99 protein-coding genes, 2 tRNA genes and 4 other annotated features (1 of these 105 only partly in view) are annotated in these 106,520 nt (G+C 41.4%); of the genes, 11 read left to right on the top strand and 90 right to left on the bottom strand.

Going from position 1 to position 106,520, the window contains the following annotated elements; genetic code table 11:
* The 10 genes from mreD to ACGTNI_RS06875 all read right to left on the bottom strand — a co-directional run.
* Positions 1-328 carry the 5' portion of a rod shape-determining protein MreD gene (mreD, locus tag ACGTNI_RS06830; RefSeq protein WP_394461034.1) on the bottom strand. Its footprint begins 203 nt before the window's first position, so 328 of the gene's 531 nt are visible here — the first part of the coding sequence; its start codon is at positions 326-328; its stop codon lies beyond the left edge, outside the window.
* Positions 325-1,203, bottom strand: coding sequence for a rod shape-determining protein MreC (gene mreC / locus ACGTNI_RS06835; RefSeq protein WP_394461037.1), 879 nt, complete (start codon positions 1,201-1,203; stop codon positions 325-327). The genes mreD and mreC overlap by 4 nt, the downstream gene beginning before the upstream one ends.
* An 11-nt stretch (positions 1,204-1,214) precedes the next feature.
* Positions 1,215-2,255: a rod shape-determining protein gene (locus ACGTNI_RS06840; protein WP_062447045.1), complete on the bottom strand. Its 1,041-nt coding sequence runs from the start codon at positions 2,253-2,255 to the stop codon at positions 1,215-1,217.
* Between the two features lie 188 nt (positions 2,256-2,443).
* Positions 2,444-3,115, bottom strand: a complete 672-nt coding sequence (gene radC / locus ACGTNI_RS06845; RefSeq protein WP_394461167.1) for a RadC family protein — start codon at positions 3,113-3,115, stop codon at positions 2,444-2,446.
* 58 nt (positions 3,116-3,173) lie between these two features.
* Positions 3,174-3,743, bottom strand: coding sequence for a Maf family protein (locus ACGTNI_RS06850; RefSeq protein WP_394461039.1), 570 nt, complete (start codon positions 3,741-3,743; stop codon positions 3,174-3,176).
* Between the two features lie 184 nt (positions 3,744-3,927).
* Positions 3,928-4,839 (bottom strand): hypothetical protein, encoded by a 912-nt coding sequence (locus tag ACGTNI_RS06855; RefSeq protein WP_394461041.1) that lies wholly within the window; start codon positions 4,837-4,839, stop codon positions 3,928-3,930.
* A gap of 159 nt (positions 4,840-4,998) precedes the next feature.
* Positions 4,999-5,754 carry a prepilin peptidase gene (locus ACGTNI_RS06860; RefSeq protein ID WP_394461043.1) on the bottom strand — a complete coding sequence of 252 codons (756 nt, stop codon included), beginning with the start codon at positions 5,752-5,754 and terminating at the stop codon, positions 4,999-5,001.
* 156 nt (positions 5,755-5,910) lie between these two features.
* Positions 5,911-7,635 carry a diguanylate cyclase gene (locus tag ACGTNI_RS06865; protein WP_394461046.1) on the bottom strand — a complete coding sequence of 575 codons (1,725 nt, stop codon included), beginning with the start codon at positions 7,633-7,635 and terminating at the stop codon, positions 5,911-5,913.
* 110 nt (positions 7,636-7,745) lie between these two features.
* The gene (locus tag ACGTNI_RS06870; protein WP_394461048.1) at positions 7,746-9,041 is read right to left on the bottom strand and encodes a bifunctional folylpolyglutamate synthase/dihydrofolate synthase; all 1,296 of its coding nucleotides are present in this window, start codon (positions 9,039-9,041) and stop codon (positions 7,746-7,748) included.
* 161 nt (positions 9,042-9,202) lie between these two features.
* Positions 9,203-11,845 (bottom strand): valine--tRNA ligase, encoded by a 2,643-nt coding sequence (locus ACGTNI_RS06875; protein ID WP_394461050.1) that lies wholly within the window; start codon positions 11,843-11,845, stop codon positions 9,203-9,205.
* Positions 11,846-11,941: 96 nt separating this feature from the next.
* Positions 11,942-12,169, bottom strand: a binding site (T-box leader).
* Between the two features lie 124 nt (positions 12,170-12,293).
* Between ACGTNI_RS06875 and ACGTNI_RS19915 the strand changes: the two genes are divergently transcribed.
* Positions 12,294-12,482 carry a YszA family small membrane protein gene (locus ACGTNI_RS19915; RefSeq protein WP_085509019.1) on the top strand — a complete coding sequence of 63 codons (189 nt, stop codon included), beginning with the start codon at positions 12,294-12,296 and terminating at the stop codon, positions 12,480-12,482.
* On the opposite strand, the gene ACGTNI_RS06880 is transcribed toward ACGTNI_RS19915, so the two are convergent.
* The 8 genes from ACGTNI_RS06880 to hemA form a co-directional block, all read right to left on the bottom strand.
* Positions 12,439-13,488 carry a phosphotransferase gene (locus ACGTNI_RS06880; RefSeq protein WP_394461052.1) on the bottom strand — a complete coding sequence of 350 codons (1,050 nt, stop codon included), beginning with the start codon at positions 13,486-13,488 and terminating at the stop codon, positions 12,439-12,441. The two genes, ACGTNI_RS19915 and ACGTNI_RS06880, sit on opposite strands and share 44 nt — an antisense overlap.
* Before the next feature lie 78 nt (positions 13,489-13,566).
* Positions 13,567-14,604: a stage VI sporulation protein D gene (spoVID, locus tag ACGTNI_RS06885; protein WP_394461054.1), complete on the bottom strand. Its 1,038-nt coding sequence runs from the start codon at positions 14,602-14,604 to the stop codon at positions 13,567-13,569.
* 192 nt (positions 14,605-14,796) lie between these two features.
* Entirely contained in the window at positions 14,797-16,095 is a 1,299-nt protein-coding gene (gene hemL, locus ACGTNI_RS06890; RefSeq protein WP_394461056.1) for a glutamate-1-semialdehyde 2,1-aminomutase, read from the bottom strand.
* Between the two features lie 24 nt (positions 16,096-16,119).
* Positions 16,120-17,097: a porphobilinogen synthase gene (gene hemB / locus ACGTNI_RS06895; RefSeq protein ID WP_394461058.1), complete on the bottom strand. Its 978-nt coding sequence runs from the start codon at positions 17,095-17,097 to the stop codon at positions 16,120-16,122.
* A gap of 7 nt (positions 17,098-17,104) precedes the next feature.
* Positions 17,105-17,872, bottom strand: a complete 768-nt coding sequence (locus ACGTNI_RS06900) for a uroporphyrinogen-III synthase (RefSeq protein ID WP_394461060.1) — start codon at positions 17,870-17,872, stop codon at positions 17,105-17,107.
* Positions 17,872-18,801 (bottom strand): hydroxymethylbilane synthase, encoded by a 930-nt coding sequence (gene hemC, locus ACGTNI_RS06905; RefSeq protein WP_394461062.1) that lies wholly within the window; start codon positions 18,799-18,801, stop codon positions 17,872-17,874. The genes ACGTNI_RS06900 and hemC overlap by 1 nt, the downstream gene beginning before the upstream one ends.
* 18 nt (positions 18,802-18,819) lie before the next feature.
* The gene (locus ACGTNI_RS06910; RefSeq protein ID WP_085509026.1) at positions 18,820-19,638 is read right to left on the bottom strand and encodes a cytochrome c biogenesis protein; all 819 of its coding nucleotides are present in this window, start codon (positions 19,636-19,638) and stop codon (positions 18,820-18,822) included.
* Positions 19,639-19,655: 17 nt separating this feature from the next.
* Positions 19,656-21,029 (bottom strand): glutamyl-tRNA reductase, encoded by a 1,374-nt coding sequence (gene hemA / locus ACGTNI_RS06915; RefSeq protein WP_394461064.1) that lies wholly within the window; start codon positions 21,027-21,029, stop codon positions 19,656-19,658.
* A 231-nt stretch (positions 21,030-21,260) separates the two neighbouring features.
* On the opposite strand from hemA, the gene ACGTNI_RS06920 reads away from it, so the two are divergent.
* Positions 21,261-21,761: a LiaI-LiaF-like domain-containing protein gene (locus ACGTNI_RS06920; protein ID WP_394461066.1), complete on the top strand. Its 501-nt coding sequence runs from the start codon at positions 21,261-21,263 to the stop codon at positions 21,759-21,761.
* 31 nt (positions 21,762-21,792) lie between these two features.
* Here ACGTNI_RS06920 and ACGTNI_RS06925 read toward each other — a convergent pair whose 3' ends face one another.
* The 23 genes from ACGTNI_RS06925 to ACGTNI_RS07035 form a co-directional block, all read right to left on the bottom strand.
* Positions 21,793-22,515 (bottom strand): amino acid ABC transporter ATP-binding protein, encoded by a 723-nt coding sequence (locus ACGTNI_RS06925; protein WP_394461169.1) that lies wholly within the window; start codon positions 22,513-22,515, stop codon positions 21,793-21,795.
* Positions 22,516-22,551: 36 nt separating this feature from the next.
* Positions 22,552-23,202 carry an amino acid ABC transporter permease gene (locus ACGTNI_RS06930; protein WP_394461171.1) on the bottom strand — a complete coding sequence of 217 codons (651 nt, stop codon included), beginning with the start codon at positions 23,200-23,202 and terminating at the stop codon, positions 22,552-22,554.
* Between the two features lie 152 nt (positions 23,203-23,354).
* The gene (locus tag ACGTNI_RS06935; protein WP_394461068.1) at positions 23,355-24,158 is read right to left on the bottom strand and encodes a transporter substrate-binding domain-containing protein; all 804 of its coding nucleotides are present in this window, start codon (positions 24,156-24,158) and stop codon (positions 23,355-23,357) included.
* 312 nt (positions 24,159-24,470) lie between these two features.
* Positions 24,471-25,055: a ribosome biogenesis GTP-binding protein YihA/YsxC gene (gene yihA / locus ACGTNI_RS06940; RefSeq protein WP_394461070.1), complete on the bottom strand. Its 585-nt coding sequence runs from the start codon at positions 25,053-25,055 to the stop codon at positions 24,471-24,473.
* On the bottom strand, positions 25,042-27,375 hold the full coding sequence (gene lon / locus ACGTNI_RS06945) for an endopeptidase La (RefSeq protein ID WP_394461072.1): 2,334 nt from the start codon (positions 27,373-27,375) through the stop codon (positions 25,042-25,044). Before lon ends, yihA begins: the two co-directional genes overlap by 14 nt.
* Before the next feature lie 259 nt (positions 27,376-27,634).
* Positions 27,635-28,912, bottom strand: coding sequence for an ATP-dependent protease ATP-binding subunit ClpX (gene clpX, locus ACGTNI_RS06950; protein ID WP_085509033.1), 1,278 nt, complete (start codon positions 28,910-28,912; stop codon positions 27,635-27,637).
* Positions 28,913-29,287: 375 nt separating this feature from the next.
* Entirely contained in the window at positions 29,288-30,574 is a 1,287-nt protein-coding gene (gene tig / locus ACGTNI_RS06955; protein WP_394461076.1) for a trigger factor, read from the bottom strand.
* Between the two features lie 162 nt (positions 30,575-30,736).
* Complete coding sequence (locus ACGTNI_RS06960) at positions 30,737-31,717, bottom strand: hypothetical protein (RefSeq protein ID WP_394461078.1); 981 nt, start codon at positions 31,715-31,717, stop codon at positions 30,737-30,739.
* Positions 31,718-31,904: 187 nt separating this feature from the next.
* Positions 31,905-31,981 (bottom strand) — tRNA-Arg (locus tag ACGTNI_RS06965).
* Positions 31,982-32,021: 40 nt separating this feature from the next.
* Positions 32,022-32,092, bottom strand: a tRNA-Gly gene (locus tag ACGTNI_RS06970).
* A 106-nt stretch (positions 32,093-32,198) separates the two neighbouring features.
* A complete protein-coding gene (locus ACGTNI_RS06975) occupies positions 32,199-32,723 on the bottom strand; it encodes a metallophosphoesterase (protein WP_394461080.1) in 525 nt (174 codons plus the stop codon).
* A gap of 14 nt (positions 32,724-32,737) precedes the next feature.
* Positions 32,738-33,334, bottom strand: a complete 597-nt coding sequence (locus ACGTNI_RS06980) for an XTP/dITP diphosphatase (RefSeq protein WP_394461082.1) — start codon at positions 33,332-33,334, stop codon at positions 32,738-32,740.
* Complete coding sequence (gene rph, locus ACGTNI_RS06985) at positions 33,331-34,092, bottom strand: ribonuclease PH (protein ID WP_394461084.1); 762 nt, start codon at positions 34,090-34,092, stop codon at positions 33,331-33,333. The genes ACGTNI_RS06980 and rph overlap by 4 nt, the downstream gene beginning before the upstream one ends.
* Positions 34,093-34,290: 198 nt before the next feature.
* Positions 34,291-35,379, bottom strand: a complete 1,089-nt coding sequence (locus ACGTNI_RS06990; RefSeq protein WP_369668777.1) for a GerMN domain-containing protein — start codon at positions 35,377-35,379, stop codon at positions 34,291-34,293.
* A 385-nt stretch (positions 35,380-35,764) separates the two neighbouring features.
* On the bottom strand, positions 35,765-36,568 hold the full coding sequence (racE, locus tag ACGTNI_RS06995) for a glutamate racemase (RefSeq protein WP_085509039.1): 804 nt from the start codon (positions 36,566-36,568) through the stop codon (positions 35,765-35,767).
* A gap of 30 nt (positions 36,569-36,598) precedes the next feature.
* Entirely contained in the window at positions 36,599-37,060 is a 462-nt protein-coding gene (locus ACGTNI_RS07000) for a MarR family winged helix-turn-helix transcriptional regulator (protein ID WP_394461087.1), read from the bottom strand.
* A gap of 322 nt (positions 37,061-37,382) precedes the next feature.
* Positions 37,383-37,607 (bottom strand): helix-turn-helix domain-containing protein, encoded by a 225-nt coding sequence (locus ACGTNI_RS07005; protein WP_028783382.1) that lies wholly within the window; start codon positions 37,605-37,607, stop codon positions 37,383-37,385.
* Positions 37,608-37,698: 91 nt separating this feature from the next.
* Positions 37,699-38,352 (bottom strand): response regulator transcription factor, encoded by a 654-nt coding sequence (locus ACGTNI_RS07010; RefSeq protein WP_394461090.1) that lies wholly within the window; start codon positions 38,350-38,352, stop codon positions 37,699-37,701.
* Entirely contained in the window at positions 38,349-40,679 is a 2,331-nt protein-coding gene (locus tag ACGTNI_RS07015; protein ID WP_394461092.1) for an ATP-binding protein, read from the bottom strand. The genes ACGTNI_RS07010 and ACGTNI_RS07015 overlap by 4 nt, the downstream gene beginning before the upstream one ends.
* Positions 40,680-40,814: 135 nt before the next feature.
* Positions 40,815-41,276: an acyl-CoA thioesterase gene (locus ACGTNI_RS07020; RefSeq protein WP_085509042.1), complete on the bottom strand. Its 462-nt coding sequence runs from the start codon at positions 41,274-41,276 to the stop codon at positions 40,815-40,817.
* 90 nt (positions 41,277-41,366) lie between these two features.
* Positions 41,367-42,131 (bottom strand): succinate dehydrogenase iron-sulfur subunit, encoded by a 765-nt coding sequence (sdhB, locus tag ACGTNI_RS07025; RefSeq protein WP_062447118.1) that lies wholly within the window; start codon positions 42,129-42,131, stop codon positions 41,367-41,369.
* A gap of 2 nt (positions 42,132-42,133) precedes the next feature.
* Positions 42,134-43,894 (bottom strand): succinate dehydrogenase flavoprotein subunit, encoded by a 1,761-nt coding sequence (sdhA, locus tag ACGTNI_RS07030; RefSeq protein ID WP_394461094.1) that lies wholly within the window; start codon positions 43,892-43,894, stop codon positions 42,134-42,136.
* Between the two features lie 56 nt (positions 43,895-43,950).
* The gene (locus ACGTNI_RS07035; protein WP_394461096.1) at positions 43,951-44,571 is read right to left on the bottom strand and encodes a succinate dehydrogenase cytochrome b558 subunit; all 621 of its coding nucleotides are present in this window, start codon (positions 44,569-44,571) and stop codon (positions 43,951-43,953) included.
* 527 nt (positions 44,572-45,098) lie between these two features.
* Between ACGTNI_RS07035 and ACGTNI_RS07040 the strand changes: the two genes are divergently transcribed.
* Positions 45,099-45,536 (top strand): YslB family protein, encoded by a 438-nt coding sequence (locus ACGTNI_RS07040; RefSeq protein WP_394461098.1) that lies wholly within the window; start codon positions 45,099-45,101, stop codon positions 45,534-45,536.
* A gap of 14 nt (positions 45,537-45,550) precedes the next feature.
* Here the strand turns inward: ACGTNI_RS07040 and uvrC are convergent, their stop codons facing one another.
* The 12 genes from uvrC to zapA all read right to left on the bottom strand — a co-directional run bounded on the left by uvrC (position 45,551) and on the right by zapA (position 59,337).
* A complete protein-coding gene (gene uvrC / locus ACGTNI_RS07045) occupies positions 45,551-47,350 on the bottom strand; it encodes an excinuclease ABC subunit UvrC (protein ID WP_394461100.1) in 1,800 nt (599 codons plus the stop codon).
* A gap of 759 nt (positions 47,351-48,109) precedes the next feature.
* A complete protein-coding gene (trxA, locus tag ACGTNI_RS07050) occupies positions 48,110-48,424 on the bottom strand; it encodes a thioredoxin (protein WP_062447130.1) in 315 nt (104 codons plus the stop codon).
* 264 nt (positions 48,425-48,688) lie between these two features.
* The gene (locus tag ACGTNI_RS07055) at positions 48,689-49,669 is read right to left on the bottom strand and encodes an electron transfer flavoprotein subunit alpha/FixB family protein (protein ID WP_394461103.1); all 981 of its coding nucleotides are present in this window, start codon (positions 49,667-49,669) and stop codon (positions 48,689-48,691) included.
* Between the two features lie 31 nt (positions 49,670-49,700).
* The gene (locus tag ACGTNI_RS07060) at positions 49,701-50,474 is read right to left on the bottom strand and encodes an electron transfer flavoprotein subunit beta/FixA family protein (protein WP_085509049.1); all 774 of its coding nucleotides are present in this window, start codon (positions 50,472-50,474) and stop codon (positions 49,701-49,703) included.
* A gap of 16 nt (positions 50,475-50,490) precedes the next feature.
* Complete coding sequence (locus tag ACGTNI_RS07065) at positions 50,491-51,264, bottom strand: enoyl-CoA hydratase (RefSeq protein WP_085509050.1); 774 nt, start codon at positions 51,262-51,264, stop codon at positions 50,491-50,493.
* Between the two features lie 17 nt (positions 51,265-51,281).
* A complete protein-coding gene (fadR, locus tag ACGTNI_RS07070) occupies positions 51,282-51,869 on the bottom strand; it encodes a fatty acid metabolism transcriptional regulator FadR (protein ID WP_085509051.1) in 588 nt (195 codons plus the stop codon).
* Positions 51,870-51,970: 101 nt separating this feature from the next.
* Positions 51,971-53,686, bottom strand: a complete 1,716-nt coding sequence (locus ACGTNI_RS07075; protein ID WP_394461105.1) for an AMP-binding protein — start codon at positions 53,684-53,686, stop codon at positions 51,971-51,973.
* A 239-nt stretch (positions 53,687-53,925) separates the two neighbouring features.
* Complete coding sequence (locus ACGTNI_RS07080; RefSeq protein WP_062447145.1) at positions 53,926-54,333, bottom strand: DUF350 domain-containing protein; 408 nt, start codon at positions 54,331-54,333, stop codon at positions 53,926-53,928.
* Positions 54,334-54,354: 21 nt separating this feature from the next.
* A complete protein-coding gene (locus ACGTNI_RS07085; protein ID WP_085509053.1) occupies positions 54,355-56,700 on the bottom strand; it encodes an endonuclease MutS2 in 2,346 nt (781 codons plus the stop codon).
* 15 nt (positions 56,701-56,715) lie between these two features.
* Entirely contained in the window at positions 56,716-58,440 is a 1,725-nt protein-coding gene (polX, locus tag ACGTNI_RS07090; RefSeq protein ID WP_394461107.1) for a DNA polymerase/3'-5' exonuclease PolX, read from the bottom strand.
* Positions 58,441-58,508: 68 nt separating this feature from the next.
* Complete coding sequence (locus tag ACGTNI_RS07095; RefSeq protein WP_085509055.1) at positions 58,509-59,057, bottom strand: CvpA family protein; 549 nt, start codon at positions 59,055-59,057, stop codon at positions 58,509-58,511.
* Positions 59,050-59,337, bottom strand: a complete 288-nt coding sequence (gene zapA, locus ACGTNI_RS07100) for a cell division protein ZapA (protein ID WP_085509056.1) — start codon at positions 59,335-59,337, stop codon at positions 59,050-59,052. The genes ACGTNI_RS07095 and zapA overlap by 8 nt, the downstream gene beginning before the upstream one ends.
* Positions 59,338-59,502: 165 nt before the next feature.
* On the opposite strand from zapA, the gene rnhC reads away from it, so the two are divergent.
* A complete protein-coding gene (gene rnhC / locus ACGTNI_RS07105) occupies positions 59,503-60,423 on the top strand; it encodes a ribonuclease HIII (RefSeq protein WP_394461110.1) in 921 nt (306 codons plus the stop codon).
* 37 nt (positions 60,424-60,460) lie between these two features.
* Here the strand turns inward: rnhC and pheT are convergent, their stop codons facing one another.
* From pheT to ACGTNI_RS07120, 3 genes are all read right to left on the bottom strand, one after another.
* On the bottom strand, positions 60,461-62,887 hold the full coding sequence (gene pheT / locus ACGTNI_RS07110) for a phenylalanine--tRNA ligase subunit beta (protein ID WP_394461112.1): 2,427 nt from the start codon (positions 62,885-62,887) through the stop codon (positions 60,461-60,463).
* Between the two features lie 15 nt (positions 62,888-62,902).
* Positions 62,903-63,937 (bottom strand): phenylalanine--tRNA ligase subunit alpha, encoded by a 1,035-nt coding sequence (gene pheS / locus ACGTNI_RS07115; protein ID WP_394461114.1) that lies wholly within the window; start codon positions 63,935-63,937, stop codon positions 62,903-62,905.
* A gap of 208 nt (positions 63,938-64,145) precedes the next feature.
* Positions 64,146-64,373, bottom strand: a binding site (T-box leader).
* A gap of 49 nt (positions 64,374-64,422) precedes the next feature.
* Positions 64,423-65,160, bottom strand: coding sequence for a TrmH family RNA methyltransferase (locus tag ACGTNI_RS07120; protein ID WP_085509060.1), 738 nt, complete (start codon positions 65,158-65,160; stop codon positions 64,423-64,425).
* 98 nt (positions 65,161-65,258) lie between these two features.
* Between ACGTNI_RS07120 and sspI the strand changes: the two genes are divergently transcribed.
* Entirely contained in the window at positions 65,259-65,471 is a 213-nt protein-coding gene (gene sspI / locus ACGTNI_RS07125; protein WP_085509061.1) for a small acid-soluble spore protein SspI, read from the top strand.
* Positions 65,472-65,564: 93 nt separating this feature from the next.
* On the opposite strand, the gene ACGTNI_RS07130 is transcribed toward sspI, so the two are convergent.
* A complete protein-coding gene (locus ACGTNI_RS07130) occupies positions 65,565-66,650 on the bottom strand; it encodes a M42 family metallopeptidase (protein ID WP_394461117.1) in 1,086 nt (361 codons plus the stop codon).
* An 82-nt stretch (positions 66,651-66,732) separates the two neighbouring features.
* On the bottom strand, positions 66,733-67,215 hold the full coding sequence (locus ACGTNI_RS07135; protein ID WP_394461119.1) for a dUTP diphosphatase: 483 nt from the start codon (positions 67,213-67,215) through the stop codon (positions 66,733-66,735).
* A gap of 114 nt (positions 67,216-67,329) precedes the next feature.
* On the opposite strand from ACGTNI_RS07135, the gene ACGTNI_RS07140 reads away from it, so the two are divergent.
* Positions 67,330-67,743 carry a sigma-w pathway protein ysdB gene (locus ACGTNI_RS07140; protein WP_394461121.1) on the top strand — a complete coding sequence of 138 codons (414 nt, stop codon included), beginning with the start codon at positions 67,330-67,332 and terminating at the stop codon, positions 67,741-67,743.
* A 19-nt stretch (positions 67,744-67,762) separates the two neighbouring features.
* Here the strand turns inward: ACGTNI_RS07140 and ACGTNI_RS07145 are convergent, their stop codons facing one another.
* From ACGTNI_RS07145 to citZ, 23 genes are all read right to left on the bottom strand, one after another.
* Entirely contained in the window at positions 67,763-68,335 is a 573-nt protein-coding gene (locus ACGTNI_RS07145; protein WP_085509065.1) for a TVP38/TMEM64 family protein, read from the bottom strand.
* Between the two features lie 32 nt (positions 68,336-68,367).
* Positions 68,368-68,652, bottom strand: a complete 285-nt coding sequence (locus ACGTNI_RS07150) for a DUF1294 domain-containing protein (RefSeq protein ID WP_394461123.1) — start codon at positions 68,650-68,652, stop codon at positions 68,368-68,370.
* A gap of 74 nt (positions 68,653-68,726) precedes the next feature.
* A complete protein-coding gene (gene rplT / locus ACGTNI_RS07155; RefSeq protein WP_062447185.1) occupies positions 68,727-69,083 on the bottom strand; it encodes a 50S ribosomal protein L20 in 357 nt (118 codons plus the stop codon).
* 40 nt (positions 69,084-69,123) lie between these two features.
* On the bottom strand, positions 69,124-69,321 hold the full coding sequence (gene rpmI, locus ACGTNI_RS07160) for a 50S ribosomal protein L35 (RefSeq protein WP_028783413.1): 198 nt from the start codon (positions 69,319-69,321) through the stop codon (positions 69,124-69,126).
* A 35-nt stretch (positions 69,322-69,356) separates the two neighbouring features.
* Complete coding sequence (infC, locus tag ACGTNI_RS07165; protein WP_062447192.1) at positions 69,357-69,860, bottom strand: translation initiation factor IF-3; 504 nt, start codon at positions 69,858-69,860, stop codon at positions 69,357-69,359.
* Between the two features lie 79 nt (positions 69,861-69,939).
* Positions 69,940-70,067: a sequence feature (ribosomal protein L20 leader region), on the bottom strand.
* A gap of 196 nt (positions 70,068-70,263) precedes the next feature.
* A complete protein-coding gene (gene thrS, locus ACGTNI_RS07170) occupies positions 70,264-72,213 on the bottom strand; it encodes a threonine--tRNA ligase (RefSeq protein ID WP_394461128.1) in 1,950 nt (649 codons plus the stop codon).
* A gap of 60 nt (positions 72,214-72,273) precedes the next feature.
* Positions 72,274-72,495, bottom strand: a binding site (T-box leader).
* Between the two features lie 55 nt (positions 72,496-72,550).
* Complete coding sequence (ytxC, locus tag ACGTNI_RS07175; RefSeq protein ID WP_085509068.1) at positions 72,551-73,396, bottom strand: sporulation protein YtxC; 846 nt, start codon at positions 73,394-73,396, stop codon at positions 72,551-72,553.
* Positions 73,397-73,506: 110 nt separating this feature from the next.
* The gene (gene dnaI, locus ACGTNI_RS07180) at positions 73,507-74,439 is read right to left on the bottom strand and encodes a primosomal protein DnaI (protein WP_085509069.1); all 933 of its coding nucleotides are present in this window, start codon (positions 74,437-74,439) and stop codon (positions 73,507-73,509) included.
* A 20-nt stretch (positions 74,440-74,459) separates the two neighbouring features.
* The gene (locus ACGTNI_RS07185) at positions 74,460-75,833 is read right to left on the bottom strand and encodes a replication initiation and membrane attachment family protein (protein WP_085509070.1); all 1,374 of its coding nucleotides are present in this window, start codon (positions 75,831-75,833) and stop codon (positions 74,460-74,462) included.
* A 61-nt stretch (positions 75,834-75,894) separates the two neighbouring features.
* Positions 75,895-76,353, bottom strand: coding sequence for a transcriptional regulator NrdR (gene nrdR, locus ACGTNI_RS07190; RefSeq protein ID WP_085509071.1), 459 nt, complete (start codon positions 76,351-76,353; stop codon positions 75,895-75,897).
* A 38-nt stretch (positions 76,354-76,391) separates the two neighbouring features.
* A complete protein-coding gene (locus tag ACGTNI_RS07195; protein WP_085509072.1) occupies positions 76,392-76,790 on the bottom strand; it encodes a cytosolic protein in 399 nt (132 codons plus the stop codon).
* 212 nt (positions 76,791-77,002) lie between these two features.
* On the bottom strand, positions 77,003-77,380 hold the full coding sequence (speD, locus tag ACGTNI_RS07200; protein WP_062447217.1) for an adenosylmethionine decarboxylase: 378 nt from the start codon (positions 77,378-77,380) through the stop codon (positions 77,003-77,005).
* Positions 77,381-77,621: 241 nt separating this feature from the next.
* The gene (locus tag ACGTNI_RS07205) at positions 77,622-78,656 is read right to left on the bottom strand and encodes a glyceraldehyde-3-phosphate dehydrogenase (protein ID WP_394461132.1); all 1,035 of its coding nucleotides are present in this window, start codon (positions 78,654-78,656) and stop codon (positions 77,622-77,624) included.
* 149 nt (positions 78,657-78,805) lie between these two features.
* A complete protein-coding gene (gene coaE / locus ACGTNI_RS07210) occupies positions 78,806-79,408 on the bottom strand; it encodes a dephospho-CoA kinase (RefSeq protein WP_394461134.1) in 603 nt (200 codons plus the stop codon).
* Positions 79,409-79,419: 11 nt separating this feature from the next.
* Positions 79,420-80,034, bottom strand: a complete 615-nt coding sequence (ytaF, locus tag ACGTNI_RS07215) for a sporulation membrane protein YtaF (RefSeq protein ID WP_394461136.1) — start codon at positions 80,032-80,034, stop codon at positions 79,420-79,422.
* 61 nt (positions 80,035-80,095) lie between these two features.
* Entirely contained in the window at positions 80,096-80,920 is an 825-nt protein-coding gene (gene mutM / locus ACGTNI_RS07220) for a DNA-formamidopyrimidine glycosylase (protein WP_394461138.1), read from the bottom strand.
* 17 nt (positions 80,921-80,937) lie between these two features.
* Complete coding sequence (gene polA, locus ACGTNI_RS07225; RefSeq protein WP_394461140.1) at positions 80,938-83,574, bottom strand: DNA polymerase I; 2,637 nt, start codon at positions 83,572-83,574, stop codon at positions 80,938-80,940.
* A 288-nt stretch (positions 83,575-83,862) separates the two neighbouring features.
* Positions 83,863-85,608 carry a two-component system histidine kinase PnpS gene (gene pnpS / locus ACGTNI_RS07230; protein ID WP_394461141.1) on the bottom strand — a complete coding sequence of 582 codons (1,746 nt, stop codon included), beginning with the start codon at positions 85,606-85,608 and terminating at the stop codon, positions 83,863-83,865.
* Positions 85,609-86,304, bottom strand: a complete 696-nt coding sequence (locus ACGTNI_RS07235) for a response regulator transcription factor (protein ID WP_394461143.1) — start codon at positions 86,302-86,304, stop codon at positions 85,609-85,611.
* A gap of 202 nt (positions 86,305-86,506) precedes the next feature.
* A complete protein-coding gene (locus ACGTNI_RS07240) occupies positions 86,507-86,983 on the bottom strand; it encodes a MaoC/PaaZ C-terminal domain-containing protein (RefSeq protein WP_394461145.1) in 477 nt (158 codons plus the stop codon).
* A 92-nt stretch (positions 86,984-87,075) separates the two neighbouring features.
* Entirely contained in the window at positions 87,076-88,014 is a 939-nt protein-coding gene (gene mdh, locus ACGTNI_RS07245) for a malate dehydrogenase (protein ID WP_394461147.1), read from the bottom strand.
* A 26-nt stretch (positions 88,015-88,040) separates the two neighbouring features.
* Positions 88,041-89,312, bottom strand: coding sequence for an NADP-dependent isocitrate dehydrogenase (gene icd, locus ACGTNI_RS07250; protein ID WP_062447245.1), 1,272 nt, complete (start codon positions 89,310-89,312; stop codon positions 88,041-88,043).
* Positions 89,313-89,464: 152 nt separating this feature from the next.
* Complete coding sequence (gene citZ, locus ACGTNI_RS07255) at positions 89,465-90,580, bottom strand: citrate synthase (protein WP_394461149.1); 1,116 nt, start codon at positions 90,578-90,580, stop codon at positions 89,465-89,467.
* 501 nt (positions 90,581-91,081) lie between these two features.
* Here citZ and ytvI point away from each other — a divergent pair.
* Positions 91,082-92,203, top strand: a complete 1,122-nt coding sequence (gene ytvI / locus ACGTNI_RS07260) for a sporulation integral membrane protein YtvI (RefSeq protein ID WP_394461151.1) — start codon at positions 91,082-91,084, stop codon at positions 92,201-92,203.
* A gap of 151 nt (positions 92,204-92,354) precedes the next feature.
* Here ytvI and ACGTNI_RS07265 read toward each other — a convergent pair whose 3' ends face one another.
* From ACGTNI_RS07265 to dnaE, 8 genes are all read right to left on the bottom strand, one after another.
* Entirely contained in the window at positions 92,355-92,747 is a 393-nt protein-coding gene (locus tag ACGTNI_RS07265; RefSeq protein ID WP_062448082.1) for an FxsA family protein, read from the bottom strand.
* A gap of 108 nt (positions 92,748-92,855) precedes the next feature.
* Positions 92,856-94,619: a pyruvate kinase gene (gene pyk / locus ACGTNI_RS07270; protein ID WP_085509084.1), complete on the bottom strand. Its 1,764-nt coding sequence runs from the start codon at positions 94,617-94,619 to the stop codon at positions 92,856-92,858.
* A 64-nt stretch (positions 94,620-94,683) separates the two neighbouring features.
* Positions 94,684-95,643 (bottom strand): 6-phosphofructokinase, encoded by a 960-nt coding sequence (gene pfkA / locus ACGTNI_RS07275; protein ID WP_085509085.1) that lies wholly within the window; start codon positions 95,641-95,643, stop codon positions 94,684-94,686.
* 287 nt (positions 95,644-95,930) lie between these two features.
* Positions 95,931-96,893 (bottom strand): acetyl-CoA carboxylase carboxyl transferase subunit alpha, encoded by a 963-nt coding sequence (gene accA / locus ACGTNI_RS07280; RefSeq protein WP_085509086.1) that lies wholly within the window; start codon positions 96,891-96,893, stop codon positions 95,931-95,933.
* On the bottom strand, positions 96,890-97,750 hold the full coding sequence (gene accD, locus ACGTNI_RS07285; RefSeq protein ID WP_085509087.1) for an acetyl-CoA carboxylase, carboxyltransferase subunit beta: 861 nt from the start codon (positions 97,748-97,750) through the stop codon (positions 96,890-96,892). The genes accA and accD overlap by 4 nt, the downstream gene beginning before the upstream one ends.
* A gap of 81 nt (positions 97,751-97,831) precedes the next feature.
* The gene (locus ACGTNI_RS07290; RefSeq protein ID WP_394461155.1) at positions 97,832-98,461 is read right to left on the bottom strand and encodes a FadR/GntR family transcriptional regulator; all 630 of its coding nucleotides are present in this window, start codon (positions 98,459-98,461) and stop codon (positions 97,832-97,834) included.
* Between the two features lie 112 nt (positions 98,462-98,573).
* Positions 98,574-99,812 carry an NADP-dependent malic enzyme gene (gene ystJ, locus ACGTNI_RS07295; RefSeq protein ID WP_394461157.1) on the bottom strand — a complete coding sequence of 413 codons (1,239 nt, stop codon included), beginning with the start codon at positions 99,810-99,812 and terminating at the stop codon, positions 98,574-98,576.
* 359 nt (positions 99,813-100,171) lie between these two features.
* Complete coding sequence (gene dnaE, locus ACGTNI_RS07300; RefSeq protein ID WP_394461159.1) at positions 100,172-103,537, bottom strand: DNA polymerase III subunit alpha; 3,366 nt, start codon at positions 103,535-103,537, stop codon at positions 100,172-100,174.
* Positions 103,538-103,688: 151 nt separating this feature from the next.
* On the opposite strand from dnaE, the gene ACGTNI_RS07305 reads away from it, so the two are divergent.
* From ACGTNI_RS07305 to ACGTNI_RS07315, 3 genes are all read left to right on the top strand, one after another.
* On the top strand, positions 103,689-104,021 hold the full coding sequence (locus tag ACGTNI_RS07305) for a YtrH family sporulation protein (protein ID WP_394461161.1): 333 nt from the start codon (positions 103,689-103,691) through the stop codon (positions 104,019-104,021).
* Positions 104,021-104,512, top strand: a complete 492-nt coding sequence (gene ytrI, locus ACGTNI_RS07310; RefSeq protein WP_394461163.1) for a sporulation membrane protein YtrI — start codon at positions 104,021-104,023, stop codon at positions 104,510-104,512. The genes ACGTNI_RS07305 and ytrI overlap by 1 nt, the downstream gene beginning before the upstream one ends.
* A 118-nt stretch (positions 104,513-104,630) precedes the next feature.
* Positions 104,631-104,831 (top strand): YtzJ family protein, encoded by a 201-nt coding sequence (locus ACGTNI_RS07315; RefSeq protein WP_394461165.1) that lies wholly within the window; start codon positions 104,631-104,633, stop codon positions 104,829-104,831.
* Between the two features lie 65 nt (positions 104,832-104,896).
* Here the strand turns inward: ACGTNI_RS07315 and ACGTNI_RS07320 are convergent, their stop codons facing one another.
* Positions 104,897-105,853: a DHH family phosphoesterase gene (locus ACGTNI_RS07320; protein WP_085509093.1), complete on the bottom strand. Its 957-nt coding sequence runs from the start codon at positions 105,851-105,853 to the stop codon at positions 104,897-104,899.
* Between the two features lie 125 nt (positions 105,854-105,978).
* Here ACGTNI_RS07320 and ACGTNI_RS07325 point away from each other — a divergent pair, with 125 nt between their 5' ends.
* The gene (locus ACGTNI_RS07325) at positions 105,979-106,281 is read left to right on the top strand and encodes a YtpI family protein (RefSeq protein WP_085509094.1); all 303 of its coding nucleotides are present in this window, start codon (positions 105,979-105,981) and stop codon (positions 106,279-106,281) included.
* The last annotated feature ends 239 nt before the right edge of the window (positions 106,282-106,520 follow it).

Consider the following 106,520-nt stretch of genomic DNA (forward strand, 5'->3'; position numbering starts at 1 on the left):
ACAGGACCGCTACGATAAAGTTGCCATGCAGCATTTTTTTCAGGCCATGTACCAGGTAAATGACAATGCCATAAGAGAACATATAAACCCCTAATATACTGGTGTATACCATATCGATTAAAATGCCGAAAGTGAGGGCGTAAAGCAAAGAGTAATAGGTATCGTCATGATCAAAAAAAATAGTGATAAGTATAAGGATGACCAGAACCCAATGAGGGGTAATCAGGTAATCCGAATAGGCAAGATTCCCAGGCAGAAGACTCATAGCCATTCCTTGAAAGACAAGCAGAAAAAGTAAAATCAAAGGAAGATAGAAACGTTGAATCATTCCTCTTCCTCCTCATCTGTTTCGTCTATATTATGCGTCGGCATGCTGCGGTCGACAATCATCACTTGATTGATATCATAGAGGTCGGCTGCCGGTTTAACATAGGCAGTCTGTGTTAACCCATACTGGTCCATCTCAACTTTCGTGACTTCTCCAATCAACAAGCCGGCTGGAAAAACTCCACCTTTTCCTGAAGAGACTACTTGTTCCCCTTCATTAATTTCAGCATCAGAATCAATTTCTTTTAGAAGTAACGATTTAGTTTCTTCGTCATATCCTTGAATCAGACCATGAATTGGATCATCACCCTGCCATACCCAGGCAGAAATCCGATTGGAAAGACCAAACCCGCTCAAAAGCTGAACCGTGGAATGGAATTTATCGGTGGATTGGACTTTTCCTATCATCCCCTCGCCTGTGATGACCGCCATATTACGCTCAACTCCGTGAGCTTCTCCACGGTTTACGATCATTTGACTGAACCAGCGTTCAGAACTTCGCGCAATGACAGACGCTTCGATCGGATCATATTCACTTAAACTCTCCTGGTAATCAAGGCTTGACCGTAGTTCTTCATTTTCTTTTTTTAATAACTGGTTTTCCTGCATGATACTTTTGTACTGAGAGAGACGAGATTTCAAAATTTCATTTTGTTCATACGTGCTGCTGATATCCTGAATGTTTGCATAAGTGCCTTGGACGAGTTGTACGGGTTGATTAAATATGGTCTGAATCCACCCAACCGAGTCATGGACAAATTTCTCCGGCCAGGTAAGTTCACTTCGCTCTCTTAAAGAAAAACCAATCAAGGCGACGAGCAAAATAAAACTGACGAGTACAAGAATAAGCCTTTTTTTCCTGAATAGAGAAGGCATAAATAAGTCAACTACTCCATTCTAGCCCGGGAAGCCACATTCGGCTGTGACTTAAAATGGTGAATGTATTCCAAAGATTTCCCCGTACCAATCGCAACACAATCCAGTGGATCATCGGCTATGAAAACAGGCATTTTTGTTTCATCACTGATAACCTGATCGATATTTTTTAACAAGGCACCGCCACCCGTCAATACGATTCCCCTATCCATAATATCTGCAGCCAGCTCTGGTGGTGTCTTTTCTAACGTATTCTTAACAGCATCAATAATGGCATCCACCGTATCCTTCAGGGCTCCGGCAATTTCTGCTGCATTGATCGTGATCGTTTTCGGAAGACCTGTCAATAAGTCTCTTCCTCTTATGTCCATTTCATTATCTTCATCGGCAGACCCGGCAGCACCTACTTCCATCTTGATATTTTCCGCCGTCCGCTCCCCGATCATCAGGTTATATTGTTTACGAATATATTGGATGATAGCATCATCCATTTCATCTCCAGCTAATCTGATAGATTGGGAGGTAACAATGCCCCCTAAAGAGATTATTGCTACTTCAGTCGTCCCTCCACCAATATCGACGACCATACTTCCCGTCGGTTCCCACACGGGCAGACCAGCTCCGATAGCTGCAGCAAACGGTTCTGCAATCGGATAGGCTTCTTTTGCTCCTGCTTGCTTTGTGGCATCAATTACTGCTCGTTCTTCGACCATCGTGATACCTGATGGCACACAAATCATGACGTTCGGCTTTCTGGCAAAGCTGGATCTATTCTTCATCGCTTTATTGATATAATATTTCATCATCTCTGCTGTTGTGTCGTAATCAGCTATGACCCCATCCTTCATGGGACGCACTACTGAGATATTACTAGGAGTACGGCCGATCATATTTCTTGCAGGATTCCCGACAGCTTCGATGTTCCCTGTCGAAATGTCTCTGGCTACTACCGATGGCTCGCGGACCACTACTCCCTTATTTTTTATAAAAACCAATGTATTCGCTGTTCCTAGATCAATTCCTAAATCTTGTGAAAAACCAAATAAACCCAATACGGATCTCCCTTTCTATTCTATCTTGAGGGTATTCTAGTTGTGTGTGATAATCCGATAATGAAGCTGCCTCCTTACCGTAGCGGCAGCATGAGAAAGAAGCGCCTATTATAAGATCGAGCTTATAAAAAGGCGCTAGAGTTCACTATCTATTCAATTATACGAAAAAAAATAGAAAATGGATAGTCTTACAAATATCCTTTTTCTTTGAGAGAGACAAATTTACGGTCACCGATCACTAAATGATCCAGTAATTCTATGCCGATCATTTTACCGGACTCTGCTAACCGTCTTGTTACATTAATATCTTCCTGCGATGGGGTCGGGTCGCCTGAGGGATGATTATGAATGCAGATAAGGGAAGCAGCCGATCTTTTGACGGCTTCTTTATATACTTCTCTGGGATGGACGATTGAAGCATTCAAACTGCCGATGAAAATCGTCTGGCGATGGAGAACCTGGTTTTTAGTATTAAGAAATAAACAGATAAAATGTTCCTGTTTCAGTCCTCGAAGCTCTTCCATAACAAAATCGGCCCCATCCTCAGGGCTTCGAATGACGTACCGTTCCGGAGGCTTCATCTGATGAATTCTTTTTCCGATTTCTAAAGCTGCCTGAATGAGGACTGCTTTTGCTGTTCCGATTCCTTTTATAGCTGTCAATTCTTCGATGGTAGCGTCCTTTAAAAGGTCTAAACCTTCGAAATGGATCAGCAGACGTTGTGATAGATTCATCACCGACTCGTTTTTTGATCCACTTCCAAGTAATATCGCAATTAGTTCTTGATTGGATAAATGGCCGGAGCCATGTTCAAGCATGCGTTCCCTTGGTCGATCGGCCAAAGGAACATCTTTTAACATCACCTGGACTTCTGACAATTATTCCGCATCCTTTCCTTTTAATCCTCACATTTCTTTATCAGGATGGGAAAATATTGAATGAGCCAAGTTTTCGAGCAAGGCAAGCGATAGGCAGACCTACGACGTTATAGTAGTCACCTTTGATACCTTTGACCAGCAAAGCTCCTTTCGTTTGAATGCCATAACTCCCCGCCTTATCGAAAGAATCCCCGGTATCTACGTAACGGATGATATCGGTTTCAGTGAGTTCCAGGAAGTCCACTTCTGTTCGGACTGCAAATACTTCATGACTCTCGCTGCTGCGAATCATTACACCGGTGTGAACGGCATGCGACCTTCCACTTAACAGACGGAGCGTCTCGATGGCTTCCTCTTTTGATTCAGGCTTCCCTAACACCTTTCCGTCGATACTCACTACTGTGTCCGCTGTTATCAAAATTTCATTGTTATCAGCCACAATATGATCCGCCTTTACTTCTGCCAACTTCTTTACTAAGATTTCCGGATCTTTCTCCGTAACAACGGATTCATCCGCATCGCTCGTCCTTACCTCAAACCGGTAACCTGCCAGTTCAAGCAATTCTTTTCTCCGTGGTGATCCTGAGCCTAACACTAATGTGTTCTTCATACTTACATCCTTCCTGATAAAACTGTGAGGTTCTAATAAGTGTAGTAAACTTTAAACCAATTATAAAAACTGGATATATCCCTTTTCTTCTCCTTTTTTAAACAACTATCTATGTTCCATTATAAGTTTTCCCTGTTTTGTTGTTTAGTTATAAGCTTAAAAATAAAAAATAGGTGGCAGGCACCTATTTTTTGAGTATTTCTTCATAGCTTTTCCAAACTTCTAATAACAGGACATCTTGTTGGACAGAATCACTTGCTGACACGAGGGCAGCAATATTATCTTTCAGCGCCATGAAGTTTTCCTCTTTTGGCAAACGTTCGCCAAACTGCTTCCAACCCTCTCCCTTATTTTCCCCATTCAAAGTGGCGGAGAATAAATCAGCGAAACCACTCAAGGGTTCCGCTTTTTCCTTGTTCACTTTTTCTGTTTTTGGAACCGACCAGGTCTTTACATAGGTTTCCAGTCCATCTTGTTGTAATGGAGATGCTTTTGACTGAGCTGCCTCATAGTCCGGAGCCAGTCCTGTAAATAAGAAGACATTCCCATCACGCTCCCACACAACTGTGGGATGTCCATACTCTGTATAATTTTGGCTCCACTCTTCAGCTTTCTCCGTACTAGTAAAATATCCTGCTTGTACGACATATGCATCTGTGCCTGGAAGTGCCATCATTGTCTGACTTTCCTCTGCACCGGTATTAGTCGTTCCAACGCTGTTTACTTCGGTCAGTGATACACCACTGTTTGCCGATGCGCCATCATTCTCAGTCATTCCAACAAACATTCTTAATAACAAAAACCCCAATAAAAGACCGAAGATTAATGCAGTCATGACAACAATAAGAATTTTCTTTACCGGAGAGGAAACCTTCTTCCTACGCTTTTTCTTTTTATAATAGGGATGCTTTTTCCAAGCTTCCGGCTTGATCACATTGGCTGGTTCTTCTGTCCGTTCATATTCATACACTTCTGCTGTAGCAGCCTGTTCTTCTTTAGAAGAAACCACCTCTTCCATTGCTTTCTCATCTTCCCGGGGAATCAAAGTCTCTTTCCCGTTCATCCTGATAGATATCTTATTATGATGCTTGTCCAATAATCCCACCACCTTTACCGGCTTTGAATCCAATCTACCACACCCCAGACAAAAAACCAGACGACCGGTGTCGTCTGGTTAGCAATAAAATCATCTATTTATGTCTAATATTGCTTCGTTTTATTTTATACTATTGCTCTTATAAAGCCAAAAGAGCCTTTACCATACCAATAGCACATACCAGCCCATAATATCGCTGCCTGCAAAATAAGTAATCAACGCCGCAATTATAATATAGGGCCCGAAAGGAACCGGAGTCTTTCGATCAATGATTCTTAGACTCAATAATAATACGCTAATCACTGCACCAATTAAGATGGAGAGGAAAAAAACTAGTAATACCTGTTGCCAGCCTAAGAGAAAACCAAGCAGTCCAAACAACTTCATATCTCCTGAACCCATCCCACCTTGAGTAATAAAAATAATTATAAAAATTAAAAGGAAGGCAATGAAGGCACCTATGATAGATGAATACCATGGCTCTAAAGGATAGACAGTTCGAAAGAGGATAACCAGTGGGAGGTAGAATAATAATAAACGATCGGGGATGATCATATATACCAAATCACTAACCAGGATAATCATTCCTAAGGAAATTAATATGATGGCGCCGATTAACTCGTAACCCCACCCATAAACTAAAAAGCTCGAAACAAATAATAATCCTGTCAATAATTCGGTTAGCGGATATAAAAAGGAGAATTTTGCTTTACAGTAACGGCACCTGCCGCGAAGTGCCAAATAGGAAAGAACCGGTATCATGTCCCAGCCATTAAGGGTTTGACTGCAACTGTTGCAATAAGATCGAGAGGTTGAGAAATTCTCCCCCTGCGGCATGCGCCGGCCAACAACATTAAAAAAGGACCCAAATATAATTCCAAACATAAACATTATTACTGCTAAAACCACTACCATATGTTCATCCCCTCTTAAAATGTGATTTTAATAAAAATCAGCTATCACCTGCTGTGGGCTAGATGAAAGTTGGCATTTCTACTTTATATATCGGATACCAGGTCCAACTTTTGTATAAACCGTACAAAAATACTATAAAAATAGCCGAGTGACGAATCACTCGGCTAAAGCTTTATTGCTTTGATAAACGGCAACTTTGTTTCTGCCTTTTTGCTTAGCTCCCATGTACATGGCACGGTCAGCATGGCGAACTAATTCCAGGGGCTGTTCACAATGTTCGGGATAAGAAGCAACCCCAATGCTGGCAGTCAGCACCAGTGATTCCTCTTTGTCCCCTAGCATGTGTTCCTGCAGTATAATTTTCTTAGAAGCAATTTTTCTACGCACTTCATCTGCCAGCTGAAAACTTTCTTCTACAGAGTAATTCGGAAGCATAATTACAAACTCCTCACCTCCGTATCTTGCTACTACACCTTTCTCTCCAATCATTTCAACAAGCCAGTCCGCCAATGTACAAATAACTTCGTTCCCACTTTGATGGCCATATGTATCGTTGACTGATTTAAAGTGATCGATGTCTAATAAGATCAGCGACAAAGGTCTGTTGATATTTTGCTGAATTTGAAAAGTTTGTTCCAGCTGTTCTTCAAAGTAGCGGTAATTATATAAATTTGTAAGCGGACAACGTTCACTTTGATTCTTCGTTTCTTCATAGTTTTTGGCATTTTCCATAGCAATGACAAGATAATTGGATAGTATATCAACAATCATATACTGAAATTTTTCAAAAGTTCTCTTTTCTTTTGATACTACCGTGATTACCGAAACAATTTCATCATTTCGGAAAACAGGTAAAGAAATCAGGCTTTCCCCTTCTTCCGGAATCCCTTCCCGATTCTGTTTTTTCCATTGGTCCCGACGATGATATTGTAACGCTTTCCTTTGTTGAAGCACAGCACCACTGACACTTTCCCCTTTTTCTAAAAAGAACTGCGGGATGTTCTGTTGTTGCTGAGCCTTATAAAAGCGAGTCATTTTTAATTTTTCCTGATCTATAACATCGTAAATATAGGTAAAATCAATGGGCAATAGCTTTACTAATCGGCTGATAAACAAATCCATAACTTCCGATTCCTTCAGACGGCCTGTCAATTCATGGCCGATTTCACTTGTTTTTTGCAAATAACTATTGAGCTGTCTGCTTTTATAATAAAGCATCATCATTGCTGATATAAACGCGAAAGGTATCCCTACATAATACACAGCAGCCAGGCCCATATCAGCATATAATCTATATAAAACAAAACCTACCGGTAATATTAGCAGAGTAGTATAAATTTCCCACAAAGTTGCGCGGTCAATCCATTGAAAGGGACGCTTCATAAGAAACAGGCCCAATAATTTGATCAATATCTGATTACTAACGAAAGTGGTCAGGGCGTAGGCAAGAATCGGAATTATATCATACACAGTTTGATATGCTTCACTGCCATGCTGCCCTCCCATTAGGTAGTAAATGGCAGCACCCGAGATACTTGTTACTAAAAAAACCAGCATATTCAACGGGAGCCGGTATAGATCCTGGCGGGATATACGCATTTTTATCATGAGGAAAACAACACCGAATTGGGTCAAGAGCACTTCGATAAATAAACCAAAATAAAGGAAGACAGCCAAACTGACTCCTTGTATTAAAAATATTGGCCCTTCCTTGAAAACCAAGGGAAATAAAGCAACAATACCTATTAGTATGGCAAAAGAGAATAAATCCGCCATCATGTTTTGAAAACTCGGTTCCCAATACTGGTATAATCCATAGAAGCTAATTGGCCAAATAAACAACCAAGTCAGCCATATAGCTATCTTCTTCTCTTTCGTCATCCCCATGCATCTCCCTGCATCAAATCTATTATATTTTTCCCGTTTTTCATGATGAAGAAATCAAAAGAAGCAATTCCAACGACTGGAATTTTCAGATAACTATAATACTATCATACCTTAGACCTATGTTCAAAGTGTTTTCTAACATCCGAAATAAAATATAATGAGCCTGCCACTATTAATAGATCCTTATCGTCCATTTTATCTATCGTATCATCGAGCGCCTGTTCCCAACTGTCCTGCACGAACGAATTTTCCCCTCCATAAATATCTAGCAATGCTTTCCCATTCATGGCGCGAGGAAAATCAAAACTAGTGAATATGATGGAGGTAAAATTTCCTTTTAATTGTTGCAGCATGCCTGTCACTGGTTTGTCTTGAAGTGCTGCATAGAGCAAGTATTTTTTTTGGTGTGGATAATGTTCAGCAATCGTTCGCATGAGTGTACTTGTGCCTTCCTCATTATGTGCTCCATCTAAAATGACCAACGGGTTATTCCATACTCGCTCAAAACGTCCCGGCCACTTTGTTGACATAATACTATTACTGTAATGTTCACGTTTGAAAGGTGCTCCTTTTTCCTTAAGTACCTCCATTACTTGCAAAGCAACTGCTGCATTTTTCTCCTGATGCCTACCTTTCATTCGGCTTATTAGGTCATTCGAATCAAATTGATTGGCATGGAAAGTGAAATGTTCCCCTTCTTCGTTACTATAGTGGTGTTTTACAAAGAACTCTTTGTTCAATCGATACAGTTCTGTCTCCATCATTCTGGCTCTTTCCTCGATTACATGGATAGCAGCATCGTTTTCAACTGCTGTGACCGCTGGGACATGTTTCTTAATGATCCCAGCCTTTTCCGTAGCAATCTTCTCATAACTATTTCCCAGAATATTCATATGGTCCAAGCCGACATTCGTTATCGCAGCCACAACGGGTTGAATAATATTCGTTGAATCAAACCGACCTCCTAAACCTGTTTCCATAATTACGAAATCAAGCTGTGCTTTCTGAAAATAAACAATCGCCATTGCAGTGATTACTTCAAATTCTGTTGGTTCTCCTAGAGGCGTTACTCCCAATTCTTCTGCCAATGGTTTAATCGTTTCCACAAGATGTACCCAATCTTCATCTTTAATCGCTTTCCCATTTACACTGATTCGTTCATTAAAATGAATGATGTAAGGAGAGGTAAATGTACCTACGTTCATGCCCTGATCTTCGAGTAAATGCCGTAAAAAAGAAAGTGTCGACCCCTTACCATTTGTTCCAGCAATATGAATAGCATTGATATCCTTTTCCGGGTGACCTAACCTATCCATCATCCATTCCATCCGCTTAAGTCCTGGTTTAATCTTGAATTTTTCACGGCTATGTATCCATGTAATGGCTTCTTCATATGTCATTATTGCTCCTCCTTTCATTAGAAAAACTTGGCTTATCGCCAAGTACTTATGGCAAAGTCTTAGTTTTTGTTATACTTTAATACTTTTACAAGGTTACGATTTCTTAAAGTATAACAAAGAGAGGGCATCCCCATTAGGAACACCCTCAGCTTTTTAACTATTTATGCTTTAAGCTCTTCGATTCGGGCTTCTACTTTTTCCCGTTTATCCAGATAATCCTTTTCTTTCTTACGCTCTTCATCGACTACATGCTCGGGAGCTTTCTTGACAAAACCTTCATTAGAAAGTTTCTTTTGTACTCGTTCCACTTCTTTCGCCCATTTTTCACGTTCTTTTTCTAAACGCTTGATTTCATCCTCGATGTTAATTAAACCGGCCAAAGGCAAGTAAAGTTCTGCTCCGGTTACAACCGCTGACATCGCTTTTTCTGGTGCCTTGATGCTGGTTGCGATTGTCAGATCGCTTGGATTACAGAACCGCTCCAAATAATGACGATTCGTTTCCAATTCTTGTGCAACTTCTTCATCTTTGGTCTGGATCATCAACTGGATTTCCTTTGACATCGGCGTATCCACTTCGGCACGGATGTTACGAACAGCACGAATGATATTGACAAGCCGTTCCATTTCTCCTACCGCTCGATCGTTATTAAAGGTCGGATTTACTCTCGGCCAGGACGCTTGTGTGATGGATTCACCTTCGTGAGGCAAATGCTGCCAGATTTCTTCTGTAACGAAAGGCATGAATGGATGAAGCATTCTCATAATGTTGTCTAACGTATAAGCAAGCACAGAACGTGTCGTTTTGATTTTTGCTTCGTCCTCCCCATACAGAGGCAGTTTCGCCATTTCTATATACCAGTCACAAAATTCGTCCCAAATGAAATTGTAGAGATGGCGGCCTGCTTCACCGAACTCATAACGGTCGATGTTCTTAGTTACTTGTTCGATTGTCTGATTCAACCTGGTCAAAATCCATTCGTCTGCTACAGATTTTTCCCCTGATAAATCAATCTCTTCGTATTTCATGCCACCCATGTTCATTAACGCAAAACGGGAAGCATTCCAGATTTTATTAACGAAATTCCAGGTCGATTCTACTTTTTCCCATTGAAAACGCAGATCCTGCCCTGGAGCGGAACCAGTGGACAAGAAATAACGAAGCGAATCTGCCCCATATTTCTCTATGACATCCATTGGGTCCACACCATTGCCAAGCGACTTACTCATCTTCCTGCCTTCCGCATCCCTGACTAAACCATGAATCAACACGTCTTTGAAAGGACGACGTCCTGTAAATTCGATGGACTGGAAAATCATTCGGCTAACCCAGAAGAAGATAATATCATAACCTGTAACTAATGCATTCGTTGGAAAATGACGCTGGAAGTCTTCGTTATTTTCATCCGGCCAGCCCATGGTGGAAAATGGCCATAACGCGGAGGAGAACCAAGTATCTAATACGTCCGTATCCTGCTCCCAGTTTTCTTCATCTTCTGGGGCTTCTTTGCCAACATAAATTTCTCCTGTTTCTTTATGATACCAGGCCGGGATACGGTGACCCCACCATAGTTGACGGGAAATGCACCAGTCACGAATATTTTCCATCCAATGGAGATAAGTCTTTTCAAAACGGTCAGGTACAAAGTGAACTTTGTCTTCGCCTTGCTGTAATTTAATTGCTTCTTCTGCAAGCGGCTCCATATTCACAAACCATTGCGTAGAAAGATAAGGCTCCACAACTGCACCACTTCGTTCTGAATGACCTACGGAATGATCATGGTCTTCTATGTCAAACAAAATACCTTGTTCTTGCAGATCCTTTACCAGCTGTTTCCGGCATTCGAATCGGTCCATGCCCTGGTATTTGCCAGCATTTACATTCATTGAACCGTCTTCATTCATAACTAAAATACGTTCCAGATTATGACGGTTGCCAATTTCAAAGTCATTCGGATCATGAGCAGGAGTGATTTTCACCGCACCAGAACCAAAATCCATGTCTACATAATCATCAGCCACTATTTCTATTTCACGTCCAATTACAGGCAACGTAACCTTCTTGCCAATCAAATGCTTATAACGGTCATCTTCAGGGTGGACAGCAACTGCAGTATCACCCAGCATCGTCTCCGGGCGAGTCGTTGCTATTTCTATATGACCAGACCCGTCGCTTAATGGATATTTCATATGATAGAAATGACCTTTGACATCTTTATAAATGACCTCAATATCAGAGAGAGCCGTCTTCGTAGCAGGGTCCCAGTTGATGATATATTCACCACGATAGATCAGGTCTTTTTCATACAGCTTTACAAATACTTCTTTAACAGCATTCGACAATCCCTCATCCAAAGTAAAACGTTCTCTGGAATAATCAAGACCAAGTCCCAGTTTCTCCCACTGTGTACGGATGAAATCTGCATATTCCTCTTTCCATCCCCATGCTTGTTCAAGGAATTTTTCCCTGCCTAAATCATAGCGGGTTTGCCCTTGTTCCTTTAATTTTGCTTCTACTTTTGCCTGAGTTGCAATCCCTGCATGGTCCATGCCAGGAAGCCATAGCACATCGTACCCTTGCATTCGTTTTACTCGTGTAACGATATCCTGTAACGTCGTATCCCATGCATGACCGAGATGTAATTTACCTGTTACGTTCGGCGGTGGTATGACAACCGTATAAGGTTCTTTCGATTTATCTCCGGTTGCTTCGAAAAACTTTCCATCTACCCAATATTGATACCTGTCTTGTTCAACTGCGGTCGGGTCGTATTTAGGCGGTAAAGATACTTCTTGATTACTCATCGTACATTTCCTCCTTATATTTACGTGACTAGAGATACACGGGGCGCCACCTTAAGTTACTTTTTTTAAATAAAAATAAAAAAATCCCTATCATCCAAAAAGGACGAAAGAGATTGATCTCCGTGGTACCACCTTTATTCACAAGAAAAAAATGATTTCTTGTGCACTCGATTTGTTAACGGCTTCTAACCGGCTCCTTCTACTTTATTCAAAGGGGCTGCATCCGGGGCGACCTTCCAGTATGCATGATCCTGGAAAACTTTCAGCAATTGTTTTCCTCTCTGTCGGGATGCATTCTGTACTCTTCCCCATCAAGGCATTTCACGTGTTCAATTATATTTCATATTGTATAGAGAAATGTATTTAAAATCAACTGTTACTTAAAAAATCCGCATTTTCATCATTTTAGCCGATTCTTCATATTTTATACTAAAGAGGTGATTTATAAATGAGCAGACTGTACCGCTACCGCCTGCCACCCTGGTGTCGAAGATGGCTCTACATCATTGAAAAAGCGATGCTGCCACTGGCCATTTTCCAACTGCTGCGCACCCTTCTCTTCCCAACTACCTTTGATGTATTGTTGCTTGGGATTATTCTTGGGATTTTCCTTGCTTTTCATCTGGAGTGGATTTAGATTCATTATCCTTTAGTTGCTGGGCTTGAAAAGTATTGAAGAGAGATTCAGCGATCAAACGACCATAGACAATGCGTCTGAAGCTCTTTTCTAATTTTTGTACCTTTTCAAGCTCACTTGACCTTTCCTCCCTTAATAGACGATCCAAGCGCGTGAAATAATGATGTGGATCAATAAGGTGGATGGCTAAAAGCAAACGTTCCTGATTGGTTATTCCGTACAAACGTTCATAAACAGAAAACTTTTTCTTATATTCTTCAACAGGGCTGTCATGAAATCGGAAATCATTCAAAAAAAACCTGCTCAAGTCTAACATGGGAGGACCAAAAAACATTTGCTCCCAATTCAAAAAATAACTATGACCATGATATTGAATAATGTGATCATTCTTTAAATTACCATGATTGATCACGTGGGGTAAGTTATCAGGTAAACGATCTCGTTCAGGAAGCTCCTGATATAGTTCTTTCATGAATTCCAATGTGTAATGGATTTGTTTATACTGTGAACATACGGCGAGTCCAAGTGGAGGCATGTAGTGACGCTTTTCAAAAGCTTCTATGTGCTCCAGAAGAAGTTGGTGTGCCTGGATGCCTGCTTCTTTTTTTTGCCACAAATATTCGATATACCCTTGATTATCAGATTGGGTTTGTTTCGATTGTTTGTGTAAGGTGCCAAGACTACGGAAAAAACTTTCAATATCATGACTTGGGTATTCATCCTTCGTATGCTCTACCCATGGGGTCAAATAATAGATGTGACTCCGTCCTAACACATAGGGCATGCCACCTTTGGTATGTGCAAATGGGGGAGCAAAGTTCTTCCCGTTCACTTCCAACCAGTTTATAATCGGCCTCCACTTATCTTCTTCATTCGAATGATAGCGGGATTGCTTAAACGCGAACACGCCATTATCAGTCTCCACCCGGTGCAATTTGTCAGTCACCTGCCGGATATGATAACCAGATATTCCATAGCTGTGGATGAAATTATGAATCTCTTCCAAAAAAGTTCCCTCCCTGAAAACAGATGGGGCTGCCTTGGAAGAAATAAATTCTTCCTCGACAGCCTTTAGCATCCTTTATTATGATTGCGAAGGAATATATATAATCTTGCCAGGTGTAAGATCGTCTTCAAACACATTATTCACTTTCGTTAAATGAGTAATAGAAATTTGGTAGCGATCTGCAATCGTTTCCAGTGTATCTTCTTCCTGCACAATACACATTTTCATTTTCGTGTACGTTTCTTCCCGGTCTTCGAACATACTGAACAGCAATTGATTCCCTATATTACGTTCGGGAGAATCAGGCGAAGGATATTCCGTATCGTCGTCATCATTCCAATCCTGATCTACTTCCACATAAGATGGTGAAGCCTCGTAGGAAGGCGACGGATTTGGATCATCCTCTTCATCTTGGTCTTCTGTTGTATTTCCATGATTGAAAAACTCCGAAAGAGTTTGCACTTGTTTATATTTCCAACGATTACTGCTAGAAGATTCTGCTGGTAAATCCTCTTGTTCGTCTTCCTGTGAAGCAATCTCATTACTCGTGACTGTTTCGGATAAGGATGAAGAGGATTGGTCATTATCAGGATAATCCACCTCGAATTGATAGGACTGATCCCAATTCTCACTGTTTTCTCCTCTTTCTTCTGCCTCTGTATCCTCCTCCTTGTCCCTTTCAGCTTCCTCAATACCGTGTATCGCAACTGTTGCATGAAGCTTTAACTGATTTGCAGACGGCAATTCATAATCAAACACATCAATACTTACCGATACATCGTCGACGTTCGCCACACGGTCCCTTGGGATTGAAACCTCTACCGGAAAACGATGATGGAATTGACTCGCACCTTCCTCTTCATGTTCCACTCTTTCCATTAATTTTCTGGAAGGAAAAGGCGCTACCGTTTCCGCTTCTGCTTCTTCCTCAGGCTTTGTAAAATATTCACCTGTCAGGTCGATGGTCCCTTGAATCAACACCGTTTCCTCTAAAGGATGAATGACTATTTCCGGGTCAAGTGAAATCCCCATCAGTTCTTTGACTTCCTGTCCCCTTTCAAACCATAGCGATTCGTCTAAATAAAAAGAAAACACATTCTTATTATCATTAGTCACGTACTTTCCTCCTCCCTTGTCACGCAACTTCATCTCTGTTCCACTTTATGCGCCAAAGAGAAAAAATATACGAAACAAAAAGAAAACCCTTATCAAAGATTGGTAGAAAAATAAATATAAAAAGACTTAGAGTATGTTTCCTCTAAGTCTTTTCAATCTATGCCGTATAGTGCCTTATTAAGCCAAAGGTAATCAATTATTTTTTCTACTGTTGTCAGCAAACACTTTTTCAGCTGCTTCGATTGTCTTTTCAATATCTTCATCGCTATGGGCAGTGGATAGGAATAAGCCTTCAAACTGGGAAGGAGGTAAGAAGATGCCTTCTTCAATCATCCCGCGATAATACTTTGCAAAGAAGTCCAAATCAGAAGAGCTGGCTGTTTCAAAGTTGTAAACCTCTTCGTTATTGAAGAAAAAACCTACCATAGATCCCGCACGATTGACAGTGAACGGTATATCATGTTCGGATGCTGCATCGGTAAAGCCTTGAATTAACCGGTCCACTTTTTCATTGATCGCTTCATAAGCAGCCTGATCCATCGCTTTTAATGTTTCGTATCCTGCTGTCATCGCTAATGGATTCCCAGACAGTGTACCCGCCTGATAAATATCACCTGTAGGTGCAACTCGCTCCATAATTTCTTTTTTGCCGCCGTATGCTCCAACAGGAAGTCCACCACCGATGACCTTGCCGAGGCATGTCATATCAGGCGTTACACCAAAGTGGCCCTGAGCACAATTGTATCCAACCCGGAACCCGGTCATTACTTCATCAAAAATCAATACAGTTCCATTATCTTCTGTAATTTGGCGAAGCTCCTGAAGGAAACTACTCTGTGGAGGGACGACCCCCATATTTCCAGCTACAGGTTCGACAATTACTGCTGCCAAATCATCACCAAATTGTTCAAATGCATAACGGACACTTTCCAGGTCGTTATACGGCACGGTAATCGTATTTTTGGCGATACCCTCAGGAACCCCTGGAGAATCAGGCAATCCAAGTGTAGCTACTCCTGAACCTGCTTTAATCAGGAGAGAATCCCCATGTCCGTGATAGTTTCCTTCAAATTTTAATATTTTGTTCCTGCCCGTGTAACCTCTTGCAACACGGAGCGCACTCATAGTAGCCTCAGTTCCTGAATTTACCATTCTCACCATTTCAATAGAAGGGACACGATCGATCACTAATTGAGCAAGCTTATTTTCAATTTGTGTCGGGGCACCAAAGCTGGTCCCTAACTCTGTAATCGATTTAAGCTGTTCTACGACACGGTCATCTGCATGACCAAGAATCAAAGGTCCCCAGCTTAATACATAATCAATATATTCATTTCCATCGATATCGTAAATTTTTGACCCTTTTCCACGTTCCATAAATACAGGGTTCATATCTACAGATTTAAAAGCACGTACCGGTGAATTTACTCCACCCGGCATCAACTGCTCGGCTTCTTTATAGGCTTCAATTGAACGATCAAATTTTTTCATTGCTACGCACCACCTTGGAAATATTTATTCATTCAGCCAGTCTGCTACATCCTTAGCAAAGTAAGTGATGATCAAATCGGCACCAGCACGTTTCATTGAGGTCAATTTCTCCATGACAATTTCCTGCTCATTGACCCATCCATTCATCGCTGCTGCTTTGATCATGGAATATTCTCCACTGACATTATAAGCAACAAGAGGAGCATTGAAACGGTCTTTCACTTCCCGCATGATATCCATATACGATAAGGCCGGCTTGACAATAAGGAAGTCGGCGCCTTCTTCCATATCAGACTCCGCTTCTCGCATGGCTTCCAATCGGTTGGCAGGATCCATCTGGTATGCCCGACGGTCACCGAATTGAGGGGAACTATGAGCAGCATCCCGGAACGGGCCATAGAAAGCCGACGCGTATTTCACAGCATAGGACATGATCGGTATCTGACTGTAGCCAGCTTCATCCAATCCTTCTCTTATCGCAGCGACAAAACCATCCATCATGTTTGAAGGAGCGATGATGTCAGCACCGGATTCAGCCTGGCTGATAGCAGTTTTGACTAATAGCTCTAAGGAAGGGTCATTTAAAACTTCCCCGTTCTCCACAAGACCGCAATGGCCATGATCCGTGTACTGACAGAGACACGTATCAGCAATTACCGTAAGTGAAGGAACGTCCTTCTTAATTTTCCTGATCGCTTCCTGTACAATACCATGTTCACAATAAGCCTGAGAGCCTTGAGAATCCTTATCATGAGGTACACCAAACACAATAACCGAACGGATTCCTTTTGCCTCCAGCTCTTTCATTTCTTCAGTCAGATAATCCAGGGAAATATGGAATACTCCGGGCATGGAGGCAACCTCTTTTTTGATTCCTTCCCCTTCTACAACAAAAATAGGATAAATGAGATCATCTTTGGTTATTTTAGTTTCTCTGACTAACGCACGGAGGGAGTCCGTACGCCTCAGGCGGCGATGTCTTTTAAAGCCATTACTGTTCATCTAAATCTTATCCTTTCTCACTGAAATAACTTTCCATAAGTTCTGTCATGCCTTCCGTCGTATAATGTCCTTCAGGCATCAGGACGTTAAGAAACCCTTCCTGTTTAGCTTTTTTTTCGGTCGTAGGGCCTATACAAACACAAGGAACTGAGAGAAATGTTTTAAAATCCTTGTGGGTATGGGACAAGCGGATAAATGCTTCCACTGTTGAAGGGCTTGTAAACGTATAAGCGTCAAATGGAATGTGTTCCAACGTTTCCGTTAATGGTCTATGATCCTTCGTTAATAGCGTATCATACACAGTCATTGATTGGAAAAAGACATGCCCTTTCAGTGCTTCGGGCAATACATCACGTGATAAATTTCCCCGAACTAATAAAGTGGGACCAGGGTCATGGAAGGTGCCTAAAAATTCATCGGCCATCACTTCTGCGGTATATGTACTGGGAACGAAGTCTGCGCGGACGCCATAGTTGTTCAGCATCTTTTCCGTTTTCTCCCCTACTGCCCCCACCTTTAGATTAGTTGGCCATGGAGCTTTCTCACCCCATAATTCGAAAAAAAACTTCACGCCGTTAGAGCTTGTAAAAAATATCCAAGCGTATTCGTGAAGTTGTTCTACATACCGCTTATTTTCTTGGTTATCACGTAAAGCAAAATGAAGCAGCGGGACCTCTATCGGGGTCCCACCTGCTTGCCTGACTTTATATGAAAATGAGCCGGCCTGATTTTTAGCCCGGGTGACAAGTATTTTTCTACCCGTCAGTGCCCCCATTATTGATCCAGCTCCTCTTTCGCATCATCTACGATTTTCTGAGCTCCGTACTGTTTCAAATGATCAGCCGCTTCTTTTCCTACCTCGATTGGGTCGGTACCTTTGAAAGTCTCCTTCAGAATGGTTTCGCCATCCGGAGTAGCTACAAGCGCAGTCAAAACAATTTCATCTTTATCGAGGTAGGCATACCCGCCGATTGGTACTTGGCACCCACCATTTAAGTCGTGAAGAAACTTACGTTCTGCTGCTACTGTTTTTTCCGTATAACTGTCATTGATTTTAGATAGTAATTCACGTAACTCTTTGTCAGATTCTCTTGTTTGAATGGCAAGAGCACCTTGACCGACTGCGGGTACACAAACATCTTTATCCAAATATTCAGTTACCAGGTCATCACTCCAGCCCATGCGCTTCAAACCAGCCGCAGCGAGAACAATCGCATCAAATTCACCGTCTCTCAGCTTTTTAAGACGGGTATCAATATTACCGCGAATCCATTTAACTTCCAGATCAGGTCGGGCTGCACGGATTTGCGATTCTCTTCTTAAACTGCTTGTCCCAACAACTGCCCCTGCGGGCAAGTCCTTCAATTTAATATGATTATTAGAAACAAACGCATCCCGGTGATCCTCTCTCTCTGGCACAGAGGCGATCATCAAACCTTCAGAAATGACCGAGGGCATGTCTTTCATACTGTGAACAGCCATATCGATTTCTTCTTCATACATTGCTTTTTCTATCTCTTTGACAAACAACCCCTTGCCACCAACTTTTGATAGAGTGACATCCAGGATTTGATCTCCTTTTGTTGAGATCCGCTTGATTTCAAATTCAGCGGCAGGTTCCACCTTTTTCAATTGTTCGATAACCCATTCCGTTTGAGTGATTGCTAAATTGCTTTTTCTTGAACCTATAATAATTTTACGCACCAAATTGCCTCCTCAATCTTAAAAGTGGAAGTTCGACAGTGAACCGAATAAAAAGAAGTTAACGAGCAAAAACAAAAATGCTGCAGCATTGTACACAGCTATCGACCTGCCTTGATACCCTTTCACTATCCTTAAAAATAAAAAGATAATATAGACGAATAATACGATGAATGATCCCATTGTCTTCGAGTCATACCAGTAAAAAACATCACCTGAGTTGTACCCCCATACGACACCAAGAATAACAGCCAATAACAATAATGGGACACCGCCAGTCACTGCCAGGTAAGAGTAGTGATCGAGTTTGGATAAATCCCCCAAACGCCACAACCGCTTATCCCACTTTTTCTTTTTCAGCAAGCGGTATTGCAGCAGGTACATTAAGGAAAAAATAAAGGAAAAAGTGAAAAAACCGTAAGATATAAGTGCTAAGGTAATATGAGCAATAAGCATTTCATCAACAAAACGGATCCCTTGTTCTACTAGGTCAGCTCGAGCTTTCGTAGTGATGTGAAGCAGCATGACTGAGAAACCAACCACATTTGTGAAAAATACGAGAAAGTCTACCCGGTACAAGCGGTTAATGACCAATGAAAAAGTGACTAGAATCCAAGAATAAAAATATAACCCATCGTAGACATTCATAACTGGAAAATTATCTTTCACAAAAACTTGTGTTAATAAAAAAATGGTTTGTAAAGACCAAACCATACTAAGTAACCAGAAGGCTGCAAGGTTCGCCTTCCGGTTTTGTTGAATGAAATCGATAAAATAGCCTATTACACTTAGAGCATAAATGAAAATAATAAACTCATAAAGCCATTTCACATCAAGCATATAGTTATCCTTCCTTACTAGTGTGTGGAAGCATTTTTTATGGCAGGAAAGGATAGTTCCCCATTACGGTCCAGGGACACCACTTTATTTTCTCTCTTTTGCTGTTCCTGGATTTCATTCTGCACTTGCTCTTCAATACCGAATATTTGCATGAACAGTTGCAATGACTCATCTGCATTCGGTTGAGCTGCCAGTTCTTTAGCCTGCAAAATAGGCTCTTTCAACATCTGATTGATAATGCTCTTCGTGTGCTTATTCAACACTTTCTTTTCACGCTCAGTCAAATCAGGCATTTTACGTTCAATGCTTTTCATTGTTTCGGATTGGATCGATAACGCTTTATTTCTTAAAGCGGATATGACTGGTACTACCCCAATCGTCTGCAACCATTCCTTAAACGCAATGATCTCTTCTTCAATCATGATTTCGATAACTTCTGCAGCCTTTTGTCTTGCAGCCAGGTTAGCATCAACAATTCCTTGAAGATCATCAATGTCATATAAGAATACACTTTCTAAAGATTCCATAGACGGATCAAGATCACGAGGTACCGCAATGTCTACCAGGAATAACGGTTTCCCTTTCCGGGCTTTCTGGATAGGAGCCATTACTTCCTGGGTGATCACATACTCTTTAGAACCAGTAGAACTGATTAGAATATCCGCATCCTTCAATGTCTCTGACAAGTCGTCAATCGTTTTAGCTTCTCCATTAAACTGGTCGGCAACTACTTGTGCTTTTGCAAGCGTTCGATTAATTACAGTAACCTGTTTCACACCGGATCCTTGCAGGTTCTTAGCAGCAAGCTCACCCATTTTACCTGCACCTAAAATGACAACATGTTTATTAACAAGGTCACCAAAGATTTTCCGGGCAAGTTCGACCGCGGCGTAACTGACAGACACCGCATTTTCTCCAATTTCTGTTTCTTTATGCGAGCGTTTCGCAAGTGTTACCGCCTGCTTGAATAATTGGTTGAAAATGGTGCCGGTAGTTTTGGCATCTTGTCCTTGTAGGAAGGCCTGCTTCATTTGACCAAGAATCTGCGTTTCGCCAAGAACCATAGAATCCAAGCCGCAGGTTACACGCAAGAGGTGCTCCATGGCACCATCGCCTTCATAAATGGACAAATAAGGAGAGAAGCTTTCTTTCTCCACCTCAAACCAATCAGACAAGAATTGCTTGATATAATAGCGACCGGTATGAAGTTGATCAACGACGGCATAAATTTCCGTTCGATTACATGTGGAAATAATCACGTTTTCTAACACACTCTTCCGCTGGTTCAATTCAACCATGGCTTCGGAAATGCGATTTTCAGAAAACGTGAGTTTTTCCCTGACTTCTACTGGGGCTGTTTTATAATTTACGCCGACAACTAAAATGTGCATATCATCTACCCCCAAAAAACTTTCCTGACGAGCAGTATTTTATAAAGTACATTATAACATGAGAAATAGGGCTAACTATTGGAAATTGTGAACAGAATTTGAAACTCTATGATAGGATTAAATAAAAGATAATTAATTGTAATTCCTTCGTAAACAAATCAAACCCGACTGTAATGTACCACAACCGTGGTATATACGCAAGAATTCGACATATGTAAAGGGAGGCTTTGCATGAAAAAACAAAACACACTTACAGGTTTCCTATTAATCGGTCTAGGTGCCTATTTTTTGCTGCAACAGTTACATATTCCCCTGTTAACTGATTTTTATTCCTGGCCGACAATTTTGATGATTATCGGCATTTCTTTTTTACTACATAGCTATATTACGAATGACTACCATAATATTTTTGTGGGTGCTGTATTGTTAGGATTCGGAATACATTTCCACGGGCTTACTACTTACCATTTTTGGCTGGATCATTGGGGAGTATATCCCCTGATTATTGGTTCTGCGTTCGTAATGCGTTCTAATAAAACAAAGCAGGGGTTGATACCAGGACTGTTGTTAGTACTCCTCGGTCTTTTCGCCTTATTTTCCCCGGTCAATCCAGGGTGGTTTCATTGGATCTATCAGCTATTTGCCTTAATCGAGCAATTTTGGTCTATCGCTTTAATTATTATTGGTTTATTCCTCTTAAGAAAGAATGATAAAAATAAAAGAAAAAAATAAAATCCCGGGCGCTAGTTGCCCGGGATTTTATTTATAAGATAGAACTCAAAAATTCTTGTGTCCGCTGTTCTTGTGGATGATCAAACAATTGATTCGGTTCTCCTTCTTCAACGATTCGTCCGTCATGCATATATACTACCTTATCCGCTACTTCACGGGCAAACCCCATTTCATGGGTTACAACGACCATCGTCATCCCTTCCTTTGCAAGCTCCTTCATGGTAGCAAGTACTTCACCAACAAGTTCAGGATCTAAGGCGGAAGTCGGTTCATCAAATAGCATGATATCTGGTTTCATCGCTAACGCACGGGCAATCGCCACTCGTTGTTTTTGACCTCCGGAAAGTCGGGAAGGGTAATCATCCGCTTTGTCCGCTAAGCCTACTTTATTCAATAAGATTTCTGCTTCTTCGATGGCCTGGGATTTTTTGATTTTCTTCACTTGTGTAGGTGCTTCGATTACATTTTCTAAAACTGTTTTGTGAGGGAACAGGTTAAAATGTTGAAAGACCATCCCTACTTTCTGCCTTACCTTATTCAAATCATCTCTTTTCGGGTCTGTTTCTTTTCCCTCGAGGATTATTTTACCGTCATTTTTCAATTCCAAGTAATTCAAACACCGAAGTAACGTACTTTTTCCTGAACCACTCGCTCCAATCAGAACTACTACTTCACTTTCTTTTACAGTAAAATCGATATCTTTCAAAACATGAAGATCACCAAATGATTTATTCAATTTTTCTACACGAATCATTTCTCTAGCTTCAGACACGCTCTTGTTCCTCCTCTGTTAATCACTTGCCGCCATTTTCTTTTCAACGAATGATACTAGTAAAGTCAGCAGGAATACTAGAATCAAGTAGTAGACCGCACTTACCAACAGCCATGTCATGTAATCAAATGTATTGGAGCCCATTGTTGTGGCAGCTCCGAAGATTTCATTTAAACCGATGAATGCTGCAAGAGAAGAGTCCTTCAAACCGATAATAAACTGGTTTCCTAAAGGGGGTAAGGCTCGGCGGAAGGCCTGGGGCAATATAATTCTTTTCATCGTTTGTGAACGATTCATGCCTAGCGACCTGCCAGCTTCATTCTGTCCTTTACCGATCGATTGTATCGAACCCCGGAAAATTTCTGCAATATAAGCCCCATTATGGAAGGCCAAGCCTAATGTCGCAGACCAAAATCCTGAAATCATAGCTATTTCAGTGAGTCCGTAATAGAATACGAATATTTGTACAATTAAAGGGGTTCCACGTACAATAAATATATAAAAGTTCGCAATCCATTCCAATACTTTAATATTAGAGATTTTTAATAAAGCAAAAAATAAGCCAATAAATATAGCAATAAATATCGAGACAGCCGTAAGCTTCAGCGTCAGCCATGCGGCTTCAGCAAAAAGACTGCGGCTTTCAATTAATGCTTCACCGAAGTTGATGATGTTCAAATACAAAACGTTCAGCTCCTCCTAATAGTTAGAAAAACTTAATAAATCGCCAGGAAAGTAGTTGTCGCTCGGAGACTTTAACTTTCAAAACAGAGTAAAAGTGTAAAAAAGAGCACGCCCGGCGTGCTCTTTTATTAATTTTTTCATTCTGGTTTTGTCGTAATATCTTCTCCAAAAAATTCTTCACTGATTTCCTTAAGCGTTCCATCTTCCCTTAGTTTATCGATCGCATCATTAACAGCTTGTAAAAGCTCTTCGTTATCTTTGGCAACAGCTACAGCCTGTTCACTGCGCTCAATCATCTCTTTGCCTTCCACATTCAAACCTTTACCAATAGCCTCTTTTCCAGTTAAAAAATCAGTGATGACAGCATCATGTCGTCCTTTGTCCAACGATTGCAAGGCAACAACATCACTATCATAGCTCTGTACTTTATCTGTCACCTGGTTGGCGAACTCAACATAAGTAGATCCTTTTGATACGGCAATCTCTTTACCTTCTAAGTCATCCAGCGATTCTACATCACTATCGGGACGCACAAAGACTTGGGCACCTGAATAATAGTAAGGGGTGGAGAAATCTACTTCCTCTTCACGTTCAGGGGTAATGGTGTGGCTGGCTACAGCGGCATCGAAACGACCGGTTTTGACACCTTCTACAATCGAAGCGAACTTGAATTTCTGCTGGTTAGGTTCTAAACCTAACTCCTCTGCAATTGCATCGCCAACTTCTATATCAAAACCTTCCATTTCACCGGAAGCAGATGTGGTGCTGAAGGGGTTGAATTCTCCTGATGCAGCATAAGTGAACTTGCCATCTTCTACTAAATTGTATTCGCTTCCACCTTGTGAATCTGAACTCTGATTTTCTTCCGATTCACTCGAGCCGCAGGCGGCTAGCAGAAGGATCATTAATACACTTGCTAAAGATATGGATAATTTTTTCATATTCCCAAAATCCTCTCTTCTATATTAGCTTTTTTCGTAAACTTCATCATAACAAGCGGTCAGACTTTTCTCAAAATTTAAATTATGCCATTATATAGAACCAAGTATGCTTAGGCTTGGAAGATCAGCATATTAGGCAATTTTTCATAGTATTTCCACTAAATGCTTGCTTTATGTAGGTAAAAGGCCAAGTGGACCTCAATCGCATGCATGAAAAATTGAATTTTTTTCTCTTTAGCTATTAACAAAGTTAAGGTTTATCCAAAAAATACCCGAATGCCTAATAGGCAGATCGGGTACCTTTTATCTTTATTAGTTCAAATGGGCCAGCATCGCTTTCCAGGCTTTGTCTTTTCCTTCCCCAGTCTCAGATGAGAATGGAATGACCACATCTTCGTCTTCTATTTCTAAGGTCTCTCTTACAATTTTGACATGCTTGTCCCGTTTCCCTTTAGGTATCTTATCAAGCTTGGTTGCAATAATCAGGACAGGCAATTCAAAATACTTCAGATAATCATACATCATGATATCGTCTTCCGTCGGCTTATGACGTATATCGATGATCAGTGCAGTAGCCCGTAAGTTGTCCCTTTCTGCGAAGTACTCCTCCATCATGTCTCCCCATTTTTTACGTTCTTTTTTGGAAACTTTCGCATATCCGTAGCCTGGTACATCTACAAAATAGAACTTTTCATTGATTTTATAAAAATTCAATGTCTGGGTCTTTCCTGGCTTAGAGGAGGTACGAGCAAGGCTTTTCCGCTGTATCATCTTATTGATGAATGAAGACTTCCCGACATTCGACCGGCCAGCTAACGCAATTTCCGGCAAATAATCAGCAGGATATTGCTTTTTACTTACGGCACTGATGACTAATTCGGCATCATTTACTTTCATTATTATCCCCCAACAATGCATGCTCCAGCACTTCATCCAAGTGTTTAACAGGCACATATTCTAAGTCATTACGTACACTTTCCGGAATGTCTTCCAGATCTTTCTCATTATCTGCTGGTATGATGATTTTTCGGAGGCCAGCACGATGAGCACTCAGAGATTTTTCCTTTAGTCCTCCGATCGGTAAGACACGGCCACGAAGCGTTATTTCCCCGGTCATTCCTACTTCTTTTCTTACTGGTCTTCCCGTCAATGCAGAAACGAGAGCCGTAGCCATGGTTATCCCTGCAGATGGTCCATCCTTCGGTGTCGCACCTTCAGGAACATGAATATGAATATCATTTTTCTCTACAAAATCTACATCGATTTTTAACTCTTCTGCTCGGGACCGGATGTAACTGAATGCGGCCTGTGCAGACTCTTTCATGACATCTCCAAGCTTACCCGTCAAGGTCAATTTCCCTTTCCCTGGATAGATAGATACTTCGATAGACAACGTATCTCCCCCGGCAGATGTGTAGGCAAGTCCTGTAGCAGTTCCTACCTGGTCTTCCTCCTCTGCCTGTCCATATCGGTATTTTGGCCGTCCAAGCAGCTCTTCCAGAAGTTTTTCCGTAACCACTACCCGCTTCTTTTCACCTGCCACAATAATTTTGGCAGATTTACGACAAATAGATGCAAGCTCTCGTTCCAGGTTACGGACTCCCGCTTCACGAGTATAAGTCCTGATCAATTTCAATAATGCTTCTTCACGGAATTGTACCTGTCCTTTTGTCAAACCGTTTTCTTTAATCTGCTTCGGTAATAGGTGTTCCTTTGCGATATGAAGCTTTTCTACTTCCGTGTAGCCGGCAATTGTTATTACTTCCATCCTGTCCAGTAATGGACCAGGTATAGCACTCATATTGTTGGCAGTGGCAACGAACATGACCTTGGATAAGTCATAGCTTTCTTCAATAAAATGATCACTGAAGGTGTTATTCTGTTCGGGATCCAACACTTCCAGCATCGCTGCAGATGGGTCCCCGCGAAAATCACTTGCCATTTTATCGATTTCATCCAGCAGAAAGACCGGATTGATTGATTCTGCACGTTTCATTCCCTGGATGATCCTGCCGGGCATTGCTCCAATATACGTACGCCTATGGCCGCGTATTTCAGCATCATCACGGATTCCACCTAAGGAAACACGGACAAAATTTCGGTTTACTGCTCGTGCAATTGATTTAGCCAGGGAAGTTTTACCTACCCCTGGTGGTCCTACTAAGCAAAGAATCGGCCCCTTAATCGATTGAGTCAATTGCTGTACAGCTAAGTATTCTAATACACGCTCTTTAACTTTTTCGAGTCCATAATGATCTTCATCCAGAATACATTGAGCATTGTGGATTTCCAAATTATCTTCTGTCTCCGTATTCCACGGAAGAGAAACAAGCCACTCAATATAATTGCGGATTACTGAACTTTCCGCAGAACTCTGAGGCACTTTTTCATATCGTCCCAATTCCTTGAAGGCTATATCTTCTACTCGTTCCGGCATATTTGCATCTTGAATCTTTTCACGGAGCTCTGCCACATCTCCGCTTTTTCCATCTTTATCACCAAGTTCACTTTGGATGGCTTTCATTTGTTCACGCAAATAATATTCTTTTTGTGTTTTTTCCATGGAACGTTTAACCCGCTGGCCAATCTTCTTCTCTATCTGGAGGACTTCTTTTTCATTACTGATCTGTTCTATTAGATGCTGAAGTCGCTTCTTAACATCGACTGTTTCAAGGACCGCTTGTTTTTCCTTTAATTTCAAAGGTAAGTGAGAAGCTACCATGTCAGCCAGATGGCCAGGTTCATCGATGTCTGCCACCGTATCCAGGGTTTCTTTACTGATCTTTTTAGAAATTTTGATATATTGTTCGAAATGTTGCAGAAGTGTGCGCATGAGCGCTTCTTCCTCATTTCTGTTATCGTGCTCATCTTCATACTTCTCTACTTCAACCATGAAATATTCTTCATCATCCGAGAAATCACTTATTTCAGCGCGTACTAACCCCTCTACAAGAACCCGATTGGTTCCATTAGGAAGTTTGACCATCTGTTTCACTTTGGCGATGGTTCCAAATTGATAAATATCTTCCTGGGATGGGTCATCAATATTCATTTCTTTTTGCGAAGCTAAAAATATTTCATTATCTTTCATCATCGCTTGTTCTAAAGCTTTAACTGATTTATCTCGTCCAACATCCAGATGCAGGACCATTGAAGGATAGACGAGCAGCCCTCTTAAGGGCAGGAGGGGAATCTGTTTTCTTTGATTTACTGTCATTATGTGCGCACCTCCAAATGGATTAGCTGTTCCGTACTTTCATCCTATTAAATAGTACGTTTCATGTAAAATGATCGATGTCTTTCGGGTGATGCCATACTGAGTTTAGTGTTACCTATGTAGTACATTTAATCCTTGCCTTCCTTAAGTCCATAGTGACCCCTAAAAAAGGAAGGAATGAAAGGAAGGCCGCGCTACAGTCTGTTTGCAGCGCGGCCTGGATCCTCAGCTCATTCGCTTTGTGGAAATTCACTCAGTCTTAAGCACTTTCTTTTGGTGATTCTTTATTCTCATCTTGAACAGTACCGTCAGTCAGAACTAACTTCGGCTTCCCATCTTCATTCAAGACTGTTTCTTTCGTAATGATACATTTTTCAATATCATCACGGGAAGGCAATTCGTACATAACATCTAACATGATATTTTCAATAATGGAGCGAAGACCCCTGGCACCAGTTTTTCTTTCAATTGCTTTTCTGGCAATTTCCCTGAGCGCTTCATCCTCAAATTCCAACTCGACGTCATCAATTTGCAGAAGCTTTTGGTACTGTTTAACCAGAGCATTCTTTGGCTGTGTCAGTATTTCAACTAATGCGTCTTCATCCAGTGGAAGCAGACTTCCGATTACCGGCAGACGACCGATAAATTCTGGAATTAATCCATAACGAAGAAGGTCTTCCGGCAGAATTTTTGATAGCAGCTGACCTTTATCCAGCTCTTCATTCGTATCTTCAGAACCGAAGCCGATTACTTTCTTGCCTAGACGGCGTTTGATGATTTGATCAATACCGTCAAAAGCTCCTCCTACAATGAACAACACGTTGGTTGTATCAATTTGTATGAATTCCTGATGCGGATGCTTTCTGCCGCCCTGAGGAGGCACACTCGCTGTTGTACCTTCCAGAATCTTAAGCAATGCCTGCTGTACACCTTCACCAGAAACATCACGTGTGATGGAAGGATTTTCTGACTTACGGGCTACCTTATCAATTTCATCAATATAAATGATCCCTTTTTCAGCTTTTTCTACATCATAATCAGCAGCCTGTATCAATTTTAGAAGGATGTTCTCTACATCCTCCCCGACGTACCCCGCCTCTGTTAAGGAAGTTGCATCAGCAATGGCAAACGGAACATTCAGGATACGTGCTAATGTTTGTGCCAGTAATGTCTTACCGCTGCCTGTCGGTCCAATCATACAAATATTACTTTTCGCTAATTCCACATCATCATTTTTAGGCGATGCATTTACACGCTTATAATGGTTATAAACGGCGACTGACAAATTCTTCTTTGCCTGATCCTGACCGATTACATAATCATTTAATATTTCACGGATCTCCTGAGGCTTAGGGACCTCTTTAAATTCTACTTCTTCTTCATTTCCTAATTCTTCTTCCACTATTTCCGTGCATAATTCGATACATTCATCACATATATAAACTCCTGGGCCAGCGACAAGTTTACGAACCTGTTCTTGGCTTTTCCCACAGAATGAACACTTCAATTGTCCTTTTTCATCATTAAATTTAAACATCCAATTCACCCCTTATTTATTTCAGCCAAAAAATCTATACTCAAATTCGGTCTCACCAATTGCAAAGTTTCTTTAGCCTATCATAACAAATATAAGTTGGCAGACAAAGCAAAACACTAATTGACGACCTATTTTATAGTTACATTCGTCAACCTCATTATGTAGATTTGTAAGTGATAAGTCAAACAATAGAATAAACGGATTATCGACAAAAAACAGCACTGATTACAGCGTTAACATGGTTATTTAAATCATATGTATACACAACGTTTATTTATCTTTCCCCTTCATCACTAGTCTATCTTTGAGTAAAGCAATATATACATTTATATGAGAAAACAAGGCACGTTTTCCGCGCCTTGTTTTAATTCAAAATTATTTCGTTTTACTATTCTCATCCAGAACATCAATTGCCTTGCGGACTTTCAAATCTTCTTTGATCATATCAGTGTTTCCGCCAAGCATTTGTGTAAGGTTAGCGACATCTGTTTGATACATAGAAGCCATTTTTTCCAACTCAGAATTGACATCCTCATCAGTAACTTCAATATTTTCTGCATTAGCGATGGCTTCTAGTGTCAAGTTTGTTTTGACACGCTTTTCAGCGTCCTCTTTCATTTGTTCACGAAGACCATCTTCATCAGAACCTGTAAATTGGAAGTACATGTCTTTCGTCATGCCTTGCATTTGTAGTCGTTGCTCGAACTCCTGGATCATACGATCAAGCTCAGTATCTACCATTGCAGATGGAATTTCCACGCTGGCATTTTCAGACGCCTGTTGCACTAGGGAATCTTTTTTGTTATTTTCTGCGTCTGTCTTCTTCTGTTCTTCCAGGCGTTCACGAGTTTTCTTTTTCAACTCATCCAGGGATTCAACTTCTTCATCCACATCTTTTGCGAATTCATCATCAAGTTCTGGAAGTTCTTTCCCTTTAACTTCATGAATTGTAACCTTGAAAGTCGCTTCTTTACCAGCAAGCTCTTCAGCATGGTATTCCTCAGGGAAAGTCACTACCACATCGACTTCTTCTCCTGCTTTTTTACCTTGCAATTGTTCTTCAAATCCGGGAATGAAGCTGCCAGAACCAATTTCAAGGGAGTAGTTATCTGCCTGGCCGCCTTCGAAAGCTTCACCATCAACAAAGCCTTCGAAATCCATAACTACAGTGTCGCCTTCTTCAACTTCTGCATCTTCTTTGACAACTAGTTCAGCTTGTTTTTCTTGTAATGTTTTTAACTCATTATCAACATCTTCATCTGTTACTTCCGTATTCATTTCTTCCACTTCAAGTCCTTTGTATTCGCCAAGTTCTACTTCTGGCTTTACAGTAACTTCAGCAGTAAATGTAACACCTTTACCTTTTTCGATTTCCTGAACATCTACTTCCGGGCGATCAACAGGCTCGATTTCAGTTTCTTGTACTGCGTTCATGTAAGCTTCCGGAAGAACAATATCCAAAGCATCTTGATACAGTGATTCTACACCAAAGCGTTGTTCAAATAGTTTACGTGGCATTTTCCCTTTTCGGAATCCTGGCACTTGAACTTGTTTGACTACTTTCTTGAACGCTTGATCTAACGCACGATCAAATTCTTCGGCTGGGACTTCTACTGTAAGGACCCCTTGGTTACCTTCTTTTTTTTCCCATTTTGCTGACATAAAAAATTCCCTCCAACATCTATGATTTCCTTTCGCCTTGGGCGATTTCCTTCATGTTCTCTGATTCTATTTACATACGAATCTAAATTTGCAACCACTACATTATAACATAAAAGAAACACCTTTCAACATATGTATCCTATCCGGGGAGGATTTTCGTCATTACTCTTCCATAATAAGGGTGTAATGCTGCTCGCACAAGAGAATCTCTTGTTTATAGTTTTCAACTTCTTCTTCATTTTCCATCTCTGGGACAGGCAGCTGTAAATACTCATGCCCCAACTGCCTCAAAGCTGCTACTATCTGAGGCGCTTCCTCCTCGGTTGGAAATAAAGGGTAGCGTACGAACAAATACCGATAAAGAAGGTTCTGTACAATATCATACATGGTAGGATTCTTTTGTTCCATATCGCCCAACCTCATTTTTAATTGTTGCATGACATAATCTGAGTGCAGTTCCTTCAATTGGGCTGGATTTACTCTCTCCGTCAGTCCAAACTTGGAAATCTCTAAATTAATATCAACCTGATGCTCCTGAAACCATTGAATGATTCCTGTTTTGATTATAGGATGTACTTCTTTGGATTTAAGAAGTTCAGTAAACGGTTGGATATAAGGAGCTGCACTTAACTTACGCAGCTTAATTATTGATCGCCATTGCATATGTATGTCTTCATTACTCAAACCTTCAAAGAATTCATCTATTAGCTTATTGTTCTGCTGCTCATCATCTTCTTTTACCAGCTTTCTGCTAACTTCATATAGCTGCCAAAACTGGGTCCGCATTTTTTGTGGCATATCTTCTTCTTGAAATATTTCATCCAACAGCCCTACTAACTCTTCATATCGGCTCGTTTGAAATAGAATAGTCAAATAAATATGTAAGTACTGATAATAATTTTCCTGGTCATGTTTCATAAGATATTCGCATAGTTCTTCAGCAGCTTCATATTTCCCAAGCTCCATTAAACTTACTAACTTGCCTGTAACTACATCATGTGATGCGACATCGTGTTCGAACAGAGGCTCAAATGTTTTCAAGGCTTCTTCATACCGTTTTTCCTGTATGGCCTTTAACCCCTCATTCTCCAGCCTGGTCTTCCATTTGGGGAACATGACAATATTCCCTTTTTTCTTCTTCATAGGACACCCTTCCTAATCGCTCTATGTATTATTCTCTATTATCTTTCTATCTTTTCCCGACTTCAAGTAAAACAAACATTTATTTTAAAAAATTCAAGAAGACAGTTATTTAACGCACAGTAGTGGATCCTTAATTATTAACCAAATAAAAAAAGCCTTGGGTTTACCCAACGCTGTTCACAAAAAATGGCGTCCCAGGAGAGATTCGAACTCCCGACCCACAGCTTAGAAGGCTGTTGCTCTATCCTGCTGAGCTACTGGGACATATTAATTAAAAATTAATGATAATTATGCTTTAGAAAAGAGCGGGTGATGGGAATCGAACCCACATCATCAGCTTGGAAGGCTGAGGTTTTACCACTAAACTACACCCGCGTGTTATGAGATTAATTTGTTCTCTTTGTTATGTACTCTCTTTAAGAGACAAGACTTATTATATTAACTCTCTATTACTTTGTCAACACCTAAATGGGTCAGAGTACTAGGCCTCTGACCGCAGTGTTGTTTCGAACTTTAAGTCGATAGGCTTGTGTTTCATATTATAATATTGCAGCTGAAACACTCGTTTATCATTCCAGTTCAAAATCGCATAAGTTGGCTCCCGATGATCCCTTGGCTGTCTGCAGCTCCCAGGGTTAATAAACAACCGGTTTTCCACTTTTTCTGCTCCAGCCATATGAGAGTGGCCAAAACATACTACATCTGCTCCCAATTCTTCGGCACGATAATTCAGTGGCATCAAAGTAGATTTAATATTAAACAGATGGCCATGGGTTACGAAAAAGGTAACTCCCTCAATCGTAAACGCTTGCTCCTCTTCCATTTCAGAGTCAAAGTCGACATTGCCTTTTGCGTAATAAAACCCCTCCAGCTCTTTATCATGAAGGTTAAGTTCTGAATCCCCGCAATGTATCATACCATCTACCTGAGGTTCATATATTTCTTTAATTTCTTTTACTTCATCAGTCAATCCGTGGCTGTCACTTATAATTAATACACTTGGCATAGGATCCTCTCCTTTCAGACAAGTTCTTTCAGCCATTCCTCCACTTTATCAATTGCATTCCTGCGATGACTAATAGCATTTTTTTCATCAGCTGTAAGTTGAGCCATCGTTTGATCATAACCATCCGGCACAAATATAGGATCATAACCAAAACCATGACTTCCTTCAGGTGTTTTTGAGATTTTTCCTTCGCAAGTTCCTCTTTTGATGATTGCTTGTTTACCGGGTTGAATGATTGCGATGCAGCATACAAAACGGGCAGTTCGCTCTGAGTCGCCTGTCTCTTCTAATTCCCTCAACACTTTTTCAAGATTCTTCTGGTCATTTTTCTCTTCACCAGCATAGCGAGCAGAATATACACCAGGTCTTCCCTGCAAAGCGTCCACTTCCAAACCGGAATCATCTGCCAGTACAGGTACATCGTAAGCTTTTGAAATTTCCTCAGCTTTAATGAGAGCATTCTCTTCGAAGGTAGTTCCGCTTTCTACGATATCTCCTGACCAATCAGTTAAATCGTGCAATGATTTAAGCTCAATTCCATATTTCTTGAACATTTCTCTGAACTCTTTCACTTTTCCATTGTTTTTAGTAGCAACAATTAGTTCTTTCATTTTTTATCACTTGCTACTGCTTTGTCTACCTGATCTGCATAGGAGCCAATCGCATCTTTTTGAATACTGAAAATTCGCTCCATTCCTGTTTGAGCCAGTTCCAGCATTTTTTGAAGTTCAGACACAGAAAATGTCGCTTCTTCTCCAGTCCCCTGCAGTTCAACAAACTCTCCATTACCAGTCATGACCACATTCATGTCCACATGCGCCTTACTGTCTTCTTCATAACACAGATCCAGAATTTCTGTGCCGTCTGGAAGCACCCCGACAGATATTGCTGCTAAGTAGTCTTTGATCGGCATCTCTTTCAGAACCTTTTTATCCAGTAATTTGCCAAAAGCAAGGACCACTGCTACAAAGGCACCGGTAATCGATGCAGTCCTGGTACCTCCATCTGCCTGGATGACATCACAATCAACCCACACCGTACGTTCCCCAATTTTATCGAGGTCGACCACTGCTCTTAATGCTCTACCGATCAAACGCTGGATTTCCATTGTTCTTCCTGAAACCTTCCCTTTAGAGGATTCACGGATATTCCTTTGATCCGTAGCTCGCGGGAGCATCGCATATTCTGCCGTAATCCACCCTTTACCTTGCCCACGCATAAAAGGGGGGACACGATCTTCCACACTTGCATTACATATTACCTTTGTGTTTCCTACACTTATTAATACAGACCCTTCCGGGTGCATGACAAATTCGGTTTCTATTTCAATTGGTCGAAGCTGGTCTGTGTTTCTTTCATCCGCTCTCACTATAACGTCCTCCTTTTTCCATATCCTTGCCCATCTTAACACAATTTATCAGAAAAGCGTAGCTTGGGAAAAAGCTCTGGAAACATTCATAAAGCCAGCCCTGTTCGGCATTATTTTCAGGTGAATTGCTTATTGGATTTGGTCCATTATTCCTTTTTCTGCATACAAAAAGCCCCGAATTCGGGGCTTTTTGGAGAGTTATAAACTGTCTGCACCAGTTATATCGTTTATAGTCACCGGCTCTGCATAAGGGACACCATCTTCACTATATACCTGTTCTACCCCATCTACGTGTACCTCGACAGCTTCCACTCCTTGTTGGTCTGTAAGTGTCATAACCAGGCTCTTCATCACATGTTCCGACACCGATTGCTTTTCTTGATTGGATAGGAGTGCTTCGTTGAATGACAGGGACAGCACCCCATCTTCAAAGCTTGTCTCCAGCAGTTCAGCTTCCTCGTTAAACGCTGTCAGTAATGGAAGATCAAAGGAAGGACCTTCTACCAGGGCTTGTACGATAGATTCATAAGAGTCGTTGTCACTTGTATTCAAGTGGGTAGTTACAGGTACATAATAAAAGTCCTGATTCTCATTTTGAGCAGGATAGTAAAGCGTCACAGCTTTACTATCCATCACATCTGCCTCGTCACTTGCGTAGATGTTAATACCATCCGCTCGTGAGACTCCCGAGGAGATAGGAGTGCCTTTCACAGGCATAACTTCCTGCTCATGCCCATTGATCCAAAGCTTTATTCGTTCTACGTTCTCAAATTGCGTTAGTGTATAAGTCATCGCCTGAAGAATCTTTTGCTCATCTTCCGGGGCATATTCTGCAAACTCTTTGGATACATCTACGATCATAGTTCCATCTTCTTTAAGGTTCAACCCTAAAATTTCTGTCCCTGCAGGCAAGACTGCTTCAAATCCGTTCGGAAGTAGTTCAGTGACTGGACCGCCTTTTACGAGGTATTCTAAAGATTGAGTAGCTACCTCTTTAGAAGAAATGTTGGGCAACTCCAAGGTTTGAGAAACAACCATACCATTGGCGTCCAATAAGTAAAGTTGACGAGTTGAGGTTCCGGTTGCCTCCTCGTTAGCCTCGCTATTTGTATCGTCAACCGAATCTTCGGTAGTCTTATCAGCTGCTTCATCGGTTTGATCAACGTAGTCTACATCCTGGGGTGCATCCATTTTTTCTATGGACTGCTCGCCTTCAAAAAAACATCCTGTCAATAATAGCGTGGTCGACAGGCCGATTACCAGTGATCCAATAACTCGCATTTTCATGCTTTCCCCTCCTATGATGGTTTGTACTATTATGTATACGAGCTTGTGGGAAAATTAGACCAAAGAAGATTCACTAAAAAAGCTTCGATTGCCCGAAAGTTGTAACAACAAAATTCCTCATTAGCGACAGCTAAATTACCATTCCAGAACAAAAGTGCAAGCGCCTTGCTAATCACAGAGAGGATTGACTTAAGACCTCGAGGGGCAGGCGCTGGCCGATGAAGGCGCCACGTCCTGTGGCGACATCGGCACTAGCACGTCCTGTGCGTCGGAGCTGGATGGATCCCACCACGAAAAGTTATCCACAAAAAGAAAGCTTTATAATTTCCTAGACAATAAAAAATACCGCTCAGGCAGAATGCTGAACGGTATCTAACATTTAATATCAATCAATGATGACAGGTTTTAAATACTCAATTGGTTCCTCAAACCAGATATTCGCAACTTTTTCGAATTTCTCCAGGTCGCCGGTGGTATAAAATTCATGTTGCGGCTTATCATCTCCGTTAAATGTAAGCTTCTGATAAGCTAATATCAAACTGACTTCACGTGCAGTTTCTTCCCCGGAGCATATGACTTGGATTTTTTTACCCATTTCTTGTTGAATCAAATGTCTGATCAATGGATAGTGGGTGCATCCTAAAATAAGTGTATCGATTCCATTATTGGCCTTTAGGGGGTGAAGTGAGTTTTTCACAGTTTCTTCTGCTAATTCACCTTCTAAAATGCCATCTTCCACCATAGGAACAAACGCCGGGCAGGCAAGCCCTTTGACTACAATCGACTTATCGATTCCATGCAGGGCTTTCGTATACGCCTGACTGCTTATGGTACCTTCTGTTCCTATCACTCCTATCCGCTTATTTTGACTCACTTTGATGGCCGCTCTTGCACCAGGTTGAATGACTCCGATAACGGGAATTTCCAGCTTTTCTTGAAGTTCTTCCAAAGTAAAGGCAGTAGCTGTATTACAGGCTACCACTAATAATTTAATATCTTTATTGAGAAGATGATTGACCATTTGCCACGTGAATTCTATTACTTCCTCTCGAGTCCGGGGACCATACGGGCAGCGCTTTGTGTCTCCCAAATAAATCAGCTGCTCATTAGGCAGCTGCCTCATTAATTCTCTTGCAACCGTTAATCCCCCTACACCGGAATCAATCACACCAATAGCTTGTCGTTGCACATTCCTTCCTCCTCATTCTATGCTGACTGGTCACTTTGTCTCTTGGCCTTCGGAATGGAGCATTTGCTCATGAAGCATGTGCAACAACTGGTTCAATGTTTCAACTTGTTCTGATGGAACATCCTTTAAAACACCTTCCAGATAAGCCTGTCGTTTTTCAATGACTTCATGAATAATTGCTGTCCCTTTCGATAATACATGAATTCTGACCACTCGCCGATCTTTCGGATCCCTCACCCGCTCCACCAGCTTATTTTTTTCCATTCGATCAACAAGGTCGGTAGTGGTGCTGCACGCCAGGTTTAGGCAAGAGGAGAGCTCGCCAATGGTCATATCCCCTTTCTCCAGCAGCCACTGCAAAGCCAGAAACTGTGGAGCAGTTATCGGGTAATGGTTTAATATCTCCCGGCCTTTTTGCTTTATGATACCCGATATGTATCTCATTTCTTTTTCAATTTCAGAAATTACTGTTGTGGTTTCAGTGTTTGCCAAATACACGCACTCCTCAAAGAATAAGCTTTTCCTTCATTCTCGTCGTTTCCTTACAAAATTTCAAGAAAGAAATCTGTAACAGCTAATGACCTTATAATAATAAATGAAAAATAGGTTTGTCGCCAGCGAGTGATTTCCCGTACCTCCAAACCGTTACTACCGTAACGGAAACAACATATCTCGAAACTGAGTCTTCAAGAAAAAGGAGCTTTAATGGAACAACAACACAGGGGTTGAGCAGAGCCGAGAGATAAAAAAAGAATCACAAAAAACTTGTGATTCTTGAAGGAACGGCAGTAATTAAACCGTCAATTAAAGTGAACTAAAGTTTTAATTCCCCCATCCTCAACAGCTCAATGACCGCTTGCGATCGCCCCTTGACACCCAATTTTTGCATGGCATTTGAAATATGGTTGCGGACAGTCTTTTCAGATATAAACAGTTCCTTTGCTATTTCTTTTGTGGTTTTATCTTGGACAAGGAGCTCAAAGACTTCTTTTTCACGTTTCGTCAAAATTTGTTTTGGTCTGTAGTCGTTCTCCTTCAAATGTGTACCCCTCCTTGCTCTTTGAGCTGCACTGAGAGGGAATTATTTAGTCATAATATCGTATGAAGAGAGATTGACTGCTGTTCCGTTTCTATGAAGATTTAGAAATTAAACCTAATTCTTGGGCTTGTAACAGAGCCTCTGTACGTGATCTGACATTCAATTTATTGAATATTCCCGTTAAAGTATACTCCACACTTCGTTGAGACATGTGAAGCTTTTGCGCTATTTCACGGTTAGTCAACCCTGCTGCAATTTCCTGCAAAATCGACTGTTCTTTTTCATTTAAAGAAATATCCGTACCTACCGGTGAGTCAATTTGATTACTCGGGCAAGCTTCTGTGCGTCGCAATTGCTTAAACAAATGAAGCGGGATAACAACTTCATCGCGTAAAGCACACCGAATAACAGTGACTAGTTCTTCTTTGCTGGCAGTCTTGCTTACGAAACCGGAAATGTCAGCTTCTACGAGCATATTAAAGTGAGTACTTAAATCAAAACCCGTATAAATCAAAATAACCAAATCCGGATAATTTTGTCTGACTTTTTTCGCTAACTCAACTCCATTCAAACCCGGCATATATAAATCAAATAAGAGCACATCATAATTATATTTCTCTATATATTTTTTTGTATCTTTACTGTTAGAGATCACATCCACTTGTATATCTTGTTCTTGTTCGAGCATGGCTTTTGTTCCTTCTCCAACAGCGGGATGATCGTCGACAATCAAAACTCTGTTCATATCATAACCCCCTTCTGTACGGTGACTTGCGGAATAGTTACCTCCATACGGAATCCTGCTCCTGGTGCGGTTTCTACATTCATTTTCCCATATAGACCATTAACTCTCTGTTCAATTCCAGAGAGACCGAAGTGAGAAAACAAATCTTTTTGAATAGAATAATCCATCCCGATACCATTATCTGAATAGTAAAGGTGTACCCGATTGCCATCATTGAACAGACGCAATTTAACGACTTTAGCTTCTGAATGTTTCATAGCATTGGATAGTAACTCCTGGACAATTCGGTATATCGCAAGAATTCTTTCCTGGTCTAACTCCACGTTAAAGTATTGGTCATCGAAATAAACAGTAAAGTTAGAACGTAATTGATATTGCTGGATGAGATTACGCAAAGATTGAACCAAGCCTAACTCCTCTATGAAGGCCGGGCGTAATTCATTACAAGTTTCCCTAGTTAAATGAATGCTATCAAGCAGAGATTCTTTAAACATCATAAGCTCAGCTTTCAATGAATCATTGGCAAACGGACGATTTTGTAACAAATCATCTACTTTTCTATATAAATATAATTGCTCCTGTAACACAGTATCGTGGATATCAATAGATAATTGTTTTCTTTGATTCTCTGCAATGGTGAAGAGCAGACGAGATAGCCATGTGGGATATTGCTGGTTGTGATCATCATTTTTTAATTCTTTTAATTCTTTTACCAGATCTTCGATCAATGCCAAATTTTCCAGAGCGATATTTGTGTTGTGAGCAACTGTCTGTAGGTACGTTTTTTCATCACGGTTCAATGTCGTAAAGTCTTTTTTCCCCGTACACCAGACCATTGTTACTTTGTGAAGGGAGTGGCCTACTACAATACCAAAGCCTTCTTCTGTTTCAATTAACTTTCCAATCTCTGAATGTGACTCTTGTAAAACCACTGTAACATGCTTGAGCAGATGTTCTGGTACTTCCCTATATACGCAATACGTTGGGGATTTTAGATGTTTTGAATAGACATAGACTTCTTTCACATTCAGGACATTTTTAAGCTCGTAACGTAATCGTTTCAATAAATCGACTACATTTGTTTCTTTTTTCATGTCCTGAGACATCCGATGCATACTATCCTGATAACTATATTTAGCCGCAATCAGCCTCCGTTGCAGTCTAAAATCTAATGTTTCTTTAATCATCAAAAATAAAATCAGTACAATGTGAATGAATAGATAAAGCTGAGCAAGTTTGATCGCCGGAAATATCTGCTCAACCATAAAGGAGCCAACTACTAAAAGGAGTACGCTCGGTAAAAAACTGATGACAGTATAATACCTAAGTCTTCCCATCACAAAGGTGATATCCATCAACCGTTGTCTTGTTACCATATAAACAAAAGTAATCGGCAAAGCAAAAGCAAAAATTGCAGCAACATCCAATGGGATAATTTGCTGGCCAAGAACTAAGCTTGGAATCAGATAAAAAAAGATATATGGCAGAAATGCTACACTCATACCAAAATTGATGTACTTAAACATCGGACCATATGGAGTGGTCTTATATTTGTAATACCCAGTTAAAATTAATCCAAGTGAAAAAATAATCAGAAAAAATAATAAAACGTTCGGCAGCCGATCCATAAACAATGGATAATGAAGGTTTAGGAGAAAGTACGCTTCAGCTGCAGATACAACACTGACAATCACATACAGGACAAAATAAATATACTTAGAAAACCATTTAACCGAGAATTCATGAAAATAGGCATATAAAAAATGAATTAATATTACAGGGGCAAAGAGAAATAGCGTGACATTAAGAAAAGTAGCGTATAAGTCATTTCGGATAGCCCCACTATTCGTCATTAACCCCAAGGCAATGGTCATAAAGAATAAAATCAGTAAATTTGAGGAATAACGAGACTTCTTGCGATTATATAGCGTATAAGCAATAGCCACTATAATTATAAAAAAGAGGACAGGCATCATGATATATAAAAGCCAATGCTGAAGACTCAATCCTTCTATATTATCAAATTGGACTTTTTCTCCTTCATATTCGATTGTAAGCGTTTGGATCTTTTCAATTTCACCGTTCAGATTTACCGTATAATGCTGAAGTGGAGGTTTATCGTTTATTGCCGTAACTTTACTTCCTAACGGCAGTTCATTTCTAATAGCCCAGCCTTGATTTTCCAAAGCTGCTATTTTAACTTCTCCTGACTGTTCTTCTGTCTCTATTCCTATATAAGGATAAGCCAAGGAAACATATAGCAAATAAAAGGCAGACAACAAGAAAAACAACCCTATAGCAACATTTTTTTTATTGATTATCCCCAAGATGCTCCCCCCTTGAAATTCTTTCCCCAGCCCCAGTCTACTTTAAAAATAAGAATTCATAAAATTTCACAAAAAGAAGCCAGCAACTGATCGCTGACTCTTTTATTATACAGAATAATTGAAGTTTATCGACTGTCAAAAACAAGCAGTAGATTCGGATTCAAGTTTATGTTTAAACTCGTCACCCAATGGCACTGGTTTACCGGTGGATGAATCGACTTGCACTATCCTCCCCCTACCAGTCAAAGCTGTTCCCCCTTCTTCCGTGAGCGCCAAATAATGAAGATCGTAAGAAGTATTCCCTATTTGTTCAGCCTTCACGAATATTTTCAGAATATCATCAAAATAAAGTTGGCGATGGAAGTCACATTGTAGATCAGCAACCACAGGGACAACTTTGGGTTCTTTGACTTTATTGAGAGAGAGACCCAATTGTTTCATGAATTCAATACGTGCTTCCTCAAAATATATAAAGGGCACAGTATTATTCATATGGCCAAATTGATCTGTTTCAGAAAACCTGATACGAACTTCTATGTTAAACTTAAACCCCTTCGTCCACTTGTCAATATCATCGATATACTCTGGCGTTTTCATGCTTCCTGCCCCCTTAATTTCCATTTGCCTATGTAACAAAAGAGCCTCTCCGTGATAGGCGAGGCTCTTTTGCATTGGATAAGCTTAATATTATAGCTTATTATCGCTCCCGAAGAAGCTTTTGAAAGATTCAATAGCTGTGTCACGATAGATAGCAGCTAAGGATGTAGTCAATGGGATACCTTTCGGGCAAGACTGCACACAGTTTTGCGCATTCCCGCAACCCATGATTCCACCATCTCCCATGACAGTTTCCAGCCGTTCGCTTTTATTCATTTCCCCTGTCGGATGTGAATTGAACAAGCGGACTTGAGAAATAGCTGCCGGCCCAATAAAATCTGATTTACTATTCACGTTTGGACATGCTTCCAGGCAAACACCACATGTCATACACTTAGATAATTCGTATGCCCATTGGCGCTTGCTCTCTGCCATACGAGGACCAGGTCCTAAATCATAAGTTCCATCAATTGGCACCCATGCTTTGACACGCTTCAAAGAATCAAACATCCTGCTGCGGTCCACAGCCAAGTCTCTGGTAATAGGGAATGTGCTCATTGGAGCCAGACGAATCGGCTGTTCCAGCTGATCGACTAATGCTGTACAGGATTGGCGTGCCTTCCCATTGATGATCATGGAGCAAGCACCACACACTTCCTCAAGGCAGTTCATATCCCAAAATACTGGTGTTGTTGCCTCCCCTTTGGCATTAACAGGATTTCGCCGAATTTCCATTAATGCAGAAATGACATTCATATTTTCGCGATATGGAACTTCGAACGTTTCTTCATACGGGGCAGATTCAGGACTGTCTTGTCGTTCGATAATGAGTGTGATTTTTTTCTCTTCACTCATGATCATTTACCCCCTTTACTTTTTGAGTAATCGCGCTTACGAGGCTTGATCAGGGAAGTGTCGACTTCCTCGTAGGTGAAAACTGGTTTGTTTTCAGCCTTATCGTAAGTTGCGATCGTTGTCTTCAACCATTCTTCATCATTACGATCCGGGAATTCAGGCTTATAGTGTGCGCCACGACTTTCATTACGGTTATAAGCCCCCAAAGTCATTACACGCGCTAATTGCAGCATGTTCTGCAGTTGACGGATAAACATTGCTCCCTGGTTGCTCCAGCGGGATGTATCATTTACGTTGATGCGTTCATAACGTTCCATAAGTTCTTGAATCTTATTATCTGTTTCAAGTAATTTAGCATTTTCACGAACAACAGTGACATTGTCCGTCATCCATTCACCAAGTTCTTTATGGAGCTGGTAAGCGTTCTCGTCGCCATCCATCTTCATAATCTTTTCAAAATTTTCCTTTTCTACTTCTAATTGCTTCTCAAATACGCTCTCCTCGATGTCTTCATATGTCTTCTCTAAGCCATCGATGTATTTTGCAGCATTTGGACCAGCTACCATCCCACCATAAATTGCAGAAAGTAGAGAGTTCGCTCCAAGACGGTTTGCTCCGTGCTGAGAATAATCACATTCACCAGCAGCAAAGATACCCGGGATATTAGTCATTTGGTCGAAATCAACCCACATACCACCCATGGAATAATGGACAGCAGGGAAAATTTTCATCGGAACTTTACGAGGGTCTTCCCCAACGAATTTTTCATAGATCTCAATGATACCGCCAAGCTTAACATCAAGGAATTCAGCATCCTTGTGCGATAGGTCCAAATAGACCATATTTTCCCCATTAATACCAAGCTTCTGGTTTACACAGACATCAAAAATTTCACGGGTAGCGATGTCACGAGGAACAAGGTTTCCATAGGCAGGGTATTTTTCTTCAAGGAAGTACCATGGTTCACCGTCTTTATATGTCCATACACGGCCACCCTCACCACGGGCCGACTCACTCATTAGCCGTAGTTTGTCATCGCCTGGAATAGCTGTAGGGTGAATCTGAATGAATTCTCCGTTTGCATACTTGACGCCCTGACGATAAAGTGCACCGGCTGCAGAACCAGTATTAATAACGGAGTTGGTTGATTTACCAAAGATAATACCAGGTCCTCCAGTAGCCATGATTACTGCATCCGATTTGAAAGCTTTCATTTCGTGGGTATGGAGATTCTGCGCGACAACCCCGCGCCCAGTACCTTCTTCATCAATGATGGCAGAGACGAACTCCCAGCCTTCATATTTCGTAACCAGGCCATTAACCTCATGACGGCGAACCTGCTCATCCAAAGCATATAGTAATTGCTGCCCTGTTGTTGCGCCAGCGAATGCCGTTCGATGATGTTGAGTTCCACCGAAACGACGGAAGTCTAATAGCCCTTCAGGAGTACGGTTGAACATAACCCCCATACGATCTAATAGATGAATGATGCCAGGAGCAGCGTCAGTCATCGCTTTTACTGGGGGCTGGTTAGCAAGGAAATCCCCGCCATAAACTGTATCGTCAAAGTGTTCCCAAGGTGAATCCCCTTCACCTTTAGTATTTACGGCTCCATTAATACCGCCTTGCGCGCAAACAGAGTGAGAACGTTTTACAGGTACAATGGAAAGCAAATCGACGTGAACGCCTGCCTCTGCCGCTTTGATGGTTGCCATCAAACCAGCCAGGCCTCCGCCGACAATAACTATATTTCGATCGCTCATTTAAAACTCACTCCCTCTAAGTACTATCAATTCTATCTGATTAGGTTATGTCAAAATTAAATTCCGTAGGCAAAAGTGAATAGTGTACGTACACCTACATAAGAAACGGCTAAGAATACGATGATACTGACATAAGTCATGATGCGCTGTGACCTTGGAGTCATCGTTATACCCCAGCTGACAAAGAACGACCATAGTCCATTTGCAAAGTGGAAAGTTGTTGATACTACCCCCACTACGTAGAACCAGAAGAAGAATGGATTAGTCAAAATGTTCTCCATCAATTGGTAGTTGAGATCAACCCAGCCAAGACCGATTGCAATTCGAGTTTCCCATACATGCCAGGCAATGAAAATCAGTGTAATTACCCCAGTGTACCTTTGGAGCATAAACATCCAGTTACGGAAATACCCATAATTGGACACGTTATGCTTGGCTGTGAAGGCAATGTACACCCCATAAATCCCATGGAAAAGAATCGGTAAGAAAATGATAAAAAGTTCAAGTACATACCGATATGGTAAACTTTCCATAAAATGTGCCGCAGCATTGAATGCTTCCGGGCCTCGTGTAGCAAAAAAGTTTACGGTCAAGTGTTGGATCAAAAAGAGCCCGATGGGAAGAACCCCAAGTAATGAATGAATTCTTCTGTTAATATAGTCGCGATTTCCCGCCATGTTTTACCCCCCTCAAGTTAAATAAAGTAGTTCATAATAGTATGTACATTATCAGCAACTCATGGGTCCAAAAAATTCAAGAAAACCAACCATTGGCCAAGGTGAAGAATATATAGCCATTTCCCATTAACTTTATCTTTAATAGCGCTTCCTGCCCTCATCCGGTTAATTTTCCTGGGAATCTTTTTGAACACCCCTCCATATAAAAGCGCTTTAAAAAGCGCATGAAACAAAACAACGGGTACATTTCTTCAATTCCAGCCTACATTTTCACACTTTGCCTTGGTAAAGCATCAATGGCAATGTATAAAAATAATAGGGGCATCATCCCCGTTTCGTGCGTTTTGTTGATAAATGTACAAAAAGTGACATATTTATTGTACTTCTATCATGTGGGAGCGTCAAGAAGACTGAACAATAAATTCGCCATTCGAAAGATTAATGAAATATTACTAAATCCTTTAATTTTGGTTGCACTTAAAAACTAATCAAGCGATAATAAATTATGTAGAAAGGAATGACCGAATATGAGGGGAAATACATCCAAGATCAACCTGGAACAATTGCAGTCACTGGTGCATACTGGGGCTGGTTATGACGTGCTCAGGTACTATATACTTCCAGATTTATTAGGTAAAGAAGCTCCGTTTCTTCTTTATTATATGGGCAAGAATTTGGCACGGAACAGCAACATGGAAAAGCTGGAGGAGATTACCGAATATTTCCAGCAGTTCGGTTGGGGAACCCTGTCTGTTGTACAAGAGAAGAAAAAAGAAACTCTTTTTGAACTTAGCGGCCATGTATTGGAGAAAAGAATCCAAAACCCTCTTCTGGAAGTGGATTTTAAAATGGAAGCAGGCTTCCTGGCAGAAGCAATGAAGATGTTAAAAGATGTAAACGGAGAAGGCTTTGAAGAGGTAGATAAGAAAAAGAACTTAGTTACATTTAAAGTCATTCATACATAAGAGAAAGAGCCAGCTTATTCTTCTGCTGGCTCTTCTTGTTGTTCCTCGTTCAAATGTTCAATTACTTTTTGGGCTACCGGAAGCGGAATCCCCAATTTAGTAATGTCTTCTGGTAAAGCACGGCGAATTTCTTCGACAGATTTAAAATGTCGTAACAATAAACGCCTACGCTTCTGTCCAACGCCTTCAATCCCATCTAACTCCGATTGAATCGCACCTTTCCCCCTAAGTTGCCGGTGGAAAGTGATCGCAAAACGGTGTACTTCCTCCTGTACTCTTTGAATAAGATAAAAAACTTGTGATTTTCTGTCTAACTCTACTACTTGCGGAGGCTCTCCATAAAGTAATTCACTAGTTTTATGCTTATCATCCTTAGCTAAACCACAAAGAGGAATATCCAACCCGAGTTCATTTTCAAGCACATCAATTGCAGCGCTCATTTGTCCTTTAGATCCGTCCACCATAATCAAATCGGGCAGTGGAGCTTCTTCTTTCAAAACTCTCTTATATCTGCGCCGAATCACTTCTCTCATCGTTTCGTAGTCGTCTGGACCTTTGACATCACGAATTTTATATTTACGGTATTCTTTCTTTTGTGGCTTTCCATCTATAAATACCACCATGGCTGAAACTGGATCTGTTCCTTGAATATTGGAATTATCAAATGCTTCAATCCTTCTTGGGGTTTCTATATGAAGTTTCTCACCAAGCTTTTCTACAGCTTTGATTGTACGTTCTTCATCCTGTTCGATTAATGCAAATTTTTCCTTAAGCGCTATGTCTGCATTTTTCATTGCCAGTTCAACCAGCTCTTTTTTCCTTCCTCTCATCGGGATATGGACTTTGGTATCCAAAACTCCTTCCAGTAAGGAGATGTTTGTAGCAACTGGAACCAATATCTGTTTCGGGTAAGGATGGTTCTGATGAAGATAAAACCGGCCGATATAGGATAAGAAGGTCTCTTCTGCATCATCAAAAAATGGGAACAGGGCAATATCTCTCTCAATTAATTTACCTTGACGTACAAAGAAGACCTGGACACACATCCAGCCTTTATCATAAGCATAACCAAACACGTCACGATCGACCTGATCATTCAAAGTCATTTTTTGTTGCTCCATGACCGACTCGATATGTTCAATCTGATCACGCAATTCCTTTGCACGCTCAAAGTCCAAGTCCTCTGAAGCCTGATACATTTTTTTCTTTATATCTTTCTTAATTTCTTTATGCCCGCCACTCAAAAATGAAGTAATGTTCTGGACAATATTTTGATTCGTTTCCTGAGATACCGGATATTCACAGGGCCCTAAACATTGGTGCATATGATAATAAAGACAAACTCTATCAGGCATCGTATTACATTTCCTCAAAGGGTAAAGCCGGTCCAGGAGTTTCTTGGTCTCACGTGCTGCCAGTACGTTGGGATAAGGTCCGAAATACTTTCCTTTATCTTTTTTTATTTTTCTCGTCACAATTAAACGAGGCTGTTTTTCCGCAGTAACTTTCAAATACGGATATGTCTTGTCATCTTTTAGAAGAACATTATATTTAGGATCATATTTTTTAATAAGATTCATTTCCAAGATCAGTGCTTCCATTTCCGATGTGGTGACAATATATTCAAAATCCACGATTTCCTGCACCAGTCGCTGTGTTTTTCCGTCATGCGCGCCTCTGAAATAAGAACGCACGCGATTTTTCAAGACTTTTGATTTACCTACATATATAACGGTATCGTTTTTATCTTTCATTAAATAACAGCCTGGCTGGTCAGGAAGGACAGCTAACTTTTCCTGTATGGTCTGATTCATACTCTATCCCTCCATCTATCGGGTATATGATAAATTTACCATATCCTCCTCAATAGAATACAGTGTCACGATTTTTAATTGGCACTGCTAAACATTGTTAGTGACTTTTCATATAAGGCTTATTCAACAATAGGGCCGAAAAGTCGAAGACTTGATTTCGAGATATCTAGGGTTCTTTACCATAAAAGTATCTGGAGCGGCTGGGAAACTACTCGCTTTCCTGTGGGGGAACTGGCGAGCTTCCTCGGGCTGTCGCCCTGTGGGATCTCGCCTAGATCCTTCTCCCACGGGAGTCTCGCAGTTTCCCATCCACCCAATCTGAAAGGTGAGAGAAAAGAACCCTTGTTATAGAGGAGACTGTTTCTACAATCACTGTTACAAGCATGTTTTACAAGTAGTTCTCTCTTATCTTAGGTAGAAGGACTGCATAACGATGTTTCCGTTTTTCCCATAAACGAAAGGAGGGCCGAGAAATTGCGAGACTCCAATGGGAAGATAGTACATGGTGAGATCCCGCAGGGCTTTGAGACCGAGGAAGCTCACCGTACCCCCATGGAAAGCGAGTGATTTCCCGGACCTCCCTACCGTTACTACCGTAGCGGAAACAAACAATCTCGAAACTGAGTCTTCAGCAAAAGGGAGCTTTAATGGAATATTAGCTCTGAATTTTTTATAAAAATGCCATATTGTAACTACAAAATGTTGAAAACCATAGTAAAAGCCACGTTACAAGGGTAACGTGGCTTAAGTCTCGTATGGTTATGCGTGCTTTTGAATTAGATCAGTCAATGCTTCTTTTGGCTGGAAGCCGATTACTTGATCGACTACTTTACCATCTTTGAAAAGCAGAAGCGTTGGAATGCTCATAACGCCATATTTACTGGCAGTTTCCTGATTTTCATCAACATCCAACTTAACAATCTTGACTTGATCGCTCATTTCATCGTCGATTTCTTCAAGTACTGGTGCAATCATTTTACAAGGTCCGCACCAAGGAGCCCAAAAATCGACTAGTGCTAAACCATCATTTGTGTGTTCTGTAAAGTTTTGATCAGTTGCAGTTACAATTGCCATTTCAATATTCCTCCTCGAACAATCATTTTAAGCATAAATTGAGTATATCATGTTCCCAATTGAGTAGCTAATACTTTGTTTATACCACATAAACCCTGATCTTATTCATCGTATTAGGATAAGTCCAGCCCTTAAATTCAGTTATAAACTCGAAAAGCCTAATACTTGATTTCGAATATTTGTTAGGGGTTACGGACTCCGGATAAAAGAGTATGCATTATAAAAAGCCGAGGCAGCGTTGTCCCCTGCCCCGGCAATTTTGTGTTACGCATTTACTTTGATTTGTTTGATCTCTTCTATTAATTTCGGTACGACCTCGAATAGATCTCCCACAATACCATAGTCTGCCACATTGAAAATATTAGCTTCTGGATCTTTATTGATAGCCACGATGACTTTCGAGTTGGACATACCAGCCAAGTGCTGAATTGCACCCGAGATACCCGCCGCAATATATAGATCCGGTGTTACCACTTTACCAGTCTGGCCAATTTGAAGGGAGTAATCGCAATATCCTGCGTCACAAGCTCCGCGTGATGCACCAACTGCTCCTCCTAATACTTCTGCCAATTCTTCCAGCGGTTCGAATCCTTCTGCGCTCTTAACACCGCGTCCGCCTGCTACGATTACTTTCGATTCTGATAAGTCGACACCCTCCGAACCTTTTCGGATGATATCTTTAATGATCGTCCGAAGATCTGCGATATCCACGTCTTTCGTAGTTACTTCTCCTGTACGTGAATCATCACGATCAAGTGATGCGATATTATTCGGACGAATCGTTGCGAAAACGATTCCGTCTGTAATCATTTTCTTTTCGAAAGCTTTACCAGAGTATATCGGACGTGTGAAGATGATATTCCCACCTTCACTGCTGACTTCTGTTACATCTGAAATTAATCCTGTTTCCAGCTTACTGGCAAGCTTAGGCGTCAAGTCTTTCCCTACTGCTGTGTGGCCCATCACGATACCTTCCGGGCTTTCGTCATCTATTACTGCTTTAATTGCTTGTCCATACCCTTCCGATGTATACGTTTTCAATTTTTCGTCTGAAACAGTAATTACACGGTCTGCTCCATAATAAATCATTTCGTTACCTTGTTCAGCCAAATCGCCCTCACCACATAAAACGCCTACCACTTCACCATCCGGACTAATTTGTTTGGCAGTAGCAATCGCTTCAAATGTTACATTACGTAAAGCGCCCTCACGAGATTCCCCGATCACTAACATTCTTTTACCCATACCGATTCCCCTTTCCCAATAAATACTGAGTTTATAGTACCTTCGCTTCGTTTCTTAATAAGGATACAAGTTCTTTCACTTGATCGTCTATTTCACCTTCAAGGACTTTTCCAGCTTCCTTTTCTGGTGGCAGGAAAATATCCACTGTTTTTGTTTTAGCTTCCACATCATCTTCGTCTAAATCCAGGTCATCCAACTCTAATTCTTCTAACGGTTTTTTCTTAGCCTTCATAATGCCTGGCAATGATGGATAGCGTGGTTCATTCAGCCCCTGCTGACATGTAACAAGTAATGGAAGAGAAGTTTCTACTTTCTCCACATCCCCTTCGACATCCCGTTCAATTTGAACTGTCTCTCCATCGACACTAATAGAAGTGATGGTTGTAACATACGGAATATCCAGACGCTCAGCCAGACGAGGTCCAACCTGTCCACTTGCTTCATCAATGGCTACATTTCCGGCAAGAATGATATCTGCTTCTTTATCTTCAAAGAAGGCTTCCAATATCTTGACGGTAGTATATTGATCCCCATCCTCCAAATCATCTTCTGTGTTGATTAATACTGCTTTATCTGCACCCATTGCAAGTGCTGTACGTAATTGCTTTTCAGATTCCTCTTCTCCAATCGTGACTACAGTGACCTCTCCGCCATGTTCATCACGAAGATTGATTGCTTCCTCCACTGCATATTCATCATACGGGTTGATGATGAATTCTGCACCTTCTTCTTCGATGCGGCCATCGTTGATCGCAATTTTTTCTTCGGTATCAAAAGTACGTTTTAATAGAACATAAATATTCATATAAAAACCTCCTAGTCTATTGATCTTTAAAATTAGGTTTTCTTTTTTCCATGAATGCCTGGATACCTTCTTTGGCGTCCTCTGTACCAAAAGCCACACCAAAGGCTTTCGCTTCAGCCAGTGCACCTTCCTTGAACTGCGGGTTACGTGTATAGGAGACTAATTCCATCACCTGATTGATTGTCGGACCACTCTTTTGAGCAATTGTTCCTGCTAACTTTTCAGCAGCCTGGAACATTTCGTCCTCTTCAAAACTTTTATTTACCAAGCCTGCATGTTCGGCTTCTTCTCCTGATATCGGCTTACTGGACAACATCATTTCATATGCTTTGGATGCTCCTACATAAGCAGGCAGGCGTTGAGTTCCGGCAAACCCTGGGATGATGCCCAGGTTCAATTCAGGCAATCCGAATTTAGCGTCCTTGGCTGCATAGCGAATATGGCAGGCCATGGCAAGCTCAAGCCCACCCCCTAAAGCGGCTCCATGAATGGCTGCAATAATAGGAACATGGAAGTTTTCCACTCGATTGAATAACTCCTGCCCTTTTTGAGAAAGGCTCGTGTAATCGGATTCATTTTGAAGCGAAGTAAATTCTTTTATATCAGCTCCCGCTGAAAAGAATTTACCTTCGCCTTTTAAAAGTACTGCTTTTACAGTCCCATCCTTTTCTATATCATCCAATTTTGCTGATAGTGCTTCCAATAAGGAAGTGGATAACGCATTTGCAGGTGGACTTTGTAATGTAAGCGTTGCTACATGATTTTCTACATGATAGGATATGTTCCCCAATCTACTACCTCCCCTTGCTATGTTCTATATGTCAAGCCTCGGACGATCATATCATGGACCGCCCCGGCCTGTTCAACTAAATCATAGTGCTGTTCTTTCATTACCCAATTGGTTACGGCTTCATCCAGGGTCCCAAAAATCATTTGACGAACCAGACGTTTATCGATATCGTTCCGGAAGATTTCATCCTGGACCCCTTCTTCTATAATTTGATCTATTACAGTCAAATACCTTTTTAAAACTTCATTTATCTTTAACCGTAACTCCTTGTTGGATTGCCTTAACTCCAGCTGGGTGACAATAGCAAGATGATGATCAGCGGTCAGCTGTTCAAAATGTTTTTCAATTAATTTAAGCAGTTTTTCCACTGCTGTTTGCTGGGAATTGGTCTCTTCTTCTATCTTTTGAATAAAGTTTCCCATTTTTTGCTGAAATAAGGAAACTAATATGTCTTCTTTATTTTTAAAGTATAAATAAATGGTACCATCCGCCACCCCTGCCTGCTTCGCAATCTTAGAAACTTGCGAGGAATGGTATCCATTTTCAGCAATTACCTTCACAGCTGCATCAATAATTTGTGTATACTTCGGCTTATTCTTTTTCACTTGTATCTCCTGCCTATCTTTTCTGAAAATGAATGAATGGTCATTCACTTATTATTCTACATCCCCGTTTTCATCCTGTCAATAAAAAGAGGGACAAGCCCTTAAGGTTGTATTGGTTCCTTGCTTCCCGACGTTAGTTTATTTTTTTCCTCTTCAATCAACGTGCGACGTAGAATCTTACCTACAGCTGTCTTTGGTAATTCTTTTCTAAATTCATATACTCTAGGAACTTTATAGGCTGCCATATGTTTTCGACAAAAAGCATCCAATTCCTCCTCTGTTACAGAAGAATCTTCTCGTTTTACAATAAATGCTTTCACCGTTTCTCCTCGATAAGGGTCTGGAACGCCTACCACTACAGCTTCTTGTACAGCTTCATGTTCATATAAAACTTCTTCAACTTCGCGTGGATAAATGTTGAATCCACCTGCAATAATCATATCTTTCTTGCGATCTACCACATAAAAGTAGCCTTCTTCATTCATATATCCAAGGTCGCCAGTGCGGAACCAGCCTTTCTGGTCAAGCACTTGTTCTGTCTCTTCTTTGCGCCCCCAATAACCCTTCATGATTTGAGGGCCCTTTACAACGATTTCGCCGACCTCATCATAATCAGCCTCATCTTCACTTTCTATTCGTAAAATTTTCGCATCCGTGTCCGGCCAAGGTACTCCTATACTGCCATTAATTCGACGATCCCAAACGAAATTAGAGTGAGTGACAGGAGAAGTTTCCGTTAGTCCATATCCTTCCACCAGCTTTCCTCCAGTAATTCGTTCAAAACGCTCCTGCACTTCTATCGGTAACGGTGCTGACCCGCTTATACAGGCTTCAATGGAAGATAGATCATATTTTTTCAAGCTGGGATGGTTCAATAATGCAATATAAATGGTTGGGGCCCCAGGAAATAAGGTAGGTTTCTGTTTATCAATTGTCTTTAAAACTTCCCCCGCGTCAAATTTAGGCAGCAGCACCATTTTTGAACCCATCATTATAGAGAGGTTCATGACAGCCGTCATTCCGTACACATGGAAAAATGGAAGTACACCTAATACAATTTCTGCTCCTTGCTTGCATTTATACAGCCACTTCATTGACATTTGCGTGTTGGCTACCAGATTCATATGAGTCAGCATAACACCTTTAGGATAACCGGTTGTTCCCCCTGTATATTGCAGCAAGGCTAAATCTTCTTCCGGATTAATCTCCACTTGTTGCACTATTCCATCTGAAACATCCATGATATGATCCCATAAATGGGTATCCTGTGTCTGCTCGGGTTTTACAACCAATTTATATTGTCGTTTTTGTATAAATGGGTAAATCCTGTTTTTTGGAAATGGAAGATAATCTTTTATACCGGTAATGATTACATGCTCCAGATCGGTATTACCTTTTACGTTACTTACTTTTGGATAAAGAATGTCCAAACAAATAATTATTTTCGCCCCTGAATCATTCATCTGGTATTCCAATTCTCTTTCCATATATAAGGGGTTGGTTTGAACTACAATGCCGCCAGCCATTAGCGCGCCATAATAAGCAATTACTGACTGCGGGCTATTCGGAAGCATGATGGCAATTCTATCCCCTTTTTCTATACCAAGGTTCTGAAGGTATGCAGCGAATTTTTTTGTTTCTTCGAACACCTCCTGGTAGGTTAGTTCCTTCCCCATAAAATGAAGGGCTTTCTTTTCCGGGTAACGTTCAGCAGCTTCATTTAAATAGAGAGGCAACGCTTTTTTGTCATACTCTAGGGTAGCGGGAATTTCTTCTGGGTAATGACGGTGCCAAGGTCTTTCAAACTTTTGTGTCATCCGAATTCCTCCCTTTATCTAACGCTTACTCTTATTATAACCATTTCTCCTCATGAAATGAATCATTATTTAAAATTTTGAAAATATTACATAGGCTAAAGGTAACAAAAACAGAAAAAAGACAGGACTTAAGTAGCCTGTCTTTTTTTAATTCATCATGATAAATATGACTCCCACTATGATAAATAATGCTGCCACTACACCCAGCACCTTTGCTAATGTTTCCATCTGCTCGCTCCTTAAATAATGTTAGCCCCGATTACAAAAGAAAGTCCTACGGAAATAACAAGCGAAATAAACCCGACTGCCCGATTGTCCTTTTCTATTTCAACGTCTATTTTAAAATGTGGGGTTAGAAATTCGTAGATGAAGTAGCCAATCAACAGCAATAGAAATCCATATACTCCCCAGCCCATGGTCTGAAGCAAGGAATCATTATGCTCAATGGAATATCGAAAAATATTAGCTATCCCAAAAATCTTACCGCCAGTCGCCATCGCTACAGCCAAGTTACCTTCTTTGATTTCTTTCCAGTTATTATAACGAGTAACAATTTCAAAGACAGCCATGAAAACAACCAGACATAGTATGACAACACTATATCTTGCAGCTGTCTCAATCAATGGATACTCCCAAAAGCTATTCATCTACGATTCCCCCTCGTGTCCTCATGACAGTTCTAACACAGTAACTCCTCCACCACCTTCATTCATTCCCCCCGAGCGATGGGATTTAACAGAAGGGTGACGGTCAGCAAAACTTTTCACACCATTACGAAGTGCCCCGGTGCCTTTACCGTGAATGATAGACACCTGTGGGTAACCAGCCAGTATTGCGTCATCCACATATTTTTCTAAACGGTGGAGCGCTTCTTCATACCTTTCCCCGCGTAGATCCAATTCTGTTTTCACATGATACCCTTTTCCTTTAACGGTGGCCATTGGTTTCTCTTTCAACGGCTGCTCGGATTTGATATATTCTAAATCTTTACGTTTTACTTTTACTTTCATAATACCAACCTGGACCTGGAACTCATTATCGCTTATTACATCAATAATCGTGCCCGTTTGGTTTAAGGACAGTACCTTGACTTCATCTCCAGATTTAAGCTTCCGTTCACCTTTGGAAACCGGCTTTTTCTCTTTTTGTTTTCTATCAGCGAGCTCAGGCCGGGCATCCTCTAAGGTTTTTCGGGCTTCAATCCATTCATGTTCTTTGAAGTCAGCTTGTTGTTTCCTATTTCGTAATTCACTTACTATTTCTTCCGCTTCAGCTCTCGCTCTTTCTACAGCCTTTTCAGCTTTTTGTTCAGCCCGCTGGTATAGCTGCTCACGCTTGTCTTCAAACTGCGTCCACTTCTTCTGCAATTCTTCGTGCAGCTCTTGGGCCTGCTGAAGAACTTTTTCTGCTTCTTCATAATCACGGTCCGCACCCCTTGTAGAAGCTTCAAGGGAAGCAATCATATTCTCGACGCTCTTCGAATCACTTCCTACGTGACCCTTGGCAGTCTCTATCACCTGCTCATCTAATCCCAGACGCCGGGATATTTCAAAGGCATTGCTTCGTCCTGGAACACCAATCAATAATCGGTATGTAGGCTGCAATGTCTGGATATCAAATTCTACAGAAGCATTGATAACTCCTTCACGATTATAGCCGTAGGCTTTTAATTCCGGGTAATGCGTAGTAGCGATAACTCTCGCATTACGTGAGACTACTTCATCTAAAATGGACATCGCAAGAGCTGCCCCTTCCTGGGGATCCGTTCCAGCTCCCAGCTCGTCAAATAACACTAACGTTCTATCATTAACTTGCTTGAGTATATCCACAATATTTGTCATGTGAGATGAAAACGTACTTAAATTCTGTTCGATGGACTGTTCATCACCAATATCAGCAAATACATTTTCAAAGACAGCCATTTCACATCCATCAAGCGCAGGGACTTGCAACCCTGACTGAGCCATCAACGTACACAGACCGACCAATTTTAAGGTGACAGTTTTACCACCAGTATTAGGACCGGTAATTACAATAGAGGTAAACGACTCACCGAGTTCAATGTCGTTCGCTACCACTTCTTCCTTATCAATCAATGGGTGTCTCGCCTGCTTCATTTTTATAACGCCCTGGTCATTCATGGCAGGCATAGCGGCTTTCATTGAATGGCCGAGCTTCGCCCTGGCAAACATAAAGTCGATTTGTTCCAGAAGCTCGACATTTTGATAAAGAAAAGACTCGTCTGCAGCAATCGCTTCTGATAATTCTTTTAGTATCCGATCAATCTCATGCTTCTCCTGGACTTTCGCTTCCTGCAGTTGATTATTGAGGTCCACAATAGCTTGAGGTTCAATAAATAGGGTAGCTCCAGATGCTGATTGATCGTGTACAATCCCCCCTATCGCACCTCGATACTCTTGCTTTACCGGAAGTACATAGCGTTCATTTCGGATAGTCACAATGGCATCGGAAAGCATTTTACTCTTAGATTTTGTATAGTTATCCATTTTGTCCCTTACCCTGCTTTCATACGTTCGGATTCGGGACCTGATGGTGCGCAGTTTCTCCGATGCTCCATCCATGACATGACCATGATCATCAATACAGCCTCTGATGTTCCGTTCCAGTTCACCCAGCGGCTCAATGCCATCTACCAGTTTACGTAAAATTGGGGCTTCCGGTTCTTCCATTTGTTCGATGAACCTTTTTATCTGCTTTCCGCCATAAATGGTAGATGCAACATCCAGGCATTCCAGAGGGCTTAGAACACCGCCGATAATTGTACGCTTGATGCTTGGTTTGATATCAAAAATCCCACCTAGTGGAACACTCCCATGAAGCCGGATTACCTGGGCCGCTTCGTCCGTTTCATTTTGCCATTGCTTAACTTCGTCCAGCTCTGTTGAAGGTTTTAAAGCTAGTGCCCTATTTTTCCCGAGGGAAGATGCAGCATGGGCTGTTAACTGGTCGATAATTTTTTTATATTCCAACACATGAAAAACACGTTGATTCATGATTGATTGACTCCTTTATTTCCTGGCTTTTCCTTGGAAAAGGTTTAGTAAGTCCTCCTTTTTCCAAGTATTGATCACATTTTCCTTACGCAGCCACCCTTTGCGGGCAGCTCCAACACCTATCCTCATATGATCCAGCATGGAATAATTATGCGCGTCGGTGTTGATTGCAATATGCACTCCCGCTTCCTGGGCTTTGATTAACGTTTCCCAATTCAGATCGAGCCGGTTCGGATTGGCATTCAATTCAAGTATAGTGCCGGTCTGCTCCGCCTTTTCTATCAATGTATCTAAATCCACCGAGTATCCTTTTCTTCTGCCTATCAAACGTCCGGTTGGATGGGCAATCATATGAACATACGGATTCTCCATCGCATTTAACAGCCGCGTCATGATTTTATCTTGTGACTGCGTAAAGCTTGAATGGATGGAGGCAATGACAAAATCCATTTCCTGCAAAAAATCATCGTCAAAATCCAGTGAGCCATCCGGAAGGATATCCATTTCGATACCGGCAAAAATATGAAAATCTTTCATCTCTTCATTGATTTTATCAATTTCTTTTCTTTGTTTTCGCAGACGTTCCTCATTAAGGCCGTTGGCGACTCGTAAGTACTTGGAGTGGTCCGTGATGGCAATAAACTCATACCCCGTCTGTTTTGCCTGTTCTGCCATCTCGCGAATCGACTGGGCTCCATCACTCCATGTGCTGTGCATATGAAGGTCGCCTCTTATATCATTAAGTTCGATTAAATTGATTTCTTCTTGTGCTTTTTCAATTTCACCTAAATTTTCACGTACTTCTGGCGGAATCCAATGCAGGCCGAAATGAGCGAAGAATTCTTCTTCTTCTTTAAAAGTTTTTACATCTCCTGTTTCTACATTCTCGATGCCATATTCACTAATTTTCTCATTCTGTTGTTTAGCCAATTGCCGCATGGCCACATTGTGATCCTTTGATCCGGTAAAATGATGGAGGGTAGTCGCGAATTCCTCCGGTTTGACAATCCTAAAGTCTATACTGATATCATATCCTTCATTTACAACAATAGAAACTTTTGTTTCCCCAGAAGCAATCACTTCTTCAATTTCCCGGTATTCTAATAATTCATTACGTGTCCCTTCCGCATGATTGGATACGATAATAAAATCTAAATCTTTAATCGTCTCCCTCATTCTGCGCAGGCTTCCTGCACGGGAGTATTTTTCCACTGTTTTCAACTTATCAAGGAATGCCTCGATTTTTTCTGCCAATGGCAGCATCATGGCTATTGGAAGGCGTTCCGGACGGCTATCCGCTTCTTCAAGTGCCTTTACTATCTTTTCTGCCGATTTTTTCCCAAAGCCCTGTAATTCTTCCACTCGACCATCTTCACAAGCCTTTTTCAGGGAAGCAGCATCGGTTACTCCTAATTCTTGATAGAGTTTAGATAACTTTTTCCCTCCCAGTCCCGGTAAATCCAACAGCGGTACCAAACCACCTGGCACTTCTTCCTGCAACTGCATCAATGTATCAGATTTACCATTTTCTATGAATTCATTAATAACCTCTGCTGTCCCTTTTCCAATTCCTTTCAGCTTCGTAAAGTCATCAATTTCACTTAAGGAACGTTCGTCTTGTTCCAATGCCTGAGCAGCTTTTCTGTAGGCTGATATTTTAAAAGGTTTTTCCCCTTTCAGTTCCAGATATATTGCTACTTGTTCCAGTAATTTGATCACTTGTTTTTTATCTACCGCCATGCCATTCACTCCTTGCTATGAATTTTTCCAATCTCGTAAAGAAAAAACTTCTCCATTTAAGAGAAGTTTTATAATAGTGCTGCTACATGCTCAAACCAGAGCGACTTCAGCTGCTGCGAGAACATCGGTGTATGTTCAATTATTGCCTGGGCAATTGTTGCGTTATCTAATGCATTTTGTACTGCTTCAAGCGGGAGCAGTGCGGCAATGGATAGGAGGATAAATAGAATCAAATACGTTTCAATGAATCCCAGAACCGCTCCTAATAAACCATTCAATGTTCGCAATATAGGCAGATCTGCAACAAAGTCCAGCATAGAGGCGATTATTTGTACGATGATCTTCACACCAAAAAAGAGAATCGCAAAAGCGATTGCATTGTAGAAGGCAACTTCTAATGGAAGGCTTTCCAGGAAAATCGCCCATTCGGCACTACTTGGTAAATCAGGATAAGGCACCCAGAGTGTCAGCCGTTCCGCTAAATCATCGTAATACAAAACAGCGACAACAAAAGCGGCTATGAAGCCAATAATATGGAAAAGCTGAAGGATGAAACCGCGGCGTAATCCATTCAGTAAACCAATAATCAACATAATAATCAACAGAATATCAATCATCTTGTTTTCTTTCCTTTTCTTCAATGTTTTTCAATTTCTCATGGAGTTCATTATACGATTCTTTCAAAGCTATGTAATCATTCATCGTATTGACTGCCGTCAGTACCGCAAGTCTGGCAGTATCCAAGGAACGGTTACCCTCCTGGATTTCACGCATCTTCTGATCCACAAGTCCTGCCACCATCTTCACACGGTTTGGTGATTCCTCTCCAACAATCGTATAAGAACGATTATATATCTCAACGGTAGTTCGTGATTTTTTATCTTTTGAATGGGACATAGTATCCCCCCTGACAATAGAATCCTAAAGTTTATCTTAACACGAAGGGGAAAAATAGGGAAACTAAATCTATCGTACTTTGCACGGTTCTGTCTTATTCTGTCGTCTGGTATACTAAGCATAAATATAAGCAGCCTTCATGCTTAAAGAGAGAGGATTATAAAAATGGGTCAAGTTGTACTTACCGTAGCAAAAAACACTTTAAGTGAAATGAAAGATTATTATAAAGCACAGATCAAACCGGATGTGCCTCCATCCGCCCTATTTGTAGCAAAGACACCGGGAAGCACGATTACAGCTTATCGTTCCGGAAAGGTATTATTCCAAGGTAAAAACCCGGAAGCGGAAGCCGCTAAATGGGGAAGTGCCGAACAACCGGTTAAGAAAAAAGTTAAAAAACATGCCTATCATCCGCCACAATCTTTATTTTCCAGTTCTCATATCGGCTCTGATGAAGCAGGAACCGGTGATTACTTTGGTCCGATCACAGTTGCGGCCGCTTATGTAAAAGCAGAACAGGTTGCTCTATTAAAGGAGCTTGGTGTCAAAGATTCCAAGCACCTGACTGATGATAAGATTCGTGTAATTGCAAAGGATATTATCCACTTGGAAATCCCTTATACTTTATTGAAATTGAATAACAAAAAATATAACCAGTTACAGGCAAAAGGCTGGAGTCAGGGAAAAATGAAAACCATGCTCCATCATCACGCATTGGAAAAACTTTTGGAGAAAATCAAGCCCGAGCATCCAGATGGGGTTCTAGTCGACCAATTTTCAGAACCTGATGTCTATAAACGCCACCTGGCATCCGAAGGGAATAAGTTGCAGGAAAATGTATACTTCATGACCAAAGCAGAGAGTTATTCGATTGCCGTCGCCACGGCATCCATTCTTGCCAGAGCCAGTTTTGTGAAGGCAATGGAAGATATCGAGGCGGATGTCGGTCTAACCACCCCAAAAGGAGCATCCCTGCAAGTGGATAGGGCTGCTGCTGCCGTTATTAAAAAGTATGGCAAAGCTAAGTTGGATGATATAGCAAAAATTCATTTTGCCACCACTCAAAAAGCTTATAAATACTTATAAGAAAGAGCTTGCCGTGATTTCGGCAAGCTCTTTTTTATCAGCCTCTTAATTCTGCCTGGTGTTTTTCTTTCACTGCTGTAAGAATTTTTTCGTGAGCCTCTTCCACTTCCTTGTCTTTCAGCGTGCGATTTGGATCCATATATAACAGATTAAAGGCGATGGATTTTTTACCTTCTTCCAAATGTTCACCCTGGTAGACATCAAAAATGCGGACGTCTTTCACTAATGGAGCACCTGCATGCAAGATGGTTTCCGCAATTTCACCCGCTGCAGACTGTTCCTCTACTACCAATGCAATATCCCTGCTGATGGAAGGGTATTTAGGTATAGCCTGAAATGCCTCTTCTTTTTGATAATGAGCGAATAACTCTTCTGCATTTAAATCAAATACATAGGTGTCCTTCAAATCCAGGTCGTTTTGCAGCTTGGGATGGACTTGACCAATAAAGCCGATTACCTTTTCACCAAGATAAACTTCAGCTGTGCGTCCCGGATGCATATCCGGGAGTTTAGCCTGTTTGTAAGTCAGCTTAAGGTCAAGCAAATCAGCCATCCCTTCTACTAACCCTTTGACAACAAAGAAATCTACGGCTTTTTTTTCTTGCTGCCATGGGTGTACAAGCCAATTACCAGTAAGGGCTCCTGATAACCGCAGCTGCTCTTTTGGCTGCACGGTCACCTGTTCTTCTTCACTGATAAATACAGTCCCTAGTTCATAATAAGCAAGGTCGGTTTGTTTTCTTGCCACATTATAAGATAAGGAAGCAAGTAATTCCGGTAATATGCTCAGCCGAAGATGACTATGCTCTTCGCTCATTGGCATCGCTAAGGAAACAGGGGCTGCCGCTTGTTTCTTAACCTCACGACTGACCAGTTGACTTACTCGCTCAGCATTTGTTAACGAGTAAGTGATTGTTTCATCCAGCCCTGCACCCTGAAGGTAGTTTTTTACTTTTCGTTTCAATTGCTGGTGTAATGTAAGTCCACCCGCCTGAGACGCACCACCCGGCAACGTATACGGAAGATTAGCATAACCATAGATTCTTGCTACTTCTTCCAGCATGTCTTCAAAAAGTTCCACGTCCCCTCTGCGAGTTGGAACTGTTACCGTAAACATTTCTCCCTTCTGCTCATAACCGAACTGAAGACGGCGGAGAATATCGGCAATTTCCTCATCAGGTATAGAGGTACCCAATCGCTCATTGATATGAGAAGAAGTAATTACTACCTTTTTAGGTTCCCTGGCCAATTGATCGAATTCTACAACGCCATCTAACACTTTTCCGTTCGCATATTTTTCCAGCAATTCGCACGCTTTCATCCCGGCACGAACAACCCGGTTCGGGTCCACGCCTTTTTCAAAACGCGTACTGGCTTCACTTCGGAGTCCGTGGTCTTTAGAGGCGGTACGTACGGCTACTGGCTGGAAGTATGCTGCTTCTAATAAAATATTAGATGTACCCTCGTGTACTTCGGAATCAGCACCACCCATGACACCGGCAATCGCTGTCGGCTGCTTGCCATTAGTAATCACCAGATGGTCCGGTTTTAAGTTGCGCTTTTGCTCATCCAGAGTGGTGATCGTTTCATCTTCCTTCGCTCGTCTCACGACCACTTCGTCTGTTCCGAAACGATCCAAATCAAACGCATGGAGTGGCTGGCCATATTCCAGCAATACGTAGTTCGTGATATCAACCACGTTATTAATTGGGCGCACCCCTGCGGCAATCAAACGATTCCGCATCCATAATGGTGATGGCCCTATTTTGACATCCTTGACTATAAATGCTCCATAATAAGGATTCAAATCGGGATCTTCCACATGGACAGAGATATAGTCAGATGCTTTTTCCTGCACAGGATGAAGGATTTCCTCCTGAGGGGTGAACGGCTGATCTAATATCGCCGCCACTTCATAAGCGACTCCAAGCATGCTCAAGCAATCAGCACGATTAGGTGTCAGACCCAATTCAATAATGATATCATCCAAGTTCAACAGTTCGATCGCATTCTCTCCGACTTCCACTTCATCCTGGAAAACAAAAATTCCGTCGACAAACTCTTTTGGTACGTCTTTTTCATCTACTCCAAGCTCCTGAAGAGAGCAAATCATTCCATTGGACTCTACTCCCCTCAGCTTCGCTTTTTTAATTTTGAAATTCCCAGGTAACACAGCACCCGGTTTTGCCACTGCGACTTTTTGATCGGCAGCAATATTCGGTGCTCCACATATAATCTGCAGCGTTTCTTCCCCTACATCGACCTGACATAAATTGAGCTTATCTGCATTTGGATGCTGTTCACAGGAAAGTACATGGCCGACCACCACATCATTCAGCTTCTCCGCTATCGGTTCGACACTTTCTACTTCTATGCCTGTTTTCGTAATCAGCTCAGCTAATTCTTCCGGTGTCTGATCTTCAATATCCACATATTGTTTCAACCAATTCAAAGATACTAGCATTGTTTGGACTCTCCCTTACACTTTATGGTATTGTTTCAAGAATCGAATATCGTTTGTATAGAAATGACGGATATCATCGACACCATATTTCAACATAGCAATACGCTCCGGCCCCATGCCAAAAGCAAACCCTGAGTAGACTTCCGGGTCATACCCTGCCATCTCCAACACATTTGGATGTACCATCCCTGCGCCTAAGATCTCAATCCAGCCAGTGCCTTTACATACCGAGCAGCCTTCCCCGCCACACATTTTACACGAAATATCCATTTCTACCGATGGCTCCGTAAACGGGAAAAAGCTTGGTCGAAGGCGTATATCTCGTTCTGAACCAAACATCTGCTTAGCAAAAGCATTAAGAACGCCTTTCAAATCGCTCATCTTAATATTTTCATCCACCACAAGCCCCTCTACCTGAGTGAATTGATGGGAATGGGTGGCGTCATCCGTATCACGGCGATAAACTTTACCAGGACATATCATTCGTACCGCTTCGTGCCCGTCTTTCTGCTTCATCGTCCGAGCCTGAACAGGTGAGGTGTGGGTACGTAAAAGCAGTTCTTCTGTAATATAAAAAGAATCCTGCATATCCCTGGCCGGATGTCCTTTAGGAAGGTTGAGAGCTTCAAAATTAAAATAATCTGTTTCGACTTCCGGTCCCTCTTTGATTTCAAATCCCATCCCAATGAATAAATCTTCAATTTCCTCGATAATGCTCGTCAGTAGATGTGGTCCTCCCACATGTACAGGACGGCCTGGCAAGGTGACATCAATACTCTCTTCTTCCAGTTGCTTTTCCAATGCTTCTTCTTCTAATTTATCTTGCTTCGTTTGAATAGCACTGGCAATGCTTTCTCTTACATCGTTTGCCAATTGGCCGATTACTGGACGTTCTTCTTTGGACAATTTGCCCATACCCCGAAGCACTTCTGTAATTGGCCCTTTTTTTCCTAAATAAGCTACTCGAATATCTTGCAAAGCTTTTAAATCCTCTGCGTACTTCACTTTCTCTAATGCTTCTGATTGCAATTCCTGCAAACGATCTTTCATTTCGATACTCCTCCTTTTTTACATTAGAAAACCCTGCATATCGCAATGCCTTTATGGCAAAATCCTAAGTGTTTCTTCTACTTAAATTCGTTAGTAAAATTGACCTTTCAAACATGTAACAACCTGACGATCACTATGTTCCTGTAACGAATGAATCCTTTACTTTTTTCAACAGGAGTTAAGCAACATAAAAAAGTCTCCTCCCTGGTAAAGGGACGAGACTATATGGCCGTTTCGCGGTACCACCCTTGTTGACATACGTATGGTATGCCCACTTCATTACGGATAACGGATTGACATCCGGGACATCTTTTAATCAGATGCCAGCTCCAGAGTGAAAGTTCAATAATCACCACGATAGAAGTGCTTGCAGTCTGTGGCACTTCTTCCCTGTATCGATGTTATGATTATCTACTGGCTCCTTCAATGCTATTCGCTCTATAACTATTCATTTATTATAGAAAATCATGGGCTTTCTTGCAAGCCTATATTTTCATATGGTACATGAGTATCCCGGCAGCTACTGCCACATTCAAGGATTCTGCCTGTCCATATATCGGAATATAGACTTTTTCATCAGCAAGCCCTAACAAATCTTCCTGGATCCCTGCCCCTTCATTTCCGACAATAAGCGCACCTTTATCAGCTATGCTTATCTTCTGGTAGGGTTGAGCATCTTCCAGGGCAGAAGCCCAAACAGTTATTCCCTGTTGCTGCAGTTGAGGGACCCATTCTTTGAGGTCACCAGAAAACAGTGGCAGGTGGAATAGGGAACCTTGGGTAGCTCTGATGACCTTATCATTATAAGGATCGACAGAACCTTTACCGATTATAACCCCATTAAAACCAGCGGCATCAGCGGTTCTTATCAAGGTGCCAAGATTTCCTGGATCCTGGACAGCATCAATTAGCAGGACATGGCGGAAAGCTTCAGGACTAAATTGCTTCATTTCTACAACCGCTGCTATTCCCTGGGGTGTTTCCGTATCCGCCAGTGCCGCGAAAACCTCCTTCGAAACCTGCGTGATTCGTTCATGGACCGTCCAATGGGGAGCTTCCATATTTTCCTGCACGATCACTTCCTGGATTGCCCAATCACTTTTCACAGCTTCTTCAACTAAATGAAAACCCTCTACCAGGAAAGTTTGGGACTTTTCTCTTTCACGCCTTTTTTTTAATTTAATCCATTGTTTGACACGTGTATTTTGTAAGGATGTCAGCATTTTTTTACCTCTTTTTCTTAGCTTCTTTGCTTATCATACATATTATTGGGAAGGAAGGTCAAACTAACCAAAGAAAAAGTTAAAAAGGAGTGTCAGTCATGGATTTAAACTTAAGGGAAGCCATACTTTCTAATATCGCTGGAAATAATAGGGAGCAATTGGAAGCTACCATTGTAGATGCTATCCAAAAAGGGGAAGAAAAGATGCTTCCTGGTCTTGGAGTTTTATTTGAACTTATCTGGCAGGAATCAAGCGAAAGTGAAAAAGAAGAAATGCTTGAAGCATTAGAACAAAGTGTGAACCAGCAATAAATTTATACAAAAACCTGGCTAATCACTAAGTTAAGCTTTTTTAAAGGACAAGAAAAGAGCTCTGCCCCTGCAATAGGGACAGAGCTCTTTCTATTAATTGAACGTAATTTCTTTCACGGTATCTGCATCGAGTTTCTTGATGACTTCTACGATTAATTTGACTGCATTCTCAAAGTCATCACGGTGAAGCATGGCTGCATGAGAATGGATATAACGGGTCGCAATGGTAATAGACAATGCAGGCACCCCGTTAGCAGTCAAATGAATAGCACCGGAATCTGTCCCCCCGCCAGCAATGGCATCAAACTGATAAGGAATTTCTTTTTCATCAGCAGTATCTGTTACTAGATCGCGAAGCCCTTTGTGGGAAACCATGGAGGCATCATAAAGAATAATCTGAGGCCCTTCTCCCATTTTACTGGAGGCATCCTTATCTGATACGCCTGGGGTGTCTCCAGCAATACCGACATCTACACCAAATGCTATATCAGGATTGATAGCATGAGCAGAAGTACGGGCACCACGTAAGCCGACCTCTTCCTGTACGGTCCCAACACCATAAACGGTATTTGGATGTTTTTCGTTTTTCAGTTGCTTTAATACCTCAATCGCAATCGCACAACCGATCCGGTTGTCCCAAGCTTTAGCAAGCAGCATTTTTTCATTTTTCATCTGGGTGAACTCAAAGTAAGGTGCAACAGAATCCCCTGGGCGCACACCAAATTCCTTTGCTTCGTCTTTACTGGAAGCACCAATATCGATGAACATATCTTTGATTTCCACCGGCTTCTTGCGAGCTTCCGGAGGCAGGATGTGAGGTGGTTTAGATCCGATCACTCCGGTAACCGTGCCTTCTCGTGTGACGATCGTTACTCGCTGAGCCAGCATAACCTGGCTCCACCAGCCGCCAACAGTTTGAAAATAAACAAAACCATTATCGTCTATTCGGGTTACCATGAAGCCGACTTCATCCAAATGACCGGCTACCATTACTTTTGGACCGTTTGTATCCCCAGATTTCTTTGCGATCAAGCTGCCTAAATTATCCGTATATACCTCATCCGCATAAGGTGTAATGTATTTCTTCATTACATCTCTTGCTTCTTTTTCATGACCGGGAATGGACTTGGCATCGGTCAAATCCTTCAGCATGGTCAGTGTTTCATCTGTTTTTGCCATATGTAATTGCCCCCTCTATAAAGTTTGACTATTTTATTATAGCGTTTTTATTCAAAATTAACAAAAAATAAAAAAAACGCTTTCAGTACCCTTTATCCTGCCTTTGATGATTTTGCTGATTCTTTTCATGGTATGCCGTTTTAATTTTCATTTCAGTGAACCCTAGAGCCGCTCCCAGGGATAAAAAGCTGGAGAACATCTCCTGATAGTGTTCTTTTACCGGACTAGCTTTAAATTTTAAGATCTTCTCATAGACCTGGTGAAATCTTTTAGTTACTTCAACCCCGGTGTTACTCGGCTTGTCCGCGTAACGGAAACCTTTTTCTAATCCAAGGGAAAGAATGAAATGGAGGCCATCTACGTATTCCTCCAGGATAACATCTTCAGAACTCGGGGGTTTTTGACTCCAGAACTTGAAAGATCTTGTTTCATTCGCCAGTTCACCCAGCTCTACCAGAAGGGCTAGCACCTTGTCCTCAAACAAATCAGCTTCTTCCAGTTGATTGTTTTCCTCAATATAGCGATCCAAACGTAATTGTGTCTCAAACAACTCTTCCCAATTCATACTAAATTCATCCTTTATTTAAATTTGTACAATTAAATGTAACATTTCATGAAACTTTTGGGTATCTGTATTCGTAAACCAAGTAATCAATTCCTAACTCAGGAGGAAGTCCTTATGATTGTCATTCTATTTCGACTGCTAATATTGCTTGCAATCATATTCATTTTTTACACCTTCTACTCTTATATTAAGAGCCCGGGAAGGAAGCTTAAACTTGCTAAAGAAAGTAAAACGTTCTACTTTTATGATGATCCTGATAATAGCAAACAAAACTTCCTGATAACCTATAAAGGCGTCCTGTTTGAGGGAGAAAAATATTTAGGTACAACAGAAAGTGCTTTTGAGGTCGTCAATATCAATGTTTCGACCAGGCAGCCAGAACAATTGATGGGTATTGAACGGGACGATATTTATTTTCTTGAAAAAGAAATACTAATTCGGTATCCATATGCCACTATCGAATGGAAGTACCCACTCAATCGTCTTTTCATTCATTCTCCAAAAAAGGAAAGCGACCATCCTTCTTAGGATGATCGCTTTCTTTAGTTTATCCATTCGGCTGAAAGAATTCATTCAATGTTAATGAGTATTGTTTTTTGCGGATTAAGTAAGTTAAACCTGCCAGTAAAAAAAGGAAAATAACCATTAACGGGAAGGATATTCTGGTAAGCCATTGACCCACGGTTGTGTAAACAAAGGCAAGGGGAATATTTGATAAGAAGGAGGCCTTTATATAATCTTTAAAGTCGACACAGATTTCAATCAAACAGAGGGATAACAGATGAAAATGAATGAATGGCACTAAACGCAAGACGGCTACCTGACTTACTGTTAATGTGTTCTGTTTTTTTATCACTTTACTTTTCAGCCGCTGCAATCGCTTCAAAAGGCTAGGTACGTTTTGGATAAGCTGATAAAAGACGGTGCTGGATAAAGTAATACCAACTACAGAATACACAGTACCTGCGACGGCACCGAACAATATTCCTCCGGAAATGCAAATCAAGACTACGGGCAAAAAAAGCAATGGGCGAAGCAAATGGAATAATATAAATAAGATCGGGGCGTACCAGCCACTCACCTGCATGAGTTCTATAAATCCAAGCGCAAACTGTTCCATGTATATCCCCCCTATCCTATACTATGACAAGATTAGGGCGTATATAACTTCAGGACAAGGTATCCGACAAGGATTGCCTGCAGCAATACTAAAAAAGGAAAACCATACAGGAAAGAAGGATGCTTAGTTTTGTGTCGAAAATGACGCATCCCCAAACTTCCTCCCAACGCTCCCCCTAATATAGCAAACCCCCATAGTTGCTTTTCCGGTATTCGCTGCTTTCGTTTTCGTGCTCGACTTTTATCGACACCCATCAAACTATATAGGATCCCATTGATGGCAGTCAAATAAATAAGAAAATATGTAAAAACATCCACTAACTCTCCCCACTCCTTCTGTTCGATAATGAAAAAGGCCATTTCCGGCGTACGGAAATGGCCTCAGACATAACTTATTTTAGTGCTGATTTTGCTTTTTCAGCAAGGCTTGCAAAACCTTTTTCATCAGTAACAGCAAGATCAGCAAGAATCTTACGGTTTACTTCGATTCCTGCAAGCTTAAGGCCGTGCATCATACGGCTGTATGAAATGTCGTTCATACGAGCTGCAGCATTGATACGAGCGATCCATAGCTTACGGAAGTCGCGCTTTTTCTGACGACGGTCACGGTAAGCATATTGACCTGACTTCATCACTTGCTGTTTTGCAGTTTTGAATAATGCATGTTTTGAACCATAATAACCTTTTGCTAATTTAAGGACACGTTTACGACGTTGGCGTGTCACTGTTCCACCTTTTACACGTGGCATGATAAATCCCTCCTATTTTGGATCATATATCTTAGTTGTCTTATTTTTTTGGCAGCATTTGAGCGATACGCTTCAAGTCGCCCTTAGATACAAGGGTGGCTTTACGCAATTTACGCTTCTGTTTTGTAGACTTGTTCGCGAACAAGTGGCTTGTGAACGCATGAGAGCGTTTCACCTTTCCACTACCTGTCTTTTTAAATCGTTTTTGAGAACCTTTATGGGTTTTCATTTTTGGCATGAGTAGTTCCTCCTTCTGCTTAGTTCAATCTGTGCTTACTTTTCAGCCAATGGCGCCAGCATCAAGAACATGCTGCGGCCTTCCATCTTCGGCTTCGTCTCAACTTGTGCAACGTCCTTGCACTCTTCCGCCATACGCTCAAGAACTTTTTGCCCAAGTTCTTTATGCGTAATTGCACGTCCACGGAAACGGACAGAAGCTTTCACTTTATCGCCTTTTTCGAGGAATTTACGAGCATTGCGCAGTTTTGTATTGAAGTCATGCTCTTCAATTCCAGGGCTTAAGCGGACTTCTTTCACCTTGATGGTAGTCTGCTTTTTACGAGCTTCTTTTTCTTTCTTCTGCTGTTCGAAACGGTATTTACCGTAATCCATGATGCGGCAGACCGGTGGTTTTGCGTTTGGAGCTACCAATACTAAGTCAAGATTGGCGTTTTGAGCGATCTCAAGTGCTTCTTGACGAGATTTAACTCCTAATTGGTCACCGTTGTTATCAATGAGACGTACTTCACGTGCTCTGATTTTCTCATTAACGTTCATGTTATCTTTGCTAATAACCAGCCACCTCCAAATAATTTTAGGAAAATATAAAGATCTGTCATCGACAAGTGATTTTAAAGCAATAAAAAAAGTGTCGGCACATCACAATGCACCCACACGTATCCCATTCGACTTCAAAAGGATTAGTGACCTGCCAACTGCTTGATGCGTCGATCAGGTGAGAAGCGGGTGCTTCTACTTGTCTCAGATCCGTTCTTTTATTGTTCACCTAAAATATAATATCACGGTATGGTGAACATGTCAAACATCCACCAATTAACCATCAGACTGACTATATAAGAATATCGAAAACCATCCCAGAAATCAACAATATAATAAAAAAAGTACGAGCATGAAACTATTTTATGTTCCACACCCGTACCAGTTTTGTAATTATAACCGATTACTTTTTAGTCAGGATTTTCTGCTCGATTTCGTTTGTGATTTCTGACTTGAATATATCCAATGGCTTAGTCTCAGAATTCTTTTCTCCATAACGACGGACATTAACAGAATTGTGTTCGATTTCTTTATCTCCGATAACAAGTGCGAATGGTACTTTTTGGATTTGGGCTTCGCGGATTTTATAACCGATTTTTTCGTCACGTTCGTCCACTTCGACTCGAATGCCCGCTTCACGCAGTTCATCTTCAAGCTTCTTAGCATGATCCAAGTGAGCATCTGCTGATACTGGAATAATTTTTGCCTGGACAGGAGCAAGCCAAGTAGGGAACGCGCCCTTATACTCTTCAATCAGAAATGCGACAAAACGTTCCATAGTCGATACGACACCGCGGTGAATAACAACTGGGCGGTGGTCTTTACCATCTTCACCAACATAAGTCAGATCAAACCGCTCTGGCAAGTGGAAGTCCAACTGTACAGTAGAGAGTGTTTCATCTTTTCCAAGTGCTGTTTTGACTTGGACATCAAGTTTCGGGCCATAGAATGCAGCTTCTCCTTCTGCCTCTACATACTCTACCCCAAGATCTTCCATAGTCTCCTTCAACATGGCCTGGGCTTTGTTCCACATTTCATCATTGTCGACATATTTCTCTTTATCCTCCGGGTCACGGTAAGACAAACGGAAATAATAATCAGTGATACCAAAGTCTTCATAAACGGCCTGAACGAGTCGGACAACCCGTATGAATTCGTCTTTCAACTGGTCTGGGCGACTGAAGATATGAGCATCATTTAAAGTCATCGCACGGACTCTCTGTAAACCGGCTAATGCACCGGACATTTCATGGCGATGCATAGTTCCTAATTCTGCGATGCGAACAGGCAGGTTACGATAGCTGTGCAATTGATTTTTATATACCATCATATGATGGGGACAGTTCATCGGGCGAAGTACCAGGTCTTCGTTATCCATTTCCATGACCGGAAACATATCATCTTTATAATGATCCCAGTGCCCGCTTGTTTTATATAAATCGACACTCCCTAATACCGGAGTATAGACATGGTCATAACCAAGACGTTCCTCTAAATCAACAATATAACGTTCAATGGTACGGCGAATAGTTGCTCCTTTCGGCAGCCATAACGGCAGCCCTTGGCCGACTTTTTGATTGACAGTAAAAATCTCCAGTTCTTTACCCAGTTTACGGTGGTCGCGTTCCTTCGCTTCCTGAAGAAGACGAAGGTACTCATCCAGTTGCCCTTGTTTTTCAAAAGCCGTACCATAAATACGCTGCAGCATTTTATTGTTGCTGTCACCACGCCAGTAGGCCCCTGAAATGCTGAGTAGTTTGAAGATCTTGATTTTGCTTGTCTGCGGCACGTGTACACCACGGCACAGATCGAAAAATTCTCCTTGTTTATAAATTGTAATCGGTTGACCTTCAGGAATATCCTCGATCAGTTCAATCTTAAGATCATCCCCGATATCCCGATACATTTCTTTCGCTTTTTCCCGGCTCACTTCTAACCGTTCGATTTCCAGGTTTTCATTGACTATCTTTTTCATTTCCTTTTCGATTTTAGGAAGGTCTTCCGGCGTCAAGGATTCTTCCATATCGATATCATAGTAAAAGCCACTTTCAATAACAGGTCCGACCCCCAGTTTTACATTCCCGTATAACCGTTTTAAGGCCTGGGCCATGAGATGAGCTGTAGAGTGCCGAAGAACCTCCAGCCCTTCCGGGTTTTTATATGTGATGATTTCGACAGCTCCATCCTGTTCTATTGGCCTGCGTAAATCATACATCTCCCCATTAAGCTTAATGGCAAGTGCTTGTTTCTTCAGGCCGGGCGAAATATCTCCTGCTATATCTTCCCCTGTCGTTCCTTTAGAAAAACCTTTGACATTGCCGTCCGGGAAAGTGATTTGAATTTGTTCAGACATGACCTTTCACTCCTATCTTTTTTGTATAAATAAAAAACGCCCATCCCTCTGCCCAATTGGCAAAGGGACGAGCGTTGACTCGCGGTTCCACCCTAATTCCCGCAAAATTTATGCGGCTCATTGACATCTTTAACGCAGACCATACGCTTTCTGCTACTGCACTGTTCACAGAAAGGGTTCAGAGGTGGTGAACAGAAGCTCGTATGCAGGAAGCTTTCAGCCGGCGGCTTCCCTCTCTTTCGCATCGATGACTTTCGTCCGTGTCCTCATCGTTACCTTGATGTTATAGGATATGTACGTATTATAGCGATAGTGCCAAGAGAAATCAAGCCCATTTTTAATGGGCATGGGACGGGTGATGAAAAGGAAAAGCCTGAACCGGCTTACAAATTGCTTTTTCCTGGAAGATATTAATGATTGTTTGAATCTTCGGCTCAAAAGGGTCTCCGTAAAGGTAAATTTTCTTAGGTGCATAAACCAATGCAGCCATGATACTATAATCGTCATTTTCACCTGAAAATATACGTATCGGTTCTTTTTTTAGCAATGACTTAATCTCCATTTTAGATAAAAGACTACCGTCTTTTCTATAAAAATGAATTTGTTGTCGCTGAAGAAGATGCAGTTCGTCCACTTTTGAGTGCTTATCTTTCATATAATGACGTAAAGAATCCACCCACAATAAATACTCCTCTTCTCGCTTAAATTCATCGAGTGCCGCACCGATATAATTCAGCAATAGTGACCGTGCATGCTGAAAACAAAAAGGCATAATTTCATTGAAATTCACAACACTTTTCAATTGTATTCTTTTTCGAATAAAAGATTTGATGCTCTCCTCCAGCGATGGCAAGTTAACACCTAGCTTTTTACGTTGTTCACTATCATTCAGCCACTCACATATCTCAATAATCCGGTTGATTTCTTCTTCATCCTGATAATAGAATTTTTTCATGATTAGTTGTTTTTGCCATGATGGGAGTCGGTATTTGAAAACCACTTCTAATAATATATTAACTAATATATCTCTTTCCCTCTCTCCCCAATCACTTCCAAATAGAGAGACTTGATTTCCGCCTTTATCATCCCCCTTCCATTGGACTTCGAACTTTGCACCTTCCCGCATAATTGCATCACAAAATGTTATCGTCTCTTGCCTTGAAATGAAAAAGAAACGTATCATATCAGCCCCGTTCCCCCTAACAACAATCAATCTATTCTATCTATATGGACAAGGAGATGAAAAAATGCCCATACAGTTCGATAACTGTATAGGCATAGCGGAAAAGTTATTCAATTTCTACGATTATCACCATATAAAGGTATCACTTCACTGACCTGTTTAATCCGTTCAATGATCCGTGAAGCTTTGACACGTTCTACATCACCGCGATTCGAAGTCGTGAAAACTTCCTGAAGTTCCTTCATATTGTAATTGGAACTGAAAAATACAGGCAGCCGCTCCATCATCCTGTACTGAAGAATGGAGCCAAGTATTTCATCCCGGAACCAGGCCGATTGAGATTCTGCCCCTATATCATCCAGCATCAGTACAGGGACTGTTTTAAATGCCTGAATTTTTTCGTTCAAAGTATCATCTTTAATCGAGGATTTCATTTCTCTCACAAACTCCGGCATATAAATAATCATCGAAGGAATATTCTTTTCACTTAAACGATTGGCTACTGCACCTAAGAAATACGTTTTCCCTACACCGAATGGGCCATGAAAATACAACCCTTTCTTCGGGAGTTCGTCATTTATTCCTTCCAGGTAACTAATCATGCGGGCAATAGCATCTGCTCGATCATCATCTGATAAATCAATACGATCTAAACTGGCTTCCAGAATTTCTTTTGGCATATAAAGACTTTTCACTAAAGATTCCTGTTTCTGCTGCTGTTCCTGCCTTACTTTCCTGGGACATTTATCATAGGAAAGGTGGAGCTGCTTTCCCTCTACCGTGAGGTGCGGAGTATGACCTGGAAGAATATTGATACAACCCTCTAAAGAAGGGCACTGCTCACATTTTTTAGATTGGCTCTCGTATTCATAAAGCTTCATCAGCTGCTTTTCCAATGCTTGCTCATTCAATTCGGGATATTTACGAAGTAAGGATTGCACATTTGGAGATGCCAACAGTTCCTGTTTAATCTTAGTAAAATGCCCCTGGAAGTTTTTATTTTCACGCATCCACCTTTTAAGAGAGGATTGTATCGGTTCCATTTTCCATCACACCCTGTTTTTCAATTTCCATTATTCGTTATCCGTTTGATTCGAGCAGCAATTTCTTCTTTGTTAATTTTGCTATTGCTCTTTTTCTCTTCCTGCTGCTGTTTGCCATCATTTTGGTTTTCTTTGAACCAATCGGGTATAATCTCTTTCGTTTGTTTCTTCCCTCTGCTTTTATTATTTTTTCCCCATTGCTGATACTTTTGATGTTCAGCTTTTGCCATTGTCATAGCCTGGCGTACAGTAGTAACATTTTTTCTTGCCCAATGGCTCGCAATTTTCTCTAAATATGCTTTAGATAATTTCATATCCGTTTTCAAGAGGACATAATGTACGAGGACATTCATGACACCTGGTGATAATCCCTGTTCCGTCATTACATCACGAATCAGCTTCAGATCTTGCTCAGAAGCTTTATTACCAGTGGACAAGTCCTCCAGAAGTTCTTTCGGTGATTTTCTTTCCAGCATCGAGATGAATTGTTCTTCTTTTGAAGTCTTTACATCGTCTGCTTGTTTGTCTGTCCATTTATCCCTGGTTTCTACCGTTTTCATGGAAGTGACTTTCCCTTTTTTCGGCGACAGATCATGGCAAGCCTCTTTCAACTCGGCCACGTTCAGTTGATTCTCTTCATTCAAAGCCCATCCGATCGCTTTTTCTAAATCCTGGGAGGACAAATCATATAACGAAGCAAGCTGCATCATGATTCGTTTATAACGGACATTCAAAATTTTTTCAGCTGGATACATTTTTTCTTTTAATGATTGATATATCCAGTTGAAATCGATGCGGTCATCCTGCAAAAGAGGACCGTTTGCTTGCTGCAACGTGACCAGGGTCGAATCTTTTTCCGCCATTCTTGCAGTAAATGCAGGTCCAGATGTCTGGTAGTCATGAAATATTTCATCGAACGACGCCGTTATATTTTCACAGTCTGTTAGTGGATATTTCACTCTCATAAAACGGTTCCGCAGCTTGTTGTACTTATCTGCTCCCAATTCATGATTAAGTAATAAAGAGAGCATATCATCATAAAAGAATTGTTCCGGTGAAAATGGTGGCTGTAAATTATAAATATAGCAGGCGCGCGACTCTTCCTCCGTAGAAAGGGTCTGCATCAAACCAATAGCTTCCAATTTTCTACGGGCATTATATATTCGGTCAAGGGGCATCGCTAAATAATTCATCAATGTATGATGCGAATGGACTTCAGGTTCCGCTGCTAAATCATATTCACTTAACAGCGTCTGATAAAGCGTGACTGCTTCTACACCAATGATCGGCTGGTATAAGTGAGACAATGCATTCCCATAGTCTCTTGGTACGCTTCCATTCAATTGCACACAATATCCGTCTACCGGCAATAGTTTACCAATCGATTGATTCATCATCTCCACCCCCAATAACCGAAATAAAAAGAAAAAAGAGCCCGGCTTAGCTTCCCGGACATCAGTCTTCCCGTTTAATTAAATCTTTTAATTCATCCAGAAAAACATTAATATCTTTAAATTGACGATAAACGGATGCAAAACGTACATAAGCGACGTCATCCACTTTAGCCAGCCGTTCCATCACCATTTCTCCGATATCTTCACTCATTACTTCTGAATTACCCTGATTCCTTAATTCCTTTTCCACTTCTAAAGCAATTGTCTCTATTTCTTCTAAAGCGACGGGTCTTTTTTCACAAGCCTTAATCAGACCTCGCATCAACTTTTCACGACTGAATTCCTCTCTTGTCCCTTCTTTTTTCACGACAATAAGAGGCACTTCTTCAATCCGCTCAAAAGTGGTGAACCGGAATCCACACTGTTCGCATTCTCTACGTCTGCGAATCGCTCTGCCTTCCTCAATTGGTCGCGAATCCAGCACCTTGGTATTTTTAAATTGGCAATTTGGGCATCTCACTTACGATCATCTCCACCGCTATACAACAAGCATTTATTCTATTGATTCAATTTATTGGCCATCGAGGTTTCCAAGTAAGGCAATCGTTTCTTCAGCTTTTCATTTAACTGGATAATCAGATTCCTGCTGAAGCCAAAGTCTACAGGGCCGCCAGATTCGGTACTTACAGAGAAATCCACCGCTGTCCGGAACGGCTTGACCATTACGATACTGGCAACAATAAAAGCTTTCTTCTTCCCTTTGTAATTGACGCTGACTTCTCCATGTTCCTCTGAAGTAGAAAGGATACTATATTCTCCTCCCTCAAAAACTTCCAGTACAGCCTGTAATGCTTTATCTTTAGTCGTCTTATAGTAATGGGTCTGTAACGCCTCGTCCTCATGATTTTCCCTTGTCTCTGAGTGACTCGTTAAATACTTTGAAATAAACTTTTTCATGCGTATCTCCTTCTCGATTTCCCTCTTCCGTGCTTATACTTATTTTATTTTAACATGTTTTTTAGTAAAGCATAAATGATGACAGCAAAAAATGTCGGATAATATGTAGAAACATGCCTATTGTTAAATGAACAACTATTCAAGTCCTTGTTGTTCTCTGCAACACCAAAAAAGCCACAGACGCAGGCGTCTAGTGGCTTTCCTATCTTTCTTTATAAAGCTTTTGTCTGTTGTACCTCTACAGGTCCCATTCCACGTGGGACCTCTACACTTTCATTTGTTTGTGCTTCTAATGCTTCTGATATATAATCAGCAGCAACATTCGGGTCTATTCTATCTCCGCATGTATATACGTCTATACTAGCATAGCCATGTTCAGGAAAGCTGTGGATAGTCAAGTGTGATTCAGAAATGATGACCACACCGCTGACTCCATGTGGGGCAAACTTGTGAAAAGCTACCTCCCTCACTTCAGCTCCTGCTCTAAGTGCAGCATCAACGAAAACTTTTTCAATATAGTTGATGTCGTTCAATTTATCCATATTGCAGTTCCATAATTCCGCAATAACATGTCTTCCCATTGTATCCATAATATGGTATCCCCCTTTTAACGGTTAAAGATCGACTTCCGAATACTACGGAAATAACTACCACGGGGGAAAGTTAGTCCAGAGAGGTCCTAACCCTTTGAGTAGCCATCTGATTGCAAGAATTCAGAAGTTCAAAGAAATTATATATGGTTTACCCTTGTTTTGCAAGTTAATTATTTAACATCATGGATAAACCTTGGAAATATTTCCTTTTCCATCTTAATGGGGGATAGTCCTGTTATTAAGAAACATGTGCTTCTTTCTTTTGCATCAGCTTGCTGCCAACGTGCTTTGCAAGGTCGACGACGCGGCAGGAATAGCCCCATTCATTGTCGTACCATGCCAATACTTTCACTTTTCTATCACTCATGACCATTGTTGACAGGCCATCAATGATAGAAGAGAATTCAGACGTCGTATAATCAATGGAAACCAGTGGTTCATCACTATATTGCAGGATGCCTTTCAAGCCATGATCTGCCGCCTGCTTAAATGTTTCATTGATTTGTTCTGCTGTAACATCCTGTTTCAAATCGACAACCAAATCAACAAGTGACACGTTAGGTGTCGGTACACGCAAAGCCATACCATGCAGCTTGCCATTCATATGAGGGAGTACTTCACCCAATGCTTTCGCTGCTCCTGTAGAGGTAGGGATAATCGATTGCGTACAGCCTCGAGCCCTGCGTAAATCTTTATGAGGGTTATCAACATTTTTCTGATCTCCTGTAAATGCGTGTACGGTAGTCATTAATCCATTTTCAATACCAAACTCATCATCGAGCACCTTTACGACAGGAGCAAGACAGTTGGTTGTACAAGACGCATTAGAGATCACGTCATGTTTTGCCGTGTCATATTCGTCCCCGTTTACGCCCATAACAATCGTGGCATCTACCTGTTTGCCTGGAGCAGTTATCACTACCTTTTTAGCACCGGCTTCCAGATGCAGACCAGCATCTTCTTTCGTTTTAAATTTTCCGGTGGCTTCAATTACTACATCAATATCCAGATGTTTCCACGGCAGTTCCCGAGGATCACGTGTAGAGCATAACTTTATTTCTTTTCCATCTATTTCCAAGCTATCATTAAGCGCTTTCACTTCTTTGCTAAAACGCCCGTGTACACTATCATATTTAATCATGTGAGCAAGTGTTTCGGCAGGATAGCTCGCATTTATGGCCACTACATCGAGAGTTTCCTCCATTATTGCTCTTCGTAGTACCATACGTCCAATTCTGCCTAGACCATTAATAGCGATGCGGGTTTTATTCATAATAAGAGCCTCCTATATATGATATACTTTTGACGGTTAATTTTCACAAATAGTATAACACATTGTAAGCATTCATGGTCAATAAAGTTCATGTTTTCTTTAAAAAAACGACGCCTAATAGCGTCGTTCCCTAAAAAATACCTATTAAATCATCCAATAACCTTCCACTTTCTAAGAATGGTAGTCAATTGCTGATATGATTCTTGTTTGCTTCCGTTATTATCAATGACCTCATCTGCCATTTCTGCTTTTTCTTTAACTGGAAGCTGGGCTTTTATTCTTTGCAAAGCCTCTTCTCTGCTGGAATCATCCCTTTCCACTAATCGATTGATCTGCACATCTTCATCTACATAAACCACTATGGTTTTGTCAACAAAATGAGTTAACTTACTTTCAAAAAGTAAAGGGATATCCAATACCACAGCAGGTACTTCCTGGTTACAATAATAGTCACGCTGCTCGATCATACGTTGGCGTACAGCCGGGTGGACAATACTGTTCAATACTTTTCTTTTCTCTTCATCCTGAAAGATGATCGATCCTAATTTTTTGCGGTCGATTGCACCATCTTCTCTTAGAATAGTTTCGCCAAATTCCGTGACGATTTCCTGATAGGCTTTTTCCCCAGGCTTTACAACTTCCCTGGATAATTTATCTGCATCAATTACAGGTATATTATAGTCATCAAACATTAATGAAACGGTACTTTTTCCACTGGCTATACTGCCTGTAAGCCCAATAACAAGTGTCACAGAATCCCTCCTTAAACTAACTTGAAGATCCCCAGAAGTATTAACATGATCCCGGGCACGACCACTGCCTTATCCACCCATTCACATTTGCTAAAGCGGTGCCCGAGCTTAAGCCCTGTGTATAATAAAAAGCTGGTCATAAAACCAATAGATAATGCGGTAATAAGTGAGGGGAGCTTCATGAATGCTGCACTTATACCCGCTCCTAATGTGTCTAACGATAAAGCCATAGCCAACAGAACTGCTTCCCAGCCTTTGATGGAACCCGAGTTATCCATATCCGCAAGCTCCGGGTCTTTTAATATATCAGAAGGCGAAGACCAGGTTGAAGGCTCTTTTTCTTCTCCTGATTCTTTGGAAGGCATGATTAATTGAATCAAAAACCATGCTCCAAGGCCAATCAGTATAAAGGCACCTAAATTTTCCCCTGCATGTTCAGGAAGGAAATCATTTAACATGTTGCCTGCCGTGATAGCTACATAAAATATCAGCGCTGATAACCCGGCAATCATCATCATCGGCAGGAAAGAAAGCCTTATTTTCTTCAGTCCATAAACGACTCCTAGTCCCAGGCTGTCCAGACTGACAGCCATGACGAGTAAAATCAAGGTTACATAGACTCCCATTATACGATCTCCTTCTGCAATCGGAATATGAGATAGTATATGGGGATCTATTCACAGTGTGTTACTGTTGACAATTACGACAGAAATGAGTGCCGCGGTTACTGACTCTGATTTTTTCAATCGGTTCTCCACACTGCTGGCAGGGCTCCTCTTCTTTTCCATAAACAAACAGACGTTGCTGAAACTTACCGATCTGTCCCTGACTGTTGACATAGGAGCGAATGGTAGTACCTCCCTGTTCAACCGCTTCCTGAAGCGTTTCTATTGCAGCACACCTGACCTTATCCACTTCCCCGGAAGTGAGGGTATTTGCTTTACGCTCTGGATGGATACCAGCCCGGAATAAGGTTTCATCGACATAGATATTTCCCAGGCCGGCCACAATACTTTGATCTAACAATACTGCTTTGATAGAACGTTGTGTCTTTTGCAATCTATTATAAAAATAATCAAGGGTAAAAGAGGAATCGAATGGATCTGGACCGAGCAGAGCGAGCGGTTTCTGATGTCTTTCTTCCCCTTTTTTAAATAGATGCATAGTCCCGAATTTACGGACATCGTTATAACGAAGCTCCGTACCGTCATCTAATTGAAAGATGACATGCGTATGTTTTTTTCGTGGTTCTGCTGCAGGATAAACACCATATTTCCCTTCCATTCGTAGGTGAGAGACCATGGCGATGTCATCAAATTCCACAATTAAGAATTTACCTTTACGATTGATTTCTCTAACTGTCTGACCCTTTAATTCCTGCCTGAAAGCTTCCGTCTCTAATGGAAGTTTGACGATATTCTCCCATAATACCGTCACATCAGTGATTTTTTTATTCAGTATTAATTGGCGCAAGGTCTGCCTCACTGTTTCTACCTCTGGTAATTCTGGCATACTTTACTTCCCCTTTATTATTTTGCGTCGTACCAGGTCGGCCCGTACGATGAATCAACTTTCAGTGGCACGTCTAACTCTACGGTGTTTTCCATCACATCTGGTACAATTTTCTTCAGCTGTTCAATTTCTTCTTCCGGAGCTTCCAGAATTAGTTCGTCATGGACTTGTAAAAGCAGGTTTGCTTCCAACTTCTCCTCATCAAGACGGTGATGCAAGTCGATCATCGCTTTTTTAATGATATCAGCTGCACTTCCCTGAATAGGTGTATTCATAGCTGTTCGTTCTGCTGCATTCCGGCGATTAAAGTTCCGGCTTGTTAAATCCGGTAAGAATCTTTTTCTATTCATGAATGTTGTGACAAAACCAGTTTGCTTGGCATTACGTACAGTTTCTTCCATATAAACTTTTACACCTGGATAACTTTCTAAATAGCGGTCAATAAATTCTTTAGCTTCTTTACGTGTAATACTAAGGCTTTGGGATAGACCATATTCACTAATTCCATATACAATCCCAAAGTTTACAGCTTTCGCATGCCTGCGCATTTCACCGGTAACCGCTTCTGCTTCTACTTTGAATACTTCCATCGCTGTCTGGGTATGAATATCCCGTCCTTCTTTAAAAGCAGCAATCAGCTTTTCGTCTTGAGCAATATGAGCAAGCACCCGAAGTTCAATCTGAGAATAATCACTTGCAAACATCACCCAGCCTGGTTTAGAAGGAATAAATGCCTGACGTATCTTCCGCCCTTCCTCCAAACGTATTGGTATATTTTGCAAATTTGGATCCGTCGAACTCAACCTCCCCGTCTGTGTCAGGGCCTGATTAAAGCGAGTATGGATTTTATGAGTATCATTATCGACAACTTTTAAAAGACCTTCAATGTATGTGGACTGCAATTTCCCCAACTGCCTGTAGATTAATATTTTAGGGATAATCTCATGCTTATCTTCTAACTGTTCTAACACATCCGCAGAGGTGGAATAGCCTGTCTTTGTTTTTTTAATAACTGGTAATCCTAATTTATCAAATAATATCGGGCCGAGCTGCTTTGGTGAATTCAAGTTGAATGTTTCACCTGCCAGATCATAAACCTGCTCTTCGATTTCTTTCAGGCGGGTGCGCAGTTCCTCCCCCATATCTTTCAAACGGTCCACATCCACCTGGACACCGAGGTGTTCCATCTCACCAAGTATCAAGGCGAGAGGCATTTCCAGATCATGATATAATTCTAACTGATGGTTATCTTTCAATTGTTCTTCAACTTTGTCTTTCAGTTTATAAAGCAAGGTAGCTTTTCTAGCCATATGCTCTGCTAACTTCTCGTCATCAGGCCGCTTGATTTTAGCTCCTCTTCCATAGACTTCTTCATCATATTGAACCGAAGTTTCTCCCATTCGGTGGGCAATAGATGGAATGTCATGGTTGTTTTCCGATGGATTAATCAAATAGGAAGCAAGCAGAAGATCAAAGTCCACTCCTTTTAAATGAATGCCTTTACGCAACAGTGCAACTACCGTTCTTTTTGCGTCAAATACCCATTTTCGCTTCTGAGCATTTTTAGCCCACTCACAAAAAACATCAGACTCGGCAGCGATATCTACCGGAATAAAATAGTTCTTATCTTTATTGACGATGGCAATACCTTCGATTTCAGCCTGGTGATAATTTTCGTGCAGCATCTCTACAAATATTGCTTCTGTACCAGTTAACACTTCATCAGTTAATTCTGTTACGTGTTCCACTTCTATTTCAGGAAGCTCTTCTGCTGCCTCTTCCGCTTGCTGATCGGAACCATCCACTCGCCCTAACAGCGATTGAAATCCCAGGTCTTTAAAAATATTGCTTACGTCCCGATTACTATACCCTTCATAGGTCAAATCTTCCAAACCGATGGTGACAGGTGAGTCTCTTTTGATCGTGACCAGCTGCTTACTCATAAAGGCATCATCTTTATGATTTTCCAGTTTTTCCTTCAGCTTACCTTTCACTTCCGTAATGTTCTCATAGAGGTTCTCCAATGTATCAAATTGCTTCAGTAATTTAACGGCGGTTTTTTCTCCAACTCCAGGTACCCCTGGAATGTTATCGGAATTATCTCCCATCAATGCTTTCAAATCAATAACCTGATCCGGACGAATTCCCATTTTATCCGCAAGAAAAGCCGGATCATATTTTTCCACGTTTGAAATTCCTTTTCTCGTTAAAGTGACATCGATATGATCAGAAACCAGCTGAAGAAGGTCTTTATCCCCTGAAATTACATTGACGTCCCAGCCTTTTTTCTCGGCACTTTGGGACAACGTGCCGATAATGTCATCCGCTTCATATTGTTCCAGCTGATAATGCGGAATGCTGAACGCATCCAACAATTCCTTCAGTACAGGGAATTGTTCTGAAAGTTCAGGCGGGGTCTTTTGTCTGCCACCTTTATAATCCCCATATGTTTTATGACGGAATGTGGTCTTACCTGCATCAAACGCTACCAGAATGTGATCGGGTTGATCCTCTTCTAAAATCCTTAGAAGCATTGTAGTAAAACCATATACTGCGTTCGTATAAATACCTTTATCGTTATTTAACAATGGCAAGGCAAAAAATGCACGGTAAGCAATGCTATTTCCATCAATCAAGACTAACTTATCTGCCATGGTTCCACTCCTTCAAAACTTTATTCCGGGTCACAGACCAGGGTTGTATGTTTCTTTTCTCTGTCATTCGTTTTCTAAGTAAAATTACTGCACTATCTATTCTACCATGATTGAATGAGAGAAGAAAAAAGCCCTCCTCGGATAGAGCAATTTTGCTTCCTTTATATCTCTAATGACAATAAAAAAAGCAGCCGTGAATGGCTGCTTTAGAAAGAGAAACACCCTGGATGAAGGGGTCAATTAAAGCATAACAAACAAACTTAAAGGAAAAATTAAGCAATTGTTAATTTAGTGTAAACGTTTAGGCAAGGTAACATGGAAGGTAGTACCTTTCCCAGGCTCACTATCTACCTCAATTTTCCCTTCGTGAACTTCCAGGATGTGCTTTGCGATTGCCAGACCGAGGCCGGTTCCTCCAGAGTTTCTACTGCGTGCTTTGTCTACCCGGTAAAACCGCTCAAATATCCTCGGTATTTCTTCTTTCGGGATACCGATTCCAGTATCTGTAATCGATACACGCACCTTTTCTTCCAGCTGGCGAAGGATTACCGTAATTTCCCCATTTTGAGAGCTATAACTTACCGCATTTGTCAGCAAATTGAGGAAAAGTTGTTTTAATCTCGCCGAATCACCTTCTATCAAAGAATCTGGCTCCATCTCTTTTCGGATGCGAATAGCTTTCTTCTCCGCACTGGGTTCTATAATGGTAAGTAGATCCTGCAATAACTGATCCAGCCTGATATTTTCCAGGTTCAAATTAAATTCAGCTTTTTCAAGCTTTGACAGCTCAAGCAGATCCTTTATCAATGTTTGCAGCCTGGTACTTTCTTTATAAATAATATTAAGGAATTGATCGACTAGGGCTGGATCCTTCATAGCCCCGTCTAATAAAGTTTCTGAGAATCCACGTATAGAAGTGATCGGCGTTTTTAATTCATGAGAAACATTAGCAACAAAATCCTTCCTCATTTGCTCCAGGCGCTTCAACTCTGTAATATCATGGAAGACTAAAACTACTCCCTTCCACTTTCCACTTTCATTAAAAATAGGAGCACCTGTAATCTCCATATATTTTCGGTCGATGTTGATGGGTAAGACAAAAGTTTCTCTTACTGTCTTTTCTAACATGAACACCGATTGAATCGCTTCATGGATCGATGGATAAGGAATGGCATCATAATATAGTCTGCCCACGTATTCTTTCGGGCTTCCGGTAAAGCTTTTTAAGAAGGCACGATTCACCAGATGAATATACCCTTTTTCATCAATCATTAATAGGCCACTGCCCATGTTATTGATAACGGCTTCCAGTCTATTTTCCTGCATATCTTGCTCTGTGGTCATCTCTTGCAGGTTACGAGCAAGAATATTAATCGATTCGCTTAACTTTTTTGCTTCACCAAAATAACCTTCATAAGTCCTTGCTTTATAATTACCTTCTGCTAATTGGTGTGCTGTATCAGCAGCTGAGCGGATCGGTTTGATATATTTTTCAAATATCTTATAAACGATAATGGCAATAATCACTAAACCAAGCAGTATCGTAAAAGAAATCAGGAGCCATATATTCTTTGTGATATTTTCCAACGATGCGACAGGGGTAACGACAACCAGTGTACCTTTAACTTCGTTGGTATCCAGGGATACAGGATAATAATAATCATTTCTTACAAACTGTCCGGGTGCCCCGTCCATTTGCATAGCCGTCGCTGTTTCAATGGCTTCATTTTCATTTGTACTTTCTTTATGAATGATGGGCATAGTATTAATTTGAAGTTGATTATTTTCGCCGAAAAAAATAAAAGCAGAATTAATTTCCTGACTGAATTTCTCCAGCCCTTCGATGTCATAATGGTCATCCTCGACATAGCGTTCAAATGCCTCAGCATAATAATCACTTTCATTCTTGATTCTTTCCTCAAATAAAGTAACAAAATAACCATGGGTAAGCTGAGCTAGTATAACGCCTAATCCAAGCATGATGAGGAGGGCAAGAAGCGTATAAGTGATTAATGGGCGAGCATAAGCTCTCATTTATTTTGGCTCCTCCATTTTATACCCTAACCCACGTATGGTTTTAATGTAGACCGGTTTCTTAGTATCCGGTTCAATTTTCTCACGTAAGTGGCTGACATGAACATCCACGATTCTCGTGTCCCCAACAAAATCATAGTTCCAAACAGCGCTTAACAATTGATCTCGTGCTAAGACTTTTCCTTTATGCTTAGCAAGATATAATAGTAATTCAAACTCTTTCGGTGTAAAAATCAATTGCTTTCCATTGATAGTAGCTTCATATTGTTGCGGATAGATGACCAGGTCGGCTATCTCGATTGTATCTTTCTTCTCTTCCTGAACCGTACGATTGGTCCGTCTTAAAATTGCTTTTATTCTTGCTACCACTTCCCTTGGGCTAAAAGGTTTGGTCAAATAATCATCCGCTCCAAGTTCCAGTCCAAGGACTTTGTCGAATTCATCATCTTTGGCTGTCAGCATAAGAATAGGGGTATCCATCTTATTAATGCGGAGTTGTTTGCACACGTCCATTCCATCTAATTCTGGCAGCATAATGTCCAAAACAATCAAGTCATAATCATTCTCATCTGCTTTATGTAAGGCTTCAGAACCGTCATAGGCTACATCCGTATCATAACCTGCCTGTTCAATATTGTACTTCAACAAGGTCACGATAGATTCTTCATCATCTACAATTAATATTTTTTCTGCCATTTTAATCACCTCTCGAAGAAACTATCTTAATCATACAATGAACATCTGCGTTTGAACATAGTTGAAATTGATAGATGGCTGCGATTTTCGTCTCGTAAAAGTCTTCCCTATGGCTTAAATCCTATTCTTCTGAACCAATTAGAAAACTGGCAGGAAGGCTTCATAACAGCGTTCCTGCCAGTATTAACTAATTCATGTTCTATCAATAAAAATTCTCTAAAGATTTGGCAGTCATGGATTCCGGTTCGTAAGGAGGAGAAACTACAGCTACTCCTTTAATCACATCATCGCCATCCGAATCTTTTACTATGATTGATAAAGTTACAGAATGCTTTGCTGTATCCTTTTCCACAACTTCTAATCGGAAAGAGAGATCGGCATAATGATATACAGGTTTGGGAAAATCCATCTCCTGCCGCAAAATGTGACTTCCTGGACCTGGCAATTGCATGGAAATCAGAGAAGAAATCATTCCCTGCAGCATCACCGTCGGAGCTACCGGTCGCTTAAACGGTGTTTGGGATGCATAATCGTGCTGGATATAAAGCGGGTTTGCATCATCAGACAGTCCTAAATACATTAACAGATCCCGATCTTCAATCGATTTTTCTGTTGTATAATGGTCGCCAATCTTCAGTTCATTAATTTTTTTGCCGAGTTTGCGTTTTTTTCCTATCATTACATCGCCCCCTTCATTGTAAACGCTTTCTTTCTTTTTTTGATAAAAGGGATTCGAGGCACTGCCCCCGAATCCCCATTATTCATTCATATTTATTGTAAAATAGTTAGAACCTTTTTAACAGACTCTGCAGACTTATCTAACTGCTGTTTTTCTTCATCCGTCAAATCAAGTTCGATGATTTCTTCGATACCATTACCACCAAGAATGGTTGGTACACCGAGGTAAATGCCTTCATAGCCATACTCGCCTTCCAGGTAGGCAATCGATGGTATGACACGACGTTGATCCTTCAAAATAGCTTCTGCCATTTGGACTAAAGAAGCGGCTGGAGCATAATAGGCACTTCCGTTGCCAAGAAGGTTGACGATTTCACCGCCACCTTTACGGGTACGTTCTACGATTGCATCCAGGCGCTCTTTTGAAATGAGCTTTTCAAGTGGGATACCACCTGCGAAAGAGTAGCGGATTAATGGAACCATATCATCCCCATGTCCGCCTAGAACAAATCCGGTAATATCTTTAACAGACAGGTTCAATTCTTGAGCTACAAACGTACGGAAGCGCGCTGTATCAAGCACACCGGATTGACCGATGACGCGGTTTTTAGGGAAGCCTGCTTCCTGAAATACAGAGTAAGTCATTGCATCGACCGGGTTTGTCAATACAACAATCAGGCAGTCAGGTGAGTACTTAACGATTTCTTTCGTAATACTCTTCATTATTTTCGAGTTGGTGCTTACGAGGTCGTCCCGGCTCATACCAGGCTTACGAGCGATTCCGGCAGTGATTATCACTAAATCAGAGTCCTTCGTATCTTCATAGCTGGCGGTACCGATGATATTGGAATCAAACCCTTGCACCGGGCTTGCTTCAAGCATATCCAAAGCTTTCCCTTTTGTCGGGCCTTCCATATCAGGAATATCTACCAACACTACATCTCCCAGCTCTTTTTGAGCCAGCATCAGTGCTGTTGTAGCACCAGTGAAACCTCCACCGATTACTGAAATCTTTTTACGTGTGATTCCCATTTTAATCCCCTTCCCTGTCGTGTGGATTAGTCCATGTTTTTGATTAATGCATCACCGAATTCAGACGTCTTCACTTCTGTAGCGCCTTCCATCATGCGTGCGAAATCATACGTTACGGTTTTATTACCAATCGTTTTATCCATAGATTTGGTAATCAGGTTAGCTGCTTCTCTCCACTCCAGGTGTTCAAGCATCAATACACCAGAAAGAATGACAGATGAAGGGTTTACTTTGTCTTGACCAGCATATTTAGGTGCAGTACCGTGAGTTGCTTCAAAAATAGCGTGTCCAGTTTCCTGGTTGATGTTCGCACCTGGCGCAATACCGATTCCACCTACTTGAGCTGCAAGGGCATCAGAAATGTAATCCCCATTCAAGTTCATAGTAGCTACCACATCAAACTCTTTTGGACGAGTCAGAATTTGTTGCAGGAAGATGTCGGCAATGGCATCCTTCACAATGATTTTGCCAGCTTGTTCCGCTTCGTCCTGAGCTTTGTTCGCTGCATCCTTGCCATCTTTTTCTACGATTTCATCGTACTGGCGCCATGTGAATACTTTGTCACCGAATTCCTCTTCTGCAACTTCATATCCCCAGGCTTTAAATGCACCTTCGGTAAATTTCATGATATTGCCTTTGTGTACCAATGTGACATTTTTACGGCCTTCGTTCAATGCATACTCGATAGCTGCACGGACGATCCGTTTTGTCCCCTCTTCCGACACAGGTTTAACACCAATACCAGAAGTTTCCGGGAAACGGATATTATGTACACCCATTTCATTTTGAAGGAAGTCAATGACTTTCTTCGCTTCTGGTGTACCTTTCTGCCATTCGATACCAGCATAAATGTCTTCTGTATTCTCACGGAAAATAACCATGTCTGTATCTTCCGGATGTTTAACAGGAGACGGCACACCAGTGAACCAACGTACTGGGCGAAGACATGTGAATAAGTCAAGTTCCTGACGCAGAGCTACGTTCAAGGAACGGATACCGCCACCGATTGGTGTAGTCAATGGTCCTTTAATTGCAATTTTATAGTCACGGATAGTATCCAAGGTTTCAGATGGGAGCCACTCGCCAGTGTTGTCATACGCTTTCTGACCAGCAAGAACTTCCTTCCATTCGATACTCTTTTCACCGTTATAGGCTTTATCAACCGCTGCTTCAATTACTCGGCTCGCAGCTGCCCAAATATCTGGTCCGATTCCGTCACCTTCAATGAACGGGATCACCGGACGATCAGGTACATTTAGTACTCCATTTTCTACTGTAATTTTTTCAGCTTGTGTCAATCTCATTACCTCCTAATGTGTTGTTGGTATGTGGATTACATTCATTATCATACGATAAATAAACATGAATAAAAAGGATTTAGCGGATAATTACTCAGGTGATACCCTTTTCATTATCACGAACCCTTTTAGGACCGAACCACTGAATTATCTCAGCGTTGGTCAAGAGACTTATATGTCTGTCCTTTTGGTCCTACATATTCAGCACGCGGACGAATCAGACGGTTATTATCATATTGTTCAAGAATATGCGCTAACCATCCAGAAACACGGCTGACAGCGAAAATCGGCGTAAATAAATCATGATCCACTCCCAGACTGTGGTAAACAGACGCGGAATAGAAATCTACATTTGCCGGCAGTCCTTTTTCTTCTTTGATAAAGTCCTCAATCTTAATGGACATTTCATAATACTTGGAATGACCTGTCAGTTTTGTCAGTTCTTTTGACATTTCTTTCAGGAATTTAGCACGTGGATCACCTTTACGATAGACCCGGTGTCCCATTCCCATGATTTTTTCTTTATTTTCGAGCTTTTCCTTAATGTAAGGAACAGCATTATCCACTTCTCCAATTTCAGTAAGCATTTTCATGACACGCTCATTCGCACCGCCATGAAGTGGTCCTTTTAATGCGCCGATTGCCGCAGTAACACCTGAGTAGACATCAGACAATGTCGCGACGCAGACTCGTGCTGTAAATGTCGATGCATTCAATTCGTGGTCAGCGTGGAGGACAAGCGCTTTATTGAAAGCTTCCACTTCGATATCCTCCGGCTCTTTTCCATTCAGCATGTAAAGGAAATTAGTTGCAAAACTATATTCTTTTTTCGGACTGATAGGCTCTTGTCCTTTGCGAAGACGAGCAAATGCTGTAACGATCGCAGGAATTTTCGCCTGCAGGCGTACAGCCTTACGTTTATTTGCTTCTTCTTCCATCACGTCAGCCTCAGAATCATAAAGACCGAGCATAGATACAGCCGTACGAAGAGCTGCCATTGGGTGTACGGTTGATAGATCATAAGACTTCAAATGATCAATGACTTCCTGTGGAAGTTCCATATTGGAAGCAAGATCTTCTTTTAAAGATTTAAGTTCTTGTTCATTAGGTAACTTTTGATTCCATAATAAATAAATAACTTCCTCAAAACTGGAATTCTCGGCTAAATCATCGATGTCATAACCGACATATGTCAATTGATCATCGATGATGGAACTAATTGATGATTGCGTTGCAATAATACCTTCAAGACCTTTAGTTGCTGTCATACCCATTCTCTCCTTTATTTTTGATGACGCTTTCCAAATATACATTTATAAAAGAAAACGCTTTACCAACAAGCTGTTAATCTGAATAGGAAATCATCCCCACTGCAATTATAAAACATTCTAAAAAATATGTGAATTGAAACCGGTTAATTTGAATAGATTTTATCATTTTTTGTATTTAAATCGGTAAAAATTGGAGATGATTTCACTTTATCCAACATGATTATCTATGTATCATACTGAATCTTCATACAATTTTAAGATCCCTTTACTTCTAACAGAATGATGACCGCTATCATAATCGACTCGTCTTTACCTATGTAACGAGGGATAGGAGTATCATTCAGAAAATCGGGGATGGACATGAACCAATGACAGCCTCCATTTTTCCAGATAAACAGTAAGACTCTTATTATATCCTATCACATTAAAGAATAGGTATGGTAATAGACAAGCCAAAATCTTTGTTTATACACCCTATTGCAAAGAGAGGATACAAATATGGAAACACCCATGATTAATAAAATCTTTCGTTTCTTTGTCGTTTTGTTAGCTATTACTGCTGCTTTGATACTCGCCTATTATGCATTCCAATATGCCTACCCTTTCTTTTTCGCATTTCTCATTGCTTTATTCATCAATCCTGCAGTTAACTTTCTAGAAGAAAAACTTAACTTTCCCAGGGGTATTGCTGTAATTCTTTTAATATTAATATTCCTCGGGATATGTATCGGGATTTTAATTTTATTGGTTGTTGAAATCACTAATGGTACAGCTTATCTGGCAACAGTGGTGCCACAGCACTTCCAATCACTTATTACCTATATCCAGGATTTTATAACATCTACCATCATCCCGATATACCAACGTATCCTGACCCTCATTAGTACCCTGGGACCTTCCCAGCAGGAGGCAGTCATCGGAAACTTGCAACAAATTGGTGAAAATATAGCACAGCAGGGAGCTGAAATCATCCAATCTTTGCTTCAGAGTATTCCAATGATTATCAAAGAGCTTCCCAATTATTTCACCGTTTTAGTATTTTCGTTCCTAGGAACTTTTTTTATCAGCAAAGACTGGGATAAGATCTCATACAGGATTACTTCTATTATTCCATCTAAGGTAGTTACTTCTTTTGCTACAGTCCTAAAGGGGTTAAAGCAGGCGTTGGCAGGTTTTATGAAAGCTCAGGCAATCCTGACTTCGATTACTGCAGGTACTGTTCTATGCGGTTTACTTATCTTGCGAGTTGACCACGCCGTGACAATTGCTGTGATTACAGGGGCGGTCGACCTGATGCCATATGTGGGGAGTGGAATGATTTTCATTCCTTGGATCATATACATGTTCCTGACTGGTAATTATTCTCTTACTATCGGTCTCACGATTCTTTATATGTTAGTAATTATTCAGCGTCAAATGCTGGAACCGAAATTACTATCCACTAATATCGGGCTTGATCCATTAGCTACTCTCATCTCTTTATTTATCGGATTTCAATTATTCGGTTTTTTAGGCTTGATTATTGGTCCGGTCGCGCTTGTCATATTGAACACTTTGCACCAGGCGGGTGTTTTTCACGAAATTTGGAGATTCATTAACGAACCAAAAAATACGGCTTAATTTTATTCCGTACATTAAAGCTTGCGTGGTACGTAAGTAGTTGATGAGCAAAAAGCTGTCCCCTGAAGCCCGTTTCAGACTTAGGGAACAGCCTATATATAAAGGAACAAAGCCCCTTTGTTACCTATATTATTGATTCTATCTTTGTTAATCACTTCGGATAAATAGTAATCGTTCCACGATCCATCATTTTTCGTGTCCATTTACGTATTAAACGCTTAATTGGAGCTCGTGTAGGTGGCAGGAGTAAAAGAAAACCAATTGCATCTGTGATGAAGCCGGGAGTCAGAAGCACCGCACCGCCGACTAAAATACAAGCCCCATCCAGAAGTGCATCCTGAGGTACACGGCCGCTTGCTACCGATTGTCTGAAATTGTATATAGTTTCTAAGCCCTGCTGCTTAGCAAGCCAGGCACCAACTATTCCAGTAAGAATGATCAACAAGACCACCCATAAAGGTCCAATCCAATTACCAGCCCAGACAAGTAAACCAATTTCCAGAGCAGGTACTACTAATATAAATAATAATAACCAACGAAACATTGGCATGATCCTTTCCTTTTCCGTCTTCTCTTCTATTATACGATAGATGGGAAATAACCTAAAAAGAAAAGGATGATACCGTCTTATGATATCATCCTTCCCTATTAATTAAAGTACCCCGGCATGTCCGCTGTATATATCACCACGAGCACTATCAATCGTCAGTTCATCCTTGTCATTAATCAATTCAAGCGCTTCTTCAACACCTACAATCACTGGAATCCCAAGGCTTAATCCAACTACTGCCGCGTGGGAAGTCAACCCGCCTTCCTGGGTAATAATGCCGCCAGCTTTCTCAATTGCCGGCATCATATCCTTATCAGTTCCATATGTTACCAGAATATCTCCATCTTCCACTTTATCTAACGCTTCCTGGGTACTTTTAGCGATCACCGCTCTGCCATAGGCAGTGCTTTGACCGATCCCCTGACCTTTTGCCAAAACATCACCGATGACATGGACTTTCATCAGGTTGGTTGTCCCGCTTTCGCCAACAGGAACCCCAGCAGTGATGATGACGCGGTCACCCCGATTAACCACGCCGGAAGCAAGGCCTCGGTCAATTGCTTCACCGAGCATATCATCCGTAGTAGCAGCTCGCTTACCTAACACTCCATGTACTCCCCATACTAGTGAAAGCTGGCGAAGTACACGTTCATTAGAGGTAATCGCTACAATCGGTGCCTTTGGGCGATACTTTGAAATCATCCGTGCTGTGTGACCACTTTCAGTTGGTGCTACTACCGCGTTGACAGATAAATTAATAGCGGTATGTGTAACCGATTGACTAATTGCGTCCGTAATCGTCATATCGCTTGTTTTGGAGCGTTCTTGTAGAATCGCTTTATAGTCTAACCCGGTTTCCGTTTTCTTTGCAATGTTGTTCATTGTTTGAACAGCTTCTACTGGATAATTACCGGCAGCCGTTTCTCCTGAAAGCATGATCGCATCCGTGCCATCGAAGATAGCATTTGCTACATCAGAAGCCTCTGCCCGTGTAGGACGAGGATTTCGTTCCATTGAGTCCAGCATTTGTGTTGCCGTAATGACCGGCTTGCCAACTTGATTGCACTTACGGATCAGTTTCTTTTGTACCAGTGGTACATCTTCAGCAGGAATCTCCACGCCAAGATCCCCACGAGCAACCATCAGGCCATCACTTGCCGCAAGGATTTCATCAATATTGTCCACGCCTTCTTGATTCTCAATCTTAGGTATAATTTGAATGTGAGTGGCATCATGTTTCTCAAGCAGCTCTCGAATCTCCAGTACATCGGATGCACGGCGCACGAAAGATGCAGCAATAAAATCCACATTCTGTTCAATGCCGAATTCAATATCCTTGGCATCTTTATCTGTAATACCAGGCAGGTTTACACTTACATTCGGCACGTTTACACCCTTTTTAGTTTTCAACAGCCCCGAATTAAGTACGGTAGTCTTGATATCCTTGTTCTCAGTATTGATTTCTTCTACTTGCAATTCGATCAAACCGTCATCCAGGAGGATTTTAGAGCCTGGATGGACATCATCGATAAGTCCTGGGTACGTGACAGAAATACGTTCACTTGTTCCTTCCACTTCCTCCATACTTACATAAAGGCTGGACCCTTGCTCAAGCTTGACACCTCCATCCTTCATGACACCAGTACGGATTTCCGGGCCTTTCGTATCCAACAGAATGGCAATATTCTTGCCGGCTTTACTGGCGGCTTCACGGATATTTATGATCCGCTGGCCATGCTCCTCATAATCACCATGGGAAAAGTTAAGACGTGCTACATTCAAACCTGCTTCAATTAACCTGGTCAACGTTTCAACCTGCTCGGATGCCGGACCAATCGTCGATACGATTTTAGTCTTTCTAATCATGTTTTTCCTCCTTATTTCAAGCTGCGTTTTATTAAACTGAAAACTGACAGACCTATTGCAAACTTTAGATAGACAGCTCCTGGGAAAGCTTGTACATATCCATATCCAGCATATGCCCCTGGTCCAATACTTCCAGGATATCATGGTCGACCAGTTTGTTATTTTGGATACCCACCATGCGGCCGGCTTTGCCGGCAAGAAGAATATCTACAGCTTTCGCACCTAATCTGCTCGCCAATACCCGGTCTGCAGCTGTTGGTGAACCTCCACGCTGGGTATGGCCTAAAACCGTAACGCGCGTCTCGAGGTCGGTCGCTTCTTTGATGCGCTGGCCAAAGTCAAAGCCACTGCCAACTCCTTCAGCGACTATAATGATACTATGTTTTTTCCCACGATCGTGACCACGTTTCAAACGTTGCACTACATCATCAAAGTCTTCATTACGTTCAGGTACCATTATCGTTTCAGCTCCGTCAGCAAGACCTGCCCATAATGCCAAGTCACCTGCATCTCTTCCCATAACCTCCACCACGTATGTACGCTCGTGAGAGGTAGCTGTATCTCTAATTTTATCAATGGCTTCAATTATCGTGTTCAACGCTGTATCAAAACCGATGGTAAAGTCGGTACCTGGTATATCATTATCGATAGTACCTGGAACCCCGATACAAGGGTAACCTTTTTCTGTCAGTTTTTTAGCTCCTCTAAAAGAACCGTCTCCGCCAATGACAACGAGACCATCAATGTCGTGTTTTTTCAGCTGCTCGATACCTTTCTGCTGTCCTGCTTCCGTTTTAAACTCTTCACAACGTGCAGAATAAAGCTTCGTGCCGCCACGTTGGATAATGTCACCGACAGACCCAAGCTCCATTTTTTCTATATTTCCATCAATCAGACCTTGATAGCCATATTTAATGCCATACACTTCTATATCATGATAGATCGCTTTTCTTACTACCGCGCGGATGGCGGCATTCATCCCCGGGGCGTCTCCGCCACTCGTCAATACTCCTATTTTTTTCATAACCAATCACCTCATTTTATAGGTTCCACTGTTTCTTTTGTCCCCATCTCAAGATAAATCTAAACGTATCGAATAGCAACATCGATTCTGTGACATTTTCATGTTTAGGCAGTTGTAACAATCGAGCCTCTCAGTTTGCGAAAAAAATTATACGGCATGCACAAACCCTTGGCAAATATGAAGAACAGGAAGATTCAGGTATTTAAGCATGAAAGCGCTCCCTTCCTGATAAGATGCGAAAAGTCGCACAATTGTGCGACTTTCCCCTGTCCTTCAGACTACTTCTATTATAATGGAAGAGTTGTATAATCTCCAATTTTCTTATATTTTTCCCATCGTGACTCCAATAATTCTTCTTTACTGAGTGATTTCAGGTTTTCCAGCGATTCCTGCAGTATCTGATCGATTTTCTCTGACTGTGCCTTAATATCCCGGTGAGCACCACCACGAATTTCAGGAATGACCTTGTCCACGATGCCGAGCTCCTTCAAGTCATAGGAAGTAATTTTCATGGTTTCTGCAGCATTCTGAGCGAGATTGGAATCCTTCCATAATAAAGCAGCAGCTCCTTCAGGAGAAATAACCGAGTAAGTAGAATTTTCCAGCATATGGATGTGGTCCCCAACACCTAATGCCAGAGCACCTCCACTACCTCCTTCTCCAATAACAATACATACCACAGGAACGGTCAACCCTGCCATCTCCATCAAGTTTCGCGCAATCGCCTCACTTTGACCCCGCTCCTCAGCAGCCTTTCCAGGGTAAGCGCCTTTCGTATCGATAAAGCAAATTATCGGGCGGTTGAACTTATCCGCCTGCTTCATTAACCGTAAAGCTTTCCGGTACCCTTCCGGATGAGGCATACCAAAATTGCGTCGAAGGTTCTCTTTCGTGTCATTGCCTCGTTGATGGCCAATGACCGTGACGGGCTGATTTTTATAATTAGCAATTCCGGCTACGATCGCTTCATCATCCCCATATAACCGGTCACCATGCAATTCCATAAAATCGGTGAAAATGGAATGAATATAATCGAGGGTGGTAGGCCGCTCTGGATGACGTGCCATTTGAACTCGATTCCATGGACTCAGGCGATCATAAACATCTTCTTCCAGCTTTTCGAGCCGCTGTTCCAACGTTTCAATTTCCTCACTTAAATCCATCTCACTTTCCTGTGTGAGTTTCTTCAATTCTTCAATTTTTCCTCTAAGTTCTATAACCGGTTTTTCAAAATCCAGTACCTGCTTCACGACAACTCACCTCCAGGTTGATGAATGCTGAGGATCGTTTCCAGTTTATTTTTCAAGTCATGACGATGAACAACATCATCTAACTGTCCATGTTTTAATAAAAACTCTGCCGTTTGAAAGTCTTCCGGAAGCTTTTCGCGGATCGTCTGTTCAATGATTCGCCTTCCAGCAAACCCAATCAAAGCACCCGGTTCTGCAAAGTTAAAGTCTCCAAGCGAGGCAAAACTGGCAGAAACGCCTCCTGTAGTCGGATGCGTCATGACAGAGATCATCAATCCACCATCTGAATGGAGACGTTGGATGGCTACGGATGTCTTGGTCATCTGCATTAAACTGATGACCCCTTCCTGCATCCTGGCTCCCCCGGAAGCTGTAAAAATGATAAAAGGAATTTTTTCTTTTCTTGCTTGTTCAATTGCGTTAGCTATCTTCTCTCCTACAACCGCTCCCATACTTCCCATGCGGAAGCGGGCATCCATAACAGCAATAGCCGTTTCATATCCTCTTATCTTTCCTTTTCCGGTAATAACGGCTTCATTCAAACCTGATTTTTTACGGTCTTTTTCTAGCTTCTCTTCATACTCCGGAAATCCCAATGGATTGGTTGAAATCATATACTTGTCCCACTCTTCGAAGGAATCCTTCTCTAAAAGACTCTCAAGCCTTTCGTAAGCATTTTGCTGATGATGATAATCACAATGGGGACATACATTCAAGTTTCTTTCCAATTCTTTACGATAGTATATTTTATTACACCCTGGACATTTCTGCATTAAACCTTCTGGTACATCCTGTTTCCCCTCCTGGTTGGGTAGAGAGGCGTATTTACGTTTCTTGTTGAATATATCTCTAAGCAAGGTTATTCCTCCTTCGGGACAAAACTTCTTCTGTTTAATGTAGCGAAAATCTTTCAAAAAGATTGTCGTTCTATGTCAATATTAATTCGACAAATTGAGCTCTTTTTCATACCAGCTTCTCAAGTCATTCAATTTGCCTCTTTCCATTTCCTCCAACACCTTTTTATAAAAGGAATTCGAGAAGGTAATATCATGGACCGTATTGGCGAACCCGTCTATCAACTGCCACATTCGATTGAGCAGTTCATTCCCTGATATTTCAAATAGATATTGAAAAAAAGAATGATGAAGAGTTTGAGCTTCCTTTTCGGAATTGGTGCCTTTCACCAAATTTGTTAGATGCTCTATATGTCCTTCCGTCAGCAACGGAAGAATCTTATTAATTACTTCGAGCTCGAGCATCATTTTTGCAGCCGCCAGCTCGTCTTTCGTCCTTGCCTCATGCAAGATAAAAGTCGAGAGCAATTCCACCATATGATAAGGACGGTAAGTACGCATGAAAGTACCTTCGCCCCTTCTCGTTTCAATCAGACCAAGCAGCTCCAGGGCACGGAATGCTTCCCTGATTGAAGAACGGCCGACATTCAACAACTCACTAAGTTCACGTTCAGAGGGGAGTTTATCTCCTGGGCTAAGGTGATGTTCTTCAATATATGCTTTAACTTGCTGCAATACCTCTTCATAAACTTTTACTTTTTGCGACCCAGACACGGGAAAGCCACTCCTTTATACCAACACCTGACTTATTCTTCCCAAAAGAGAGAAATATCTTCCTTTATGTAATGAGGAGAGAAAGACATGGATGCTTTCTCCCTTCCCTTCATTAATCTTCATCAATCATAGTAAGTTGTCTTGTTTTTTCAGCTACCTGTTCCGGATCTACATGCATACGTGCTACTCCTGACTCCATTGCCGCTTTAGCCACTGCAGCAGCTACAGCTGGTGCTACACGTGCATCAAAAGGTGCAGGGATTACGTAATCCGCGTTTAATTCGTCAGCTGTAACAAGAGAAGCGATTGCCTCTGCAGCCGCAATCTTCATTTTTTCGTTGATGCGAGTTGCCCGCACATCTAACGCTCCACGGAAAATTCCCGGGAAGGCGAGAACATTATTTACCTGGTTAGGAAAATCCGATCTTCCTGTCCCAATTACACGTGCTCCTGCAGCCTTTGCATCTTCTGGCATGATTTCCGGATCTGGATTGGCCATAGCAAAAATTATTGGATCATCATTCATGGCCTCCACCATTTCTTTCGATAATAATCCACCCACTGAAACGCCGACAAATACATCTGCGTCTGTCATAATCTCTTCCAATGAGCCCTCTTGTTTATCCTTATTCGTTATTTTAGCTATTTCATCTTTCACATCATTCATACCATAATTTCTGCCTTCAAAAATGGCGCCTTTCGAGTCACACATGATGATATCCCGGACACCGAAGTGGTAAAGGAGTTTGATGATAGCAATTCCGGCAGCACCGGCACCATTAGCGACTACTTTGATATCAGAAAACGATTTTCCTACTATTTTCAAAGCATTCATCAAACCAGCTACTGTTACGATAGCAGTACCATGCTGGTCGTCGTGGAAAATGGGGATATTCGTTTCTTTTTTCAGTTTTTCTTCAATAAGGAAACAATTTGGAGCAGCGATATCCTCAAGATTCACTCCACCGAAAGTAGGCTCCATCAGTTTGACTGTGTTTACAATTTCATCCACTTGATGCGTGTCCAGACAGATCGGGAAAGCATCAACACCAGCAAAACTTTTGAACAATGCAGCTTTCCCTTCCATGACAGGCAAGGAAGCTTCAGGGCCAATATTACCTAATCCGAGCACGGCTGACCCGTCACTGACAACAGCTACCATGTTCCCTTTCATCGTATAATCATAAACCGATTCTTTATGGTCATAGATCTCTTTACACGGCTCTGCCACCCCTGGGGAATAAGCGAGGCTGAGATCTTTAGCATTCTTTATTGGTACCTTTGAATGTGTGGCTAATTTCCCTTTATTGACACGATGAATATGTAATGCTTCATCTCTTAAATTTGACACTTATAACCGCTCCTTTATAAACAATAGATGATGAATAATATAAAAGCATCGAGTGGTCAGACCACCATTATTAGACTCCTTAATTATAACAGATGTTATATAGGTGTAAAGCGACACCCACCATCTACCTAGATCTGTTAAATCACCATGTTGATTTCCCAGTAAATCTCCCAATTGCTGAACACTCAGTTTCAAGAGAAACTGTTTCCCTTACGGTGGTAAGTGTATATCTCGGAAGCAAGTCTTCGACTTTTCGGACCTTTTGTTGAAGAAGTCTCTATTGAAAAATTAATAAGTTTAGAGCTTTTATATAAGAAAAAGCTTAACAGACCTTTTTTGGTCTGCTAAGCCCATCCTGTTCATTTAGCAGATGCTGGAACGACTGAGTCTTTCCCGAAATAATCATGCAGCGCTGTCAGGCATTCTCTTGTGAGTTTTACGTAATACTCGCTGGAGAGCTGATAGGTTTTTCCCTTTCTGGCATGATGGACAATAACAGGCGTATTACCTGGGAAATGTTCAGCTATTTGCCGAATCGCCTGCAAAGCATCAAGCTCTTCCTGTTCCGAAAGTTTGATGAAAAGTTTTTTAGGAGTCTCTATGTCCGCTTCCAGAATATCTTCTGAAAATGGCTGGATATCAGCAAGCAGCCATTGAAGCTGATTGTTCCGATCCTCAATATTCCCCTCAAAACAGATCAACATTTCTTCCTGAAGCCATGGCCTTACCTTTCTGTATAGCTCAGGGAATATCACGGTCTCTGCTTCTCCTTGTTCATCACTGATAGTCATGAAAGCCATTGGGTCTCCGCGCTTGGTCCTGATTTGCTTAATATGTTCGACTACCCCACAAGCTTTTAACCGTTTCTTCTGCTTGACGGCATCCATTTGCCTTAATGCGATAAAGGCATTGGCACGAAGTTTCTGCCGGTAAGTTTCTAAGGGGTGCCTCGACATGTAGGTGCCAAGCACCTCTTTTTCCATGGACAATTGTTTCATTTGGGAAAACGGCTCTGTTTGAACATAATTGACGTCCAGCGTCAATTCATCCTGAAAAAAGGATGGCTGATCATCAAACTCCTTAAAAAGTTCTCCTTGTTCTATAGCATGATCGACGCTGGCAAGGAGGCTAGCCCGGTTATTGTATATTTCATCAAATGCCCCTGCCAGAATAAGCGCTTCGATCACTTGTCTGTTTACTGCCTTTAAAGGAACCCTTAAACAAAAATCAAAGATATTTTTGAATGGGCCTTGCTTTCTGGTTTCCAGTATTTCCTGTACCGCCTGCATTCCTACACCTTTTATGGAAAGCAGCCCCATGTGGATATTTCCTTTTTTTACTCGAAAAACCATATTGCTATGATTGATGGAAGGGGAAAGAACCTGAACACCAGTGTCTTTAGCTTCCCTGATATACGATGCAAGCTTTTCATGATTACCTGCATTAGCATTCATCAGCTCTGCTAGAAAGAAAGCGGGATAATGAGTTTTCAAATAAGCGAGCTGATAGGAAATCATACTATACGCTACCGCGTGGCTTCGGTTAAATCCGTAGTTGGAAAACTTAACAATCCACTTATATATTTCTTCTGCTACATTTTCCTGATAGCCCTGTTGCCTGGCGCCCTCGATAAAGGCTTTGTACTGTTCTTCTATCAAACCTTGCTTTTTTTTACTGACTGCTCTTCTTAAAATATCGGCCTGCCCCAGGCTGAAGCCTGCAATTTGGTTGGCTACCTGCATGATTTGCTCTTGATAGACCAGCACACCGAATGTTTTTTCTAATATCGGCTCTACATCCGGATGGGGGTAGGTTACAGAAGTTTCTCCGTGTTTCCGTGCGATATAGACCGGGATATATTCCATCGGACCTGGCCGGTATAACGCATTGACCGCTACCACATCTTCAAACCGATTTGGCTTTAGTCTTTGTAAAACATTTTTCATTCCCTGGGATTCTAATTGAAAAATTCCATTCGTACGCCCGTCACGCAATAGTTGGTAGGTTTCCGTGTCTTCAAAAGGAATAGAATCAAGTGAAAATCCCGGATTGCCAGAACGTATAATATTTGCTTCAATTCTCTCGAGCAGCGTTAAGTTCCGTAAACCAAGAAAGTCCATTTTAAGCAAGCCGATTGTTTCCAAATCTCCCATAGCATATTGCGTGAGGGGGACACCTTCATGACCAGCCATCAACGGTACTTCCTGGGTGAGCGGAACATCACTGATGACTACACCGGCTGCGTGCGTAGAAGTATGTCGTGGCAAACCTTCCAGTTTGGCGGCAATTTTAAACAATAATTGTAACTTTCGAGACTGGCGGATATAGGCCGCCAGCTCTTCGGACTGCTTTACAGTTCCTACAATTGTTCTGTCACTGCTGGCAGAAAACTCTTTGAGTATAAAAGCCGCATCCTGTTGATCGATGCCTATGGTTTTAAAAAGTTCCCTTAACAAGCTCCGGGCTGCAAATGTACCGAAAGTGATGATCTGAGCTACACGATCGGTCCCATATTTGTTGGTGACATACTGGATCACCTCATCCCTTCGATGGTCAGAGAAATCAATGTCAATATCAGGCATTGTCACCCGCTCCGGATTTAGAAATCGTTCAAACAATAAATCATATTGGATCGGATTGACTTCCGTGATACCAAGCAGATAGGCGACTAGCGATCCAGCAGCTGATCCCCGCCCTGGTCCTACTTTGATATTATTCCGCTTAGCATAAGCAACAAAGTCCCAAACAATCAGAAAATAATCGCTAAAATTCATAGAAGCGATTACTCCCCATTCGTATTCCAGGCGTTCCTTTGCCTGCTTTCTTTCCGTTTCCTCCATTTTTTCTAATGCCTTCATGCATAATTCCTTTAGATACTCATCGGAGTTTTTTCCATCAGGGACTGGAAAATTGGGGATTCTTTTTTCTTCCAGGGCCAGTGTCACCTTACATTGATCGGCAATCTGATTGGATGATGTAAGAATTTCTGGCCACCAGTCAGAGAACAACTCTTCCATTTCATCAGGATTTCTTAGATGACGATTTTTGTTTGAGTTATCCATTGCATCAGATAACCAGCGCCGCCCTTCCCTGATCGCTGTTAAGCAGTCATATGCCTGCGCATCTTCCTCCTGCAGATATCGGACATCCTGCAAAGCGACTGCAGCAATTCCATACTGATCGACAAACGGCTTCAGGGTTCTGTGTAATCTTCTTTCCTTTTCCAGCTGGTGGTCCTCTACCCCTATATAAGCCTTTGACCTTTCAAATAACGAAGACCATTCCGAGAAAAAGTGATAGGCAGCTTGTTCCTGTCCCTTCTCAAGATAGACTGCTAACGGGGACCCTGCTGCCGGCAAGATAAAAATTATGCCGGTAGTGTAGGGCTGTAACTCCTCCAGTTCCAAACTACGTGTATCTCCAGTTTGTATGTATGTGCTCAATTTTAAGAGATTTCTATATCCCTCCTGATTTTCTGCTAATAATACGGCAGAAAAGAGGGTTTCTCCTTCCAACAATTCCACTGACATGCCAATTACCGGATGGATGTCCGCTTCATGACACGCCTGGTAAAATTCCAAGGCCCCGTGCAAGACCCCCTCATCCGTTAGTGCCAATGAATTAAAGCCGCTCTGTTTTGCTCTTTCCACTAATTTTTTTATGGAAATACTGCTTTTCATTAAGCTATAACCACTACGTACTTGCAAGTGGGTAAACGAAGCCATTCCAATCACCTTTCTTCCTTAACTATAATTATAGCTGATACATGAAGCGGAATGAAACCAGACCGCATACCTTGTCTGTAAAATTCATAAATATAATAGAAGTGTATAAAAAGACAGGCCGAGAAGTACATGCAAGAGAGGATGAATGATAGTGGAAGAACGATTGATTGTCTCCATGATTCATGTTTTTTTCATTGCGTTCGGGGTGATGGTGGGCGGAGCCTTTATCGGAAGTCTGGGTAGTCTTATAACCGGAGAAGCTCCTTATACATCGATGGTACGGATTGCCAAAGGATTGAGGATTTGGGCTATTGTTGCAGCTATCGGAGGAACATTTGATACGATTGCCCGGTTTGAAAAAGGAATTTTCGATGGATCAACCTTTGATTTATTTAAGCAGATCATGGTCATCGTTGCAGCCATGGGTGGAGTAAAAGCAGCAATGGTATTTTTTCAATGGATCCTGCAAGAGGATATCACATAATGCATATACCGACATACTATAAACGGGAAAGCTGGCAGCGTTTTTTTGCCGGGGCAGTCGTCGGTGCCATTATTGCCTATGGTCTTTTTTTATATGTAAACGGGAGCTTGCTTGAACATTGGGTAGAGGAAAACATTCGACTGCGCGGAAAACTGACAGAACTTGAATCTGCGTATGAGGGACTATTGAACACCCATGAAGAAGAACAGGAACAATTCACCATTAAACAAATCGGGATCACCTTCACAAACGATAAACGCCTGCAATTGGATCGGCTGACGAAACATCAATTAGAAACTCTAATCAAAGGAGAATTAGAGGATGTCATAGGGAGAAATGTAGAAGATGTCGGCGAAAACCGTGACTTCCTCATTAAAGCTGTAGAAAATAAACGGTATCAAATTGATGAGTTCACCTACCAGGTAGAGGTCGTTCAGCTTATCATTTACAGACAGCTAAGCCTAGAATTAAGCATTTCTATTGATACTTAATGAGCAAAATTGAAATTATGACAAAATGATGAAATTTTCAGAAAAATGTAGCAGAAAACTGTTGAACATTATACAATAGAGTTAGATAAATAGCATTCTATCCAAAGGGGTGAGTGATATGTTGATAATGGACCGTCACCGTCTGGTTGAAGAAAAGGTTGCACAGCTTATGAACGGTTACACCGCATACGCAGAAACTGATGAACTCATCCGTCTAATGAAAAGAGATGTAGCCAGACGCCAGCTTAATGTCTTTTTCGATCGTACCGATACCGGCTGTTGGTTTATTCCGGTAGATCCGATCGAGTCTAAGCATTAATAATGATGAACCCTCACAGACCTGATACAGGTCGGAGGGTTATTTTGTTTGTTTTTTACAAAGTGTCAGCTGTGCTCAAGCTTATACTTACGGCACACTTCTTCCAGTTCCGCGGCGATAGCTTCCGTTTCTTCCCAGGAATGGGCTGAAGCGCCTGCTGCCATTGGATGGCCACCGCCATTAAAGTTTGCCGCAACCCCATTGATCACAGGGCCTCTGGAACGCAATCGCACCCGGATTACCTCATCTTCTTCAACAAAGAATGCCCAGGAAAGAACCCCTTCCACATCACCAAGTATGCCTACCAATTGACTTGTTTCCAGGACGGAAACCCCGTATTCTTCCATAATCTCTTTTGTTATCCGAATCGTACTCAGCCCTGAAGAGGAAACTGTGAAATGTTGCAAAATGTACCCCTTCAGCCGTACAATATTCATCCTCGTTGTATACATCCCATCATATAAACTTGGACGGTCAAACGAATATTCGACTAAATCCGCGGCATATTTCAACGTCTTCGGAGTGGTGCTAGGGAATAGAAAGCGCCCCGTATCCCCCACAATACCTGCATACAAAAGGCGGGCTCCTTCCTCGGTGAGCCTGGCTCCCTCTGTTTTCATTTCAAGATAAAATTCATAAACCAACTCACTGGTGGAGCTCGCATCCGTGTCAACCCACTGGATGTCCCCGTATTTGTCTACATTGGGATGATGGTCAATCTTAATTACTTCTTTTCCTTTTGTATAGCGTTGATCATCAACTCTTGCTTCATTAGCGGTATCGCAGACGAGGACAAGCGCATGGTTATAATCATCATCGGATACCTCATCCATCCTTATAAGAAAATTTAGTGATGGGTCTTCCTCCCCGGCAAGTAAAACTTCTTTGTCTGGAAAACTGGCGCGGATGATTTCTTTCAGTCCACCCGTTGATCCCAGAGCATCCGGGTCAGGACGTACATGTCTGTGAATAATGATTTTCTCGTAGTCTTTAATTTTCTGGAAGATCTCTTTTTTGCACATATGATTTCTCCTTACCTTGCATGGTTACTTCTTATTTAATCATAGAAACTTAATATCAGGTAGCATAAATCTTTAAAACAAGCTACAATGGTATTGATTTAAGACATTTTTAGGGAGTAGATTTCATGTTGATATTTTCTACCTTGATTCTGGTATCACTCGTTCTATATATTTATTATAAAGTGAATATTACCCGGACAAGGGACAGATTGACACAATTATATTTCAATGGAAAAGCACGTATCTGTCTAGGGAGCTTCGTATTCTTCTTCGGTATCAACCAATACCTTTTTTATGGTACAAAACTTTCCCTATATATCGGGATCGTATTCCTCATTCTAGGCGGGATGCAAATGTATACCGGTTTTAAAAGTTCACGCCATTATAAAAAAGAATATCAAAAACAAGAGGCAGCAGTCTCAAACTGATGTCGATCGAAAAGAGGCTGGGACAAAACCCAGTAAATTAAACGGAAAGTGGTCGGCATCAAAATGATGCCGACCACTTTTTTATGGTTTTCTTTTATTTTCAATAAAGAAAATAAGGACAACCTCTGATAAAATTAAAGTTACCACACAACAACCATCGGAGGTGTCCTTATGTTTAAACAGTATAACATGAACCAAGTAATCTTGCCTATGGATGTGGAAATGAAACTTCAAGATAA

The organism is Thalassobacillus sp. B23F22_16 (assembly GCF_043496955.1).
Classification (GTDB): Bacteria; Bacillota; Bacilli; order Bacillales; family Halobacillaceae; genus Thalassobacillus; species Thalassobacillus devorans_A.

Coding starts and splice junctions, on each gene's coding strand:
- mreC (WP_394461037.1), bottom strand. CDS start 1,203: ATGCCTTCTCTATTCAGGAAAAAAAGGCTTATTCTTGTACTCGTCAGT.
- radC (WP_394461167.1), bottom strand. CDS start 3,115: ATGTTAAAAGATGTTCCTTTGGCCGATCGACCAAGGGAACGCATGCTT.
- ACGTNI_RS06850 (WP_394461039.1), bottom strand. CDS start 3,743: ATGAAGAACACATTAGTGTTAGGCTCAGGATCACCACGGAGAAAAGAA.
- ACGTNI_RS06860 (WP_394461043.1), bottom strand. CDS start 5,754: ATGGTAGTGGTTTTAGCAGTAATAATGTTTATGTTTGGAATTATATTT.
- ACGTNI_RS06865 (WP_394461046.1), bottom strand. CDS start 7,635: ATGACGAAAGAGAAGAAGATAGCTATATGGCTGACTTGGTTGTTTATT.
- ACGTNI_RS06870 (WP_394461048.1), bottom strand. CDS start 9,041: ATGACATATGAAGAAGCCATTACATGGATACATAGCCGTGAAAAATTC.
- ACGTNI_RS06875 (WP_394461050.1), bottom strand. CDS start 11,845: ATGAGTAATCAAGAAGTATCTTTACCGCCTAAATACGACCCGACCGCA.
- ACGTNI_RS19915 (WP_085509019.1), top strand. CDS start 12,294: ATGAGCAGACTGTACCGCTACCGCCTGCCACCCTGGTGTCGAAGATGG.
- hemL (WP_394461056.1), bottom strand. CDS start 16,095: ATGAAAAAATTTGATCGTTCAATTGAAGCCTATAAAGAAGCCGAGCAG.
- hemB (WP_394461058.1), bottom strand. CDS start 17,097: ATGAACAGTAATGGCTTTAAAAGACATCGCCGCCTGAGGCGTACGGAC.
- ACGTNI_RS06900 (WP_394461060.1), bottom strand. CDS start 17,872: ATGGGGGCACTGACGGGTAGAAAAATACTTGTCACCCGGGCTAAAAAT.
- ACGTNI_RS06910 (WP_085509026.1), bottom strand. CDS start 19,638: ATGCTTGATGTGAAATGGCTTTATGAGTTTATTATTTTCATTTATGCT.
- hemA (WP_394461064.1), bottom strand. CDS start 21,029: ATGCACATTTTAGTTGTCGGCGTAAATTATAAAACAGCCCCAGTAGAA.
- ACGTNI_RS06920 (WP_394461066.1), top strand. CDS start 21,261: ATGAAAAAACAAAACACACTTACAGGTTTCCTATTAATCGGTCTAGGT.
- ACGTNI_RS06925 (WP_394461169.1), bottom strand. CDS start 22,515: ATGATTCGTGTAGAAAAATTGAATAAATCATTTGGTGATCTTCATGTT.
- ACGTNI_RS06935 (WP_394461068.1), bottom strand. CDS start 24,158: ATGAAAAAATTATCCATATCTTTAGCAAGTGTATTAATGATCCTTCTG.
- yihA (WP_394461070.1), bottom strand. CDS start 25,055: ATGAAAGTAAATGATGCCGAATTAGTCATCAGTGCCGTAAGTAAAAAG.
- lon (WP_394461072.1), bottom strand. CDS start 27,375: ATGACAGTAAATCAAAGAAAACAGATTCCCCTCCTGCCCTTAAGAGGG.
- clpX (WP_085509033.1), bottom strand. CDS start 28,912: ATGTTTAAATTTAATGATGAAAAAGGACAATTGAAGTGTTCATTCTGT.
- tig (WP_394461076.1), bottom strand. CDS start 30,574: ATGTCAGCAAAATGGGAAAAAAAAGAAGGTAACCAAGGGGTCCTTACA.
- ACGTNI_RS06960 (WP_394461078.1), bottom strand. CDS start 31,717: ATGAAGAAGAAAAAAGGGAATATTGTCATGTTCCCCAAATGGAAGACC.
- ACGTNI_RS06975 (WP_394461080.1), bottom strand. CDS start 32,723: ATGCCAAGTGTATTAATTATAAGTGACAGCCACGGATTGACTGATGAA.
- ACGTNI_RS06980 (WP_394461082.1), bottom strand. CDS start 33,334: ATGAAAGAACTAATTGTTGCTACTAAAAACAATGGAAAAGTGAAAGAG.
- ACGTNI_RS06990 (WP_369668777.1), bottom strand. CDS start 35,379: ATGAAAATGCGAGTTATTGGATCACTGGTAATCGGCCTGTCGACCACG.
- ACGTNI_RS07010 (WP_394461090.1), bottom strand. CDS start 38,352: ATGAACAGAGTTTTGATTGTCGACGATCATCCCGCTGTTGGAGAAGGA.
- ACGTNI_RS07020 (WP_085509042.1), bottom strand. CDS start 41,276: ATGAAAACGCCAGAGTATATCGATGATATTGACAAGTGGACGAAGGGG.
- sdhB (WP_062447118.1), bottom strand. CDS start 42,131: ATGAGTGAAGAGAAAAAAATCACACTCATTATCGAACGACAAGACAGT.
- sdhA (WP_394461094.1), bottom strand. CDS start 43,894: ATGAGCGATCGAAATATAGTTATTGTCGGCGGAGGCCTGGCTGGTTTG.
- ACGTNI_RS07035 (WP_394461096.1), bottom strand. CDS start 44,571: ATGGCGGGAAATCGCGACTATATTAACAGAAGAATTCATTCATTACTT.
- ACGTNI_RS07040 (WP_394461098.1), top strand. CDS start 45,099: ATGAGGGGAAATACATCCAAGATCAACCTGGAACAATTGCAGTCACTG.
- uvrC (WP_394461100.1), bottom strand. CDS start 47,350: ATGAATCAGACCATACAGGAAAAGTTAGCTGTCCTTCCTGACCAGCCA.
- trxA (WP_062447130.1), bottom strand. CDS start 48,424: ATGGCAATTGTAACTGCAACTGATCAAAACTTTACAGAACACACAAAT.
- ACGTNI_RS07055 (WP_394461103.1), bottom strand. CDS start 49,669: ATGGGTAAAAGAATGTTAGTGATCGGGGAATCTCGTGAGGGCGCTTTA.
- ACGTNI_RS07060 (WP_085509049.1), bottom strand. CDS start 50,474: ATGAATATTTATGTTCTATTAAAACGTACTTTTGATACCGAAGAAAAA.
- ACGTNI_RS07075 (WP_394461105.1), bottom strand. CDS start 53,686: ATGACACAAAAGTTTGAAAGACCTTGGCACCGTCATTACCCAGAAGAA.
- ACGTNI_RS07080 (WP_062447145.1), bottom strand. CDS start 54,333: ATGAATAGCTTTTGGGAGTATCCATTGATTGAGACAGCTGCAAGATAT.
- ACGTNI_RS07085 (WP_085509053.1), bottom strand. CDS start 56,700: ATGAATCAACGTGTTTTTCATGTGTTGGAATATAAAAAAATTATCGAC.
- polX (WP_394461107.1), bottom strand. CDS start 58,440: ATGGCGGTAGATAAAAAACAAGTGATCAAATTACTGGAACAAGTAGCA.
- ACGTNI_RS07095 (WP_085509055.1), bottom strand. CDS start 59,057: ATGATTGATATTCTGTTGATTATTATGTTGATTATTGGTTTACTGAAT.
- zapA (WP_085509056.1), bottom strand. CDS start 59,337: ATGTCCCATTCAAAAGATAAAAAATCACGAACTACCGTTGAGATATAT.
- rnhC (WP_394461110.1), top strand. CDS start 59,503: ATGGGTCAAGTTGTACTTACCGTAGCAAAAAACACTTTAAGTGAAATG.
- pheT (WP_394461112.1), bottom strand. CDS start 62,887: ATGCTAGTATCTTTGAATTGGTTGAAACAATATGTGGATATTGAAGAT.
- pheS (WP_394461114.1), bottom strand. CDS start 63,937: ATGAAAGATCGTTTGCAGGAATTGCAATCAGAAGCATTAGAGAAAGTG.
- ACGTNI_RS07120 (WP_085509060.1), bottom strand. CDS start 65,160: ATGCTGACATCCTTACAAAATACACGTGTCAAACAATGGATTAAATTA.
- sspI (WP_085509061.1), top strand. CDS start 65,259: ATGGATTTAAACTTAAGGGAAGCCATACTTTCTAATATCGCTGGAAAT.
- ACGTNI_RS07130 (WP_394461117.1), bottom strand. CDS start 66,650: ATGGCAAAAACAGATGAAACACTGACCATGCTGAAGGATTTGACCGAT.
- ACGTNI_RS07135 (WP_394461119.1), bottom strand. CDS start 67,215: ATGAATTGGGAAGAGTTGTTTGAGACACAATTACGTTTGGATCGCTAT.
- ACGTNI_RS07140 (WP_394461121.1), top strand. CDS start 67,330: ATGATTGTCATTCTATTTCGACTGCTAATATTGCTTGCAATCATATTC.
- ACGTNI_RS07145 (WP_085509065.1), bottom strand. CDS start 68,335: ATGGAACAGTTTGCGCTTGGATTTATAGAACTCATGCAGGTGAGTGGC.
- rplT (WP_062447185.1), bottom strand. CDS start 69,083: ATGCCACGTGTAAAAGGTGGAACAGTGACACGCCAACGTCGTAAACGT.
- rpmI (WP_028783413.1), bottom strand. CDS start 69,321: ATGCCAAAAATGAAAACCCATAAAGGTTCTCAAAAACGATTTAAAAAG.
- infC (WP_062447192.1), bottom strand. CDS start 69,860: ATGAACGTTAATGAGAAAATCAGAGCACGTGAAGTACGTCTCATTGAT.
- thrS (WP_394461128.1), bottom strand. CDS start 72,213: ATGTCTGAACAAATTCAAATCACTTTCCCGGACGGCAATGTCAAAGGT.
- ytxC (WP_085509068.1), bottom strand. CDS start 73,396: ATGATACGTTTCTTTTTCATTTCAAGGCAAGAGACGATAACATTTTGT.
- dnaI (WP_085509069.1), bottom strand. CDS start 74,439: ATGGAACCGATACAATCCTCTCTTAAAAGGTGGATGCGTGAAAATAAA.
- ACGTNI_RS07185 (WP_085509070.1), bottom strand. CDS start 75,833: ATGAATCAATCGATTGGTAAACTATTGCCGGTAGACGGATATTGTGTG.
- ACGTNI_RS07195 (WP_085509072.1), bottom strand. CDS start 76,790: ATGAAAAAGTTTATTTCAAAGTATTTAACGAGTCACTCAGAGACAAGG.
- speD (WP_062447217.1), bottom strand. CDS start 77,380: ATGGATACAATGGGAAGACATGTTATTGCGGAATTATGGAACTGCAAT.
- ACGTNI_RS07205 (WP_394461132.1), bottom strand. CDS start 78,656: ATGAATAAAACCCGCATCGCTATTAATGGTCTAGGCAGAATTGGACGT.
- ytaF (WP_394461136.1), bottom strand. CDS start 80,034: ATGGGAGTCTATGTAACCTTGATTTTACTCGTCATGGCTGTCAGTCTG.
- mutM (WP_394461138.1), bottom strand. CDS start 80,920: ATGCCAGAATTACCAGAGGTAGAAACAGTGAGGCAGACCTTGCGCCAA.
- polA (WP_394461140.1), bottom strand. CDS start 83,574: ATGGCAGATAAGTTAGTCTTGATTGATGGAAATAGCATTGCTTACCGT.
- pnpS (WP_394461141.1), bottom strand. CDS start 85,608: ATGAGAGCTTATGCTCGCCCATTAATCACTTATACGCTTCTTGCCCTC.
- ACGTNI_RS07235 (WP_394461143.1), bottom strand. CDS start 86,304: ATGGCAGAAAAAATATTAATTGTAGATGATGAAGAATCTATCGTGACC.
- ACGTNI_RS07240 (WP_394461145.1), bottom strand. CDS start 86,983: ATGATAGGAAAAAAACGCAAACTCGGCAAAAAAATTAATGAACTGAAG.
- mdh (WP_394461147.1), bottom strand. CDS start 88,014: ATGGGAATCACACGTAAAAAGATTTCAGTAATCGGTGGAGGTTTCACT.
- citZ (WP_394461149.1), bottom strand. CDS start 90,580: ATGACAGCAACTAAAGGTCTTGAAGGTATTATTGCAACGCAATCATCA.
- ytvI (WP_394461151.1), top strand. CDS start 91,082: ATGGAAACACCCATGATTAATAAAATCTTTCGTTTCTTTGTCGTTTTG.
- ACGTNI_RS07265 (WP_062448082.1), bottom strand. CDS start 92,747: ATGTTTCGTTGGTTATTATTATTTATATTAGTAGTACCTGCTCTGGAA.
- pyk (WP_085509084.1), bottom strand. CDS start 94,619: ATGATTAGAAAGACTAAAATCGTATCGACGATTGGTCCGGCATCCGAG.
- pfkA (WP_085509085.1), bottom strand. CDS start 95,643: ATGAAAAAAATAGGAGTATTGACGAGTGGCGGAGACGCCCCGGGGATG.
- dnaE (WP_394461159.1), bottom strand. CDS start 103,537: ATGGCTTCGTTTACCCACTTGCAAGTACGTAGTGGTTATAGCTTAATG.
- ytrI (WP_394461163.1), top strand. CDS start 104,021: ATGCATATACCGACATACTATAAACGGGAAAGCTGGCAGCGTTTTTTT.
- ACGTNI_RS07315 (WP_394461165.1), top strand. CDS start 104,631: ATGTTGATAATGGACCGTCACCGTCTGGTTGAAGAAAAGGTTGCACAG.
- ACGTNI_RS07320 (WP_085509093.1), bottom strand. CDS start 105,853: ATGTGCAAAAAAGAGATCTTCCAGAAAATTAAAGACTACGAGAAAATC.
- ACGTNI_RS07325 (WP_085509094.1), top strand. CDS start 105,979: ATGTTGATATTTTCTACCTTGATTCTGGTATCACTCGTTCTATATATT.